113 protein-coding genes and 1 pseudogene (2 of these 114 cut by a window edge) are annotated in these 112,150 nt (G+C 69.6%); 66 read left to right on the top strand and 48 right to left on the bottom strand.

Features of this window, described 5'->3' with window-relative positions:
* The 9 genes from ACFXK0_RS12150 to ACFXK0_RS12110 all read left to right on the top strand — a co-directional run.
* Positions 1 to 891, top strand: the 3' portion of a protein-coding gene (locus ACFXK0_RS12150; protein ID WP_379410138.1) for a magnesium transporter MgtE N-terminal domain-containing protein. 417 nt of this gene lie to the left of the window's left edge; the window shows 891 of its 1,308 coding nt (coding positions 418-1,308); the start codon falls outside the window, past its left edge; it ends in the stop codon at positions 889 to 891.
* Entirely contained in the window at positions 888 to 1,478 is a 591-nt protein-coding gene (locus ACFXK0_RS12145) for a DUF1003 domain-containing protein (RefSeq protein ID WP_379410137.1), read from the top strand. The genes ACFXK0_RS12150 and ACFXK0_RS12145 overlap by 4 nt, the downstream gene beginning before the upstream one ends.
* 118 nt (positions 1,479 to 1,596) lie before the next feature.
* A complete protein-coding gene (locus tag ACFXK0_RS12140) occupies positions 1,597 to 2,991 on the top strand; it encodes a lytic murein transglycosylase (protein WP_379410136.1) in 1,395 nt (464 codons plus the stop codon).
* Between the two features lie 64 nt (positions 2,992 to 3,055).
* Positions 3,056 to 3,913: a lytic transglycosylase domain-containing protein gene (locus ACFXK0_RS12135; protein ID WP_379410135.1), complete on the top strand. Its 858-nt coding sequence runs from the start codon at positions 3,056 to 3,058 to the stop codon at positions 3,911 to 3,913.
* A 29-nt stretch (positions 3,914 to 3,942) separates the two neighbouring features.
* The gene (locus tag ACFXK0_RS12130) at positions 3,943 to 5,079 is read left to right on the top strand and encodes an Mrp/NBP35 family ATP-binding protein (protein WP_379410134.1); all 1,137 of its coding nucleotides are present in this window, start codon (positions 3,943 to 3,945) and stop codon (positions 5,077 to 5,079) included.
* Between the two features lie 35 nt (positions 5,080 to 5,114).
* Positions 5,115 to 5,435 (top strand): DivIVA domain-containing protein, encoded by a 321-nt coding sequence (locus ACFXK0_RS12125; RefSeq protein WP_379410133.1) that lies wholly within the window; start codon positions 5,115 to 5,117, stop codon positions 5,433 to 5,435.
* Positions 5,432 to 6,064, top strand: coding sequence for a DNA-3-methyladenine glycosylase I (locus ACFXK0_RS12120; protein ID WP_379410132.1), 633 nt, complete (start codon positions 5,432 to 5,434; stop codon positions 6,062 to 6,064). The genes ACFXK0_RS12125 and ACFXK0_RS12120 overlap by 4 nt, the downstream gene beginning before the upstream one ends.
* A 105-nt stretch (positions 6,065 to 6,169) precedes the next feature.
* Entirely contained in the window at positions 6,170 to 6,337 is a 168-nt protein-coding gene (locus ACFXK0_RS12115; RefSeq protein ID WP_011211259.1) for a DUF3117 domain-containing protein, read from the top strand.
* Positions 6,334 to 7,314, top strand: coding sequence for a putative RNA methyltransferase (locus tag ACFXK0_RS12110; RefSeq protein ID WP_379410166.1), 981 nt, complete (start codon positions 6,334 to 6,336; stop codon positions 7,312 to 7,314). The genes ACFXK0_RS12115 and ACFXK0_RS12110 overlap by 4 nt, the downstream gene beginning before the upstream one ends.
* A gap of 31 nt (positions 7,315 to 7,345) precedes the next feature.
* Here ACFXK0_RS12110 and glgA read toward each other — a convergent pair whose 3' ends face one another.
* On the bottom strand, positions 7,346 to 8,554 hold the full coding sequence (glgA, locus tag ACFXK0_RS12105; protein WP_379410130.1) for a glycogen synthase: 1,209 nt from the start codon (positions 8,552 to 8,554) through the stop codon (positions 7,346 to 7,348).
* 68 nt (positions 8,555 to 8,622) lie between these two features.
* On the opposite strand from glgA, the gene glgC reads away from it, so the two are divergent.
* Entirely contained in the window at positions 8,623 to 9,840 is a 1,218-nt protein-coding gene (glgC, locus tag ACFXK0_RS12100) for a glucose-1-phosphate adenylyltransferase (protein ID WP_379410129.1), read from the top strand.
* A gap of 12 nt (positions 9,841 to 9,852) precedes the next feature.
* On the opposite strand, the gene ACFXK0_RS12095 is transcribed toward glgC, so the two are convergent.
* Complete coding sequence (locus ACFXK0_RS12095; RefSeq protein ID WP_379410128.1) at positions 9,853 to 10,485, bottom strand: O-methyltransferase; 633 nt, start codon at positions 10,483 to 10,485, stop codon at positions 9,853 to 9,855.
* Positions 10,486 to 10,794: 309 nt separating this feature from the next.
* On the opposite strand from ACFXK0_RS12095, the gene sigE reads away from it, so the two are divergent.
* The 7 genes from sigE to ACFXK0_RS12060 all read left to right on the top strand — a co-directional run bounded on the left by sigE (position 10,795) and on the right by ACFXK0_RS12060 (position 16,866).
* Positions 10,795 to 11,442, top strand: a complete 648-nt coding sequence (gene sigE, locus ACFXK0_RS12090) for an RNA polymerase sigma factor SigE (RefSeq protein ID WP_379410127.1) — start codon at positions 10,795 to 10,797, stop codon at positions 11,440 to 11,442.
* A gap of 142 nt (positions 11,443 to 11,584) precedes the next feature.
* A complete protein-coding gene (locus ACFXK0_RS12085; protein WP_379410126.1) occupies positions 11,585 to 11,953 on the top strand; it encodes a hypothetical protein in 369 nt (122 codons plus the stop codon).
* An 11-nt stretch (positions 11,954 to 11,964) separates the two neighbouring features.
* Positions 11,965 to 13,500, top strand: a complete 1,536-nt coding sequence (locus tag ACFXK0_RS12080; protein ID WP_379410125.1) for a S1C family serine protease — start codon at positions 11,965 to 11,967, stop codon at positions 13,498 to 13,500.
* Positions 13,501 to 13,533: 33 nt separating this feature from the next.
* Positions 13,534 to 13,968 carry a Sec-independent protein translocase protein TatB gene (gene tatB, locus ACFXK0_RS12075; protein WP_379410124.1) on the top strand — a complete coding sequence of 145 codons (435 nt, stop codon included), beginning with the start codon at positions 13,534 to 13,536 and terminating at the stop codon, positions 13,966 to 13,968.
* Between the two features lie 181 nt (positions 13,969 to 14,149).
* A complete protein-coding gene (locus ACFXK0_RS12070) occupies positions 14,150 to 15,007 on the top strand; it encodes a hypothetical protein (protein ID WP_379410123.1) in 858 nt (285 codons plus the stop codon).
* 116 nt (positions 15,008 to 15,123) lie between these two features.
* Positions 15,124 to 15,696 (top strand): hypothetical protein, encoded by a 573-nt coding sequence (locus ACFXK0_RS12065; RefSeq protein WP_379410122.1) that lies wholly within the window; start codon positions 15,124 to 15,126, stop codon positions 15,694 to 15,696.
* Positions 15,697 to 15,777: 81 nt separating this feature from the next.
* Positions 15,778 to 16,866: an XdhC family protein gene (locus ACFXK0_RS12060; RefSeq protein ID WP_379410121.1), complete on the top strand. Its 1,089-nt coding sequence runs from the start codon at positions 15,778 to 15,780 to the stop codon at positions 16,864 to 16,866.
* 69 nt (positions 16,867 to 16,935) lie between these two features.
* Here the strand turns inward: ACFXK0_RS12060 and ACFXK0_RS12055 are convergent, their stop codons facing one another.
* Genes ACFXK0_RS12055 through dapE form a run of 6 tightly spaced genes read right to left on the bottom strand, consistent with a single transcriptional unit; the run spans position 16,936 to position 23,098 of the window.
* On the bottom strand, positions 16,936 to 17,874 hold the full coding sequence (locus tag ACFXK0_RS12055; protein WP_379410120.1) for a glucosyl-3-phosphoglycerate synthase: 939 nt from the start codon (positions 17,872 to 17,874) through the stop codon (positions 16,936 to 16,938).
* Positions 17,871 to 18,827 (bottom strand): dihydropteroate synthase, encoded by a 957-nt coding sequence (gene folP, locus ACFXK0_RS12050; RefSeq protein WP_379410165.1) that lies wholly within the window; start codon positions 18,825 to 18,827, stop codon positions 17,871 to 17,873. The genes ACFXK0_RS12055 and folP overlap by 4 nt, the downstream gene beginning before the upstream one ends.
* A 19-nt stretch (positions 18,828 to 18,846) precedes the next feature.
* Positions 18,847 to 20,613 (bottom strand): long-chain-acyl-CoA synthetase, encoded by a 1,767-nt coding sequence (locus ACFXK0_RS12045; RefSeq protein WP_379410119.1) that lies wholly within the window; start codon positions 20,611 to 20,613, stop codon positions 18,847 to 18,849.
* A 12-nt stretch (positions 20,614 to 20,625) separates the two neighbouring features.
* A complete protein-coding gene (locus ACFXK0_RS12040; RefSeq protein WP_379410117.1) occupies positions 20,626 to 21,171 on the bottom strand; it encodes a TIGR00730 family Rossman fold protein in 546 nt (181 codons plus the stop codon).
* Entirely contained in the window at positions 21,168 to 21,974 is an 807-nt protein-coding gene (locus ACFXK0_RS12035) for a TIGR00730 family Rossman fold protein (protein ID WP_379410116.1), read from the bottom strand. Before ACFXK0_RS12035 ends, ACFXK0_RS12040 begins: the two co-directional genes overlap by 4 nt.
* A gap of 29 nt (positions 21,975 to 22,003) precedes the next feature.
* Positions 22,004 to 23,098, bottom strand: coding sequence for a succinyl-diaminopimelate desuccinylase (gene dapE / locus ACFXK0_RS12030; protein WP_379410115.1), 1,095 nt, complete (start codon positions 23,096 to 23,098; stop codon positions 22,004 to 22,006).
* A 403-nt stretch (positions 23,099 to 23,501) separates the two neighbouring features.
* Between dapE and ACFXK0_RS12025 the strand changes: the two genes are divergently transcribed.
* From ACFXK0_RS12025 to ACFXK0_RS12010, 4 genes are all read left to right on the top strand, one after another.
* A complete protein-coding gene (locus ACFXK0_RS12025) occupies positions 23,502 to 24,119 on the top strand; it encodes a hypothetical protein (protein WP_379410114.1) in 618 nt (205 codons plus the stop codon).
* Between the two features lie 119 nt (positions 24,120 to 24,238).
* Positions 24,239 to 25,189, top strand: a complete 951-nt coding sequence (gene dapD, locus ACFXK0_RS12020; protein ID WP_379410112.1) for a 2,3,4,5-tetrahydropyridine-2,6-dicarboxylate N-succinyltransferase — start codon at positions 24,239 to 24,241, stop codon at positions 25,187 to 25,189.
* A gap of 129 nt (positions 25,190 to 25,318) precedes the next feature.
* Positions 25,319 to 26,395 carry an NAD(P)/FAD-dependent oxidoreductase gene (locus ACFXK0_RS12015; protein ID WP_379410111.1) on the top strand — a complete coding sequence of 359 codons (1,077 nt, stop codon included), beginning with the start codon at positions 25,319 to 25,321 and terminating at the stop codon, positions 26,393 to 26,395.
* Entirely contained in the window at positions 26,395 to 27,273 is an 879-nt protein-coding gene (locus ACFXK0_RS12010; protein WP_379410110.1) for an RNA polymerase sigma-70 factor, read from the top strand. Before ACFXK0_RS12015 ends, ACFXK0_RS12010 begins: the two co-directional genes overlap by 1 nt.
* A gap of 138 nt (positions 27,274 to 27,411) precedes the next feature.
* Here ACFXK0_RS12010 and ACFXK0_RS12005 read toward each other — a convergent pair whose 3' ends face one another.
* Positions 27,412 to 28,839 carry an acyl-CoA synthetase gene (locus tag ACFXK0_RS12005; protein ID WP_379410108.1) on the bottom strand — a complete coding sequence of 476 codons (1,428 nt, stop codon included), beginning with the start codon at positions 28,837 to 28,839 and terminating at the stop codon, positions 27,412 to 27,414.
* 115 nt (positions 28,840 to 28,954) lie between these two features.
* On the opposite strand from ACFXK0_RS12005, the gene ACFXK0_RS12000 reads away from it, so the two are divergent.
* Positions 28,955 to 29,806 (top strand): oxygenase MpaB family protein, encoded by an 852-nt coding sequence (locus tag ACFXK0_RS12000; RefSeq protein ID WP_379410107.1) that lies wholly within the window; start codon positions 28,955 to 28,957, stop codon positions 29,804 to 29,806.
* An 86-nt stretch (positions 29,807 to 29,892) separates the two neighbouring features.
* On the opposite strand, the gene dapC is transcribed toward ACFXK0_RS12000, so the two are convergent.
* The 3 genes from dapC to ACFXK0_RS11985 form a co-directional block, all read right to left on the bottom strand.
* A complete protein-coding gene (gene dapC / locus ACFXK0_RS11995; protein ID WP_379410106.1) occupies positions 29,893 to 30,984 on the bottom strand; it encodes a succinyldiaminopimelate transaminase in 1,092 nt (363 codons plus the stop codon).
* A complete protein-coding gene (fdxA, locus tag ACFXK0_RS11990; protein WP_022566345.1) occupies positions 30,981 to 31,304 on the bottom strand; it encodes a ferredoxin in 324 nt (107 codons plus the stop codon). The genes dapC and fdxA overlap by 4 nt, the downstream gene beginning before the upstream one ends.
* A 107-nt stretch (positions 31,305 to 31,411) precedes the next feature.
* A complete protein-coding gene (locus ACFXK0_RS11985) occupies positions 31,412 to 34,012 on the bottom strand; it encodes a bifunctional FO biosynthesis protein CofGH (protein WP_379410105.1) in 2,601 nt (866 codons plus the stop codon).
* A gap of 150 nt (positions 34,013 to 34,162) precedes the next feature.
* Here ACFXK0_RS11985 and ACFXK0_RS11980 point away from each other — a divergent pair, with 150 nt between their 5' ends.
* The 3 genes from ACFXK0_RS11980 to ACFXK0_RS11970 all read left to right on the top strand — a co-directional run bounded on the left by ACFXK0_RS11980 (position 34,163) and on the right by ACFXK0_RS11970 (position 37,009).
* Complete coding sequence (locus ACFXK0_RS11980; RefSeq protein WP_379410103.1) at positions 34,163 to 34,663, top strand: PH domain-containing protein; 501 nt, start codon at positions 34,163 to 34,165, stop codon at positions 34,661 to 34,663.
* Positions 34,660 to 36,333 carry a PH domain-containing protein gene (locus ACFXK0_RS11975; RefSeq protein ID WP_379410102.1) on the top strand — a complete coding sequence of 558 codons (1,674 nt, stop codon included), beginning with the start codon at positions 34,660 to 34,662 and terminating at the stop codon, positions 36,331 to 36,333. Before ACFXK0_RS11980 ends, ACFXK0_RS11975 begins: the two co-directional genes overlap by 4 nt.
* A 322-nt stretch (positions 36,334 to 36,655) precedes the next feature.
* Positions 36,656 to 37,009 (top strand): DUF1622 domain-containing protein, encoded by a 354-nt coding sequence (locus ACFXK0_RS11970; RefSeq protein WP_379410101.1) that lies wholly within the window; start codon positions 36,656 to 36,658, stop codon positions 37,007 to 37,009.
* Here the strand turns inward: ACFXK0_RS11970 and ACFXK0_RS11965 are convergent.
* The 4 genes from ACFXK0_RS11965 to typA all read right to left on the bottom strand — a co-directional run bounded on the left by ACFXK0_RS11965 (position 37,006) and on the right by typA (position 42,137).
* Entirely contained in the window at positions 37,006 to 37,419 is a 414-nt protein-coding gene (locus tag ACFXK0_RS11965; protein WP_379410100.1) for a hypothetical protein, read from the bottom strand. The two genes, ACFXK0_RS11970 and ACFXK0_RS11965, sit on opposite strands and share 4 nt — an antisense overlap.
* 59 nt (positions 37,420 to 37,478) lie before the next feature.
* A complete protein-coding gene (mshB, locus tag ACFXK0_RS11960) occupies positions 37,479 to 38,366 on the bottom strand; it encodes an N-acetyl-1-D-myo-inositol-2-amino-2-deoxy-alpha-D-glucopyranoside deacetylase (protein WP_379410099.1) in 888 nt (295 codons plus the stop codon).
* A complete protein-coding gene (locus tag ACFXK0_RS11955) occupies positions 38,363 to 40,078 on the bottom strand; it encodes an ABC transporter family substrate-binding protein (RefSeq protein ID WP_379410164.1) in 1,716 nt (571 codons plus the stop codon). The genes mshB and ACFXK0_RS11955 overlap by 4 nt, the downstream gene beginning before the upstream one ends.
* Positions 40,079 to 40,232: 154 nt before the next feature.
* Positions 40,233 to 42,137, bottom strand: coding sequence for a translational GTPase TypA (gene typA, locus ACFXK0_RS11950; RefSeq protein ID WP_379410098.1), 1,905 nt, complete (start codon positions 42,135 to 42,137; stop codon positions 40,233 to 40,235).
* 125 nt (positions 42,138 to 42,262) lie between these two features.
* On the opposite strand from typA, the gene ACFXK0_RS11945 reads away from it, so the two are divergent.
* Entirely contained in the window at positions 42,263 to 42,439 is a 177-nt protein-coding gene (locus ACFXK0_RS11945) for a hypothetical protein (RefSeq protein ID WP_302872448.1), read from the top strand.
* Positions 42,440 to 42,492: 53 nt separating this feature from the next.
* Positions 42,493 to 42,789: a 4a-hydroxytetrahydrobiopterin dehydratase gene (locus ACFXK0_RS11940; protein ID WP_379410097.1), complete on the top strand. Its 297-nt coding sequence runs from the start codon at positions 42,493 to 42,495 to the stop codon at positions 42,787 to 42,789.
* Positions 42,790 to 42,793: 4 nt separating this feature from the next.
* Here the strand turns inward: ACFXK0_RS11940 and ACFXK0_RS11935 are convergent, their stop codons facing one another.
* The gene (locus ACFXK0_RS11935) at positions 42,794 to 44,023 is read right to left on the bottom strand and encodes a mannosyltransferase (RefSeq protein WP_379410096.1); all 1,230 of its coding nucleotides are present in this window, start codon (positions 44,021 to 44,023) and stop codon (positions 42,794 to 42,796) included.
* A 267-nt stretch (positions 44,024 to 44,290) separates the two neighbouring features.
* Between ACFXK0_RS11935 and ACFXK0_RS11930 the strand changes: the two genes are divergently transcribed.
* Both ACFXK0_RS11930 and ACFXK0_RS11925 read left to right on the top strand, forming a co-directional pair.
* The gene (locus ACFXK0_RS11930; protein ID WP_379410095.1) at positions 44,291 to 45,070 is read left to right on the top strand and encodes a hypothetical protein; all 780 of its coding nucleotides are present in this window, start codon (positions 44,291 to 44,293) and stop codon (positions 45,068 to 45,070) included.
* Positions 45,071 to 45,249: 179 nt separating this feature from the next.
* A complete protein-coding gene (locus tag ACFXK0_RS11925; protein ID WP_379410094.1) occupies positions 45,250 to 45,609 on the top strand; it encodes a hypothetical protein in 360 nt (119 codons plus the stop codon).
* Between the two features lie 4 nt (positions 45,610 to 45,613).
* On the opposite strand, the gene ACFXK0_RS11920 is transcribed toward ACFXK0_RS11925, so the two are convergent.
* The 3 genes from ACFXK0_RS11920 to ACFXK0_RS11910 all read right to left on the bottom strand — a co-directional run bounded on the left by ACFXK0_RS11920 (position 45,614) and on the right by ACFXK0_RS11910 (position 48,320).
* Positions 45,614 to 46,324 (bottom strand): DUF1906 domain-containing protein, encoded by a 711-nt coding sequence (locus tag ACFXK0_RS11920; protein WP_379410093.1) that lies wholly within the window; start codon positions 46,322 to 46,324, stop codon positions 45,614 to 45,616.
* A 104-nt stretch (positions 46,325 to 46,428) separates the two neighbouring features.
* A complete protein-coding gene (locus ACFXK0_RS11915) occupies positions 46,429 to 47,586 on the bottom strand; it encodes a hypothetical protein (RefSeq protein WP_379410092.1) in 1,158 nt (385 codons plus the stop codon).
* Positions 47,587 to 47,735: 149 nt separating this feature from the next.
* Positions 47,736 to 48,320, bottom strand: a complete 585-nt coding sequence (locus ACFXK0_RS11910; RefSeq protein WP_379410090.1) for a CHAP domain-containing protein — start codon at positions 48,318 to 48,320, stop codon at positions 47,736 to 47,738.
* Positions 48,321 to 48,743: 423 nt separating this feature from the next.
* On the opposite strand from ACFXK0_RS11910, the gene ACFXK0_RS11905 reads away from it, so the two are divergent.
* Entirely contained in the window at positions 48,744 to 49,499 is a 756-nt protein-coding gene (locus ACFXK0_RS11905; RefSeq protein WP_379410089.1) for a helix-turn-helix domain-containing protein, read from the top strand.
* On the top strand, positions 49,496 to 50,230 hold the full coding sequence (locus ACFXK0_RS11900; RefSeq protein WP_379410088.1) for a helix-turn-helix domain-containing protein: 735 nt from the start codon (positions 49,496 to 49,498) through the stop codon (positions 50,228 to 50,230). The genes ACFXK0_RS11905 and ACFXK0_RS11900 overlap by 4 nt, the downstream gene beginning before the upstream one ends.
* A gap of 4 nt (positions 50,231 to 50,234) precedes the next feature.
* Here the strand turns inward: ACFXK0_RS11900 and ACFXK0_RS11895 are convergent, their stop codons facing one another.
* Positions 50,235 to 51,668 carry an MFS transporter gene (locus tag ACFXK0_RS11895; protein WP_379410163.1) on the bottom strand — a complete coding sequence of 478 codons (1,434 nt, stop codon included), beginning with the start codon at positions 51,666 to 51,668 and terminating at the stop codon, positions 50,235 to 50,237.
* Between the two features lie 67 nt (positions 51,669 to 51,735).
* On the opposite strand from ACFXK0_RS11895, the gene ACFXK0_RS11890 reads away from it, so the two are divergent.
* Positions 51,736 to 52,221 (top strand): MarR family winged helix-turn-helix transcriptional regulator, encoded by a 486-nt coding sequence (locus tag ACFXK0_RS11890; protein WP_379410087.1) that lies wholly within the window; start codon positions 51,736 to 51,738, stop codon positions 52,219 to 52,221.
* 19 nt (positions 52,222 to 52,240) lie between these two features.
* Positions 52,241 to 52,564, top strand: a complete 324-nt coding sequence (locus ACFXK0_RS11885) for a hypothetical protein (protein ID WP_379410086.1) — start codon at positions 52,241 to 52,243, stop codon at positions 52,562 to 52,564.
* Here ACFXK0_RS11885 and ACFXK0_RS11880 read toward each other — a convergent pair whose 3' ends face one another.
* The gene (locus ACFXK0_RS11880) at positions 52,565 to 52,867 is read right to left on the bottom strand and encodes a hypothetical protein (protein ID WP_379410085.1); all 303 of its coding nucleotides are present in this window, start codon (positions 52,865 to 52,867) and stop codon (positions 52,565 to 52,567) included.
* A gap of 218 nt (positions 52,868 to 53,085) precedes the next feature.
* Between ACFXK0_RS11880 and ACFXK0_RS11875 the strand changes: the two genes are divergently transcribed.
* A complete protein-coding gene (locus ACFXK0_RS11875; protein ID WP_379410084.1) occupies positions 53,086 to 53,508 on the top strand; it encodes a hypothetical protein in 423 nt (140 codons plus the stop codon).
* A 163-nt stretch (positions 53,509 to 53,671) separates the two neighbouring features.
* Here ACFXK0_RS11875 and ACFXK0_RS11870 read toward each other — a convergent pair whose 3' ends face one another.
* Positions 53,672 to 54,742 (bottom strand): DoxX family membrane protein, encoded by a 1,071-nt coding sequence (locus ACFXK0_RS11870; RefSeq protein WP_379410083.1) that lies wholly within the window; start codon positions 54,740 to 54,742, stop codon positions 53,672 to 53,674.
* A gap of 123 nt (positions 54,743 to 54,865) precedes the next feature.
* On the opposite strand from ACFXK0_RS11870, the gene ACFXK0_RS11865 reads away from it, so the two are divergent.
* Positions 54,866 to 55,465 carry a class I SAM-dependent methyltransferase gene (locus tag ACFXK0_RS11865; protein WP_379410082.1) on the top strand — a complete coding sequence of 200 codons (600 nt, stop codon included), beginning with the start codon at positions 54,866 to 54,868 and terminating at the stop codon, positions 55,463 to 55,465.
* Positions 55,466 to 55,712: 247 nt separating this feature from the next.
* On the opposite strand, the gene ACFXK0_RS11860 is transcribed toward ACFXK0_RS11865, so the two are convergent.
* A complete protein-coding gene (locus ACFXK0_RS11860) occupies positions 55,713 to 56,666 on the bottom strand; it encodes an alpha/beta fold hydrolase (RefSeq protein ID WP_379410081.1) in 954 nt (317 codons plus the stop codon).
* A 185-nt stretch (positions 56,667 to 56,851) separates the two neighbouring features.
* Between ACFXK0_RS11860 and ACFXK0_RS11855 the strand changes: the two are divergent.
* The 3 genes and pseudogenes from ACFXK0_RS11855 (at position 56,852) to ACFXK0_RS11845 (ending at position 58,931) form a co-directional block, all read left to right on the top strand.
* Positions 56,852 to 57,951: pseudogene (locus ACFXK0_RS11855) on the top strand (agmatine/peptidylarginine deiminase).
* 41 nt (positions 57,952 to 57,992) lie between these two features.
* Positions 57,993 to 58,553 (top strand): TetR/AcrR family transcriptional regulator, encoded by a 561-nt coding sequence (locus tag ACFXK0_RS11850; protein WP_379410080.1) that lies wholly within the window; start codon positions 57,993 to 57,995, stop codon positions 58,551 to 58,553.
* Between the two features lie 39 nt (positions 58,554 to 58,592).
* Entirely contained in the window at positions 58,593 to 58,931 is a 339-nt protein-coding gene (locus ACFXK0_RS11845) for a hypothetical protein (protein WP_379410079.1), read from the top strand.
* A gap of 16 nt (positions 58,932 to 58,947) precedes the next feature.
* Here the strand turns inward: ACFXK0_RS11845 and ACFXK0_RS11840 are convergent, their stop codons facing one another.
* The 6 genes from ACFXK0_RS11840 to ACFXK0_RS11815 form a co-directional block, all read right to left on the bottom strand.
* A complete protein-coding gene (locus ACFXK0_RS11840; protein ID WP_379410078.1) occupies positions 58,948 to 60,861 on the bottom strand; it encodes a peptidase in 1,914 nt (637 codons plus the stop codon).
* A 131-nt stretch (positions 60,862 to 60,992) separates the two neighbouring features.
* On the bottom strand, positions 60,993 to 61,940 hold the full coding sequence (locus ACFXK0_RS11835; protein WP_379410077.1) for a M56 family metallopeptidase: 948 nt from the start codon (positions 61,938 to 61,940) through the stop codon (positions 60,993 to 60,995).
* Positions 61,937 to 62,302, bottom strand: coding sequence for a BlaI/MecI/CopY family transcriptional regulator (locus ACFXK0_RS11830; RefSeq protein ID WP_379410161.1), 366 nt, complete (start codon positions 62,300 to 62,302; stop codon positions 61,937 to 61,939). Before ACFXK0_RS11830 ends, ACFXK0_RS11835 begins: the two co-directional genes overlap by 4 nt.
* 51 nt (positions 62,303 to 62,353) lie before the next feature.
* Positions 62,354 to 62,698, bottom strand: a complete 345-nt coding sequence (locus ACFXK0_RS11825; RefSeq protein WP_379410076.1) for a DUF1801 domain-containing protein — start codon at positions 62,696 to 62,698, stop codon at positions 62,354 to 62,356.
* 21 nt (positions 62,699 to 62,719) lie between these two features.
* A complete protein-coding gene (gene ychF, locus ACFXK0_RS11820) occupies positions 62,720 to 63,799 on the bottom strand; it encodes a redox-regulated ATPase YchF (protein ID WP_379410075.1) in 1,080 nt (359 codons plus the stop codon).
* Positions 63,800 to 63,946: 147 nt separating this feature from the next.
* Entirely contained in the window at positions 63,947 to 64,870 is a 924-nt protein-coding gene (locus ACFXK0_RS11815) for a zinc-binding alcohol dehydrogenase family protein (RefSeq protein WP_379410074.1), read from the bottom strand.
* A gap of 230 nt (positions 64,871 to 65,100) precedes the next feature.
* On the opposite strand from ACFXK0_RS11815, the gene ACFXK0_RS11810 reads away from it, so the two are divergent.
* The 7 genes from ACFXK0_RS11810 (at position 65,101) to ACFXK0_RS11780 (ending at position 71,915) form a co-directional block, all read left to right on the top strand.
* On the top strand, positions 65,101 to 65,946 hold the full coding sequence (locus tag ACFXK0_RS11810; RefSeq protein WP_379410073.1) for a helix-turn-helix domain-containing protein: 846 nt from the start codon (positions 65,101 to 65,103) through the stop codon (positions 65,944 to 65,946).
* A 4-nt stretch (positions 65,947 to 65,950) separates the two neighbouring features.
* On the top strand, positions 65,951 to 66,361 hold the full coding sequence (locus ACFXK0_RS11805; protein ID WP_379410072.1) for a VOC family protein: 411 nt from the start codon (positions 65,951 to 65,953) through the stop codon (positions 66,359 to 66,361).
* Positions 66,362 to 66,483: 122 nt separating this feature from the next.
* Complete coding sequence (locus ACFXK0_RS11800; protein WP_379410071.1) at positions 66,484 to 68,736, top strand: carbon starvation CstA family protein; 2,253 nt, start codon at positions 66,484 to 66,486, stop codon at positions 68,734 to 68,736.
* Between the two features lie 119 nt (positions 68,737 to 68,855).
* Positions 68,856 to 69,065: a YbdD/YjiX family protein gene (locus ACFXK0_RS11795; RefSeq protein WP_379410070.1), complete on the top strand. Its 210-nt coding sequence runs from the start codon at positions 68,856 to 68,858 to the stop codon at positions 69,063 to 69,065.
* A gap of 78 nt (positions 69,066 to 69,143) precedes the next feature.
* Complete coding sequence (locus tag ACFXK0_RS11790; protein ID WP_379410068.1) at positions 69,144 to 70,715, top strand: DNA-3-methyladenine glycosylase 2 family protein; 1,572 nt, start codon at positions 69,144 to 69,146, stop codon at positions 70,713 to 70,715.
* The gene (locus tag ACFXK0_RS11785; RefSeq protein ID WP_379410067.1) at positions 70,712 to 71,224 is read left to right on the top strand and encodes a methylated-DNA--[protein]-cysteine S-methyltransferase; all 513 of its coding nucleotides are present in this window, start codon (positions 70,712 to 70,714) and stop codon (positions 71,222 to 71,224) included. The genes ACFXK0_RS11790 and ACFXK0_RS11785 overlap by 4 nt, the downstream gene beginning before the upstream one ends.
* A gap of 70 nt (positions 71,225 to 71,294) precedes the next feature.
* On the top strand, positions 71,295 to 71,915 hold the full coding sequence (locus ACFXK0_RS11780) for a YitT family protein (protein WP_379410066.1): 621 nt from the start codon (positions 71,295 to 71,297) through the stop codon (positions 71,913 to 71,915).
* A 9-nt stretch (positions 71,916 to 71,924) separates the two neighbouring features.
* Here the strand turns inward: ACFXK0_RS11780 and ACFXK0_RS11775 are convergent, their stop codons facing one another.
* From ACFXK0_RS11775 to ACFXK0_RS11765, 3 genes are read right to left on the bottom strand one after another with little or no spacing between them, the layout of a single operon-like run.
* Positions 71,925 to 73,250 (bottom strand): hypothetical protein, encoded by a 1,326-nt coding sequence (locus tag ACFXK0_RS11775; RefSeq protein WP_379410065.1) that lies wholly within the window; start codon positions 73,248 to 73,250, stop codon positions 71,925 to 71,927.
* Between the two features lie 50 nt (positions 73,251 to 73,300).
* Complete coding sequence (locus ACFXK0_RS11770) at positions 73,301 to 77,107, bottom strand: AAA family ATPase (RefSeq protein WP_379410064.1); 3,807 nt, start codon at positions 77,105 to 77,107, stop codon at positions 73,301 to 73,303.
* A 25-nt stretch (positions 77,108 to 77,132) separates the two neighbouring features.
* Positions 77,133 to 78,308 carry an exonuclease SbcCD subunit D gene (locus ACFXK0_RS11765; RefSeq protein WP_379410063.1) on the bottom strand — a complete coding sequence of 392 codons (1,176 nt, stop codon included), beginning with the start codon at positions 78,306 to 78,308 and terminating at the stop codon, positions 77,133 to 77,135.
* A 117-nt stretch (positions 78,309 to 78,425) separates the two neighbouring features.
* Between ACFXK0_RS11765 and ACFXK0_RS11760 the strand changes: the two genes are divergently transcribed.
* Both ACFXK0_RS11760 and ACFXK0_RS11755 read left to right on the top strand, forming a co-directional pair.
* Entirely contained in the window at positions 78,426 to 79,574 is a 1,149-nt protein-coding gene (locus tag ACFXK0_RS11760; RefSeq protein ID WP_379410061.1) for a DNA recombination protein RmuC, read from the top strand.
* A 51-nt stretch (positions 79,575 to 79,625) separates the two neighbouring features.
* Complete coding sequence (locus tag ACFXK0_RS11755; RefSeq protein WP_379410060.1) at positions 79,626 to 80,474, top strand: DUF6542 domain-containing protein; 849 nt, start codon at positions 79,626 to 79,628, stop codon at positions 80,472 to 80,474.
* Between the two features lie 57 nt (positions 80,475 to 80,531).
* On the opposite strand, the gene ACFXK0_RS11750 is transcribed toward ACFXK0_RS11755, so the two are convergent.
* Complete coding sequence (locus ACFXK0_RS11750; RefSeq protein WP_379410059.1) at positions 80,532 to 81,551, bottom strand: 4-hydroxy-3-methylbut-2-enyl diphosphate reductase; 1,020 nt, start codon at positions 81,549 to 81,551, stop codon at positions 80,532 to 80,534.
* A 114-nt stretch (positions 81,552 to 81,665) separates the two neighbouring features.
* Between ACFXK0_RS11750 and ACFXK0_RS11745 the strand changes: the two genes are divergently transcribed.
* The 3 genes from ACFXK0_RS11745 to ACFXK0_RS11735 all read left to right on the top strand — a co-directional run bounded on the left by ACFXK0_RS11745 (position 81,666) and on the right by ACFXK0_RS11735 (position 83,920).
* Positions 81,666 to 82,274 carry a lipid droplet-associated protein gene (locus ACFXK0_RS11745; protein ID WP_379410058.1) on the top strand — a complete coding sequence of 203 codons (609 nt, stop codon included), beginning with the start codon at positions 81,666 to 81,668 and terminating at the stop codon, positions 82,272 to 82,274.
* A 102-nt stretch (positions 82,275 to 82,376) separates the two neighbouring features.
* On the top strand, positions 82,377 to 83,669 hold the full coding sequence (gene xseA, locus ACFXK0_RS11740; RefSeq protein WP_379410056.1) for an exodeoxyribonuclease VII large subunit: 1,293 nt from the start codon (positions 82,377 to 82,379) through the stop codon (positions 83,667 to 83,669).
* A gap of 2 nt (positions 83,670 to 83,671) precedes the next feature.
* Entirely contained in the window at positions 83,672 to 83,920 is a 249-nt protein-coding gene (locus ACFXK0_RS11735) for an exodeoxyribonuclease VII small subunit (RefSeq protein ID WP_379410055.1), read from the top strand.
* A gap of 18 nt (positions 83,921 to 83,938) precedes the next feature.
* Here the strand turns inward: ACFXK0_RS11735 and ACFXK0_RS11730 are convergent, their stop codons facing one another.
* Positions 83,939 to 84,505, bottom strand: a complete 567-nt coding sequence (locus ACFXK0_RS11730; protein WP_379410054.1) for a DUF4245 domain-containing protein — start codon at positions 84,503 to 84,505, stop codon at positions 83,939 to 83,941.
* 127 nt (positions 84,506 to 84,632) lie between these two features.
* On the opposite strand from ACFXK0_RS11730, the gene glpX reads away from it, so the two are divergent.
* Positions 84,633 to 85,676, top strand: coding sequence for a class II fructose-bisphosphatase (gene glpX, locus ACFXK0_RS11725; protein ID WP_379410053.1), 1,044 nt, complete (start codon positions 84,633 to 84,635; stop codon positions 85,674 to 85,676).
* Between the two features lie 9 nt (positions 85,677 to 85,685).
* Here glpX and ACFXK0_RS11720 read toward each other — a convergent pair whose 3' ends face one another.
* Positions 85,686 to 86,474 (bottom strand): AraC family transcriptional regulator, encoded by a 789-nt coding sequence (locus tag ACFXK0_RS11720; protein ID WP_379410052.1) that lies wholly within the window; start codon positions 86,472 to 86,474, stop codon positions 85,686 to 85,688.
* Positions 86,475 to 86,628: 154 nt separating this feature from the next.
* Between ACFXK0_RS11720 and ACFXK0_RS11715 the strand changes: the two genes are divergently transcribed.
* Both ACFXK0_RS11715 and ACFXK0_RS11710 read left to right on the top strand, forming a co-directional pair.
* Positions 86,629 to 87,927 (top strand): MFS transporter, encoded by a 1,299-nt coding sequence (locus tag ACFXK0_RS11715; RefSeq protein WP_379410051.1) that lies wholly within the window; start codon positions 86,629 to 86,631, stop codon positions 87,925 to 87,927.
* 124 nt (positions 87,928 to 88,051) lie between these two features.
* On the top strand, positions 88,052 to 89,467 hold the full coding sequence (locus ACFXK0_RS11710; RefSeq protein WP_379410050.1) for a class II fumarate hydratase: 1,416 nt from the start codon (positions 88,052 to 88,054) through the stop codon (positions 89,465 to 89,467).
* A gap of 141 nt (positions 89,468 to 89,608) precedes the next feature.
* Here the strand turns inward: ACFXK0_RS11710 and ACFXK0_RS11705 are convergent, their stop codons facing one another.
* From ACFXK0_RS11705 to ACFXK0_RS11695, 3 genes are all read right to left on the bottom strand, one after another.
* On the bottom strand, positions 89,609 to 90,463 hold the full coding sequence (locus ACFXK0_RS11705; RefSeq protein ID WP_379410049.1) for an acyl-ACP desaturase: 855 nt from the start codon (positions 90,461 to 90,463) through the stop codon (positions 89,609 to 89,611).
* Between the two features lie 77 nt (positions 90,464 to 90,540).
* Positions 90,541 to 91,152 (bottom strand): LGFP repeat-containing protein, encoded by a 612-nt coding sequence (locus ACFXK0_RS11700; protein ID WP_379410047.1) that lies wholly within the window; start codon positions 91,150 to 91,152, stop codon positions 90,541 to 90,543.
* Positions 91,153 to 91,337: 185 nt separating this feature from the next.
* The gene (locus ACFXK0_RS11695) at positions 91,338 to 92,723 is read right to left on the bottom strand and encodes a PhoH family protein (RefSeq protein WP_379410046.1); all 1,386 of its coding nucleotides are present in this window, start codon (positions 92,721 to 92,723) and stop codon (positions 91,338 to 91,340) included.
* Positions 92,724 to 93,031: 308 nt separating this feature from the next.
* Here ACFXK0_RS11695 and ACFXK0_RS11690 point away from each other — a divergent pair, with 308 nt between their 5' ends.
* Positions 93,032 to 93,304: a hypothetical protein gene (locus ACFXK0_RS11690; RefSeq protein WP_379410045.1), complete on the top strand. Its 273-nt coding sequence runs from the start codon at positions 93,032 to 93,034 to the stop codon at positions 93,302 to 93,304.
* On the opposite strand, the gene ACFXK0_RS11685 is transcribed toward ACFXK0_RS11690, so the two are convergent.
* Positions 93,305 to 93,727: a limonene-1,2-epoxide hydrolase family protein gene (locus ACFXK0_RS11685; RefSeq protein ID WP_379410044.1), complete on the bottom strand. Its 423-nt coding sequence runs from the start codon at positions 93,725 to 93,727 to the stop codon at positions 93,305 to 93,307.
* Between the two features lie 48 nt (positions 93,728 to 93,775).
* Positions 93,776 to 94,498 carry a TetR/AcrR family transcriptional regulator gene (locus ACFXK0_RS11680; RefSeq protein WP_379410043.1) on the bottom strand — a complete coding sequence of 241 codons (723 nt, stop codon included), beginning with the start codon at positions 94,496 to 94,498 and terminating at the stop codon, positions 93,776 to 93,778.
* A gap of 112 nt (positions 94,499 to 94,610) precedes the next feature.
* Between ACFXK0_RS11680 and ACFXK0_RS11675 the strand changes: the two genes are divergently transcribed.
* Both ACFXK0_RS11675 and ACFXK0_RS11670 read left to right on the top strand, forming a co-directional pair.
* Positions 94,611 to 95,825 (top strand): FAD-dependent monooxygenase, encoded by a 1,215-nt coding sequence (locus ACFXK0_RS11675; protein WP_379410042.1) that lies wholly within the window; start codon positions 94,611 to 94,613, stop codon positions 95,823 to 95,825.
* Entirely contained in the window at positions 95,822 to 96,805 is a 984-nt protein-coding gene (locus tag ACFXK0_RS11670; protein ID WP_379410041.1) for an LLM class F420-dependent oxidoreductase, read from the top strand. Before ACFXK0_RS11675 ends, ACFXK0_RS11670 begins: the two co-directional genes overlap by 4 nt.
* Here the strand turns inward: ACFXK0_RS11670 and ACFXK0_RS11665 are convergent.
* Entirely contained in the window at positions 96,802 to 97,188 is a 387-nt protein-coding gene (locus tag ACFXK0_RS11665) for a hypothetical protein (RefSeq protein ID WP_379410040.1), read from the bottom strand. The genes ACFXK0_RS11670 and ACFXK0_RS11665 overlap by 4 nt on opposite strands.
* A 142-nt stretch (positions 97,189 to 97,330) precedes the next feature.
* Here ACFXK0_RS11665 and ACFXK0_RS11660 point away from each other — a divergent pair, with 142 nt between their 5' ends.
* The 5 genes from ACFXK0_RS11660 (at position 97,331) to ACFXK0_RS11640 (ending at position 99,724) form a co-directional block, all read left to right on the top strand.
* Positions 97,331 to 97,837: an RDD family protein gene (locus ACFXK0_RS11660; protein WP_379410039.1), complete on the top strand. Its 507-nt coding sequence runs from the start codon at positions 97,331 to 97,333 to the stop codon at positions 97,835 to 97,837.
* Positions 97,804 to 98,592: an RDD family protein gene (locus tag ACFXK0_RS11655; RefSeq protein ID WP_379410160.1), complete on the top strand. Its 789-nt coding sequence runs from the start codon at positions 97,804 to 97,806 to the stop codon at positions 98,590 to 98,592. Before ACFXK0_RS11660 ends, ACFXK0_RS11655 begins: the two co-directional genes overlap by 34 nt.
* A gap of 72 nt (positions 98,593 to 98,664) precedes the next feature.
* Entirely contained in the window at positions 98,665 to 99,033 is a 369-nt protein-coding gene (locus ACFXK0_RS11650) for a type II toxin-antitoxin system RelE/ParE family toxin (RefSeq protein ID WP_379410038.1), read from the top strand.
* Entirely contained in the window at positions 99,030 to 99,350 is a 321-nt protein-coding gene (locus ACFXK0_RS11645; RefSeq protein WP_379410037.1) for a helix-turn-helix domain-containing protein, read from the top strand. The genes ACFXK0_RS11650 and ACFXK0_RS11645 overlap by 4 nt, the downstream gene beginning before the upstream one ends.
* Positions 99,351 to 99,481: 131 nt before the next feature.
* A complete protein-coding gene (locus tag ACFXK0_RS11640) occupies positions 99,482 to 99,724 on the top strand; it encodes a hypothetical protein (protein WP_379410036.1) in 243 nt (80 codons plus the stop codon).
* Between the two features lie 74 nt (positions 99,725 to 99,798).
* Here the strand turns inward: ACFXK0_RS11640 and glyA are convergent, their stop codons facing one another.
* Complete coding sequence (gene glyA / locus ACFXK0_RS11635; RefSeq protein WP_379410035.1) at positions 99,799 to 101,094, bottom strand: serine hydroxymethyltransferase; 1,296 nt, start codon at positions 101,092 to 101,094, stop codon at positions 99,799 to 99,801.
* A 178-nt stretch (positions 101,095 to 101,272) separates the two neighbouring features.
* On the opposite strand from glyA, the gene ACFXK0_RS11630 reads away from it, so the two are divergent.
* Positions 101,273 to 101,395, top strand: a complete 123-nt coding sequence (locus tag ACFXK0_RS11630; RefSeq protein ID WP_379410034.1) for a hypothetical protein — start codon at positions 101,273 to 101,275, stop codon at positions 101,393 to 101,395.
* 3 nt (positions 101,396 to 101,398) lie between these two features.
* Here ACFXK0_RS11630 and ACFXK0_RS11625 read toward each other — a convergent pair whose 3' ends face one another.
* A complete protein-coding gene (locus tag ACFXK0_RS11625) occupies positions 101,399 to 102,613 on the bottom strand; it encodes a DUF885 domain-containing protein (RefSeq protein ID WP_379410033.1) in 1,215 nt (404 codons plus the stop codon).
* Positions 102,614 to 102,813: 200 nt separating this feature from the next.
* On the opposite strand from ACFXK0_RS11625, the gene coaA reads away from it, so the two are divergent.
* A complete protein-coding gene (gene coaA / locus ACFXK0_RS11620) occupies positions 102,814 to 103,746 on the top strand; it encodes a type I pantothenate kinase (protein ID WP_379410032.1) in 933 nt (310 codons plus the stop codon).
* Between the two features lie 16 nt (positions 103,747 to 103,762).
* Here the strand turns inward: coaA and ACFXK0_RS11615 are convergent, their stop codons facing one another.
* The 3 genes from ACFXK0_RS11615 to ACFXK0_RS11605 all read right to left on the bottom strand — a co-directional run bounded on the left by ACFXK0_RS11615 (position 103,763) and on the right by ACFXK0_RS11605 (position 106,336).
* The gene (locus ACFXK0_RS11615; RefSeq protein WP_379410031.1) at positions 103,763 to 104,881 is read right to left on the bottom strand and encodes a hypothetical protein; all 1,119 of its coding nucleotides are present in this window, start codon (positions 104,879 to 104,881) and stop codon (positions 103,763 to 103,765) included.
* A 79-nt stretch (positions 104,882 to 104,960) separates the two neighbouring features.
* Entirely contained in the window at positions 104,961 to 105,527 is a 567-nt protein-coding gene (locus ACFXK0_RS11610) for a hypothetical protein (protein ID WP_379410030.1), read from the bottom strand.
* A 29-nt stretch (positions 105,528 to 105,556) separates the two neighbouring features.
* On the bottom strand, positions 105,557 to 106,336 hold the full coding sequence (locus ACFXK0_RS11605) for an isoprenyl transferase (protein ID WP_379410029.1): 780 nt from the start codon (positions 106,334 to 106,336) through the stop codon (positions 105,557 to 105,559).
* A 425-nt stretch (positions 106,337 to 106,761) separates the two neighbouring features.
* Between ACFXK0_RS11605 and ACFXK0_RS11600 the strand changes: the two genes are divergently transcribed.
* Entirely contained in the window at positions 106,762 to 107,427 is a 666-nt protein-coding gene (locus ACFXK0_RS11600; RefSeq protein ID WP_379410028.1) for a hemolysin III family protein, read from the top strand.
* A gap of 52 nt (positions 107,428 to 107,479) precedes the next feature.
* The gene (locus tag ACFXK0_RS11595; RefSeq protein WP_379410027.1) at positions 107,480 to 109,024 is read left to right on the top strand and encodes an adenylate/guanylate cyclase domain-containing protein; all 1,545 of its coding nucleotides are present in this window, start codon (positions 107,480 to 107,482) and stop codon (positions 109,022 to 109,024) included.
* A gap of 113 nt (positions 109,025 to 109,137) precedes the next feature.
* Here ACFXK0_RS11595 and ACFXK0_RS11590 read toward each other — a convergent pair whose 3' ends face one another.
* On the bottom strand, positions 109,138 to 111,189 hold the full coding sequence (locus ACFXK0_RS11590) for a thioredoxin domain-containing protein (RefSeq protein WP_379410026.1): 2,052 nt from the start codon (positions 111,187 to 111,189) through the stop codon (positions 109,138 to 109,140).
* 144 nt (positions 111,190 to 111,333) lie between these two features.
* Here ACFXK0_RS11590 and ACFXK0_RS11585 point away from each other — a divergent pair, with 144 nt between their 5' ends.
* On the top strand, positions 111,334 to 112,150 hold the 5' portion of the coding sequence (locus ACFXK0_RS11585) for a GAF domain-containing protein (protein WP_379410025.1). 395 nt of this gene lie beyond the right edge of the window; only the first 817 of its 1,212 coding nucleotides appear in the window; it begins with the start codon at positions 111,334 to 111,336; its stop codon lies off the right edge, out of view.

The following is a 112,150-nucleotide window of genomic DNA, read 5'->3' as shown; positions in this document are numbered from 1 at the left end:
GGGCACCGGCGGATCGGGCGGCGGCGCGCGGTGCACGTGGTCGACTGGTCGCAGGTGGCCGGGCTGACCCCGGCCGAGGTCGGCAGGCCCGGGCAGGACGTCACCACCTTGCTGTCGCAGTTCGAGGGACTGCGTGCGGCCGATGTCGCGCACCGGTTGCGCGAGCTGCCGGAGAAACGCCGGGTGGAGGTGGCCATCGCCCTGGACGACGAGCGCCTCGCCGATGTCGTCCAGGAGCTGCCCGACGACGATCAGGTCGAGCTGCTCGGCCATCTCGAGGTGCACCGCGCCGCCGACGTCTTGGAGGCCATGGACCCCGACGACGCCGCCGACCTGCTGGGCGAGCTGCCCGAGAGCGAAGCCGAATCGCTGCTGGCGCTGATGGACCCCGAGGAATCCGAGCCGGTGCGCCGTCTGCTCGCGCACTCCCCCGACACCGCGGGCGGCCTGATGACACCCAAACCGGTGGTGCTGAGCCCGTCGACCACCGTCGCCGAAGCGCTGGCGCGCGTGCGCGATCCGGACCTGACGCCCGCACTGGCCTCGATGGCCTTCGTGGTGCGCCCGCCGACGGCCACCCCCACCGGCCGGTATCTGGGCTGCGTACACATCCAGCAGTTGCTGCGGGAACCGCCGGCGCACCTGGTCGGCGGGATCGTCGACACCGACCTCTCGCCGCTGTCGCCCGAACTGCCGCTGGCCGCGGTGACCCGCTACTTCGCCACCTACAACCTGGTGTGCGGGCCGGTGGTGGACGCGGAGAACCACCTGCTCGGCGCGGTGGCCGTCGACGACGTCCTCGATCACCTGCTGCCCGAGGACTGGCGCGAGGAAGAGACACCGCCGCTGGCGCACACCGAGCCCGCCGCGGCGAACGGGAGCGGCGCGTGAGCGAGAAGAGCCCGGCCCGGCAGCGGCTGGAGACGCCGGTCGGGTCGCGGCTGCGATTCGACTGGGACTCCGACGCGTTCGCCAGCGCGAGCGAGCGGGTCGCCCGGTTCCTGGGTACCGGGCGTTATCTGGCGATCCAGACCGTGATCGTGGTGGTGTGGATCCTGCTCAATGTCTTCGCGGTGTCGCTGCGCTGGGACCCGTACCCGTTCATCCTGCTCAATCTGGCCTTCTCCACCCAGGCCGCCTATGCCGCGCCGCTGATCCTGCTGGCCCAGAACCGCCAGGACAACCGGGACAAGGTCTCGCTCGAGGAGGACCGGACCCGCGCCGCGCAGACCAAGGCCGACACCGAGTTCCTCGCCCGCGAACTCGCCTCGCTGCGCCTGGCCGTCGGCGATGTGGCCACCCGCGACTATCTACGCCGCGAACTGGAGGAGATCAAGGAGGTCCTCGACCGCATCGACGCGGTCACCACGCCCGGCGGCGCGCCGACGGCAGAGAAAAAGCGAAAAGCCGTCCGCAAGAAAACCTCCGGTCAAACGCCCTCTTCCGCCCCGATTTCGCCTGGCGGTGCAGACGAGTGACCGGAAATGCTCAACAACTTCCTGACCGGTAGGTAACCTGGATCACGTTGTTCCGGGCGGGCCGGAGGGGGGACTCTGCGGTGCCGCTGCTTCGACGTAAAGGGCTGGTGTGTCGCCAATGCGAATCTCTACTCCGATCACGATGTCGGCCCTGGTCGTAGCGGGGCTCGTCGCCTCGGGCTCGGCAGCGCAGTCCACCCAGCCGAGCGTGGCCCCGCAGGCACCCGAAGCGCTGCTGGCCGCCAGCGCCAGCAGCACCGCGGACACGCCCGAGGCCGAGCTCTCCGAGAGTGTCGGCCTGCTCCCAGTCTCCCAGGAGGCCCCGCGCAAGCTGCGGGCACTGAGCCCCTCGGCCAACAGCGCCGCACCGTTCGCGGGAACCGTTCCCCTGCACAGTATTTCGCTGCCTGTCGGCAGCGGCGCACTGGGCATTCCGGAGATCGTGCTCGCGGCCTACCGCAATGCCGAACTCGCGATGCAGACCGCCGAACCCGGCTGCGGCCTGACCTGGAACCTGCTGGCCGGTATCGGCCGGATCGAGTCCGGGCACGCCAGCAGCGGCAGCACCGACGCCGCGGGCACCACGACCACCCCCATCTTCGGCCCGGCACTGGACGGCACCCTGCCGGGCAACGAGATCATCAAGGAAGCCGACGGCGGTTTCGTCCGGGCGGTCGGGCCCATGCAGTTCCTGCCGAGCACCTGGGCGCACTACGCCGCCGACGGCAACGGCGACGGCGTGGCCGACCCGCACAACGTCTTCGACGCCGCCCTCGGCGCGGGCAAGTACCTGTGCTCGGGTGGGCTGAACCTGCGCGAGGCCTCCCAGGAACTGCGGGCGGTCCTGCGCTACAACAACTCCATGTCCTACGCGGCCAATGTGCTGAGCTGGTCGGCGGCCTACCGCAACGGCGGCGCGCCCAGCCAGGTCGCCATCTCCCCCGACATCGTGCCGCCGGGCAGCGCCCCGCTGGTCTCGCCGAACGTGCTGGCCGCCTCGACCGACCAGCCGACCACCGCGGCCCCGCCCTCGACCACCAACCAGCTGCCCGCCAACACCCCGACGGTCACCACACCGACCCAGATCATGATCACCCTGCCCGGCCTGCCGCCCATCCCGTGCGGCATCTTCTGCCCCGCGCCGGTCGCGCCCGCACCGGAGACCTGCGCGAGCGCACCGGAACCCGCCCCGATGCCCGACCCGCTCGCACCGAAGGAAGAAGCGGCCGCCCAGGAGCCCACCGCGCAGACCTACGGCGCGGCCGAGCCGAAGGATCCGGCGCAGCCGGCCGAGCCGAAAGCCTCGACCTGTGTCCCGGCCGAGCCCGCGCCGGCGGAGGCGCCCGCACCGACCGAGGCGGAGAAGACGCCAGAGCCCGGTATCGCGCCGACCGAGGAGCCCGCCCCCGAACCGGCGCCCGCGCCGGAGCCGGTGGCGCCCGCGCCGCAGCCCGCGATCACGTTGCCGTTCAACATCGTCATCCCGCTGCCGGTCGCTCCCGTGGTCCCCTGAATCAAACCGAAATACAGATCACAGAGGGGTAACAAAAAGATCTCGGGTGCGGTAATCTCGGGCTATGGGCCGTCATCGGAAACAGCCAGCTACCACGGTTCGACGTAGCTCGCTCATCGCACTGACCGGATTGGTCCCCGCCGGACTCGTGGCCGTTACCGCCGCCGCGACCGACGTGACCACAGCAGCCACCGCCGCGGTCGAACACGACCTGCCCGAGCTCGACCAGGAAGCCGCGCCCGAGTTGGCCGCCGCACCCCAGGCCGAGATCGCCGAGGTGGCGCACATGGAGGCCAAACAATCGGCCTCGGCCACACCGGTGGTGAAAACCGTTGCGCTGCCGGACGATCGCGTCGCCGCCGACTTACCGGCAGGCCCGCTCGGCATCCCCGGCATCGCCGTGGCCGCCTACCAGAGCGCCGAAGAGCAACTGGCCGTGGAGAATCCGCACTGCGGGATGAACTGGTCGCTGCTGGCCGGCATCGGCCGGGTGGAGTCCACCCACGCCTACGGCAAGGCCGACGCCGACGGCAACCCGATCAAGGCCGTGTACGGCCCGGTCCTCGACGGCAGCCTCTACGGCAACAATGTCATCCACGACAGCGACGGCGGCGAACTCGACGGCCTCGGCGGCTACGACCGCGCCATCGGCCCGATGCAGTTCCTGCCCGAGACCTGGCACCGCTACGCTGCCGACGGCAACGCCGACGGCATCGCCGACCCGCAGAACCTCTTCGACGCCGCACTCACGGCGGGTCGCTACCTCTGCGACGGCGGCCTGAACATGCGGGACCTGTCCCAGCAGTCCAAGGCCATCCTGCGCTACAACAACTCGATGGCCTATGTCGCCAACGTCATGGCCTGGTCCGGCTCCTACTCCAGCGGCCTGGCGCCCCGCCCCCAGGACCTCCCCCGGATCTGAGGTAAGAGGAACAGCATAATATCGGTCATATGGCAGTGATTACGGAAGCGGACGTACGGGCGGGACTCGCGAAGGTCGACGACCCGGAGATCCGCAAGCCGATCACCGAGTTGGGCATGGTCAAGTCCATCGCCATCGCCGACAACGGCGATGTGCACATCGAGGTGTACCTGACCACGTCCGGCTGCCCGTTGCGGACCGAGATCATCCAGCGCGTCACCAAGGCTGTCGCCGATGTCCCGGGAGCGGGCGCGGTGACCGTCGACCTGGACGTGATGAGCGACGAACAGCGCACCGAGCTGCGCAAGTCGCTGCGCGGCGACTCCGCCGAGCCGGTGATCCCGTTCGCCCAGCCCGGGTCGCTGACCCGCGTATACGCCGTCGCCTCGGGGAAGGGCGGCGTCGGTAAGTCCAGCGTCACCGCCAACCTGGCGGTGGCGCTGGCCCAGCGTGGTCTGTCCGTCGGGGTACTCGACGCCGACATCTACGGTCACTCCATTCCCCGCATGCTCGGCTCCGACGCCAAGCCGACGCAGGTCGAGCGGATGATCATGCCGCCCATCGCGCACGAAGTGAAGATGATCTCGATCGCGCAGTTCACCCAGGGCAACACGCCCGTGGTGTGGCGCGGCCCGATGCTGCACCGCGCGCTGCAGCAGTTCCTGGCCGACGTGTTCTGGGGCGACCTGGACGTGCTGCTGCTCGACCTGCCGCCCGGCACCGGTGATGTGGCCATCTCCATCGCCCAGCTGATCCCCAACGCCGAGATCCTGGTGGTCACCACCCCGCAGATCGCCGCCGCCGAGGTAGCCGAACGCGCCGGTGCGATCGCCCTGCAGACCCGCCAGCGCATCGCCGGCGTGGTCGAGAACATGTCCTGGCTCGACCTGCCCGACGGTTCCCGGATGGAGCTCTACGGCTCGGGTGGCGGCGAGGTCGTCGCCGAACGGCTCACCCGCGCCGTCGGCGCGAACGTCCCGCTGCTCGGTCAGATCCCGATCGAGCAGGCGCTGCGCGAAGGCGGTGACGAGGGCACCCCGATCGTGCTCGCCGACCCCGACAACCCCGCCGCGGTCGCCCTGCGGGGGGTGGCCGACAAACTGGCCGTCCGCAAGCGCGGCCTGGCCGGCATGTCCCTGGGCATCGACACAACCCGCCACCTCTGAGGGTTGTTGTCGGTCGGGATGCCTAGGCTGGTTGCATGCTGACGCTGCTTCTATACGTGCTCATCGTCGGGTTGGTGGCGGCGATGTTGTTTCTTGTCGCCAGTGCGGTGTTCGGGCGGTCCGAGGAGCTCGGGCCGCTGCCCGAGGGGACCACGGCGACGGTGCTGCCCGCGCAGGGGGTGACCGGGGCCGATGTGCGGGCGCTGCGGTTCCAGCAGGTGGTGCGTGGGTACAAGGCCGGCGAGGTCGACTGGGCGTTGGGCAGGCTGGCCGAGCGCATCGATGAGCTGGAGCTCGAGCTGGCGCAGGCGCGGCACTGGCAGGCGCAGGTGCTGGCCGGCCAGGATCGGCAGTGAGCGAACTCGCCGACGACGGCCTGGTCCGCTGTGACTGGTCGACCGGCTCCCAGCTCTACCGCGACTACCACGACACCGAATGGGGCAGGCCCCTGCACGGTGACGACGCCCTGTTCGAACGACTCTGCCTGGAGGCGTTCCAGTCGGGACTGGCCTGGATCACCATCCTGCGCAAACGGCCCGCCTTCCGCGCCGCGTTCGCCGGCTTCGAGATCGCGAAGGTGGCCGAATTCGGTGCCGAGGACCGCGCCCGGCTGCTCGCCGACGCAGGCATCGTGCGCAACCGCGCCAAGATCGACGCGGCCATCACCAATGCCCGGGTTGCTCGCGACCTGCCAATCAGTCTGGACGAGCTGGTGTGGTCCTTCGCACCCCCGCCACGCCCGCGGCCGGCATCGATCTCGGATGTGCCCGCGACCACACCTGAATCCGTTGCTCTGGCAAAGGAATTGAAGCGCCGGGGCTTCGCATTCGTCGGCCCGACGACGGCCTACGCCCTCATGCAGGCGACCGGAATGGTCGACGACCACCTGGAAGTTTGCTGGGTACGCACCGCTGACCACGGAACCGACTCGAGAGTCACATTTCCTACTCAGGTGTCCGCCCGCGGCGGCAATAGGGAAGAATAGGACCGGTGTGGCCCGCCGAACACCCGGCGAGCCCGCTGGTTGGCGACAACCGGCAGACGAGAAACAGTGCGCAGACAGACCGCGCAGATCTGGAGGGAGCAGAGGATGGCGGCCATGAAGCCCCGTACCGGGGACGGTCCCCTCGAGGCAACCAAGGAAGGTCGTGGAATCGTCATGCGGGTTCCACTCGAGGGTGGCGGGCGTCTGGTCGTCGAACTCACGCCGGACGAAGCTGCGGCGCTCGGTGACGAACTGAAGAGCGTCACCAGCTGACAGCCCTGCTCGCGGCCGCCGCACTCCTGGCCTGCCCGGAGTGCGGCGGCGCATTGCATCAGCGTGACCGCGCGCTGCGCTGCGCGAACGGCCACAGCTTCGACATCGCCCGCCAAGGCTATGTCGGGCTGCTGACCGGCGCGTCGACCAAGATGACCGGCGACACCGCCGCCATGCTCGACGCCCGCGCCGCCTTCCAGGGCGCCGGACACTTCGCCCCCATCGCCGCGGCCACCGCCCACGCCTTGCGCGCAGGCGCAACACCGGGCGATGTCGCAGCACCCGGATACCAGGCGGCGACCGGCGCCGAACTCGACCGCACGCCCGCCACACCGATCGGCGCCACGGGAACCGACCGGCTCACCCCGACCGACGACACAGATACCGATCGACTCGCCCCGGCCGGCGATGCGGTGCTCGAGATCGGGGCGGGAACCGGCTACTACCTGGCCGGGGTACTCGATGCCCGGCCCGGGGCCATCGGCATCGCCCTCGACGTCGCCAAACCCGCCGCGCGCCGGGCCGCTCGCGCACACCCCCGCATGGCCTCGATCTTGGCCGATGCCTGGCGTGGTCTCCCGGTCCGCGACGCCGCGCTCGCCGGTGTCGTGTCGGTCTTCGCCCCACGCAATCCCGGCGAGGTCGCCCGGGTACTCGCGCCCGGCGGCCGGTTCGTGGTGGTGACTCCCACCGACCGGCATCTCGGCGAGCTGATCGACCCGCTCGGCATGGTCCGCGTCGACCCCGACAAGGACCGCCGTCTGGCCGCCGCCCTGGCCGGCACCTTCACCCGCGTCGAACACACCCTCGTCGAGTTCCCGATGAAGCTCGGCCGCGCCGATGTCACCCACGTGGTGGCGATGGGCCCGTCGGCCTTCCACGGAACCCCGGCCGACGACCCACGCATCGCGGCACTCCCGGAAATCTCCGAAGTCACGGCCTCGGTGACAGTGTCGGTCTACCTACCGAACACCTGACCGCGCCGGTCGGGACCGGAGCGCCGTCACGTCAGCGCAGCACACTCCGATATACCGCGACGGTGTCCTCGGCGATCTTGGCCCAGTCGAATTCCGCGATGGCACGTGCCCGCCCGGCCTCGCCGTAGCGACGGGCCAGCACCGGATCACTCGCCACCGCATTCACCGCGGCGGCCAGTTCGTGCTCGTACTTCTCGGTCGCGTCGGCCTGGTAGTGCACCAGCGTGCCGGTGACACCGTCGGCGACCACCTCCGGAATCCCGCCGACATCGGAGGCCACCACCGCGGTCGCGCACGCCATCGCCTCCAGGTTGACGATGCCCAGCGGCTCGTACACCGACGGGCACACGAACACCGTGGCGGCGGCCAGGATTTGGCGCACCTGTTCGCTGGGCAGCATCTCCTTCACCCAGAAGACATTGCCGCGCTGCCGTTGCAGCCCGTCGACGGCCTCGGCGACTTCCTGCCCGAGTTCGGCGGTGTCGGCCGCGCCCGCGCACAGCACCAGCTGGATGCCGGGGTCGAAATCGCGGGCGGCGGCAAGCAGATGCCCTACACCCTTCTGCCGGGTGATCCGGCCGACGAAGGACACGATCGGCAGGTCGGCCCGCACGCCGAGCCGCTCCATCACCGGGCCCGCGGCCCCGGCGGGCGGGCCGGGATGCCAGACGGTCGCGTCGATGCCGTTGTGTACCACGTGCACTCGGGTCGGGTCGATCGCCGGATAGGCGTCGAGCACGTCGTGGCGCATGCCCTCGCTCACCGCGATGATCGCGTCGGCGTGCTCCATCGCGGTGCGTTCCGACCACGACGACAGCCGGTATCCGCCGCCGAGTTGTTCGGCCTTCCACGGTCTGCGCGGCTCCAGCGAATGCGCGGTCAGCACGTGTGGGATGTCGTAGAGCGTGGCGGCCAGGTGCCCGGCCAGGCCCGCGTACCAGGTGTGCGAATGCACCACGTCGACACCGCCCGCGGCATCGGCCATCCGCAGCTGCGCCGACATCATCTGCAAGGCCGCGTTGGCGGCGTAGAGCTCGGGATCGGGCCGGTGCACCACCGCGCCCGTGCGCGGCACGCCCATGCAGTGCACCGTCACCGCACACAGCGCGCGCAATCGGGCGGTGAGTTCGGTGACGTGTACGCCCGCCCCGCCGTACACCTCCGGCGGGTACTCCCGGGTCAGCACGGCGACCCGCGGCGCGGCCGCCGGCGCCTGCTCACTGACGGTGCCAGAACTCACTGGTCCAAATTAGACCGTCGGGTCGACATGAGCCACCGAAGCCTGCGGGGACCTGTACTTTGAGCAGAGTGAGGAGCCAGCCGCACGTACTCGGGATCGTGCTCGCCGGTGGCGAGGGCAAACGACTGTTTCCGCTCACGGCAGACCGCGCCAAGCCCGCGGTTCCGTTCGGTGGCGCCTACCGGCTGATCGATTTCGTCCTCAGCAATCTGGTCAACGCGGGCTATCTGCGCCTGTGCGTGCTCACCCAGTACAAGTCGCATTCCCTGGACCGCCACATCTCCCAGACCTGGCGGCTGTCCGGGTTCACCGGCGAGTACATCACTCCGGTGCCCGCCCAGCAGCGGCTCGGGCCGCGCTGGTACACCGGCAGCGCCGACGCGATCATGCAGTCGCTCAACCTGATCTACGACGAGGACCCGGACTACATCGTGGTCTTCGGCGCCGACCACGTGTACCGGATGGACCCGGAGCAGATGGTCGCCAGCCACATCGCGGCCGGCGCGGGCGTCACCGTCGCCGGGATCCGGGTGCCGCGCAGCGAGGCGAGCGCCTTCGGCTGCATCGATTCCGACGAGTCCGGCCGGATCACCCAGTTCCTGGAGAAGCCCGCGCATCCGCCGGGCACCCCGGACGACCCGAATGTGACCTTCGCGTCCATGGGCAACTACGTGTTCACCACCCGGGTGCTGGTCGAGGCCATCCGCGCCGACGCCGAGAACTCCGACTCCGATCACGACATGGGTGGCGACATCATCCCGGCGCTGGTCGCCGCGGGTCAGGCCGCCGTCTACGACTTCGCCGACAATGTGGTCCCCGGCGCCACCGAACGCGACCGCGGCTACTGGCGCGATGTCGGCACCATCGACGCCTTCTACGAGGCGCACATGGACCTGGTCTCGGTGCACCCGGTGTTCAACCTCTACAACAAGCACTGGCCGATCCGCGGCGCCGCCGAGAACCTGCCGCCCGCCAAGTTCGCCCAGGGCGGGCTGGCCCAGGAGTCCATCGTCGGATCCGGTTCGATCCTGTCGGCGGCGACGGTCCGCAATTCGGTGCTCAGCTCGAATGTGATGATCGACGACGGCGCCACCGTCGAGGGCAGTGTGCTCATGCCCGGCGTGCGGATCGGGCGCGGCGCGGTGGTGCGGCACGCGATCCTGGACAAGAACGTGGTGGTCGGCGAGGGCGAGATCATCGGCGTCGACCTGGATCGCGACCGCGACCGATTCGCGGTCAGCAACGGCGGTGTGGTGACCGTCGGCAAGGGCATCTGGGTCAGCTGAGCCGGCCGCAATTCAACATCTCGAGGCGCACAGCAGGCCGTCGCCGATGGGGATGAGGACGCTGGTCAGGTCGGGGTTCTCGGCGATCGCGCGGGTGGCGGCGCGCACCGCCATGGTGGCCGGGTCGCGCTGGGCCGGGTCGGGGACGCGGCCGCCGAGCAGGGCGTTGTGCAGGATGAACGCGCCGCCTTCGCGGAGTAATCGCACACCCTGCTCCACATAGTGCAGGTGTTCCATGGGCGCGGCGTCGACGAAGACCAGGTCGTAGGCGCCGTCGGCGAGGCGGGGCAGCACGTCGAGGGCGCGGCCGTTGATCAGCCGGGTGCGCGCGGGCGGGATGTCCGCGGTGCGGAAGGCCTCCTTGGCGGCGCGCTGATGCTCGGGTTCGGAATCGATGGTGGTGAGGGTGCCGTCTTCGCGCATGCCGTCGAGCAGCCACAATCCGCTGATCCCGGCGCCGGTGCCGACCTCGACGACGGCGCGGGCACCCAGCATCTGCGCGTACATGCTCAGGACGGCGCCGACGGAGGCGGGCACGGGGACCGCGCCCAGTTCGGTGGCCCGTTCCCGCGCGTCGAGAAGGACTTCGTCCTCGACGACGGACTCCTCCACATAGGCCAGGTTCCGCTCCACGTTCGATGCCACAGCTAAGAGGCTAGGGCACCGAGGGGGTCTGTGTATTCAGCGAAGGCGCCGGTGCGGCGAAATGTCGCGACACTCCCGAATAATTGCCCGGAGTTTGCGCGTCAAATTCTCAGGCCACACTCAGGATCCCCACACCTGTCGCATATCGCGACAGGAAATAGTTGCTCTACGCAAGGCCAGCCGATCGCGGCGGGTACGAGACGCGGGAACAACCACACATCGTTGCTGGTTGATTCCGGATACCAGGTTCGCTGACCCGGACCGGCCGGTTTCGTGCCAGCGGTCCCGAGTAGGAGGTGTCCCATCCCGATGGTAGACACGGCGCGTCCCCACGCCCCACTGCCCGACCACATCCCCGCCGAGTTCACCGCCGAGGGCGAGACCCTCGACGCCGAACTCACCGGCACCGCCGCCTTCGACGCCACCGGCGACCGCACCGTCATGCCCTCCTGGGACGAACTGGTCCGCGAACACGCCGACCGGGTCTACCGCCTGGCCTATCGCCTCTCCGGCGACGCACAGGACGCCGAGGACCTCACCCAGGAGACCTTCATCCGGGTCTTCCGCTCGCTGCAGAACTACCAGCCGGGCACCTTCGAGGGCTGGCTGCACCGCATCACCACCAACCTTTTCCTGGACATGGTCCGCCGCCGCAACCGCATCCGGATGGAAGCGCTGCCCGAGGACTACGACCGTGTGCCCGCCGACGGGCCGACCCCCGAAGACGCCTACCACGACGCGCGCCTCGACCCCGACCTGCAGAAAGCGCTCGACGCGCTGGCCCCGGAGTTCCGCGCCGCGGTCGTGCTCTGTGACATCGAGGGCCTGTCCTACGAGGAGATCGGCGCGACGCTCGGCGTGAAGCTGGGCACCGTCCGCAGCCGCATCCACCGTGGGCGGCAGGCGCTGCGCGAGTACCTTGCGCATAATGGAACTACGGCAGCGGTTCTCCGCTGACGCCTACGCAAGGTGACGCCGGTTTCGGCTTCTCGGTTGTTGGTCGGAAGGATGAACTCCGCATGCGCGAGCGAAGCGAGCCGCCAGTGAGCACAGCCGTGACCACGGTCATGGCAGCGCCGAGCGGCAGCGAGGCGCTGACATGAGCGTGGACCCCAGGTCAGCAGGTCGATCGCCGCGCTTCCAGCCCACCGAGCATCTGGCCAGCGAGGCCGTCGCCGCCTATGTCGACGGCGAGCTGCGGATGAACGCGTATCTGCGTGCCGCCCAGCATCTTTCGGTCTGCCCCGAATGCGCGGCCGAGGTCGACGCCCAGCAGCAGGCGCGCATCGCGCTGCGCCGGGCCGCCGAGGTGGACGTACCGCACAACCTGCACGACAGCCTCACCCGGATCCCGCTGGCCGAACTGCCCGGTTCACCGGTCCAGCCGCCCCGCCGTAACGAGGCATTTCTCGGATTCATCACCGATTCCTTCACCGCGACCCGGTGGACAACCTGGCGGCGCAAGTAGAGTCTCGACACGTGACAGGCGAATCGACGAATTCCGGATCGACCGAGCACGCGGAATCGGGGGCCGAGCGGGGGAACCTGCGTCCCTCGGACGCGCCGAACCTCGGTCCGCGCCCGGTGTACCGGCCGCACATCGACAGCCATACCGCGCGCGCGTTCCGCCGTCCGAACGGCCAGTCGGGCTCGTTCGCACCGCACGAACCGCGGCGCGTGGATCAGGCCGCCGAGACCGATCAGCTCGTCACCCAGCGCCCGCCCGACGGTGTGCTGGCCGAGGCGTTCGCCCGGCCGGAGGGCTCCGACGAGCTGCTCCAGCGCGAGCCCGGCTCGACCGAGGCCACATCGGTCGTGGCCGGCCCGGTCGATCCCTGGCGTGATCCGGCCGCCGCCGCCCGCCTCGGCGCGCCCGCGGTGGAGACCGCGCCGGTCAAGCGCCCGCCCGCCGCGCCCAAGCTGACCGCCCGCGAGGTGCTGTTCGGTTCCACCGTGGCGCCCAAGGCGCTGGCGGTGCTGGCCGCGCTGGCGCTCGGCGTCGCCGTCGTCGGCGGGCTGGTCGGGCGGATCACCGCCGAGACCGCGTCCACACTGACCTCGCGGGAGGTCACCCTCGATCAGACCGGCGGCACCGAGGAGCCGCACAGCCGCATCGCCGCGGTCGCCAACGCGGTACTGCCCTCGGTGGTGTCGATCCGGGTCACCGTCGGCGACAACGGCGCGACCGGGTCCGGTGTGGTGATCGACGGCAAGGGTTATGTCGTCACCAACAACCACGTGATCTCGATGGCCGCGACCGACAAGTCCGAGCGCGCCGCCATCCAGGTGCAGTTCTCCGACGGCACCCGGGTGCCCGCCCAGATCGTGGGCCGCGATCCCAAGACCGACCTGGCCGTGCTCAAGGTGGAGGCCGACAACCTCACCGTCGCCAATCTCGGCACGTCCGCCGACGTGCAGGTCGGTGACGACGTGCTGGCCATCGGCTCCCCGCTGGGCCTGAGCAAGACCGTCACCTCCGGCATCGTCAGCGCCTTGCACCGCCCGGTGAAGCTGGCCGGCGAGGGCAGCGACACCAACGCGGTCATCGACGCCGTGCAGACCGATGCCGCGATCAACCCCGGTAACTCCGGTGGCGCCCTGGTCGACATGCAGGGCCGCGTGGTCGGCATCAATACCGCCATCCGCAGCGAGACCGGCGGTTCGGTGGGTCTCGGCTTCGCCATCCCGGTGGATGTCATGCGCAACGTCGCCCAGACGCTGATCAACGACGGCCAGATGCACCATCCGGTGATCGGGCTGAGCGCGCGCACCAAGACCGTCGCCAACGAGGTGATGAGCGGTGCCGCGGTGGCCGATGTGGCCCCGGACGGGCCGGCCGCCAAGGCCGGGATCGTCGAGGGTGACGTCATCGTGAAGGTCGGCGACCGTGAGGTCACCGGTCCGGACGAGCTGGTCGTCGCGGTGCAGCAGCACCAGATCGGCGACACGGTGAACGTGCGGTTGATCCGCGACGGCAGGCAGGTGGACGTGCCGGTCACCCTCGAATCCGACTGACCAGGGACCTCGCTCGCCGGGTAACCTGGATTCGTGTTCAGCAACATCGGGTGGAGCGAGATGATGATCCTGCTCGTCGCCGCCCTCGTGATCCTCGGTCCGGAGCGGCTGCCCGGCGCCGTCCGCTGGACCACCCGTTCCCTGCGTCAGGTCCGCGATTACGCCAGCGGGGCCACCTCGCAGCTCAAGCAGGAGCTGGGGCCGGAGTTCGACGACCTGCGCAAGCCGCTGGCCGAGCTGAACGAGCTGCGCGGCATGAGCCCGCGCGCGGCGGTGACCAAGCACCTGCTGGGCGGTGACGACTCGGTGTTGCGCGATCTGGAGAACGCGGTGCCCGACAAGAAGCAGCTCTTCGGCACCAGCAGCGGTATGCCCGACAACACCGTCGCCCCGTCGCTGCAGAAGGCGCCGCGGCAGCAGCCGCTCAACCCCAACGAGCGCCCCCCGATCGACTCCGACGCCACCTGACCGGCGGAACACACCGTACAGTCGGGATTTGCCACAGGGTCGCGCAGACCGGAGGTGGTGGCGGCTACCTCGCGTCCTTGTGATTGCCGACAACATCGCCCGGATCGGCGTTGTCGCACAGGACAGTTCGATGTCAACCGATATAGACGCGGAATGCTGTCGAGCTGTCTAGACTTCGCACATGTCGGCCGATGACGTGGCAAGAGTCTTCGCGATCGAGGACAAGGTCGAGAGACTCAAAGCGGCCACCGACGGGGTGGCGGCTGCTCAGCAGACCATCAACGAACTCACCAGGATCCGGCGCGCCGTGATCCGCGAACTCCATGCCGAGGGCTGGACGTTCGCCCGGATCGGCGCCGCGGCGGGATTGTCCCGCGCGCGGATCCATCAGGTCAGTACCCAGGGCCCGGTACCCGAAGGCTTGTTCTTCGGGCACGGCTCCCTGACCGTGCTGGCGCCCGAGGTGCGCGCGGGCAGGCTACTCGGCGCACCCGACCCCAATGCCGCGCAACGGCTCGCCGAGCTGCTGCGCCAGCTCGGCTTCGTCGCGACGGTGGAGACCTTCCTGCCGGGCAGGCCCATCGATCTCAATCGCGACGGTCTGGTGGTCCTCGGCGGCCCCGAGCTCTCGCCGAGCCTGCGCCAGCTGGTCGTGGCCGATCCGCGCCTGCGCCGGACCGTCACCCGTGCGGGCGACACCCGCCGCGGGATCGAGGACCGGGCCGCGCGCCGGGTCTACCGGCCGGGCGGCACCGAGCCGCACGACATCGCCTATCTGGCCCGGCTGCCCCGCCCCGACCGGCGCGGCAGCGTGATGCTGATCGACGGGCTGCACCCGCCCGGCTCGCTGGGTGCGATCCGATTGCTGGCCACCCGGCTGGCCACCCTGCACGAGCGCGCGAGCACGCAGTTGTTCTCCGTTTTGATCGCGGTTCGGTACGACCGGACCACCGGAGAGCCGGTAGACGCCGACCTACTCACCCCGGTCTACCGGCACGAAACCGACCCACGGTTGGCTACGACCCGGGTTCATCCGTAATCGGAACTAAACTAACCATGCTTTGTGATCTGCATCACGGTATTGTTATGGATCACAAGCCGTCCCCGATGGTTAGATTGCTAGCGAGTAACCGAGTGTGAGTAGGTGAGCGTCACGTGTTCTCGTCTCCCGAGGCCAGCGCATGCCGGGTGCTGCCCGTCCGCGCGGCAGGCACCCCGGATCCACGCCTCGTCCCCCCGTTCGATGCCGAGCCGACGGCCGACGACGTCATCGTCGCCACGCATCGCGTCACCTACAGTGACCGTTTGAAGGTCTTCATCGGCCCGCACGAGGACCTCGACAGCTTTCTGCGCCCGCTGCGCCGGATGGACGGTCGCCAGCGTTACGCGCTCGATCTGACCCTGCTGCCCGAACCGATGCCGGCCACCGATGTCTCGGCGACGGTGAGCGCGGCTCGCGGCGATCTCGCCCTGCACTGCGCAGGCTCGGCCGACGCGATGACCTTGCAGCTACGCACGACGATCGATCACGTCACCCGCCGCTACACCCTCGGATTCCCGGGCAGCCGCCTCGGCCTGCCGACGGTGTACCTGCCGCACGGCGACGAGGACACCTACGTCTATCCCGAAGAGGTGTTCACCGCCGACAACGCCGCGGCGGTCTTCCGCGACTTCTTCCACCACGGCACCGTGCCCGCCGGCTTGCAGCGCCGCGAAATCCTCGACTGATCCGCGCCGCGCGCGCATGCCCGCTGATAGCTAGGCTGGTCAGGGCAGTCACAGCGTGGATTGCGGAGAGGCCGGTGGGCGATGCGCGATCTGCTCGGACCGGTGCTCGACCTGCTCGCCGGGCAACCGGTGGCGCTGGCCAGAGTCGTCGACCGGACCGGCGCCGGACCAACCGAGACCGGGACCGCGATGGCGGTCGCCGCCGACGGCCGGGTGTTCGGTTCGCTGTCGGGCGGGTGCGTCGAGGCGGCGGTGCTGGCGAGCGCCCGGCAGGTACTCGAGGACGGCCACGCGAGCACCGAGCGGTTCGCCGCGGCCGACGAGTTCGCCGTCGGCCTGCCCTGCGGCGGTGAGATCGAGGTCTTCACCGAACGGCTCTCCCCCACCGATCTGCCCCTGCTGCGCGAGCTCGACACCGCGCTGACCGCCCGTCGCCCGGTCGCCTACGCCACCACCCTCGAAACCACCCCGGAGCGAAAACTCCTGTACCCCGGCCACATCGAGCCGTGGCGCGGCCTGGACAACGATGCCGCCGCCCTGCTGGCCGCGGGCCACAACGGCCTCGTCGGCGCCCAGGCGTGCACCCCCGCCGCAGCTGCCCGCCCGCGCACCTTCGTGCAGGTCTTCCGCACCCCCGCCCGGATGATCCTGGCCGGCGCCAACGACTACACCCGCGCGCTCGCGGCCGCGGCCGCCCAGCTCGGCTATCACGTCACCGTCGTCGACGCCCGCGAAACCTTCACAACGCGAGCCCGTTTCCCCGCCGCACACGAGGTGGTCGTCGACTGGCCGCACCGCTACCTCGAGGCCGAACACCAGGCGGGCCGCCTCGACCACCGCACGGTCGTCTGCGTCCTCACCCACGACCCCAAATTCGATGTCCCCCTCCTGCTCTCGGCGCTCCCCGTCCCCCTGGCGTTCCTCGGTGCCATGGGCTCACGCCGCACCCACACCGACCGCACCACCCGCCTCCTCGAATCCGGCTGCACCCCAGCCGATATCGCCCGCATCCACAGCCCCCTCGGCCTGGACCTCGCCGCCCACACCCCCGAGGAAACCGCCATCTCCATCCTCGCCCAGATCCTCGCGGACCGAACCGGCGCCACAGCAAAACCCTTGGCAGACCTGGACGGCCCGATTCACAGCCATGGGAACAGGGCCGCCACATAGCGGCACCTCCGCCGGCCGAAATCACACTCGCATATCGCGCGGAAACTGCCGCAAATGGTCAACCGACCCCTACGCCGCGACCTGTTCGGGGCGGAGGGTTTTCATCGGGGGGCGGTCTTCGAGGGAGACCTCGGTGGAGTGGGCGATGAATTCGCCGCCGATCAGGGGGAACTGGGTGAGGGCGGCGCCGGAGTCGGGGACGCCGCTGCGGCGCAGGGCGGTGCCGAGGATCTGGCGGCTCATCACGCCGAGGTCGGCGAGGGGGCGGTTGCGGTGGGTGCGCACGCCTAGGTTGACCTGGGTGATGGCGTCGATGCCCAGCTGGTCGTAGGTGTCGAGCAGCAGGCCGATCTCGACCCCGTAGCCGGGGGCGAAGGGCACGGCGGTGAGCAGTTCGCGGGTGCCTGCGTACTCGCCGCCGAGCGGCTGGAGTACCTGGGCCAGTTCGGGGCGCAGCGCGGCCAGCAGCGGCCGGGCGACGAGTTCGGTGACGCGGCCGCCACCGTGGGCGTCGACGGACTCGCCCTGGCGCAGCGGGCGGCGGTAGTAGGCCTTGGACAGGTGCGTGCCCGGTGTGGTCAGCAGCGGGCCGAGCAGCTTGGGGACGAAGGCCGGGTCGGGGTCGATGAGATCGGAGTCGACGAAGGCGATGAGATCACCGGTGGTGCAGGCCAGCGAGCGCCACAGCACCTCCCCCTTGCCGGGCAGCGGCTCGAGCTCGGGGACGGCTTCCTCGCGGGTGATCACCTCGGCGCCGGCGGCCCTGGCCCGTTCGGCGGTGGCGTCGGTGGAGCCGGAGTCCACCACGATCAGTTCGTCGACCAGGGTGCCGAGCAGCGGCGCGATACTGGCCACCACCGCGGCGACGGTGTCCTGTTCGTTCAGTGCGGGCAGCACCACCGAGACGGTGCGGCCCGCCTTGGCGGCGACGAGTTCGCCCACTGTCCAGTCGGGGGTGTCCCAGGTATGGGTGGTGGCCCAGGCGGGCTCGCGGTGGTGGAATTTCATGCCAGACCTCGCAGAGTTCGTGCGGGGGGCCGGATGCCCTGGATCGCGGCGATCATGTCCACGACCCGCCGGGTTTCGGCGACTTCGTGAACCCGGAAGATCCGAGCGCCCGCGGCGGCCGACCACGCGGTGGCCGCCAAGGTGCCCTCGACTCTTTCGGTGAGACCTACTCCTAGAGTCTCCCCGATAAAATCCTTATTACTCAGTGCCATCAGTACTGGCCACCCGGTTTTTACAAGTCTGTCGATTCCGCGCAACAACTCGAGCCCGTGATAGGTGTTCTTCCCGAAATCGTGGGTGGGATCGATCACAATCCCGTCCCGCCGAACCCCGGCGGCCGCAGCTCGTTCGGCCGCGGCGGTCACCGTGGCGGTCACCTCCGCGACCACATCGGCGTAGCGGACCCGGTGCGGGCGCGTGCGCGGCACCGCGCCCCCGGTGTGACTGCAGACCAGCCCGGCGCCCGTCTCGGCGGCCACCAGCACCAGCTCCGGATCGGCGCCCGCCCAGGTGTCGTTGATCAGGTCGGCGCCCTCGGCCACCGCCGCCCGCGCGACCTCGCCGCGCCAGGTGTCCACACTGATCAACAGGTCGGGATATTTCGCGCGGATCGCCGCGACGAACGGCACCACCCGCAGCGTTTCCTCGGCCGCGTCCACGGTCACCCCCGGCCCGGCCTTCACTCCGCCGATATCGACCAGATCAGCGCCCTCGTCGACGGCTCTGGCGACACGTTCCATCGCGGCCTCGTCGGTGAAGGTGGCGCCCCGGTCGTAGAAGGAATCGGGGGTGCGATTCACGATCGCCATGACCAGCGCCCGGTCCGCCGCGACGGGCCGCCCGCAGAACCGCCCCGCGATGTCCGCCGACGGCTCGGAACCGCTACTGCTGGTGTCGCGGGCAGGCGGTTCGGTGACTGGTCGCGGTTCGGGCGTGCCCGGCGAGTTACCCATGTTCATGCGAGATCAGACGCTAGCGCGGAGCTCGACCGGCCGCGACATCGGCCGCGTATTCCGGGTAGGCGGGCACGTAGCCCTGGGTGGGGCCCGCCAGCACATAGAGCGTGCTGTCCGCGTCGGGGGTGTAGCCCTGCTTGCGCAGTTCCACCTTGCGGCTCTTGAAGGTCGAGGTCTGTTCCAGTTCGGCCACCACGCGCACGAACAGCGGGACCGCGTAGAGCGGCAGGCGGGTGTAGGCGGTGGTGGCCAGGGACCTGCCGTCGAATTCGGTGCCGGGGTGCAGGGTGACCGCAGCCATGCCCGCCTTGCCGTCGGTGCCGGGGATGTCGACGCCGTAGACCACGGCCTGCTCGATGCTCTCGTCGTGGTCGAACGCGCCCTCGACCTCGGTGGTCGCCACGTTCTCGCCCTTCCAGCGGAAGGTGTCGCCGAGCCGGTCGACGAAGGCGATGTGCCAGAAATGCTGGTCGCGCACGAGGTCGCCGGTGTCGAACCAGCAGTCGCCCCGCTTGAAGCCGTCACGGACCAGTTTGGACTCCGAGGCCTTCTTGTCGGTGTACCCGTCGAAGGGCTGGCGGTCGTTGACCTTGGCCAGCAGCAGCCCCACCCCGCCGGAACGCACCCGGCGCAGCTTGCCCTTGTGATCGCGCTTGGCCTGCCCGGTCTCGTCGTCGTATTCGACGACCGCGTACGGCAGCGGGCACAGCCCGGCGGTCCGGTCGACACCGAACGCGTTGACGAACGCCAGCGGCGCCTCACTGGACCCGTAGAACTCCACCACCCGCGCGATCCCGAAGCGGCGGCGGAACTCGTCCCACAGCTCGGGGCGCAGCCCGTTGCCCACGGCCAAACGCACCCGGTTGCCCTGTTCGGCCGGGCGCACCGGCTGGTTGAGCAGGTAGCGGCACAGTTCGCCGATGTAGATGAACGCGGTCGCGCGCTCGCGAGCGATCTCGTCCCAGAAGCCGGAGGCGGAGAACTTGCGGCTCAGCACATAGGTCGCCTCGCCGGCCAGCACCGCCGACAGCGCGACCGTGAGCGCGTTGTTGTGATAGAGCGGCAGGCAGCAGTACAGCGCGTCATCGGCGCGCAACCGCACCCCGAGACCGCCCAGCCCCGCCATGCTCTTGGTCCAGCGGTGATGGGTCATCACGCTGGCCTTGGGCATTCCGGTGGTGCCGGAGGTGAAGATCAGGAACGCGCGTTCGCCCGCGGTGACCTGCGCGCACACCACCGGATCGGTGTCGGTGGCGGTGCGGGCGGCCGCGGCCAGTTCCTCGGCGGGCAGCACGTTCGCGGCCGGTACGGGCAGCGAGTCCAGCGCCTCGGCGCATTCGGCGCCGACGACATTCAGCACCGAGTCGAGCAACCCGATGCTGTGCGCGAGCACCTGATCGCGCTGGTTGTAGTTGAGCAGGCCGACGGTCGCGCCCAGCTTGAGCACCGCGAGCACGGTGAACAACGTCTCGGGCCGGTTGGTCATCAGCACGCCGACCACCTGACCACGGCGGACCCCGCGCGCGGAAAGCACTGCGGCGTACCGGTTCACCTCGCTGTTGGCGGCGCGGTAGGTGTAGGCGCTGCCCTCGAAACGCAGGAACACCCGGTCGGGCCTGCGGTGCGCGACACGCTGGAAATACAGTCCGATGGAGGCTTTGTCCTTGGGCCCCACCAGCATTCCGCGCGCGTTGCGCAGCATGCCGGGTGCGTCCAGCGCCATCCCCGGTAGCGCCTTGGCCAGGTCGAACACGCTCACCGTGTCGCGGGCGTCGTTGCTCACGTCGATATTCTCCTACCCTCGGTTCGGTTCCAGCGCGGTGAAGGCGGCGCGCAGGTCGCGCACCACGGTGACGCGCTCGCGGGCCTGCCTGGTCATGAAGCCGCGCTCGTGCAGGTCGTCGATCCAGCGGAACAGGCCCTCGTAGAACCCGCCGGCATCCAGCACCACCACGGGTTTGGCGTGTTCGCCGAGGTAGCCGCCGGTCCAGGTCTCGAACAGTTCCTCGAGGGTGCCGATCCCGCCGGGCAGCGCGAGGAAGGCGTCGGCGCGCTGCTCCATCAGCTGTTTGCGCTGGCGCATGGTGTCGGTGACGAGCAGTTCGTCGGAGTCCACATCGGCGACCTCCCGGTGCACCAGATGTTTCGGGATCACCCCGAGGGTGTGCGCGCCGCCCGCCCTGGCCGCGGTGGCGACCGCGCCCATCATCGACACGTGGCCGCCGCCGGACACCAGTCCCCAACCGCGCCGGGCGATCTCGGTGCCGACCCGGGCGGCCAGGCCGATCAGTTCGGGATCGGTGGTGCCGGCCGAGCAGTAGACGCAGATCGAGTAGCTCACCACTGGTCCTCGGTGCCGAGCCGCTCGATATCGGGGTGACCTTCGTGCTCGCCCTTGATGATCCGCACGGCCTCCTCGACGCTGTCGGTGAGTTGGATCAGGTCCAGGTCGCCCGGCGAGATCTTGCCGGAGGCGGCCAGCGAGTCGCGCATCCAGTCGACCAGGCCGGACCAGTAGGCGGTGCCGAACAGGATGATCGGGAACCGGGTGATCTTGCGGGTCTGCACCAGGGTCAGCGCCTCGAACAGCTCGTCGAGGGTGCCGAAACCACCGGGCAGGCAGACGAAGGCCTGCGAGTACTTCACGAACATCGTCTTGCGGACGAAGAAGTACCGGAAGTTGATCCCCAGATCCACCCATTCGTTGAGGCCCTGCTCGAACGGCAGCTCGATCCCGAGCCCGATCGAATAGCCGCCCGCCTCGGAGGAGCCCCGGTTGGCCGCCTCCATCGCGCCGGGACCGCCGCCGGTGATCACCGCGAAACCGGCCTCGGTGAGCGCGGCGCCCAGGGCCAGGCCAGCCTGGTATTCCGGGTGTTCGCGGGTGGTGCGCGCCGAGCCGAACACCGTCACCGCGGGCGGCACCTCGGCGAGCGCGCCGAAGCCTTCGACGAACTCGGCCTGGATGCGCAGCACCCGCCACGGGTCGGTGTGTACCCAGTCGCTGTCCTGGCGCGAATCCAGCAGGTTGCGGTCGGCGGTCCGCGCGCCCGGCTTGCGTTCGCGCCGGAACATCACCGGCCCCCGGAACTTCGCCGTCGACCTGGCCTTCCCACCCTGACTGTCCGCGGATTCGGTAGACATGGATCCCAACCTACTGGGTCGTATCCGCTTCAGCTCCGGGTGAGGTAGGTGCGCAGCATCGCGGTGACGGCGGTGATCTGGCTCAGCGGGACGTGCTCGTCGCGCTTGTGCGCCAGGTTCGGGTCGCCGGGGCCGAAGTTCACCGCGGGGATGCCGCGGGCGGCGAAGCGCGAGACATCGGTCCAGCCGTACTTGGCCCGCACGCCACCGCCGCCGTGCGCGTTCACCGAGTCGATGAGGGTGCGCGCGGCCGGGGCGGTCAGGCCGGGCAGCGCGCCCGGCGAGGAATCGGTGATCTCGAAGGCGACGTCGAGGCCGGCGAAGACCTCGCGCACGTGCGCGACGGCCTGCTCGACGCTGCGGTCGGGCGCGAAACGGAAGTTCACATCCACCTCGGCCACATCGGGCACCACATTGCCCGCGACGCCACCGGCGACCCGCACCGCCGACAGGCCCTCGCGGTACACGCAGCCGTCGAGGTCGACCTGGCGCGCCTGGTAGGCCGACAGCCGCGCCAGCACCGGGGCGAGTCCGTGGATCGCGTTCTCGCCCAGCCAGGCTCGCGCCGAGTGCGCGCGGACGCCGGCGGTGGTCAGCCGGACCCGCAGGGTGCCCTGGCAGCCCGCCTCGATCCAGCCCGCCGACGGCTCGCCGAGGATCGCGAGGTCGCCCTCGAGCCATTCGGGCAGATCGCGTTCGATGTGGCCCAGCCCGTTGAACTCGGCGGCGATCTCCTCGCCGTCGTAGAAGATCAGCGTGAGGTCGTGCGCGGGATCGGTGATCGTGGCGGCCAGGTGCAGGAACACCGCGTCGCCGGATTTCATGTCGACGGTGCCGCAGCCGAACAGCACCGCCTCGCCGTCGACCTGCTCCGGCCTGCTCGGCACGTTGTCCGCGATCGGCACCGTGTCCAGGTGACCGGCCAGGATCACCCGCGTCGGCAGGCCGCGCCGGGTGCGGGCCAGCACCACATTGCCGTGCCGGAGCACTTCGAACCCGCTGGTCTGCTCCCGTAACGCCTGCTCCACCAGATCCGCGATCTTGGCCTCGTCCCGCGACACACTGGGCACATCGACGAGGGCTGCGGTGAGCTGGATCGGATCGGCACGCAAATCGAGAGTCACATCTCGACAGTAGTACGCGCCGACAGCTACACCGCGATGATGTTCAGCAGCGGACCCAGCCCCTTGAAATCGTCCGGATTGCGGGTATAGAGGGGCAGTGCGTATTGGACGGCGGCCGACGCGATCTGCAGGTCGGCCACTCTGCTGCGCGGTTTCCGCCCGCTGGGAGCAGGTGCGCGACGACGGGGCGGGTTCGGCCTGCGAGCAGCATCGTCGCAGCGAACTGGCGACAATCCCCCGGTGGCCTCGGCTGGTGCCGTCGGCAGGTTGCGGTCGGGCCGCGGCGAGCAAACACGGCGAAACCAGGGATCGTGGACCCGGTTGGGGCCCATCGTTTTTCGGTTCGCTAGCGTTACATCCGCTGCCCAGTCCGGGCGGCTTCACAATGGAGGGGTTCGATCACATGAAGTTCGGAAAGATCACGACTGCCGTTTTCCTCGCGGTGACCGCGGTGGGCATCACCGCCGCGACCGCGAACGGTCAGCCCACTGTGGCGACCGAGCAGCCGGCTGTGGTGGCTTCGGGGGGTGCGACTTCGGGTGTCGTGCAGGGCATCAACTACAACACCACCGTCTCGCCCGCCGACAAGACCATCACCTGGGCTGTCGACAGCGGCCGGTTCCAGCTCACCGAGGACGGCTCGGCCGTGGCCCTGGTGGCCGCCGACGGCGCGACCGTCGACCAGGTGGCGCTGAAGTCCGAGGTCGCCGGCCTGCCGATCGCGGTGACCCCGGAGATCAGCCAGGACGGCCGCACCGTCAAGCTGGCCGCCTCGATGACCCCCGAGGACACCACCAAGCTGCAGAACGTGGCGGAGCTGAAGGACATCAGCTCCTACGACCGGCTGATGGCGCAGGTCAACAAGAACCTGCCCGGCGTCGTCATCGGCGGCGTCATCGGCGCGTTCATCCCGTTCCTGTGGATCATCACCATCCCCGCGGGCATGGTCATCGGTGGTTACGTGATGGGCGGCCAGGAGTTCCTGGACGCGGTCACCGCGTTCGTCACCGGCCAGCCGTGAGCTGACGCAGTCACACCATGAAGGGTGCGCGGGCGATTGTGCCCGCGCACCCTTCATGTTTCGCGCACTCGCCAGGGGTAGCGCACACTTCGCCGGGCCGACCCGGCAAAATGGGGGACGTGAGTATTCAGGGAGCAACCGCAGTCGGTATCGCCAATGTGACCTCGGACGGCACCGTCCTCGACACCTGGTACCCCAGCCCGGAGCTGGGCGAGTTCAGCGAGACCGGCTCCCAGCGCCTGGAGGCCGCCGACGTCGCCGAGTTCGCCGCGCTGCTCGGGGTCGACGCGGCGCGCGGCGTCGAGGTGATCGCGGTACGGACCACCATCGCGGACCTGTCGGCCGCCCCGGTCGACGCGCACGACGTCTACCTGCGCCTGCACCTGCTCTCGCACCGCCTGGTCCAGCCGCACGGGCTGAGCCTGGACGGCCAGTTCGGCCTGCTCAGCAATGTCGTGTGGACCAATCACGGCCCGTGCGCGGTCGACGGCTTCGAGCAGACCCGGCTGAAGCTGCGCGCGCGCGGCCCGGTCACCGTGCTCAGCGTCGACAAGTTCCCGCGCCTGGTCGACTACGTGGTGCCCTCGGGTGTGCGGATCGGTGACGCCGACCGGGTCCGCCTGGGCGCGCACCTGGCCTCGGGCACCACGGTCATGCACGAGGGCTTCGTCAACTTCAACGCGGGTACCCTGGGCAACTCGATGGTCGAGGGCCGCATCTCGGCCGGTGTGGTGGTCGGCGACGGTTCCGATGTGGGTGGTGGCGCGTCCATCATGGGCACGCTGTCCGGCGGCGGCACCCAGGTCATCTCGGTGGGTGAGCGTTCGCTGCTGGGCGCCAACTCGGGTCTCGGCATCTCCCTCGGCGACGATTGCGTCATCGAGGCGGGCCTGTACGTCACCGCGGGCACCAAGGTGACCGGCCCGGACGGCACCGTGGTCAAGGCCGCGACGCTGTCGGGGCAGCCGAACCTGCTGTTCCGCCGCAATTCCACCAACGGCGCGGTGGAGGTCGTCGCGCGCAAGGGCACCGGCGTCGAGCTCAACGCCGCCCTGCACGCCAACGACTGATCGTGCGGCTCGAAGGCCCCGCGCTCACCGCGCGGGGCCTTTCCCGTGCAGTGAGCCGGATCACCGTCACACACCGCGCCCCGTACGCATCTCACAGTCGAGAAGTACATCCACCGCAGGGAGGCAAAGATGAACATCGTGGTGATCGGGGCAGGGTACGCGGGGGCGGTCGCGGCCAACCGGCTGGCGAAGAAGGCACCGGGGGTAGCGCTCACCGTGGTCAACCCACGGCCGGACTTCATCGAGCGGGTGCGGCTGCACGAGCAGCTCGCGGGTTCCGGATCGGCGGCGACGCCACTGGCCGAGGTGCTCGCGCCGGGCATCGACACCCGGATCGCGGCGGTCGGCAAGATCGGTGACGGCACTCTCGCCCTCGACGACGGCACCGAACTCGACTTCGACCACGTGATCGTCGCGGTCGGCAGCACGGCCACGCCGCTGCCCGGCACCGTCCCGGCCGGCACCTGGGAGGGCGCCGAACAGGCCAGGCGAGCGCTGGACGAGTTGCCGGCGAACAGTTCGGTCACGGTGATCGGCGGCGGGCTGACCGGGATCGAGACCGCGGCCGAGATCGCCGAGGCCAGGCCCGGCCTGCGGGTGCGGCTGGTGAGCGGTGAGATCGGGGGGAGCCTGTCGCGTGGCGGGCAGCGCAAGGTCCGGCGCGGCCTGGCGCGCCTGGGGGTGGACTGTGTGACCGAGGAGGTCGAGCGCGTGGACGGTGGGCGCGCGTACCTGCGGGGCGGCGACGTTCTCGAGACCGACCTGGCGCTGTGGGCGGTGGTGTCGGCCGTGCCCGAGCTGGTCGCGCGCAGCGGGCTCGCGGTCGACGCGCAGGGCCGGGCTGTGGTCGACGAGTTCCTGCGCAGCGTGACCGATCCCCGGGTGCTCGTCGCCGGTGACTGCGCCGCGGTACCCGGCATGCGGATGGCCTGCGCCACCGCGAATCCGCAGGGCGCGCACGCCGCCGACACCCTGCTGCGCACCATGGCCGGGCGCGCACCGCGACCGTTCTCGATGGGCTACGCCGGTCAGGTCCTGAGCGTGGGCCGCCGCGACGCCGTCCTGCAGACCACCCGCCGCGACGACTCTCCCCTGCCGCCGGCTTTCACCGGCCGTACCGCCGCGGCTGTCAAGGAACGCATCGTCCGCTACGCCGCCTACGCCGCCCGCACCGGCATCAGCGTGTCGCTGCCCGGGCCGCGGTGATGACCGGCGCGCACGAGGAGGTCTTCGCCGAGAACCGGCGGCTGCTGTTCTCGATCGCCTACGAGATCCTCGGCACGGTCGTCGACGCCGAAGACGTACTGCAGGACAGCTATCTGCGGTGGCGCGAGGTCGACCTCGCGCCGGTCGAGAACCCGCGCGCCTACCTGGCCCAGATCGTCACCCGGGAGGCGCTGGGGGTGCTGCGTTCGGCGGCCCGGCGCCGCGAGGAGTACATCGGCCCGTGGCTGCCCGAGCCGCTGGACACCGAGTGCGCGGACGGGATCGAGCATGTGCTCACCGGCGAGGAGGTGACCACCGCGATGCTGCTGGTCCTGGAGACACTGACCCCGATCCAGCGGGCGGTCTTCGTCCTGCGGGAGGTCTTCGCCTTCGACTACGCCGAGATCGCGGCCGCGGTGGACAAATCCGAACCCGCGGTGCGCCAGCTGAATCAGCGGGCGCGCACCCGCGTGCACGCGCAGCGCCACACCGCGGTCGCCACACCGGCCGAGGCGCAGTCGGTGGTCGAGCGGTTCGCGATCGCGGCCGCCACCGGCGATGTGCGGGCGCTGATGGACGCGCTGGCACCCGATGTGGTGTTCCTCGGCGACGGTGGCGGCGTGGTGAACGCGGTGCGCAGGCCGGTCTTCGGCCAGGACAAGGTCGCCCGGCTGGTCATCGGCCTGCTCGCCAAGGGCCAGCGGATGGGCACGATGGGGATGCGGATCGGGGTGTACAACGCGATGCCCTCGATCGTCGCGAGCATCGACGGCGTGCTCGACCAGGTGACGTCGGTCGAGGTCACCGGGGGTGTGGTCACCGCGATCTACTCCGTGCGCAACCCGGACAAGCTCACGACGGTACGCGGGCCGGACTGAGTGGGCCGCGTGCGGGCGCCGCGACACCGCCCGCACGCGGACGCAGCTACAACACCACCCGAGCGAGTAGCGGCTCGCTGACCGCTGAGCTCGTGTAGGTCGCCGGGGATGCCGGTCGTGCCGGGGTCCTCGGGCGGGTCAGCCCAGCAGCTTCTTCTGCACCTTCCCCATCGCGTTGCGGGGCAGGGTGTCGACGAAGCGGACCTCGCGTGGGCGTTTATGGGCCGAGAGCTGTTGGCTCACATGGGCGGTCAGCTCGGCGCCGAGCTCCGGCGAGCCGGGATCGCGGGCCACCACGAACGCCACGATCCGCTGACCGAGATCGGCGTCGGGCAGGCCGACCACGGCGACCTCTCCGACGGCGGGGTGCCCGAGCAGCGCGGTCTCGATCTCACCCGCGCCGATGCGGTAGCCGCCGGATTTGATCAGGTCGATCGCCTCGCGCCCGACGATGCGATGGAATCCGTCGGGGTCGATCACCGCGACGTCACCGGTGCGGAACCAGCCGTCCTCGGTCCAGTCCTCGGCGGTGGCCTCGGGGCGGTTGAGATAGCCGTCGAACAGCATCGGGCCGCGCACCTGCAGGCCACCGATGCTGGTGCCGTCGTGCGGCACCGGTGCTCCCGTTTCGTCGCGCAGGCGCGTCTCGACGCCACGCACCGGTGTGCCGACCCAGCCCGGCCTGCGCTCCCCGTCGGCACGGGTGGACAGCGTGATCATGGTTTCGCTCATGCCGTAGCGCTCCACCGGCGCCTGTCCGGTGAGCTCGGCCAGCTGCTCGAACACCGGCACCGGCAGCGGCGCGCTCCCCGACACCAGCAGCCGTGCTTTACCCAGTTCCCTGGCCAGTTCCGGCTTCTCGACCACCCGCGACCACACCGTCGGCACCCCGAAGTACAGGCTGCCGCCCGCCTTCGCGTACGCCTCGGGCGTCGGCTTGCCGGTGTGGATCACCGGGCTGCCCACCCGCAGCGGTCCGAGCAGGCCCAGGATCAGCCCGTGCACATGGAACAGCGGAAGTCCGTGCACCAGAGTGTCTTTCCAGGTCCAGGCCCAGGCTTCGGCGAGCGCGTCGAGCCCGGCGGCGATCGCGCCCCGGCTCAGCATCACGCCCTTGGGCGCGCCGGTGGTGCCGGAGGTGTAGAGGACGAAGGCGATGCGCGCCGGATCGGGTTCGGGGTAGGTGTGCCAGGAACGCGCGTGCAGGCGCACCGGGATCACTGGCAGTCCGGCGTCCTCGGGGGCGGCGCCCACCCAGGCCTGCGCCCCGGAATCACGCAGGATGTGCTCGCGCTCGGCGATGCCGGAATCCGGCGGTACAGGCACCACCGTCACACCGGCGATCAGGCAGCCGACCACCGCGAGCACGGTGCGCAATGTCGGCTCGGCGAGCACCGCGACCCGCTCGGCCCGCGCGACTCGTTCCGCTACCGAAGTTGCCGCACCGACCAGATCACTGCGTGACACAGTGGCATCATCGATGGTGACAGCGTCGGGAATGTCGGCTCCGGCGGCGACGGCGATCGGATCGAGCGAGGAGAGCAGCAGCGGCGGACCGTAAGGCATCCGTCCACGCTAGCCCGGCGCGGTCTGGTGTCGCGCGCCGCCGTCCGTTGACACCTCGGCGACGTAATGAGACATTTTACGTATAGTTCTCTCACTAGTGAAGACGGGGTCAACGATGACCATCCTCGCTCGCTCGCGTTCGAAGAAGTTCGACCCGGACGATTTCGATATTCGCGACTATGTCGACGGGGCGGCCGCCTTCTACGGCGCCACCGCCAATGTGATCATGCAGCTCAGCCTGCCGCCCGTCGGCTACGGCGTCGCCGAATCGCGAGTGCACAGTGGCAGCATCATGCGTCATCCGGTCAAGCGGACCCGCACCACCCTCACCTACCTGTCGGTGGCGCTGATGGGCACCGACGAGGACCGCGCCGCCTACCGCGAGGCCGTCAACAGCGTGCACCGGCACGTCCGCTCCACCGCCGACAGCCCGGTGAAATACAACGCCTTCGACCGCGACCTGCAGATGTGGGTCGCCGCCTGCCTGTACTGGGGCTCGGTCGACGTGATGAACCGTCTGCACGGCCCCAGCGACGACGAAATCGCCGACACCTTCTACTCCTACGCCCACCACCTCGGCACCACCCTGCAGGTACCGCGCGAGATGTGGCCCGCCGACCGCGCCGCCTTCGACGCCTACTGGGCCGAGCACCTGCCACGAACCAGCATCGACCCCACCATCAAGGCCTACTTCGACCGCCTGCTCGACCTGCGCATGATCGCCGCTCCACTGCGCCTGCCCATGGCCCGCTTCCACCGCTGGTACACCACCGGCCTGCTCCCCGAGCACCTGCGCAACGAAATGGGCATGACCTGGACCGAACGCGACGAACGCCGCCTCAACCGCCTCATGCGCGCCTCCGGCACCCTGATCGGCCTCATGCCCCGCCCCATCCGCAACTTCCCCTTCAACGCCACCCTGGCAGACATGCGCCGCCGCCGCCGACGCGGACTCCCCCTCGTCTAACACCTGGACAGACGATCACCAGGCCACCAGGGAGACATCGCCCGAGAAGAAAAATCCCTGAAGGCCTGGTGATCTTGATTCGTGGCTCAGGCCAGGCGGGTGGCTGCTTCGGCGATGCGTTCGTCGGTGGCGGTGAGGGCGATCCGGACGTGTTCGGGGGAACGGGGGCCGTAGAAGTCGCCGGGGGCGGCGAGGATGCCGCGGTCGGCGAGCCACTGGAGGGTCAGGCGGCAGGGTTCGCCGCGGGTGGCCCAGAGGTAGAGGCCGGCTTCGGAGTTGTCGATGCGGAAACCGGCTGCCAGCAACGCCTTTCGGAGGATTTCGCGGCGGGCGCGGTAGCGTTCGCGCTGCTGGGCCTCGTGGGTGTCGTCGCTGAGGGCGGCGGTCATCGCGGCCTGGATCGGGAACGGCAGCATCATGCCGGAGTGCTTGCGCACCTCGAGCAGCTCGGCCACCAGTGCCGGATCACCGGCGACGAAACCCGCGCGGTAGCTGGCCAGGTTCGAGGTCTTCGACAGCGAGTGGATGGCCAGCAGACCGGTGTGGTCGCCGTCGCACACGCGCGGGTCGAGGATCGAGATGGCCTCGCCTTCCCAGGTCAGGCCCAGGTAGCACTCGTCGGAGGCGACGATCGCGCCGCGTTCGCGCGCGAAGGCGACGACCTTGCGCAGGTGCTCGATCGGCAGCACCTTGCCGGTGGGGTTCGACGGCGAGTTCACGAAGATCAGCGCCGGGTTCTGCGGGCCGATCTGGGTGAGACCGTCCGCGCGCCACGGCTTCGCACCGGCCAGCAGCACGCCGACCTCATAGGTCGGGTAGGCGATCTCGGGGATGACCACCAGGTCGTCGGCACCGAGACCGAGCAGCCGCGGCAGGCCGGCGATGAGCTCCTTGGTGCCGATCACCGGCAGCACCGCCGCGGGGTCGACACCGGTGATCCCGAACCGGCGCGCCAGCGCCGCGACGGCGGCGGCGCGCAGTTCCGGGGTGCCGTGCGTGGTCGGGTAACCGGGGACCTCGGCGACCGAGTTCAGCGCCGCCCGGATGAGCGGGTCGACCGGGTCGACGGGGGTGCCGACGGACAGGTCGACGAGCCCACCGGGATGCGCGGACGCCTTCTGTTTGAATCCGGCGATGGTGTCCCAGGGGAAATCAGGCAGCAGGCTGCTGACCCTCATTCTTCGGCCATGGGAGGCAGCGCCTTGATGAAGGCCGGGTCGTAGTCGACCTTGCCCACCTTGGTCGCGCCACCGGGGGAACCCAGCTCGTCGAAGAAGTCGACATTGGCGTTGATGTAACCGCTCCACTGGTCCGGAGTGTCGTCCTCGTAGAAGATCGCCTCCACGGGGCAGACCGGCTCACACGCACCACAGTCAACGCACTCGTCGGGTTGGATGTAGAGCATGCGACCACCCTCGTAGATGCAATCCACGGGGCACTCTTCGATGCACGCCTTGTCCTTCACGTCAACGCACGGTTCAGCGATGATGTACGGCACTGCCGTTCTCCTAGTCTGTCCTCACCTGCGGGGTTATCCGCCCCCGAAACCCTATCGCGTGACCTCACGTTACCCCCAGGTCAGCCTGCCCTAACCAGCGCCGTGAATCAGCCGATCGACAGCGTCAGCGGCACCGGTTTCGCCGTCACCGAACCGTAGACCGTCGTGCGTTCGCGCACCGGCCGCCCGATGCCCGCGGCGATCTCGGTGAGCTCGGCCACAGTCTTGGCCGAACCGTGCTGGGAACCGGCCATCCGCGAGATGGTCTCCTCCATCAGTGTGCCGCCCAGATCGTTGGCGCCGCCCGAGAGCATCGCCTGGGTACCGAGGGTACCCAGCTTGACCCAGCTGGTCTGGATGTTGTGGATGCGTCCGTGCAGCATGATCCGGGCCAGCGCGTGCACAGCGCGGTTGTCGCGGTTGGTCGGGCCGGGCCGGGCCGCGCCCGCCAGGTAGAGCGGGGCGCTCTGGTGCACGAACGGCAGCGGGACGAACTCGGTGAACCCGCCGGTCTCGTCCTGGATACCGCGCAGCACACGCAGGTGCCCGACCCAGTGCTTCGGGTTGTCGACGTGGCCGTACATCATCGTCGAGCTCGACGGGATGCCCAGCTGGTGCGCAGTGGTGATCACCTCGATCCAGGCCGAGGTGGGCAGTTTGCCCTTGGTGAGCACCCAGCGCACCTCGTCGTCGAGGATCTCCGCGGCGGTGCCCGGAATACTGCCCAGCCCAGCCTCTTTCAGCGCCGAGAGCCAGTCGTGGATGCTCTGCCCGCCGCGCGAGGCGCCGTTCACGATCTCCATCGGGCTGAAGGCGTGCACATGCATGTCGGGCACCCGGGCCTTGATGGCGCGGACCAGATCGGCGTACCCGGTGACCGGCAGTTCGGGGTCGATACCGCCCTGCATGCAGATCTCGGTGGCGCCGTCGACGTGGGCTTCCCAGGCGCGGTCGGCGACCTCGTCGGTGCTCAGGGTGAAGGCGTCGGCGTCGCCCTTGCGCTGGGCGAAGGCGCAGAACCGGCAGCCGGTGTAGCAGATGTTGGTGAAGTTGATATTGCGGTTCACCACATAGGTGACCTCGTCGCCGGAGACCTCGCGGCGCAGCTGATCGGCCAGTGCCGCGACAGCGTCCAGCGCGACACCGTCGGCCGTGGCCAGCGCCAGGTACTGCTCGTCGGAGAGCCCGGCCGGGTCCTGTTCGGCGGCGTGCAGTGCGGCGAGCACCTCCGAATCGAGGCGTTCCGGAGCGGTGACGGCCAGCTCACGGGCGTGTTCGCGGATGGTCTCCCAGTCGCCGAACGCGCCGACGAGCTCCTGGCCGAGGCCGGAGTCGCTGCGGCTGTCGGTCTTGCGGCCCTCGCTGTCGATGGCGGTGTTCAGGTCGACGCGACCGGCAGAATCCCACGACTCGTCGGGCTCCTGCCAGGGCAGTCCGACCGGCATCGCGTCGGGCCGTGCCAGGCCGGTCGCCGGATCGGTGAGCGCGTCGACGTGGGCGCCGATGCGCGGATCGATCCACGGATGACCGGCGCGCACATACTTCGGGTGCGCCGAGGTGCGCTCGACCAGGGTGTATCCGGCCGCCTCGGTAATCTCGCGCAGGGTGTCCAGATTCGGCCACGGCCGTTCCGGGTTGACATGGTCGACCGTCACCGGCGACACCCCACCCCAGTCGTCGATGCCGGCGTCGATCAGCGCGCGGCAATCGCTGTGCGAGACCAGATTCGGCGGCGCCTGCACCGGAACATCCGGGCCCAGCAGCAATCTGGTGACCGCGACCGCCGCCAGGAACTCGTCCATCCCGGCATCGGGGACATCGCGCATGGCGGTGTCGTTCTTGGCCCGGAAGTTCTGCACGATCACTTCCTGGATGTGCCCGAACTCGCGATGCTGCTTGCGGATGGCCATGATCGACTCGGCCCGCTCGGTGAGCGTCTCGCCGATGCCGACCAGGATGCCGGTGGTGTAGGGCACCGACAGCCGGCCCGCGTCGGTGATCGCGCGCAGCCGCACCGCCGGGTCCTTGTCGGGGCTGCCGTAATGGCATTCGCCCTTGTCGGTGAACAGCCTGGTCGAGGTGGTCTCGAGCATCATGCCCATCGACTGCGCGACCGGCTTGAGCCGGGCGATCTCGGCCCAGCTCATCACGCCGGGGTTCAGGTGCGGCAGCAGGCCGGTTTCCTCGAGCACCAGGATGGAGACCGCGCGCAGGTAGTCGAGGGTGGAGTCGTAGCCGCGTTCGTCGAGCCACTGCGCGGCCTCGGGCCAGCGGTCCTCGGGGCGGTCACCGAGGGTGAACAGGGCTTCCTTGCAGCCCAGCGCGGCCCCCGCGCGGGCGATCTCGAGCACCTCGTCGGGTTCGAGGAACATGCCTTTGCCCTCGGCGCGCAGCTTGCCGGGCACGGTGACGAAGGTGCAGTAGTGGCATTTGTCGCGGCACAGCTTGGTGAGCGGGATGAACACATTGCGCGAATAGCTGATGGTCCGCGGCCGCCCGGCCGATTCCAGGCCTGCGTCGCGGACCCGGGCCGCGCTCGCGCACAGATCGACCAGGTCGTCGCCGGTGGCGTGCAGCAGAACGGTGGCCTCGTCCACATTCAGGGTGACGCCGTCGCGCGCCCGGCGCAACGCCCGGCGCATGGCGGCGGGAGTCGGCGCCGGCAGCGGAACGCTGGGCTTCGGAAGATCGCTCACCCCGTCGATCATGCGCTATTTACCTCCAGAAGGTGCGGTCGGCCGGTCACAGCCGCCGGACGTGCACTCGTCGGTCGTCCTCGTCGCACGACAACCCCCGGCACGACCGTGGGTATTCCCGACTGGGTGAACTCGTCGTCCCCACATGGAACCATGGGCAGCATGTCACTGCCGCGCTCCACCATTCTGGCCGAACCGGCCTGGCGTCCGAGTTCCAAGGCCAAGCTGCTGTGGGCGCTGGAGAACGGGGTCGGGATCGTCGTGCTGATCGCGGTGTGGGTGGTGTGGTCGGTGCTCGACAGCGGCCATCGGGGCTGGCAGCAGCTCGCCGCGGTGGCCCTGGTGGCGCTGGCCGTGCTGGGGTTGGTGGTCGTGCCGCTGTGGCGCTACGCGGTGCACCGGTGGGAGGTCACCGACGAGGCGGTGTACACCCGGGTCGGGTGGTTGGACCAGGAATCGCGGGTCGCGCCGATCTCGCGGGTGCAGACCGTCGACACCGAGCGCGGACCGCTGGAACGGATGCTGGGGCTGGCGACGGTCACGGTGACCACGGCGTCCTCGGCGGGCGCGGTGAAGATCAGCGCGCTGGACCTGCCGGTCGCCGAACAGACCGTCGCCCGGCTGGCCGCCATCGCCGCCCAGCATCGTGGGGACGCCACGTGAGTGTGGTGGCGCCGCAGCAGTGGCAGCGGCTCGATCCCCGGATGCTGCTGGTGTATCCGGTCACCGAGATCATGAAATACATTCCGGTGCTGCTCGGTTCGGTGATCGTCGGCACGACCAGCGGTAACCCGCTGTGGACCCTGATCCCGGTGACGCTGGTCGCGGCCTACGGTGTCGCGCGCTGGTTCACCACCTCCTATCGCATCGATGCCGACCATGTGCAGTTGCGTTCCGGGATCATCCAGCGGCGCACCCTGTCGGTGCCGCGCCCACGGATCCGGTCGGTGGATGTGGAAGCCGATCTGCTGCACCGGATGCTGGGGCTGGCGGTGCTCGCGATCGGCACCGGCAAACAGACCGGCAAGGGCGATGAGTTCAAGCTCGACGCGCTCGACACCAGCCGGATCCCGGCCCTGCGGGCCGAATTGCTCTCGCACACCGGGCAACCCGGTCCAGCGGCCGGTGAAGCTGCTGCGGTTCCCCATGTTTCGCCGCACGACGCGGCCGCCGAATCCGGCACCGAGATCGGGCACTGGCAGGCCGCGTGGGTGCGCTACGCGCCGCTGTCGCTGACCGGACTCGCGATCGTCGCGCCGATCGCGGGCCTGGGCGCCCAGTACGGGCTCATCGATGTGGTCTCGGATATGACCGCGGTGCAGCACCTCGACGACGACAGTGCCTCGATCGTCGCGATCGTGGTCACCGGGTTGACGGTGCTTTCGCTGCTGCTGGTCAGCCTGGCGGCGTGCGGGCAGTACATCGCCACCTGGTTCGGTCTGCGCGTCCTCGACAACGGCAGCACGCTGCACCTGCGTCACGGGCTGTTCACGACCCGGCAGATCACCCTGGACCTGGCCCGCTTCCGCGGTGCGACGCTCAATGAACCGCTGCTGTTGCGAGCTGCCCGCGCCGCGCAGCTGGAAATGATCATGACGGGCGAGAATCCGCAGCAGAAGATCCTGCCCCAGGCCCCGCGCAGCGCGGTCGAACGCACCCTCGACGAACTGCTGCGCAACCGTCGCCGACCGGCGGCGAGGGCACTGGTGGACGTGAGCCCGGCACCGGCGACAGATCCGCCGACGTCACTCGACGTCGCACCGGGAACGACGGGCTCCCCGATCGACACGCCGACCGCCCGCGCTGCCGGAGACAGGCACGAAAACGTCAGCCACGACCGGGACCGGATCACCGGCGCCACCTTGGGCACCATCGCCCTGCACCGCCACGGCCCCGCCGCCCGCCGGCGCCGCTACACCAAGGCCGCGTGGCCGGTGGGCGGCCTGGTCGCGGTGATGCTGCTCGTCGGCTGGATCGGCGGCGACATCCCCGGCTGGACCTGGACCCTGCCGGTCCTGCTCACCCTCGCCATGGCCGCCCTCGCCGAAGACCGCTACCGCGGCCTCGGCCACCGCGTCCTGCCCGGCACCACCGGCCCGACCTGGCTGATCACCCGCCGCGGCAGCCTCGACCGCAACCGCGACTGCCTCGAAGCCCCCGGCATCATCGGCTGGACGGTCCGCCAGACCTTCTGGCAACGCCGCTCCGGCCTTGCCACCGTCGTCGCGGCCACCGCCGCAGGCAAGAAGGCCTACCTCGTCGTCGACATCCCCCTGGACCAGGCCTACGCCCTCATCGAGGAGGTCACCCCAGGCCGGCTCGGCCACCGCTGACCCGAGCCGGGCCGTGCCCCTGCACGAGAGCGCGGCGACGACTGCCGGTGGGCGCCGAGCGACGACCGGGCCCTGTTCGTGAACCGGCGCGAATGCCGATGGCCACCGGACGCCGACCGGGCCCTGTTCGTGAACCGGCCCGAGTGCCGATGGCCACCAGGCATCGACCGGGCCCAGTTCGCGGACCGGCGCGAATGCCGATGGCCACCGGACGCCGCCGGGCCCTGCCCTTGGACTGGCGCGAGTGTCCGGTCGCTGCTCTGGCGGGCGCGGGCGTAGCCTTCGGGAAAGCTCGCCTGGTCGTTGACGCTAGGGGTGATTCGTGGAGTTCTCCGAGGTTGTCGAAACCGCGGGAAAGGTCCTCGACGGGGCCGGGGTGGTCGCGATCGTGCTCGGGGCGCTGATCGCGACCGTGCGGTTCGGGCGGGAGTTGAGGGCGCGGGCGGAGTTCGATCCCGCGTACCGGTCGTATCGGCAGGGTCTGGGACGGGCCATTCTGCTGGGACTGGAATTCCTGGTGGCGGGCGACATCATCCGCACGGTGGCGATCGCGCCGAGTTTCACCAGTGTCGGGGTGCTCGCGCTGATCGTGCTGGTACGGACCTTCCTCAGTTACTCCATGCAACTGGAACTGACCGGTCGGTGGCCGTGGCAGACGGTGAAGACCAGCAGCTAGGTCGAGCGGAAGACGTTCGCGTTGGAGCGGTAGTAGAGGTAGGCGACCGGGGGCAGCACACCGCAGGCCAGCAGCAGCAGGGTGCGGCCGTCGCTGGCCAGCAGGATGTCGCCACCGGGACCGCGCGAGGCGGCGACCAGAAACCCGAAGACCCACACCACGATCGGGGCGAAGGCGAAGCCGAGCCGGCCGGTCACCGATTCCATGCCGTAGACCAGCGCGACATTGATCGGCGCGGCCAGCAAGGCCGAGATCGGGACCGGCACCGACCCGATGTACAGCGGCAGGAACAGCACCTCGACGGCCAGCGTGAGCAATGCGTTGAACAGCATCAGCACGACGATGAGTCCCGCGAGCACCGGGTCGGGCAACGCGGGCAGACGCCGGGCGAGGGCGGGCTGGTCGGTCATGCGGCCGAGTCTATTCGGCCGCCGCGCCAGACCGGCTCACGCTGGCGCGAGGCCACCGCTCAGTCCAGGCCGGCGAACAGATCGTGCTCGCGGCCGTCGGCACCGACCGGGCCGAGCGTCCCACGCACCAGCCGGAAATGTTCCACCGGCAGCACCGGCAGGGCGATGTTGTTGGACAGCGCGAACTCCCGGCCGCTGGGCGCGACGGTGACCTGGGTGGCGTGCGCGCGCAGGGCGGCGCGTTTGGCCGCGGCCACCTCGGAGACGTCGACCAGGGTGGTCGCGGTGTCGGTCGACACCGCGGCCAGCTCGGCCTCGATCGGCAATCGCCAACCGGCAGGTAGCGCGCCGGGCAGTTCGTCGACGGTGCGGCGGGCCAGCGCGGCGGTGTGCTGGCGCAGCAGCTCGCTGTCGGTGACGGTCCAGTAGAACTTGGGTACGTCCCAGCCCTGTTCGGCCGCGGCGGCGACCGCGGCGGTGGTGATCCGGTGGGCGCGGATGTGGTCGGGGTGGCCGTAGCCGCCGTTCGGGTCGTAGGTGACCACCACCCGCGGGCGCAGCTCCAGGATCACCGCGACGAGCTCGTCGACCGCGGCGTCCCCGGAGTTCACGAAGGCGCGCGGATGCTCGGCCGACGGCGTACCGGCCATGCCGGAGTCCCGCCACCGGCCCGCACCGCCGAGGAACCACGGCTCGCCGGCGTCCAGCGCGGCCAGCGCGGCGGTGAGCTCGCCGACGCGATAGCCGCCGAGCTGGTCGGCCTCGGCGGCGATCAGCCGCGCCCAGCGCTGTCCGATCACCTCGCCTTCCTCACCGAGCGTGCAGGTCACCACGGTCACCGGGACGCCACGGCGCCGGTAGTGCGCGATGGTGCCGCCGGTGGTGAGCGACTCGTCGTCGGGATGGGCGTGCACCAGCAGCAGGCCACCGGTCTCGCGAGTTGTCATGGGAGCCTCCGCCATTGGGCCGTGTCGCCGAAGACGCCGATCTGGATGGCACCCGACAGCGACACCCCGTCGACGCGCGGACCGGCTGCCGCGACCACGTTGTCCTGCACGATCGGCAGCACCGTCCACAGCTCCCACAGCCGCGGCTCGGCCTCGGCCAGGATCCGCCCGACGTCGATACCGCGCAGCGCATCGTCGATCGAGGGCTGCAGCGCCGGGTCGCACACGCCGCCGATGTTGCTGGGCGCCTTGCGATACGCCTCGGCCGCTGCCAGGGCCGCACTGTCGGCGCCGGGCACCTCCGGCGGCGGGCAGCCGTAACGCGAGGCCAGCACGGTCGCCGGATCGTCACCGGCCAGTTCCCAGCCGACGATCGCGTCGATCGCCGATTCGGTGAGGTCCTTGCCGTAGAGCTCGTCGGCCGCGACGCCACGGACGGTGGCATCGATACCCGCGCTGCGCAATTGGTCGGCGGCGGTATTGGCCACCGCCAGCGCCGTCGCGTCCTCGTTCACCGCGCCGATCCGGATCGACAGGCCTTTGCCGTTGCGCGCCACCGAGCGTGGCTGCGGCGCGGGCGAGGTCGGCGAGCCGGTCTGCGGGGTCTCCGGCGCGCGCCCGAATCCGGCTTCGGCCAGCAGCGCGAAGGCTTCCTCGGTGTTCAGCCGGGGCGGCGCGGTCGCGACATAACCCGGGGCCGACGGCGGAAGTACCTGGGCGCGAGCGGGTTCCACCCAGCCGCCGGACTGCGCGCCGACGGTGGCCAGCAGGGCCGGGTCGAGCAGCGACAGCACGGCCTTGCGCACCCGCACGTCGGTGAGGTCACCCGAGCGGCCGTTGAGCGCCAGTTGCAGCTCACGTGCCTGCGGCATGATCGTGGTCCGCACCGACGGGATGGCGGCCAGCTGCGCCTGCGTCGCCACGCCGCCGTGCACCAGCGCCATCTGCGCGTCACCGGTGCGCAGCGATTCGGCCAGCTGCGAGGCAGTTCCGCCGCGGCGCAACAGGATCTGGTCCGGTGCGGCCGGGGTACCCCAGAAGCGGTCGTTGCGTTCGAGCAGGATCTCGTCGCGTCCGCGATCGACCGATTTGATCGTGAAGTTGCCGCCCGACACCGGAATCCGGTCGACCAGCCCACTGGTGAACCCGCCCGGCGAATCCTTCACCAGATGCGAGGGCAGCAGATTGGCGAACAGTTCCCGCCACGCCGGATAGGGATGCGCCAGCGTCACGGTGACTGTTTTGCCGCCACCGGAGGACCCGACATCGGTGATCAGCCGATAACCGGCCGGATCGACCACGCCGGGCTGGGTGACCATCTGTTGCCACAGGAACCGGAAGTCCTCGGCCGCGATGGGCGCGCCGTCGGACCAGTTGGCCTGGTTGCGCAGGACATAGGTGATGGTGAACGGCTCCTGGGCCGTGACCTCGGCCGACTCGATCAGCGAGGCGTCCGGCATCCAGGCGACTTCACCGGGCACGGCCGTCGGCGCGGGCCGGAACGGGCTCGGCAGCACCATCGAACTCACCGCGTTCGTCGCCGGCGACTGATCCGAGCGCAGATGCGGATTGAAACCGATGCCGATGTCGTCGATCGCGACCACGACGGTGTTCTTCCCCGGCTTGGCCTGGGTGGTCTTGGGGGAATCGGTGCTCTCGATCGGCGGGGGCGGATTCGCGGTGCAACCGGCGAGGACCACCGAAGCGGTCATCGCCACCAACGCTGCGCGCCACTTCGCGCGTTTGACCCCCGAACTCACGTCCGGCACTCTACCTGCCCCATCTGTCCGGGGGCACGCACGCGCACCCCACCGAAACGAACGAGGGGACGGCACCGAAGCACCGTCCCCTCGACTCGAGTACTACCTAGGAACCGGCGGCCGCACGGTCGCGCGCCTTGCGACGCGACAGATCGCGGGCACGCTCGTTGGCGCCGAGCACGACCTTACGCACCCGGACCACCTCCGGGGTGACCTCCACGCACTCGTCACCGGCACAGAACTCCATCGCCAGTTCGAGGTCCAGGGTCAGCGGCTTGGCCAGGGTCTCCATCACGTCGGCGGTCGCGCTGCGCATGTTCGTCAGCTTCTTCTCGCGGGTGACGTTGATGTCGAGATCCTCGGCACGCGGGTTGATGCCGACGACCATGCCCTCGTAGGTGTCGGCGCCCGGCTCGACGAAGAACTGACCGCGGTCGGCCAGCTGGATCATCGCGAACGGGGTGACGGTGCCGGCGCGGTCCGACACCAGCGAACCGGTGTGGCGGGCGCGGATCTCACCGGCCCACGGCGCGTAACCGTGCGAGACGGCGTTGGCGATGCCGGTGCCGCGGGTCTCGGTGAGGAACACGGTGCGGAAGCCGATCAGGCCACGCGAGGGGACGATGAACTCCATGCGCACCCAGCCGGCGGCGTGGTTGCTCATCTGCACCATCTTGCCCTTGCGGGCGGCCAGCAGCTGGGTGATCGCACCCAGGTACTCGTCGGGGCAGTCGATGGTCAGTTCTTCGAACGGCTCGTGCACCTTGCCGTCGACCTGCTTGGTGACCACCTGCGGCTTGCCGACGGTCAGCTCGAAGCCCTCGCGGCGCATCTGCTCGACCAGGATGGCCAGCGCCAGCTCACCACGGCCCTGCACCTCCCAGGCGTCGGGACGGCCGATGTCGAGCACGCGCAGCGACACGTTGCCGATCAGTTCGGAGTCCAGGCGCGACTTCACCATGCGGGCGGTCAGCTTGTGGCCCTGCACCCGGCCGACCAGCGGCGAGGTGTTGGTGCCGATGACCACCGAGATGGCGGGCTCGTCGACGGAGATGCGCGGCAGCGCGACCGGGGTGTCGATGTCGGCGAGGGTGTCGCCGATCATGATGTCCGGGATGCCGGCGATGGCGACGATGTCACCGGCGACGGCGACCTCGCCCGGCTGACGCTCGACACCGACGGTCTGCAGCAGCTCGGTGATCTTGACCTGCTTGGCGCCTTCGGCGTTGATCCAGGTGACGTTCTGGCCCTTGCGCAGCTCGCCGTTGTGGATGCGGACCAGGGCCAGACGGCCCAGGAACGCCGAGGCGTCGAGGTTGGTGACGTGCGCCTGCAACGGCGCGTCCACATTGCCCTTGGGCGCCGGGATGTTGTTGAGCAGCACGTCGAACAGGGCGTCGAGGTTCTCGGCGTCGGGCGCCTGACCGTTCTCGGGACGCTCCTTGGAGGCCTTGCCCTCGCGGCCGGAGGCGTAGAGGACCGGCAGGTCCAGCGCCAGTTCGGCGGCTTCAGCGGCCTCGTCGTCGAGGTCGGAGGCCAGGTCGAGCAGCAGATCGTGCGACTCCTCGACGACCTCTTCGATGCGCGCGTCCGGGCGGTCGGTCTTGTTGACCACCAGGATCACCGGCAGCTTGGCCGAGAGCGCCTTGCGCAGCACGAACCGGGTCTGCGGCAGCGGGCCCTCGGACGCGTCGACGAGCAGCACGACGCCGTCGACCATGGACAGGCCGCGCTCGACCTCACCACCGAAGTCGGCGTGGCCGGGGGTGTCGATGACATTGATGACGGTGACGGAACCGTCGGGGTGGTGCCGGTGCACCGCGGTGTTCTTGGCGAGAATGGTGATGCCCTTCTCGCGCTCGAGATCTCCGGAGTCCATGACCCGGTCGACCAGTTCGGCTCGCTCTGCGAACGCGCCCGACTGACGAAGCATGGCGTCGACCAGCGTCGTCTTGCCGTGGTCGACGTGGGCCACGATGGCGACGTTGCGAAAATCGCGTGTAGACGACACGCCTCAATCCTCCTGCTGTTGGTGTATTCGGCGCGCATTCCACTGGCATCGCGGCCGGTTACACCGTACCGGTACCGCGGTGGCGGGCACGTGTCAGGCTTTGTACTTAGGCTACGCTAACCCGCATGGGCAAGGTGAAGGCCAAGAAGGTGTCGAGCCTGAAGCCGAAGAAAAAGTGCTGCAGGAAGAAGACGCGCTGCTTCAAATGCCCCGTGGTCATCATGCGGATGAAGAAGGCCGAGGCCGCCGGTGTGTGCGGCAAGGATCTCAAGAAAGCGCTGAAGAAAGCGCGTGCCGCCTGACGCTGTGACGACGGGCGATGCGCGCTGCCCGGAACCGGCGTAGAACTGCACGTATGGGTACTCCGAAACCGGCGTTGCTCTCCGATCCCGAGATCACCATTGCCCTGGCCACTCTCCCGGAGTGGACCCGCGACGGTGCCGCGATCACCCGCACGGTGCAGGCGCCGAGCTTTCCGGCCGGCATCGAGCTGGTGCGCAAGGTCGCGGTGGCAGCCGAGGCTGCCGATCATCATCCCGATATCGATATCCGCTGGCGCACATTACGTTTCACGCTGAGCACACACTCGGCGGGCGGGCTCACCGGGCGCGACACCGCGCTGGCGCACAAGATCGACGAGATTCTCGGCTGACCGCTCAGCCCGCGGGCACCTCGGCCGGTTTGCGGCCGAGCGAGCCCAGCTGCGCCCGCAGCGTGTCGCGGCCACGCCAGATCAGCCAGCCGAACAGCACGAACACCCCGATGACGTCCACCGCGCCCAGCCAGGCCAGCGGCCACGGCCGCGGAATGGTCCAGATGGTCGGCTGCGCGAACGAGAGCACCCACGGCACACCGACCAGCATCGTCAGCACCCAGAACCCGGCGATGAGCCGCGCGGTCCGCTCCCCGCGCAGCGGTCCGTAGAGCAGCCACAGCACGGTCGGGATCAGCCACACCCAGTGGTGTGACCAGGAGATCGGCGAGATCATCAGCCCGAACAGCTGCACCAGCACCAGCGTGCCGAGCCGGTCGTCGGGACCGAGGGTGCGCCAGGCCAGCACCGCGAGCACGGCGGTGACCAGCACCGCGGCCAGCCACCACGGCCCGGATTGCACGTCGTGGCCGAGGATCCGGCTCAACGTCCCGCGCAGTGACTGATTCCACACCGAACCCACCGGCCCGATCCGGTCGGCGTCGCCGAGCAGCGTGCCGAAGTAGCGCCGGGCCTCGTGGGCGTTGATGAGGAAGCTCACCGCGACCGTCAGCCCGAAGGCCGCGGCCGACCACAGCACCGTCGCCCAGCGGCGGCGGGCGACGAAGTACAGACCGGTGATGGCGGGGGTCAGCTTGATCCCGGCGATCACCCCGACCAGCGTGCCGGAGATCCACCAGCGCGCGCTGCGCACCGCCAGCATCGCCCCGAACACCAGGAACACATTGACCTGGCCGTAGTCGATGGTCGTGCGCACCGGCTCGAGCCAGACACCCAGCGCGGTCCAGCCGACCGCGAGGGCGAGCCAGCGGGTCTGCCCGGCGCGCTCGCGCCCGACCAGCAGTTCCAGGCTGATCCGGATCACGCCGTAGAGCGCGGCCACCGTGGCCAGCATCCAGCCGACCGCCACCAGCGTGAACGGCAGATAGTGCAGCGGGAAGAAGACCAGCGCGGCGAAGGGCGGATAGGTGAACGGGAGCGGGAAATCCGGGGTCACCTCGGAGTAGGTGAAGTCGTAGAGCCGATCGGTGAGCAGCGAGGCCGAACCGTCCACGTAGACGTGCAGATCGACGACATTGAGCCCGTTGGGCGCGAACAGCATCCAGGCCAGCCGGGCCAGCACGGACAATCCGAGCAGCACGAGGGCCCATCGGAGATGTCTGTTCGGTGCCATGGTGGGTCAACCTTAACCGGGCTCGCACGCGCGCCCACGCGCGCGGGTTCGACCAGCCACGATCGACATCATCGGTAACATTTGCATCAACATCCCCAGCTGTAACACCGCCCGGGGTTAGCGTCGATGAACACTGTTTCGGGTAGGTGCGCGACATCGGGCCGGGCGGCTGTACAACACAGCGGCGTAGTCCCTAGAGTGACCCCGACATAGACGGGTCAGACACCCTCGTCCCATCGCAACACCGAGGTAAGGACGGCTAGACCAGTGCTTCGTAGCCGAGGATCGCGGATCGCAACGACCGCTCTCGCCATCGCGGCCAGCGCCATGCTCGCCGCACCGGCGTCGACCATCGCCGCCCCCGCGCCCGCCCCCCAGGCAGCGCCGATCAGCGTTCCGATGGTCCCCGAGGGCGTCCCGGTCGACGCGCTCGCCGCCTTCGCCCCCGCCGTCGCCGGTCTGATCGCGGGCCCGGCCGATATCGCCAGCCCGCAGACCGCCCTGCTCGACCAGGCGCGCGCCCTGCTGGCCACGCTGAACCTGCCGCCCGCCATCAAGTCCACCCTCGAGCGGATCATCACCTTCCTCGACGGCAGCGGTGGCGGCGGTCCCGAGATCCCCGAGGACGGGCCGGTCATCGCCCAGTTCCTGTACCCGACCATCGGCAAGGGCTGCATCGGCGACGGCGCCGACTCGGTCGGCACCGCGCTCGCGGTCGCCGGTCCGGCCCAGCTCCCCCCGCCCGGCCCCGCCGCCGGTCAGGCCGGTTTCGTGTTCACCGCGCTCGGCACCAAGGCGCCGACCGCCGAACAGAACCCGCCGATGACGGTGCAGTGGCTCAACCTCGACACCCGCCAGTCCGCGATCCAGACGCTGACCGACGAGGCCAAGATCAACCCCGGTGGCCCGGCCACGCTGTCGGCCATCGCGAACACCGGCCACGGCCGGGTCGTCGCGGTGGTGTCGGGCTCACTGACCACCGCCGCCGAGGGCGCCGCCCCGCGCACCTGCTCGTTCATGCCGACCCTGGGCTTCTTCACCGTCTAAGCGACCTGTGCCGCCTCTCCGCGATTTCTGGCCAGACTCAGGAGCGGGGGGACGTGCGTTGGCGGCAAGACAATGGCGGTGGCTGGGTTAGCTCGTGCCCGGTGAGTTACCCATGTGCTCACGTTGATCAGTGGTCCCGTGGGGTTTCCGCTGACCGCGCGCTGTGGTAGACCGAGACGATGGCGACCAACCAGAGTTCTGCACAGGACCTTCGGTCGATTCGGAGCAGGCGTTCGCACCGCTCCATCTTGTCCTGGCGGTCCGAAGGGTCGATTCTGTCGATCGGGTCGGCCTATTCGATTCTGTCGATCGGGAGCGTCGGCTCGGTGTTGTCGATCGGGTCGATCGGCTCGCTCGGGTCGGCGATCTCGTCGGGCTCGTTCCTGAGCATCGGTTCGGCACTGTCAGGGCTGTCCCGCTGGTCGCTGCTGTCGTGGCGTGGGGTGCTGGCCGAACCCGAGGCCAGGCCGGCGCTGCGGGTCGTCCCGGACGACGAACCCGAGCTGCGGGTGGCGCCGACCTGCCACTGCCAGACCTAGCGGTTCACCACTGGCCGTAGTCCGAGGCCAGCACCCGGTTCAGGTCGACACCCACGCCGTCGATGCTGCGCTGGTCGATCTCGAACTGGTGCAGATGCGCCTCGGGATGCACGTAGCCCTTCGGCGTGCCCCAATTGTGCTGCCAGAACCAGGAAGCCAGGCCCGCGTCGAGCGCGCGATCGATGGTCGGGGTGTTGGCGTAGATGCCGACCAGGTCGCGGCCCAGCACCGACTCCCAGCCCTCGATATAGGGCGCGATCATCTCGGTGAAGTCGTAGTCGTCGGGGTTGTCGTCGATCGAGGCGTAGATCGGCGCCGAGTCGGGACCGCCAGCCGCGCTGTGCAGTTCCCAGCCGCGCTCGGCGCAGCGCTTGCCCGCTTCCCGGCCGCCACGCCAATCGGCGGTCGGGCCCTTGCCGAACTGGTAGTTGGACACGATCGAGAGCCCTTCCGACCAGAGGTCCTCGACCTCGCCCGCCAGCAGCGGCTTGCCCGCCATCCATTCCGCGCCGGGCCTGCGATCGGAGACGTAGCGGATCACGCCGATATGCCCGGCCTCGCGGATCGCGGCCGCCGACGGCACGCCCCCGGCGTAATCGACCATGGTGCCGAAGGATCGGGCGGCGGCGGGCGCGGTGGACAGACCGAGCCCGACCGTGGCCGCGGCGGCGGCGACACCGAAGAAGCCGCGCCGGCTCACAGGGACAGAACGCATCGCAGGACTCCTTTACGCAGGCCTCGAACGTTCACTCATTGCACCACAACCACAGGGGAACCGCCAGAACCATCGGCAACATTCGCCCCACGAGTCACACGCGTTCAGGTGGCGCCGTCGATGGCGGCGCCCACATCGATCGTGCGGCCGCTCGGATCGGCCAGTTCGGTACTGACCACCGCGACGACCTGGGCCACGATCTGCCGCTTGATCCCGGCCAGGCGGGCCAGTGTGGCCGCGCGCAAGCCCTTGGCACTGAACTCCATCGAGATGTCCTCGAGCGCGGGCGGCGGCACATCGAAAACGATCTGCAACGGCTCGGCGGCCCTGGCCGTGAGCACCAGCGGAATCTCCAGATCGGCGCGGTAGTGGTTGGCCTTGAGCACGTCGACGGTGATGTCCAGGCCGACCGGCAGGGTGAGATCGAATACCCGCAGGTCACCGGGTTCGCCGAGCCCGCGATCGATCACCCGGGGCTGTTCGATGGCACCGCGCACGGTCACCGTCGCCGCGCCGCGCGGGCCTTCCGAGAGCGGCCCGACCTCGATCGGGCTGCCCGCCATCTGCCCGACCACACTGTGCACCCGGTCGCGGGTGACGATGTCGGTGAAGAAGCGCAGGCCGAAGTCGCGGTAGTCGATCCAGTCGAAGACGGTGTCGTTGCGATGCGGCGAGCGGTAGCCGTCGAGAATGGCCTCGATGTCGAAGACCCGCGCCGAGCGGACCTTCGGATCGCCGACGATCGCGTTGACCCGGCCGGCCACCTCGCGCTGCACCAGGCCCGCGATCGGGTCGAGCAGCATCTCCCAGGCACTGTCCACCGCCTCGGCACGCAGCGTGAAGCTGACATCCCTGGCCGTCACCGGGGCCACGTCGATCACCACCAGCAGCGGCGCCGCGGTGCGCGCGTGCAGCTTCAGCCCGATCTCCACCACGGCGGCCAAGCCCAGCTTGCGGCCGCCGAGCACCAGATTGACCGCCAGCGTCAGCGGGATCTTGACCCCGAAGCTCAGCGCGTCGGTGGGCGTGCGGGTGACCACGGGGGTGCCGAGGGTGCCCTCGGCGGCGAACCCGGCCAGCCCGGCCGGACCCAGCGAGAACGGACCGATCTGCACCCCGCGCCCGGTCATTCCCGAGACGGCGGCGGCGATGCGGTCCTCGGTCACCGCGTAGGTGACGAAACGCTCGCCGAAGTGGGCATAATCGATCCACGCCGGTTCACGACGCGCCCCGCCGGGCGCCTGCACTCGCACAGTCGACACGGTAACAACTCCTCCGTCCTGCCGATGAGGGGGAAGCAGGACGGAGGAGCCGGTCGCGACGCTGCCGGGCGCCGCACTCTCCATGGTACGGGCACCGCCGTGGTACCGCCGTCCTGGATCGTCGCAGTTGTCTTGAGCGACAATCGATTTCAGAATCTTCCATAGCCGACCAGGTCGGCGGTCTCGGCCGGGTCGATGGTGCGGACCCGGATCGAGCCCATTTCGTTGCCGCCGATGGTGGTGATCTTGCCGTCCTCGACCTTCAGCACGATATTGGTGTGCTGGCCCATCGGGCTGTCCGGACCGTAGAGCACCACGTCACCGGCGCGCGGCCGGTAGCCGAGGTCGGGGCGGGTGAACCGGCCGACCTGCTGGTAGTACTCCTGCAGCGTGTAGACGCCCGGAATGCGCCAGGAACCGGAGTTCGGATTGGCCAGCGGCCTGCCCGCCTCGCGCATCGTCCAGCTGACGAAATCGGCGCACCAGGCCTCCTCGACGCCTTCGGCGTATTTGGTGCCCTCGCCCGGGTTCTCGTATTCGCGCCGCAGCACCTCGACCAGGGCGAGCTGTTGTTCGTCGAGCTGCTCGGTGTCCAGCGTGGGGAACGGATCGCCCCAGTCGTGCTGCCACCACACGAGCCCGGCGACGAGCACGGCCGTCGTCGCGAGCACACCGGAGATGCCGAGCATCCATCGGCCGATACGGCTGCTGGATTCGGTCTGAGTCTGCGTCATCGCCCCCCGCTTTCGTTCTGTCTTCTGCACTCTAAGACGAATCGGCGGCGTCCGGGGTTCCCGTGACACGCGGAGGAATTCAGTGTGTTCCGGAGCGGGCCGGGCGGGAGCACGACCACCGGGTGGACCCCTGCGCCACCCGGGCATCGGCTCGCTACCGCGCACTCGGCGCGCATCCAGCCTGCGTGCCATCCCCTCCGGCGACATCCACGCGACGAGGCGCGGACGTGGTTTCGAACACGTACCGCTCCGGAACACACTGACCCCGACCAGCGCGGATTCCGGTCTGGATGTCCGAATTGCGCCGAGGAGGTAGCCGCGCGGCGCACCGCCCGGCTGTGAGAATTTTTGCGAACACTTTACTGTCGGTCAAGCTAGACGACTGTCCCAATTTGTCCCAGCGAGATCGCAGAGGAGCGTGCCGTGGAAGACCCACATGCTTCGGTCGCGCGTTATCTGCGCGAGCGCCGGGAATCGGCGGGCCTCACCAGGGCGGCACTCGGCGCGCTGGCCGGGATCTCCCCCGCGCTCATCCAGAAGATCGAACAGGGCACCCGCACCCCCACCCTGGAGGCGCTGACCTCGCTGTTCGACGCGCTGGAGGTGCCGGTTCCGTTCCGGGAGCATCTGGTGTCGCTGTCGCTGTCCACGCGCTACGAGGCACTCGTGCCGATCGAGGTGCCCGAGGTGCCCGCCGACGATCTGGCGCTGCTCGGCAACCTCGCCCAGCCGGCCTGCCTGATGGTCTATCCGACGCTGGATGTCGTCGCGCGCAACGACGGCTGGGCCCGGCAGTTCCCCGGCCTGGTGGCCGGCACGACGCTGCTGGAGTGGATGTTGCTCGACCCGATCGCCCCCTCGGTGGTCCTGGACTGGGAACGACAGATCCATCTGCTCGTCTACAGCTTCCGGGTCACCAGCCCCGGCGTGGTGGCGCAGACCCGGATCGACGAGCTCGTCGCCTCCTGCGCCCGCTCGCCTGCATGGCCGCGCCTGTGGTCGACGGAACCGGCCATCCCCGACAACGCCGACGCCCCCGAGCTGCTGCTGTGCCACGCCGACACCGGCGAGGCGACGAGAATGGCCTTGCACAATCTGGAATTCAGCCTGCCGCGCCGTCCCTGGTCGCTGGTGACGGTCGCCCCCAAGCAGACCGCATCGAGGAGAATGACACCGTGACGAGCTCGCGTGCATCGATCGCGCGTTACCTGCGGGAACGCCGCGAAGCCGCGGGACTGACCCGCAACGCGCTCAGCGCAGCGGCCGGCATCTCCCCCGCCCTCATCCAGAAGATCGAACAGGGCACCCGCGCACCGACCGTGGAGGCGCTCACCGCACTGTTCGACGTGCTCGAGGTGCCCGACCTGTTCCGCGACCACCTGGTGGCGCTGTCCTACGCCGATCGCTACGACAGCTCGGTCCCCGGCACCGCGGGCGCCGTCCCGGCGGGCGACCGGGTCCTGCTGGACGCGATCCCGTATCCGGCCAGCCTGCAGGTGTATTCGACCTTCGACATCGTCGCGGCCAACGCCGCCTGGGAACGCTACTTCCCCGGCCTGTGCGCGGGCACCACCCTGCTCGAGTGGATGCTGCTCGACGAGCGGTCCCGCACCGCGATGCTGGACTGGCACAAGCAGGTCCACCTGTGCGTCTACGGCTTCCGGGTGATGAGCCAGGGCGTGGTGCCCCAGCAGCGCATCGACGAGCTGATCGCGTCCTGCGCCCAGGCGCCGGAATGGACCGAGTTCTGGACCACCGAACCGGACGCGCCGACCCATCTCGACCGTCCGGTGCAGCGGTTCCGGCACCCGGACACCGGCGAGCCGATCACGATGATCATGCACGCGCTCGACCACACCATTCCGCGCCGCGAATGGTCACTGGTCGTGTTCTGCCCGGTGCCGGACTGACCAGCTAGTCCTGCGCCTTGCGCATCGGGATGCAGGCGGTCAGCGCGATCGCGGCCACCGCACCGGCCATCGCGATGAAGAACGCGGTGTGGAAACCCTCCCTGGACGGCAGCGCGTGCCCGCCGAGCTGGATGGTCATGTGCGCGAGCACCACGCTCATCACCGCCGCGGAGGTGGAGGTGCCGATCGAGCGCATCAGCGAGTTCAGGCCGTTGGCTGCGGCGGTCTCGGTGATCGGGACCGCGCCCATGATCAGCGCGGGCATGGCGGCATAGGCCAGGCCGACACCACCGGCGACGATCACCGCCGACAGCACGATCTGCCAGACGCTGTCCATCATCACCACCGCGCACAGGTAACCGACGGCGATCACCGCCGAGCCCAGCGCCAGCGTCACCTTGGGGCCCTTGGCGGCCGACAGGCGCGCCGAGACCGGCGACAGCAGCATCATCACCAGGCCGGTCGGCGCCATCGCCAGGCCCGCGACCACCATCGACAGCCCGAAGCCGTAGCCGGTCGCCTCGGGGGCCATCAGCAGCTGCGGGAAGGTCAGCGACATGCCGTAGAGCGCGAAACCGACCGCCACCGAGGCCATATTGGTGAACAGCACCCGCGGCCGCGCCGACACCCGCAGGTCGACCAGCGGCGCGGACTGGCGCAGTTCGTAGTAGCCCCAGCCGAGGAAGGTCAGCAGCGACGCCACGAACAGCGCGATGATCGAGGTGCTGGCCCAGCCCCAGTCGGCGCCCTTGGAGATGGCGATCAGCAGCGTCAGCAGGGCGATCGACAGACCGACGGCGCCACCGAAATCGAACTTCGACGGCGTGCGCACCGGCGATTCCGGCACGAAGACGAACACCAGTACCGCGCACGCGATGCCGAGCCCGGCGGAGGTCCAGAACAGCATGTGCCAGTCGGTGTTCTGCGCGATGACCGCGGCGAACGGCATGCCGATCGCGCCGCCGACACCGAGGGTCGCGCTCATCACCGCCATCGCGCCACCGACCTTCTCCGGCGGGAGTTCGTCACGCATGATGCTGATGCCCAGCGGGATCGCGCCGACCGCGGCGCCTTGCAGCGAACGGCCGACGATCTCGGGCAGCAGCGTGGAGAAGCTCGCGCAGATCACCGAGCCGACGATCATGAAACCCAGGTTGACGACGAGCACCAGGCGCTTGCCGTACATGTCGCCGAGCTTGCCGGAGATCGGCGTGGCGACCGCGCCGGCCAGCAGGGTCGCGGTGATCACCCAGGAGGCGTTGGATGCCGAGGTGTTCAGCAGCGCGGGCAGCGACGGAATGATCGGGATGACCAGCGTCTGCATCAACGAGACGACGACGCCGACTGTGCTGAGCACCGCGATGAGCACTGCCGGGCTGGGCCGGCGGGTTTCTGTGGTGGCCGGCGAGACGTCGGCGGTAGTTACGGACACAGATATGCACGGTACACAGCATGTGTATGCTACACAATTTGATCTAGCGTGACCGACCCGACATAGTTGGCATATGTCCGATTCCGGCCCCGCCGACGACACCCCGTTCGCCCGCCTGGTTTTCGAGCTGAACCTCATCTCGCGGCACTCCCCGGCGACCTCGCGGCGCGCCCCCGGCTTCCAGCTCGACCGCTCGGCCTTCCTCATCCTCACCCGCCTCGACCTGGGCGAACCCCTGAGCCTGCGGGAACTGTCGGAGGCGTTCCGGCTCGACATCTCCACCATCAACCGACAGGTCGGGGCGATGCTCAAGGCCGACCTGGTCGAGCGCGTGCCCGATCCCGACGGCGGCCTGGCCCGCAAGATCCAGAGCACCGAGGCAGGCCGCTCGGCCCTGGCCGCCGATCGCGAATGCCGTGCCGCCGGAATCGGTTCGGTCGTCGCGGACTGGAACGACGACGACATCGCCGAGCTGAGCAGGCTGATGCGCAAGTTCAATCGCTCGGTCGAGCAGCTCGAGCACAACCCGTGGCCCAGACCGCCGCAAACCGGCAGCTGATCGCGCTAAGCTGCGCCGCGTGGTCACCCAACGGTCTACCCGCCCGAGCTGGCTCGCCTGGGACAACTACTTCGTCGGCGTCGGCGGCTTGGTCCTCGGCCTGTGCTTCGGCATCTGCGCCGCACTGATCGCCGGACCCGGCCGCAACCTCCTGGCGATCGTGCTGGTGGTGCTCGCCGGGCTCTGCGTCCTGCCCGCGCTAATGCGCGCGGTGGTCGAGCTGAGCGTCTGGGTGCGGCTGGCCGTGCTGGTGCTCGGCTTCACGATCCTGCTGCCGGCGATCCTGGTCAGCCCCGCTGTGCGCGACTGGGCCGCCGACCGCTGGCAGCAGGCCTGGAAGTGACTACAGCCCGCGCGGCGTGGCGAGCAGCAGCTGAATCGCCTTCTGCAGGAACTGCGCCGACTGCCAGCTGAAATAGGCATTGGCGGCAGCCGCCGAATCGTCGGACGAGCCCGCCGAACCGGTCGCCACGTTCGCCGAGCCGGTGGCCAGATTCGCCGACCCCGTGGCCGAACCGGTCGCCGAACCGGAACCGGGTAGTGCCGAGGCGGGCGCGGCGGCCCCCAGCAGCCCGATCGTCACCGCGGCGCCCACCGCGGCGACACGAACGGCATACAGCTTGGACGCTTCACGACCCGACAACATCAACCTCGAACCCACTCTCCGAAAATCACTGCCAGTATGCAGTATTCACGCCACCCAGGGGTGCCGAGCCCGATTCGCCCGGTTTGCGCCCCCCGACCTTTTCTCATCATGACGGGTACTGACAAGGGCCGATAGACACTGGATCTCGGGGCAGTACCCGGGCGTAGGCTCGATGCCAGTCAGGGTCGGGTTCCGCAGCGATGTAGGAGTTGGCAGTGATGAACGGTCTTCGCAGGATTATCGTCGGCGCCGCGGTGCTGGTGGCCGCGGGAATTTCGGCCACCGGACTGGCGGCCGCCGATCCGGTCGTCGTTCCCTTCCAGGTGAATCCGGCCCCCTTCGGCAATCCGAACGGCAGTTTCGACGTGCCGGCCATCCGCTGCGTCGTCGTCCTCGACCAGCCCGGCACCGCGGTGATCACCGGCGGCAAGGCAGGCGGCTGGGGCTGCATGCTCTACTCGCCCGTGCATTGGGTCAACCTGACCACCGGCGCCACCGGCTACGCCCAGCTCTCCGACGGCCTCAACGGTATCCCACCCCAGGCCACCCTGCACACCGGCCCCGGCCAGATCGCCCTGGTCCTCACCTCGGTCACCGGCGGCACCACCACCCCCGGCTTCGCCACCTTCACCGTCACCTAGAAGATTCAGCTCCGCCCCAGACCGGAATCGAGTCGGCGCACCCGATCAGCACCGCTCGCCACGACGCCGGGCTGGGCGGGTTGTTCCGGAACCATGGTCCTAGGCGACGCCGACAGCCTGCGCGCCGCGCTCCTGAGCGCCTTCGGCCCAGCTGTGGCGAAGGTCAGCGGCTGGGTCGGTGGTCGCGCCCGACCTCGGCGCGCTGCCGGGCGACTTCGGCCGCCTGTGCTCCGCGCTCCCGGAGCACCTCGGCCAGGTGGGTGCCGCGTTGGCGGGCGGCTTCGGCGAATTCGGGGCCGCGGTCCTTGGCGAGTTCGGCAAGGTGCGCGCCGCGTTCGCGCGCCGTTTCGGCCAGCTGCGGTGCGCGCTCGCGGGCGATCTCGCTCCAATGCCCGCCGCGCTGCTTGGCGACCTCGGCGACCTGCGGTGCGCGCTCCCTCGCGATGCCACTCAGCTGCGCGCCACGCTCCTTGGCCGCCTCGGCCAGCTGCGGTGCGTGCTCACGCGCGAGCTCACTGAGCTGCGCACCACGCTCCCGCGCAACCCCGGCCACCTGCGGACCACGTTCCCGCGCGAGCTCGCTCAACTGCGCACCACGCTCCCGCGCAACCCCGGCCACCTGCGGACCACGCTCGCGCGCGAATTCGCTCAGCTGGGCGCCGCGTTCCTGGGCGATCGCGGCGAGGTGTTCGCCCTGGCCCTGGGCGGCTTCGGCGAACTGGGCGCCGTGCAGTTTCGCCGCGTCGAGCATCGCCGTGTGGTCGGCGGGTTCGCGGTGGGCGACGGCTTCGCGGGCGCGCCAGCCGAGGGACGGTTTGCCCGCGGTGTCGGCGGCGGTGATCAGCAGGCCGCCGAGCAGGCCGAGGTCTTTGAGGAAGCCGGTGCGTTTGGCCGCGCGGCGGTCGGGGTCGGGTTCGGCCCAGAAGTCTTGTTCGGTGACCGTGCCGGGCACCACCGTGGCCGCCAGCACGAAGGCGGCGGGGCGCGGGGCACGGCCGCTGGCCAGCAACAATCCGCCCGCGACCTGCACCGCGGCATTGATCCGCACCCACTGGCTCGGATTGTCGGGCACCTTCGCGGCCAGTGCGTCGGGCAGGCCGGTGCGGCCCTTGGCGGCGAGGGCGTCGGCGGCGGCCGCGCGCGGTTTCGGATTCATCAACCCGCTCACACCACCGGCGATGAACGTGGTCGCCAGCAAAGTGCGGGCCAGGCGGCGGACAGGCTTGATCGGCATCGTTGGATCCCTTCGTCTACGACTGGGAAAACGGCTCCTCCCCATTCGACTACCCGGCCCCCGCCGACACAAACGACGCGCCGCCCCGGGCATGCCCTGTCCAGTGACCGCTACTCTCGCCCCGTGCCCGACGACATCGTCCGAACCGCCTACGCCGCGATCCACCAGCTCTACATCGACTCCTTCGGCTCCCCCACCCACCTCGACCCCGAGGACACCGCCTTCGTCCTGCGCCATCTCACCCCCGGCCCCACCCTCGACCTGGGCTGCGGCCCCGGCCACTTCACCAAGACCCTCGTCGACGCAGGCATCCCCACCACCGGCATCGACCTGGTCCCCGAATTCATCGCCCACGCGCAATCCGCCTACCCGGACATCCCGTTCGAGGTCGGCTCGATCACCTCGCTACCCGTCCCCACCGGCACCATCACCGGCATCCTCGCCTGGTTCTCCCTGATCCACTTCACCCCCACCGAACTCCCCGCGGTACTCGCGGAACTCCACCGCGCCCTCACCCCCGGCGGCCGCCTGATAGCCGGCTTCTTCGACACCCCCGACACCGTCGAACCCTTCCCCCACAAAGTCACCACCGCCTACCGCTGGCCCATCGACGCCTTCGCCGAAACCCTCGCCACCGCCGGCTTCACCGAACTCTCCCGCCTGCAACGCTCCGCCGCAGACCCCACCCGCCCCTACGCCGCCCTGGCCACCATCGCGCACTGAACGCCGCCCACCGCATCGCACCTCGGGGTGGGGAACTGGCGTATTCGTGCAATCTGTTGATGGCTGGACAGAAAACTGACTCGCAGAGGCCGGATTGCACGATTTCGCCGTTCTTTGTGCTGGCGGAGGGGCAGGGCGACAGTGCGCTCGATCGATGCGGCGAGATCAGCGTCGCGGTGTGGTCGGCGCCAGGGCACCGTCATCCACTTCGCGAAGCGGAAGGCGGTGGCTGCCGAGCAACACCCGATCAGGCGGCCAGCGCCAGCCCGGCAGTCTCGATTCGCTCGCCGCTCGCCCGGCCGACCAGCCGGGCGATGGCCGTGGCGACCTGGGCGGGCTGCTCCAGGATCACCGAGTGGCCAGCGCCGTCGATCTGCACGAAGTCGGCGTAGTCGACGGCGGCGGCCATGGCGATCGAGTGCGACGGGGGTGTCATCAGGTCGGCGGAGCCGCACAGGATCAGCGTCGGGATCGCCGACAGCGCCGGCAGCGCGTCGGTGCGGTCGAAGGTTTTGAAGGCGCTCAGGAAGGTGGCCATGGTGACGATCGAGGTCGCGTTGTGCATGGCCTCGGCCAGTGCCAGCACCCGCGCGCTGACCTGGCGATCACCGAACTCCGCGGTCCGCACGACCGGCGCGAACACCTTGCAGGCCAGCACCTTCGCGTGCTGCATCAGCCGCGGTGCCCGGCGCACCGCCGCTTGGAAGACGGCGATGATCGGATTGCGCAGCAGCCGCCCGAAGCCCACGTCGGCCAACCCGCTCGCCGCGGTCGCGACCAGCCCGGCACCGACGATCCGGCTCCCGATCTCCGCCCGGTACCGGCTGACGTAGGACAGCACCGTCATCCCACCCATCGAATGCCCGACCAGCACCACCGGTCCGGTCGGCGCGACGGCGTCGAGCACGTCGTGCAGATCGTCGGCGAGCTGCTCGAGGTTGTAGGTCTGCCGGGGCGCGGTCGCCGACTCACCGTGACCACGGTGGTCGTAGCAGACGACCCGCGCACCCGGATGCTCGCGCCGCAGCGCCTCGCGCACATCGCTCCACGACTCGGTCCGCAGGCAGTGCCCATGAACGAGCACCACCGTCAGCTCCGCGGAGCGCGGACCGTACTCCCGCACCGTCAGCTCCACCCCGTCCCGGGTCGACACCTGGACACGACGCTGCGCCGAGTGGGCGATGGTGCTGATGTCCGGCATCGGAGCCTCCAGTCGGGTGCGGGTGACACGGTCAACTCTGCGCCGTTTCCACCCCGGCCATCAGTGCCCCGAGTACTGGCCTCGCGCCCCTGAGGGTGACCAGAACCCCACCTTGGGTGCCATCCGCGGGCTTGACTGAAAATTCAGTCAGGATCTATGATCGAGGAACCGAAGGGAGAGATCCGATGCGACGACGCACATTCGTCCAGACCACGATGGCCGCACTCGGCAGTGTGCTGTGGGCCGGCTGCGACAACACCGGCACACCCGCCGACGACACGCGGACCTGGCAGATGCCCGAGGAGGGACAGCCGCACACCCGCACCTGGATGGCCTTTGCGGCCGACGAAGAGATCTGGGGTGCTCACCTGGTCGCCGAGGTCCAGCGCAACCTGGCCACCATCGCCACCACGATCGCCCGCTACGAGCCGGTCGCCATGCTCGTGCGCCCCGGCGACCTGGCCGTAGCGCAGGGCCTGATCGGCGCCGCGAACGTGGAACTGATCCCCACCGACCTCGACGACCTGTGGATCCGCGATACCGGCCCGGTCTTCGTCGGGAGTGAGAACACCAGGGCTGGTGTGGATTTCAACTTCAACGGCTGGGGCGACAAGCAGGAGCACCGCGCCGACGCGAAGGTCGCGCAGTTCGTCACCGGGCGCGCCGGCGTCGAGACCCTGCGCACCGATCTGGTACTCGAAGGCGGCGCGCTGGAGGTCGACGGTGAGGGCACCGCGATCATCACCGAGAGCTGTGTGCTCAACAGCAATCGCAACCCCGGCTGGCGCAAACGCGATGTCGAGGAGGAACTCGCCTACCTGCTCGGAATCGAGAAAGTGATCTGGCTACCGGCATCGCCGGGCGCGACATCACCGACGGCCACACCGACTTCTACGCCCGCTTCGCCGGCCCCGGTGTGGTGGTCGCCGGCCTCGACGACGACCCGGATTCCTTCGACTACGACGTCACCCGCCGCCACCTCGACATCCTGCGCACGGCGACCGACGCACGCGGCCGTCCGTTGCGGGTGGAGGTGCTGGCCGGGCCGTCGACCGTGCGCGAGAGGTTCGAGAACGACGATTTCGCCGCGGGTTACATCAACTTCTACGTCTGCAACGGCGCCGTCATCGCCCCCGAGTTCGGCGATCCCGCCGCCGACGGCGCCACCGCCGCCACCCTCACCCGCCTGTTCCCCGGACGCGAGGTGGTGCAGATCAATATCGACGGCATCGCCACAGGTGGCGGCGGTATCCACTGCGCCACCCAGCAGGAACCCGCCGCCTGAGCCGTGCCCGGACGCGCACCGAGGACCTACTGTGAGGAACCGTGTCAGATCGTCGTACCCAGATCCTGGAAGCCGCCGTCCGCGTCATCGCCCAGGACGGCGTACGCGGGCTGCGAGTAGACAAGCTCGCCGCGACCGCCGAGGTCTCGACAGCCTTGATCTACTACCACTTCAAGGATCGCTCGGGCATTCTGCGGGCCGCGCTCGCCCACATCAACCATCGCGCCCAGACCTACACCGACGCCCCAGCCACCGACCCGCGCGCTCGCCTCGAACAGATGCTGCTCCAGGAACTCCAGGACACCGCCGACGTGCGCGAAACCAGCCTCGCCTGGGGTGAACTGCGGGCCACCGCCGTCTTCGACCCGGAGCTACGCACGCCGCTGCGGACCACGACGCAATCCTGGAACGCCGATATCGAATCCTTGATCCGCGCGGCGACGGACGCGAGCACCGTCGCCCCCGCCGACGCCGCCGAGCGCCTCACCGCGCTGGTCGAGGGCCTCAGCGAACGATGGCACAGCGGTTCGCTCACACTCGCGCGGGCCCGCGAACTCCTTGCAGGCGCCATCGCGCTCGAGTTGCCGCCGGTAGGCACCTGACACCCGCTACTCTCGGTACCACCAGCGCATAGGGGGAATGTGAAGAGCGAACAGGTCATCGACGGGGAGAAGTCCGCTGTGCGGAGGCGCTCCACGGGGTTCCGGATAGTCACCGGGATCGCGCAGGTGGTGCTCGGTGTGGTCGCCGGATACCTGATCAATTGGGGAACAGCCCTCGGCATTCTCGGGGTGGAGATCAGCATCGACTGGACGCTGCCGTTACTGCTCGACATCTGGCTGGTTCCGTTCGCGGTGACGGTCGGCGTCGTCGCGGTCCTGTGGTTCACCCTGCCGAGGATCCGGCTCGCGCTGTACTCGGCCGTCGCGAGTTCACTGCTGACCTCGATCTTCTTCACATGGCTGCTCTCGTCCTTGTAACGCGCACACCCTGAGGTCACCTGACCTGCTCCCACAGCCGCAGATACACCTCCGCACCGTGGAAGAGATCGGTCATGATCTCCGGTCCACCGAGCACGCGGACGGCCTCCAGCCAGTCGGCATAGGTCCCGTAGGTCGCCGTGCCGTCGGTGTTGATGTCGAAGGTCCGATCGCCCCAGCGTTCCCGGTCGAAGGTGACGCGGCCGTCGTGGGAGACGAAGGGGTACGCGACGATCCCCGTGCCCAGTGGCGCGCCCTGACCGGCGATGCCGTTCATGTCCGAGCCGAACCCGAAACCGAAGTCGCCGCCGGGCCGCGGCATGGCCCGGGCTTCACGCCAGGCCTGCACGAATCCGGCGGGCCCACCGGCGTAGGGGGTCGCGAAACCGCCGACCGCGTACACCCGTTCGGTGGTCTTGGCGGAATCCCAGCCGTGTGAGGACAGCACGCCCGGGTAGCGACGCTCTTCGATGATGGTCATGACTTCGTCGGCGGTGGCTTCGCTGAGGTGGTCGATCTCGATCAGGAACCCGTGGTCGATCATCCGGTTGATCAGATACGCACCCAGCTCGGTCAGGCCGCGCGCGTTGCAGTGCGGCCCCGCCGCGTACAGCGGCAGCGGCGCGCCACCGAGCAGGGGCCCGGTGAGACCGGCGAGAAACTGATTGATGTGGCCGGCGATGGGCACGGAGATCTGCGTGCTGTCGTGTTCGGGCCCGGGGCAGGACTGGACGTTCCAGAATGTGCCGGTCTGCATGAAGTTGCCCGCGTTCACCAGCAGGCCGGTGACATCGTGGTACATCTTGGTGCCGCCGAAGGCGTTGTCGAATTTGTGGACGGGGAAGAAGCTGCTGACTCCGATGGCACGCAGTTCGGTCAGCCAGCGGTCGACATCGGCGCGGGTGCACTGCGCCTGTCCCAGGACCACCCCGCAATCCAGCGGGTCGGACAGTTCCATGCCGAGCACCACGGCGAGCTTGCCGGACGCGGCGACCCGGCGCGCTTCGGCCGGGTCGGTGACGATGCGGAAGAAACCTTGCCCCGGACCACCGGCCCTGGCGTCGATGTAGTCCTGTAGCGCCCGCAGGCTGTCGGCCTGCAAACGCACCGAAACCATGTCGTCGCAGGGGTTTCGGCGGTCGGTCATCATCGTGCACAGCGATTCGTTGTCCACCAGGTCGACGGTCAGTACCCGCAGACCCGCCTTCCACGAGCGCTCGATACTGGTCCAGTAGGCGCCTTCGGCGGTGAGCACCGAGGGTTTGGGCCAGTCCCGGAAGCTGGGCCAGCCGACGGTGTCGGAATCGTGGAACGGTTCGCCGTGGTCGAGGAAGCTGGCGACCAGACCGTTGGTGCCGGTGCGATATTGCGCGCAGTCCGGCAGTGCGTAGGGCGCCCCGAAGCGGTGCCAGGGACGGCCGCAGTGGAAGTTGCCGCCCATGAACTCGTAGGCGGTGATGTGCGCGTGAGCGTCGATGGTGCCGATGACCGAACCGTCCGCGGCGACGCTGGGGCCGGGCGTTCCGTGCGCGCCGATCTGTGCCTCGGGGTAGTCCGCGCAGCCGGTGTCGGCGACGAAGGTGGCTGGTGTGCTGGTCGCGCCGTTGGTGAGGACGAAACCGCTCGCACCGGATCCGTTCACCGTCCACACGGCGGCGTCCGACGGGTTCTTCGCGGGAGCGATCGCGCCGCCGGTGGCCGCCAGCACCTCACGGTGACGGCCGTAGAGCAGGTATTCGCCGAGCCCGGTGGCATGCAGCCGATATGGTCCCGCCGCCGGGACCAGTGGACCGGCGGGGGTGTCGATCCGGTAGCAGCCGTCGACCAGCGAATAGCGGGTCTGCGCCGGATCAGCGACCGGGTCTGCGGCGGCCGGGCCGACGACGCCGGCGGTCAGCACGGTGGTGGCGAGCATCGTCAGGAACGGCACGCGCGTTCGCGCTGCGTGGGAACTCTTGAAACGCAAAGCTTCTCACTTCTGAACTAGTCATATTTCACATTGTGGCCGTACGACACCCTCCGCCAAAATACTATGGAGCATAGTTTTTCGTGGCCGAATCCTCAGGCGATGAACAAGCGCACCAGCACCGCGCTCAGACCGACCACCACCACCGCCGCGACCGGCGCCAGCAACATCGTCGCGACGAGCATCATCGCCGCCGTCCGGCGGGACGAACCGGCATTCGAGGTGGCCGACAAACGCTCCAGGCGCATCGCCAGGGAGTCATCGATCAAGCCGAGTGGCGCGGTCGGCATGGTCGTCGCGTGCGCGGCCACAGTACGCAGCGCGACGGCGAGCGCCCGCGGATCGGTCGCGGCCGCCGCCGCGCGATCGGCGGCGAATTCGACCAGGGTGGCCACCGCGTTCGGGGCGGCGGCGAACAGCGGAATCCACGAAAAAGCCCGGGCGAGAACCTGAAACGCGCCGAGAATATGGTGATGGAATCCGCGCAGATGCGCGTGTTCGTGCGCGAGCACAGCACGCCACTGCGCCTCGGTCAGGCAGCGCGCCAACCCGTCGGTGACCACGACGTACCCGCCGCGCCCGGCGACGCTGTAGGCCAGCGGAACCGGATGTTCGAGCCGAACCAGCTTCGCACCGGCAACCTCGACGCGACCGACGATCTCGACCAGCTCCCGGTGCCTGCGGCGCAGCGCCGCACCACGTCCCCGGTGCCCGATGACGATGCGCGTCAGCTGCCCGGTCGGCACGAGCGTACCGATCACCGCCAGCGGCATGATCAGCCCCGCCGCCCAGGTGACCACCGTCGGCTCGACCGCCGCCAGACTTTCCACCAGCCTGCCCGCCGACAGATTCCCCGGCGGATCACCGGGCCACGCCAGCGCGATCAGGGCGAGCACACCGCAGCCCAGCGTCGCGGCGACCGCACCCAACCAAGCCACCATCCCCATGACCGGCGCGGCGGTGAAATCGACGCGGGAAAGTACCGCGGGAGCGGCCACCGCCAGCGCGATACCCGCGGCCAGCAGCGCCGTCAGCAGAATCACGGGCCGCGCTCGTCGTCGGCCAGCCCCCGCCGCAGCGCCTCGACCTCACGCTCGCTCGCGGTACGCACCAGATGCAGCAGCACCGCGGGCGCGTCGGGACTGGCGTCGAGAATCTCGCGCAGCAGATCGGTGGTCGCCTCGGCCCGGCTACGACTGGGCCGGTACCGGTAGGAACGACCGATCTTCTCCCGCCGCACCCACCCCTTCTCCCACAGATGCGACACCACCGTCAGCACCGTCGTGTACGCGGGAACCCGCTGCCCGTCGGCCAGCCGATCGACCAGATCGTGCACCGACAACGCGTCCGCGCTCTCCCACAACTCCGCCATCACCTGGCTCTCGAGCGCACCCAGGCCCTTAATCACTCGCCCAATTTACTATTCGTCATAGTTTTTGGGATCGAGTCGCCCGGTTCACCGCGCCCGGTTCACCCGCACGGCGTCATTGATCAGCGCGGTGAACGCCTCGGGGTCGAGCTCGTCGTCTTCGTGCAGATCGATCGACCGCCCCACCGGAGCCTGCAAACTGGCATTGAACAGTCCCTTCGGATCATGCACCGACGACCCCTTGGCAAAGTTGACCTTCACCTTCCCCTTGTACATCTCCAAGGTGCAGATCAACCCGTCCAGCGAAAAAGCGGGCACCCCGTCCGGATTGGACGGCTTCTTCCACTTCATCTCCTCGACCACATCCGGCTCCGCCGCCCTGATCAGCGCACGAATGTCATCGACCCGCCCGACCCGCCAGTCCTCAACCATCCCCCGATGATAGGCCGCACCTCAGACGTTGAAGCGGAACTCGACGACGTCGCCGTCCGCCATGATGTAGTCCTTGCCTTCCATGCGGACCTTGCCCGCAGCCTTGGCGGCGGACATGGAGCCGGCTTCGACCAGGTCGGTGAAGGCGACCAGTTCGGCCTTGATGAAGCCGCGTTCGAAGTCGGTGTGGATGACACCGGCGGCCTTGGGGGCCGTGTCGCCCTGGTGGATGGTCCAGGCTCGGGATTCCTTGGGGCCTGCGGTGAGGTAGGTCTGCAGGCCGAGGGTGTGGAAACCGGCGCGGGCCAGGGCGTGCAGGCCGGGCTCGGTCTGGCCGATGGACTCGAGGAGTTCGAGGGCGGACTCGTCGTCGAGTTCGAGGAGTTCGGCTTCGACCTTGGCGTCGAGGAAGACGGCGTCGGCGGGGGCGACGGAGGCCTTCAGTTCGGCGACCTTGGCCTCGTCGGTGAGGACGGATTCGTCGGCGTTGAAGACGTAGAGGAACGGTTTGATGGTGAGCAGCGAGAGTTCGCGCAGCAGTTCGCCGTCGATCTTCTTGCCCGCGGCGAACAGGGTGGTGCCCTCGTTGAGGAACTCCTGGGCCACCTTGGCGGCGTCGAGCAGCGGCTTGCGGTCCTTCTTGACCTTGGCTTCCTTCTCGAGGCGCGGGATGGCCTTCTCGAGGGTCTGCAGGTCGGCCAGGATCAGCTCGGTCTCGATGACCTCGATGTCGGCGGTGGGGTCGACGCGACCGTCGACGTGCACCACGTCGTCGTCGGCGAACACGCGCACCACCTGGCAGATGGCGTCGGCCTCTCGGATGTTGGCCAGGAACTTGTTGCCCAGGCCCGCCCCCTCGGAGGCGCCCTTCACGATGCCGGCGATGTCGACGAAGGACACCACGGCGGGCACGATCTTCTCGGAGCCGAAGATCTCGGCGAGCTTGTTCAGCCGCGGGTCGGGCAGCGGGACCACGCCGACATTGGGCTCGATGGTCGCGAACGGGTAGTTCGCGGCCAGCACGTCGTTCTTGGTCAGCGCGTTGAACAGCGTCGACTTTCCGACATTGGGCAGACCGACGATTCCAAGGGTGAGGCTCACGAGACCAGGAGTCTACGTGGTGCCCACCGCACGTCGGTCGCCGCCCGCGACACCCGAGCTGGACTGTTGATCACCAGGCCCTGAGGGATTTTCCTTCTCGGGCGATGCCTCCCTGGTGGCCTGGTGATCAACTGTCCAGCATGGTGGTCAGGGGATGAGGACGACCTTGCCCAGGTTGGCGCGCTGCTCGATGACGGCGTGGGCGGCCGCGGCGTCGTCCAGCGGGAACTGCGCGTGCACGACGGGGTGCAGGAGGCCGGAGGCGTAGTACTGCCAGACCTCCTGGCGCAGATCCTCGTAGCGGGCGGGGTCGCGCTGGGCGAGGCGGCCGATGCGGAAGCCGGTGAGGGATTTTCCGCCGGCGAGCAGGTCTTCGGCGTCGAGCAGGCCGGTGCCGGTGCCGTAGGTGACCGCGCGGCCGCCCTCGGCCAGCCCGGCGAGGGTGGCGCCGATGCCGCTGCCGCCGATGCCGTCGAGCGCGTAGTCGGCCTGCTTGCCGCAGTGCAGCTGGTCGTAGGTGAAGACCTCGTCGGCGCCGAGTTCGCGCACGAAGTCGGCCTTGGCGGTGTCGGAGACCGCGGCGACGACCCAGCTCGCGCCGCGCACGCGGGCCAGCTGTACGGCCAGGTGGCCGACGCCACCGGCGGCGGCGGTGATCAGGGCGGTCTCGCCCTCGCGCGGGGCGGCGGTGTCGAGGGCGCCGAGGGCGACCAGGCCGCTGCGCATCAACGCGACGGCGTCGACGGCGGAGGCACCGTCGGGGATGGCGGAGGCCTGGTCGGCGGCGAGAACGACGTATTCGGCGTAAGCGTCGGCGGTGCACAGGCCGACCACGCGGTAGCCGACGCTGTAGCCGTCGACCCCGTCACCGACGGCGACGACCTCACCGGCGACCTCGGCGCGCAGCTGCTGGGCGACCGGCTGGGCGCTGATCCGCCGGATCGCCGACAGGGTGACCCCGATGGCCTCGACCCGGACCAGCAGCTCACCGGCGCCGGGCACCGGCACCTGGGCTGCGACGACCTCGAGCACCTCCGGACCACCGCTGCGCTCGTACTGAACCCGCCGCATGACACCTCCTACAGAATTGGGCGAAGGCGCAACGTTAACCGGGCGAGTGCGCGTTTCCACAGGCCATGGGCGTGTGAGTGCGAAATCTCACCGGCTCCGCGACACTGCGGAGAGCACCTTCACGAAACGGTTACCCCGCCCCGGCCCACCGGACGCGTGCGTCATCCCACACCGCCACGGGCTTGACGAGCCCTGGCCGCACCGTCGCACCCCGGCGTAGCGTGGCCGATATGGAGCCGACCACCGAGGTGGTGACCGCGGCCCCCGCGCCGGCCTTGGCAGCGTTCATCGACCGGTACGTGGGCTATCGGCTGGCGGGCTTCGCGCCCGGCCTGCATCGCGGACTGCCCTCACGGCACATGACGTTCATCGTCGCGGTCGGTCCCACCATCGACGTGGTCACCCAGACCGATCCGCATCAGGCGCCGGGCAGCTATCGCTGTGTACTGGGCGGTTTGCAGGCGAGTCCGGCGATGATCGCGCACACCGGGTTCCAGGAGGGTGTCGCCATCGAGCTGACGCCGCTGGGCAGCCGGGCGCTGTTCGGGATGCCGGCCCGCGAGCTGTGGGACGTGTCGGTCGAATGCACCGATGCCCAGCGGGTTCTCGGTGATCAGCTCGCCGATGCCGTGCAGTCGCAGCGGGATTGGCCCGCGCGATTCGCTGCCTGCGATCGCGCACTGCTCGCCGCCGTCCGCACAGAATCCCACGCCGGACCCGAATTGGCTTGGGCTTGGCGCACTCTGGTCGGTACCGGCGGCACCTGCGAGATCACCCCGCTGGCCGAGCGGATCGGCTGGAGCCGCCAGCACCTGACCCGCAAGTTCACCGCCGAGTTCGGCGCGAGCCCGAAGCTGGCGGCCCGGATCATCCGCTTCGAACGCGCCAGGCGGATGATCGCGGCCACCCCGTCGTTCGTCTCCATCGCCCAGATCGCCGCCACCTGCGGCTACTACGACCAGGCCCATCTCAACCGTGATTTCGCCGAGCTGGCCGGCTGCTCGCCCATCACCTGGCTGACCGAGGAGGAGGTTCCATCCGTCCAAGACCCGAGCACCACCGAAGGACAAGGCTGAACACATGGACACCACAACCAACACCCAGACCGCCGTCTGGCCCTGCCTGGCCTTCGACGACGCCCGCGCCATGATCGAATTCCTCACCACCGCTTTCGGATTCACCGAAATCGCGGTCTACGCCCGCGAAGACGACCCGTCGGTCGTCGAACACGGCGAACTCCGCTGGCCCGCCGGTGGCGGCATCATGTTCGGCTCCACCGCCCGCGACGACTCCCCCTTCGCCACCCGCCCCGCCGGCGTCGCCTCCCTCTACCTGGTCACCGACGACCCCGACGCCCTGCACGCCCGCGCCACCGCCGCGGGCGCGACCATCATCCGCGGCCTCCGCGACGAGGACTACGGCTCCCGCGGCTTCACCGCCGCCGACCCCGAAGGCAACTTCTGGAGCTTCGGCACCTACCGAGGCGAATGAGCTGCTGAACAAAATTTCATCTTGGCCGCGAGGCGGGAGATCCTGTCCGGCACGCTGAGTTGATCCGCTACCTTGACGATGTTCTACCCGAGGCTCTGCGCGTTGGACCAGGAGTTGAGTCAATGGCGACCATCGAATATCTGCGGACCGAGCCGGATCTCCCGCCGGTCGGCATCGTCGATCGCACCCCGATCACGCCGGTCAAGAAGGCCGTGTTCGCGGGAATCGCGGTGCTCGGCGCGATCGCGTGGACCATCGTCGCCTTCGTGCGCGGCGAGTCGGTGAACGCGGTGTGGATCGTCATCGCGGCGGTCTGTACCTACATCATCGCCTACCGCTTCTACGCGCGGTTCATCGAATGGAAGATCACCAAGCCGCGTGACGACGTGGCGACGCCCGCCGAGATCTACGACAACGGCAAGGATTTCATGCCGATGGACCGGCGCGTGCTCTACGGGCACCATTTCGCCGCCATCGCGGGCGCCGGACCGCTGGTGGGTCCGGTGCTGGCCGCGCAGATGGGCTATCTGCCGGGCACCATCTGGATCATCGTCGGTGTCGTGTTCGCCGGCGCGGTGCAGGACTATCTGGTGTTGTGGGCTTCGACCCGGCGCCGGGGCCGCAGCCTCGGGCAGATGGCGCGCGACGAGCTCGGCAGTTTCGGCGGTGTCGCCGCGATCGTGGCGATCCTGGCGATCATGACCATCCTGCTGGCGGTGCTCGCGCTGGTCGTGGTGAACGCGCTCGGGGAGAGCCCGTGGGGCGTGTTCTCGATCGCGATGACCATCCCGATCGCCCTGTTCATGGGCGTGTATCTGCGGTATCTGCGGCCGGGCAAGGTCGGCGAGGTGTCCGCGATCGGCATCGTGCTGTTGCTGGCGGCGATCATCGGCGGCGGCATGGTGTCGGAAACCCAGTGGGGCACCGACTGGTTCACGCTCTCGCGCACCACCATCGCCTGGTGCCTGATCGCCTACGGTTTCTTCGCCTCGGTGCTGCCGGTGTGGCTGCTGCTCGCCCCGCGTGACTACCTGTCGACGTTCATGAAGGTCGGCACCATCGTGCTGCTGGCGGCGGGCATCCTGATCACCATGCCGGTGCTGAAGGCGCCCGCGGTGTCGGAATTCGCGCACACCGGGACGGGTCCGGCGTTCGCGGGCAGCCTGTTCCCGTTCCTGTTCATCACCATCGCCTGTGGCGCGCTGTCGGGTTTCCACGCGCTGGTTTCCTCGGGGACCACGCCGAAACTGCTGGCCAAGGAATCCAATGCGCGGATGATCGGCTACGGCGGCATGCTGATGGAGTCGTTCGTCGCGGTGATGGCGATCATCACCGCCTCGATCATCGACCAGCACCTGTACTTCGGCATGAACGCGCCGGGCGGGCTCACCGGCGGCACACCGGAAACCGCCGCGGCCTATACCAATACGCTCGGGTTGAGCGGGCCGGCGGCAACACCGGAGCTGTTCGCCGACGCCGCCGCCGATGTCGGGGAGAACTCGATCATCTCGCGCACCGGTGGCGCGCCGACGCTGGCCGTCGGTATTTCGGAGGTGTTCCACCAGTTCCTCGGTGGCGAGTCGATGAAGGCGTTCTGGTACCACTTCGCGATCATGTTCGAGGCGCTGTTCATCCTCACCACCATCGACGCGGGTACCCGGGTCGCGCGGTTCCTGGTGTCGGACGCGCTGGGCAACTTCGGTGGCGGTTTCCGCAAGTTCAAGGATCCGTCCTGGCGGGTCGGCGCCTGGGTGTGCTCGCTGCTGGTGGTCGCGGGCTGGGGCAGTGTGCTGCTGATGGGTGTCAACGATCCGTTCGGTGGCATCAACGCGCTGTTCCCGCTGTTCGGTATCGCCAATCAGCTGCTGGCCGCGATCGCGCTGACGGTCGTGCTGGTGATCATCGTCAAACGCGGGCAATGGAAGTGGGCCTGGATTCCGGGTGTGCCGCTGGTCTGGGACCTCATCGTCACGATGACCGCGTCCTGGCAGAAGATCTTCTCCGCCGATCCCAAGCTCGGTTACTGGAAGCAGCACAGTCTGTGCCAGGCCGCCAAGGACGCGGGCACGGGCTGTCTGACCGCGAAGACTCCCGAGCAGGTGGAGACCGCCATCCGCAACACCTTCATCCAGGGCACGCTCTCGATCGTGTTCGCGGTGCTGGTGCTGATCGTGACCGTGGTCGGAGCGTATGTGTGCCTGAAGGCGATCCGCTCGGGCACGGTGTCGAGCACCGAGTCCGAGGAGCAGCCGTCGAAGATCTTCTCCCCCAGCGGTTTCCTGCCGACGGCGGCGGAGAAGGACGTGCAGAAGGAGTGGGATGTGCTGATCGCCGAGGGCAAGGTGAGCACACTCGGATCGGCACACGTGTCATGACGGGTCGCCGCGAGGTGGTCGGCAACCGGCGTCATCGTGCAAATCGCGCGTCGTCAGTCGGTATATCGCATCCGCGAGCGGCGATTGCACGATCACGCCGGATCGTCACGTGGTGCCGGGTGCGTGGCGCCACGGTGCTGATCCCGATCCGGGACGCGGCGCGCGGGGTCGCCTGGTGGTACAGCGCCATCAACGGTGGCCAGGACTACCGGCGGTATGTCGAACACCGCGCGCGCACGCACCCCGGCGAGCCGATCGCCTCGGAACGGGATTACTGGCGCGAACGCCACGCCGAAGCCGACCGCAACCCCACCAATCGCTGCTGCTGACCAGGCAAGCACCGGTCCGCGCCCCGTCGGGGGCAGGTGGCCGATTTCCGCTAGCATCGGGGCCGCCGGGCTGACACTGTGGAACCCGTGACGATCACGGCATTGGACTTCGAACGCTGCTACCGCGCGGTGTCGACCAGGGACGCCCGCTTCGACGGACAGTTCTTCACCGCGGTGCGCACGACCGGCATCTACTGCAGGCCCTCGTGCCCGGCGATCACGCCCAAACGGGCCAATGTCTCCTTCTTACCCACGGCGGCGGCCGCCCAGCAGGCCGGTTACCGGGCCTGCCGCCGCTGCCTGCCCGACGCCGCGCCCGGCTCCCCGCTGTGGAACATCCGCGCCGACCTCGCCGCCCGCGCCATGCGGCTGATCGGCGACGGGGTGGTCGAGCGCGGCGGGGTGCCCGGCCTGGCCGCGACGCTGGGGTACTCGCAGCGTCAGCTGACCCGGGTGCTCACCACCGAGCTCGGCGCCGGGCCGCTCGCGCTGGCCAGGGCGCATCGCGCGCACACCGCGCGGCTGCTGATCCAGACCACCGAGATGCCGATGTCCGATATCGCCTTCGCGGCCGGGTTCGCCAGCATCCGCCAGTTCAACGACACCGTGCGCGAGGTGTTCGCGGTGAGTCCGACGACGATGCGGACCGAATTGCGGTCCTCGCCGCGCAACGATGTCGTCGTCCCGGGCGTCCCCGGACTGCTGACCTTGCGCCTGCCGTACCGGGAGCCGCTCGACACCGGGTGGCTGGCGTGGTTCCTGTCGGCGCACACGGTGCCGGGGATGGAGACCTTCGACGGCGGCGTCTACACCCGCAGCCTGCGCACCCCGCACGGGCACGCGACCATCCGGCTGTCGTTCCAGCCGGGGCATGTGCGGGCCGAACTGGCGCTGCGCGATATGCGCGATCTGGCGCCGACGGTGGCACGGGTGCGGCATCTGCTCGATCTCGACGCGGACCCGCTGGGTATCGACGAAGCACTCGGGGCGGCCGAGCCCAGACTCGCCACCGGCTCGACCACCGAACACCGGATCACCCGGATGCCGGGGGCGGCGGGGAACCCGCAGGCAGCCGGATCGCTGCCCGTGTTCACACCCGGTATCCGGGTGCCTGGCTGCCTGGACGGTCCGGAGTTGTTGCTGCGCACCATGATCGGACAGCAGATCTCGGTGCAGGCGGCGGCCACGCACACCGCCCGGCTGGTCGATGCGCTCGGCGAGCGGATCGACGGCGCCGTGCCCCGGCTGTTCCCCACGCCCGAGGCGATCGCCGACAAGGGCGCCGATGTCCTGACCGGTCCCGCCCGCCGGGTCGCCGCGATCGTGGCCGCCGCGCGGGCCGTCGCCGACGGCGAATTGGCGCTGCATGCCGGGCGCACCGCCGCCGACCTGCGGCGCGACCTGCTCGCGCTCGACGGGGTCGGGCCCTGGACGGCCGACTACGTCACCATGCGCTTGCTCGCCGATCCCGACATCCTGCTCGGCACCGACCTGGTGGTGCGCCAGGGTGCGCGGCTGGCCGGGGTCGATCTCGGCGACACCTCCCGCTGGGCGCCGTGGCGCTCCTACCTGTCCATGCATCTGTGGAAGACGGCGCTCGTCGAGCGCGGTGTTCTGCCCGCCCCTTCGACCGGAAGCGAAACCTCATGAACGCCACCAATATCCGGCCCGCCGACGTCGCCACCGTCGCGACACCGATCGGCCCGTTCACCGTCGTCGCCGCCCCGGACGGCGCCGTGCTCGGCTCGGGCTGGACGGCCGATCCGGCCGAGCTGACCAGCGTCATCCACGCGACGCTGCGACCCACCGAACTGCGCAGGCGGGATTCGCTCGGCGCGATCACGCAAGCGGTGCTCGACTATCACGCCGGCGACCTGACCGCGATCGACACGATCACCGTGCGGCAGCAGTCGGGCGAATTCCTCACGCACGCCTGGGAAGTCCTGCGCAAGGTGCCCGCCGGGGAGCCGGTGACCTATACCGAGTTCGCCGGGTTGTCCGGACGGCCCGCCGCGACCCGCGCCGCGGCGAACGCGTGCGCGCGCAATGCCGCCGCGCTGTTCGTGCCGTGCCACCGGGTGTTGCGGATCGGTGGTCAGCTCGGCGGGTTCCGCTGGGGGCTCGATGCGAAGCGGTGGCTGCTCGCGCACGAAAGGTGACCGGATTATCGGTCCAGTATTCCCTGATTGGCTCTTTGACGAGGTCCAGTCGGGCCGGATGCTGGTAGGCATGCTCACTCGTCGTCTGGTCGCCCTCTATGCCGGGCTGTGGTTGTACGGGACGTCGATGGCGGTGATGATCCGGGCCGGGCTCGGGCTCGATCCGTGGGATGTCTTCCATCAGGGGGTGGCCGGGCACGTGCCGGTGAGCTTCGGCGTGGTCACCGCGCTGACCGGAGTCGCGGTACTGCTGGCCTGGATTCCGTTGCGGCAGCGGCCCGGACTCGGAACGATCAGCAATGTGGTGGTGATCGCGATCGCGGTGGACGCCGGATTGTGGCTGCTCCCCGCCGCCGAGGGCTGGTGGGTGCGGATCGCGGCCATGCTGGTCGCGGTGGTCGTCAATGCGATGGCGACGGTGCTCTACATCGGCGCCGGGATGGGGCCGGGACCCCGGGATGGACTGATGACTGGACTGGTCGCGCGGACCGGGTGGCCGATCTGGTCGGTCCGCACCGGGATCGAGGCCACCGTGCTGGTGACCGGGTGGGTGCTCGGCGGCAGTGTCGGGGTCGGGACCCTGGTCTACGCGTTCGGGATCGGGCCGTTGATCCAGCTCATGATTCCCTGGGTCGACCGGTGGCTGCCCGGGTTCACCGCGACCCGGCAGACGGCGCCGGTGCCTGCCTGAGCTGGGATTTCAGCGGATCGAGGCATCGTCCTCCGGTTCGTCGTCGCGAGGGTCATCGACCAGGAGGTCCGGCGGCGGATCGGTGTCCCCGGGCCGGATCCGCCACAGCAGAACCGCCGAGGCGGTAGCGCACAGCGTCATCGCGAGGGCGACGAAACCCGGTGTCGTGCTGGTCGCGACCGCGCCGCCCGGTGACCAGTCCGACGACTCGGTGGGAATCGCCCAGACCAGTGAGGGCAGCAGCAGGCAGCCCAGCGACAGGATGCCGGCCGGCAGGTAGCCGACCCGCACCGACCCGAAGGCGAAGCCGGCCGAGCACGCGATCGCGCCGATGCCCAGGGACCAGAGCAGCGAACTGCTCCAGTGGGCGGCGAGGACGGCGAGCACACAGGTCACGGCGAAGCCCGCGAAACCGAACCACGGGACCGCCCACCGGATACCGAGTGCGAAACCGGCCACCACCAGGGCGGCGACCACGGGCACTCCCCAGCCCAGACGCGGCGCGTACCCCAGTGCGTCGGCCGAGACGGCGATGCTGGTCGCGATCATCAAGACGATGCCGTCGCGGCCGGGGAGCATCAGTGCCGCGATCAGGAAGCAGACCTCGGACACCACGATCAGCAGGATCAGATACCCCAGACCCGAGCCGTCGTTGCGGTAGTGGTGCGCGGTCCACTCCGCGGTCAGCAGCAGCGTCGCGGCCATCAGCGCGGCGGCCACCAGCGGGCCGAACGGGAGGTCGATCGCCTGGCTGGATTCGCGTTGCAGGGTGATCCCGTGGCGGCGGTGCCAGGTCGCGGCGGCGAGCAGAACCAGGGCGAGCAGGATCAGCCAGCCGGGCACCGCGATGAAACGGCTGCCCGCCACCTCCTCGGGAGCCATCGCCACACCCAGTTCGGCATACAGGGCGGCCAGCACGACACCGAAGGCATAGCCGAGGGCCGAGGCCTTCGCGCGCAGGGCGCCCACACCCAGCGCACCCAGGATCACCCCGCCGCACAGGGCGTCGATGTAGTTCAGGCTGGTCAGCACGTCGGCAGTGTCGGCGGCGCTGGCCAGCGCGTAGTCGATCGCGAGCACCGCGGTGGCGACGGTCGCGGTGAGCCAGCCCAGCGCGGGCCTGCGCAGGGTGTTGAGCAGGACCGCCACCACGACCGCGACGACGACACCGAGCGCCGCCGAGCGCGGCACGCTGTTGACCAGGCTGAAGGTCTTGTACGCCGAACCGCTGCCCACCGCGGTGGTCGCGGCGAAGGGCAGGCAGAGCGCCGCGGCGGCCACGAGTGCGCCGACAAAAGCCGGCACGGCGTCGATACCAGCGCTTTTCCTGGTCACCAAGCCAACACTAGGTCGGCACCGGCCGCCCCGCGAGCAGGCGCGACCGGTCAGGCCACAGTCGCCTCGAGCCGGGACCCGGTGCGGCCGCGCACGACATGCAGGCGGCTGGGGATGCGCTGGCGCATCTCGTCGACATGGCTGACCACCCCGACGACGCGGCCGCCAGCGCGCAGTTCGTCGAGCACGCCCATGACGGAGTCGAGGGTGTCGGCGTCGAGGCTGCCGAAACCCTCGTCGATGAACAGGGTGTCCAGCACGATGCCGCCGGATTCGGCGGCGACCACATCGGCCAGGCCGAGCGCCAAAGCCAGTGACGCCATGAAGGTTTCGCCGCCGGAGAGGGTTTTCGCCGAGCGGACGGCGCCGGTGTAGTCGTCGCGGACGTCCAGCCCGAGTCCACCGCGCCTGCCGCGCGGACCGGCCTTGTCCGAGTGCACGAATTCGTAGCGGCCACCCGACATCCGGCGCAGCCGCAGCGACCCGGCCACCGCCACCTCTTCGAGCCGGGCGGCCAGCGCATAGGAGCGCAACGACATGCGCCGGGCGTTCTCGCCGCGCCCCGCGACCACCTCGGCCAGGCCGGCGAGCTCGTCGAATTCCCGCTGCTCGGGCGCGATCCGCTCCACCTCACCCCACAGCTGAGCACCGAGCTGTTCGAGCTGGGCGACCCGCTCCGCCGCCGCCGACTGCGTGGCGACCGCCGCGGTCAAGGCACTCTGCGCCTGCGCGAACCGCTGTTCGCAGGCACCCAGATCCCCCGGCACCTGCTCGGCCGCGGCACGGATGCGCGGCTCGGCCAGCACGGCCTCGGCATGGGCGCGCGCCCGATCGGCGGCGGTGAGCTCGGCCTCGATGGTGGCGAGTCGCTGGGCGGTGCGGGCGACGGCGGTGATGACCTTCGCGTAGGCGGTGAGCAGGGCGATGTCGTCGCGAGGTGGTGCGGGTTCGGTGGTCGATTCGGGGTCCGCCGCCGGCTCGGCAGGGTCGGCCGAGGCCGGATCGAGGTCGGCCGCATCGTCGAAAAGGTCGAACAGCGTGGGGATTTCAGGTTCCGCGCGCAGAGGTTGTGCGGCCTTGTCCGTGGCCATCAAGGGGGCACCGGGGACCAGGTCGCCCTCGGCGAGGTCGCCGGTGGTGATCTGCGCAGCCGACTCGATGGCAGCGCCCGGCGCCTCGGCGGACTTCGGCTGTTGAGCTCGAGCAGGTCCTGTCGTGGTGGCGTCGGCCTGCTCCGGTGCCGATGCGCCGGAGTCTGCCAGGTCGAAGTCCGCCGAATCTGCGGAGCTGCCACGACCCGGGACTGATCTCACCGAGTCGAGGTCCGCCGGACACGCGTCGGTTCCACGACTCGGGGCCGGTCCCACATCCGATTCCGTAGTCGCCGAACCAGCGACGACAGAACCCGCCGGATCGAGATCCGGCGAACGTACGACGCTCCCACGACTCTGTGCAGATCCCGCACCGGACGCCGCGGTCGCCGAACCGAGGGCGACGGGGGCCTCGGCGGTGATGGCCGGGGTTGTCGAGTCGGAGGTTGTGGGAGCGTCGTACTCCTCGGCGCTGAAACCTGCTGTGCGGGCGAGGTTTTCGACTCGGGTGGCGATGCGGTGGACGGTGGCGCGGGCGGTGGATTCGGTGGTGCGGGCGGTGCGGAGGGTGGTGGCGGCTCGGATGAGGGATTCGAGGCGGGTGGTGCGGGCCTCGACGGTGCGGTCCGCGCCGGCGGCGGTGCGCAGGCGGGCGGTGAGGGCGTCGAGGCGGGTGTGGGTGGCGGCGATGGTGGCGGTGGCGGTGCCGAGGCGGGCTTCCAGGTCGCGGGCGTGGTCGTTGAGCTGGGCTTCCTCGGTGCGCAGGGTGTCGAGGCGGGTGGTGAGGGCGGGTACGCGGGCGGCGGTCTCGGCGGTGTCGTCGAAGCGGTGGGTGGCGGTGCGGACGGCGTCGGCCAGGGCGACGGGGTCGGTGTCGCCGCCACGGGCGGACAGGGCCTCGAGTTCGCGTTCGATGGCGCTGATGCGCTCGGCGATCCGGTCGCGCGCCGCTTCGGCGGACAGCTCGACAGCCGCCGCGTCGTCCTCGGCCGCCTTGGATACCGCGTCGTCGGTGGGCTGCGCCGGGTGCGGGTGTTCGGCGGAACCACACACCGTGCACGGGGCGCCGTCGGTGAGCGCGCCCGCGAGTTCGGCGGCCATCCCGGCCAGTCGCCGTGCCCGCAGGTCGAGAACGCGCTCACGGGCATCGAGGTGCGCCCGGCGCGCGACATCGAGCTCGCTTTGCGCGCGGTCCAAGGCCGGGCGCTGCCGGGCGATCTCGACGGCCGCCGCCGCCGAGTCCTGCCACTTGGCCAGGTCGTTACGCAGGCCGGGCAGCGCGGCGGCGGCGTCGGTGGCCTCGCGCAGGTGCTCCTGCGCCGCGGCGAGGGCGGCGGGCAGCGCGGTCCGCCGCTGCGCCAGCTCCACGCCCCGGCTGTTCAGCCGCACGACCTCCCGCTGCTGCGCGTCCAGATCAGCGGCCAGCTGGTTCGCGGTCGCGGCATCGGCCCGGACTTCCCCGAGCACCCCCAACAGCCCGTTCCACTGGTTGACCGCGGCATCGAGATCCCCACCGATATCCCGCACACCGACAACACTTCCCGCCGTGCCGCCAGACTCGCCGCTGCCACCACCGGCACCTCCACCACCGGTGGGCTCGTCCACGACACTTCCCGCCGTGCCGCCGGGCTCGCCGCTGCCACCGCCCGCACCTCGGCCACCGGTGGGCTCGTCCACGACGACTGTCAGCAGATCGATGCCCGCGATGTCGGCGGCCTGGTCGGCGGTGAGGTGGGCGGCCAGGTTGCGGATTGCGGTGTGGGTGGTGGATTCGGCGCGGCGCAAGGTGCGGACCGCGGCACGGGCTTCGTCGATGGCGTGGGCGACCGGTTCGGCGCGGCGGGCCTGGTCGAGTTCCTGGGTGAGTTCGGCGCGGCGGGGGGCGGCGGCGGTGTAGGCGGCGAGTTCGGTTCGCGCGGCGGTCATTCTGGTGTGGAGCTCGGTGAGGCGGCGCTGTTCTTCGGCGTCGGTGCGGGCCGCGGCCGATTCCTGGTGGCGCAGTTCGGCTTCGGTGGTCGCCTCGGCGAGGGCCGCGCGCGCGGTGGCCAGCAGGTCCTGGGACCAGGTGACCGAATCGAGGACGCCGATCGATTCGGCGCCGCCATAACCTGCCGCCATACCGACCTTGGTGATCAGCCGGTCGATGCCCTGATTGCGCTGGTCGAGGGTGCGTTCGGCGGCGCGGCGCCGGTCGGCCAGCCACTGTTCGGCGGTGCCGAAACGCTGGGTGTCGAAGAGCTTCTCGAGCAGCTTCTCGCGATCTTCGTTCTCGGCGCGCAGGAAGCGCGCGAATTCGCCCTGCGGGAGCAGCACGACCTGGAAGAACTGGTCGGCGCTCATCCCGAGCAGGCGCAGTACCTCGTCCCCGATATCGGTGATCCTGGCCAGGTTCTCGCCGCTGCCGTCGAGCCAGGTCAGCGTGGCCTTGGCCGGTTCGACGCGGGTGCCGGTGCCGCGCAGCTTGGGCCGCTCGAACTCCGGTACCCGGACCAGGCGCAGGCGACGGCCGCCGAGCGTCGCCTCCAAGCTCACCCGGGGCGGCGTTTGCGCGTCGGCGTGATCGGAGTGCAGGCGTTTGCTCTCCCCGCGGGCACCGGGGACGCGACCGTAGAGGGCGAAGGCGATGGCGTCGAGAACGGTGGTCTTGCCCGCACCGGTGTGCCCGTGCAGCAGGAACAGCCCGTCGGCACCGAGCGCGTCGAAATCGACGACGGTGGTCTCGGCGAAGGGACCGAATGCGGTGAGTTCGAGCCGGTGCAGTCTCACCCGAGACCACCGTTCACGGGGTGGCTCACGCGGTCAGCTCCGTGGCATCGGATACCGCTCGGGCCGAATCGGTTTCGCGCACCGCGGCGGCCAGCGCCCGCTCCACCCATGCCATCTCCCCCTCGCTCGGTGTCCCGCGCACATCGGTCAGGAAACTCGCCGCCACCTCGGCATCGCGACGGCCGTGCACCCGCTCCCGATAGCGCAGCTCCGGATTACCCTCCTGCCGCACCCATTCCACGTGCACCGCGTGCGGGAACCGTTCGCGCAGCTTACGCATGGGGTCGACCGGGCGGGTGGTGTCGGTGAGGGTGGCGGAGACGTAATGCGGCTCGGCCCCGGCATATTCGGCGTCGGTGAGCAGTTCGTCCAGCGTGCCGGTGAGCTTGCTCAGCCCGCGCACCAGCGGCAGGTCGTGGCGGTGCACGGCGGACAGTCCCCCGGCGTCCAGCTCGACGATCCAGACCGCCTTGCGATGGGAGTTCTCGGCGAACGAGTACGGCAGCGGAGAACCGCTGTAGCGCACCGATTCCGCGAGGGTCTGCGGCGAATGCAGATGGCCCAGCGCCACATAGTCGATGCCGTCGAAGGCCGACATCGACACCGTCTCCACCCCGCCGACCGAGATGGACCGTTCCGAACCGGTGGCCGCACCGCCGACGACGAAGGCGTGCGCCAGCACCACCGCGCGGGTGCCGGGACGGGTAGCCAGGTCGGCGCGGATCCGGCCCATCGCGGCATCGAGGATCTCCGCGTGCGAACGAGCCTGCGGCACACCGAGTTCGGCGCGGGTGATCTCCGGCTCCAGGTACGGGATGCCGTAGAACGCCACCGGGCCGTCGGCATCGGCGAGCAGCACCGGCCGGTCGGCATCGGCGACGCGGGTGCACAGATGCAGGCCGCCCGCGGCGGCGAAGCTGGCGCCCGCGCCGAGCCGGGCGGGCGAATCGTGATTGCCCGAGGTGGCGACGATGATCGCGCCCGCGGCCCTGATCTGCTCGAATCCCCGGTTGCAGACGGCGATCGCGTCGGCACTGGGGATCGAGCGGTCGTAGATGTCGCCCGGCACCACCACCACATCGACGGCTTCGGCGGCGACCAGCTCGGCGATCGCGTCGAGCACCCGCGCTTGATCGGCCAGCAGGTCGACACCGTGGAAGGTGCGCCCGATGTGCCAGTCGGAGGTGTGCAGGATCCGCATGCCGCGAACCGTAGGGCACGCCCCCGACAGAATTCAATCGACGCGCGCGTGGCGGCCACCACGCCGGGTTGCCGGACAGTTGCGAGTTTGTCGGTGGCTCGAGGCACTATCGCCGCTATGACCGCCTCGATGCTCGTCGCGCTCGTGTTGGTGTTCGCTGCCGGGTTCGGTCTCGGCTGGCTGGGGCATGCCGCCCGCGGTGGGCAGCGTGCCGCCGCCGCGGAGGCGCGCCTGGCCGCGGCCGGTGACAACCAGCGGTTGCTGCAGCAATCACTGCACGCCGCGAACGAGGACGCCGCCCGCAGGCATTCGGCCGCCGTCGGCGCGCTGGTCGATCCGCTGCGCGACGCGGTCGGCGCACTGGAACAGCAGATCAGGCAGGTCGAGCATCACCGCATCGACGCCTATTCGGGCCTGCGCGAACAGGTCGCCGGGATGCAGCGCACCTCACACCGGCTCTCCGATCAGACCGGGCAGCTGGTCGCGGCACTGCGCGCGCCCCAGATCCGGGGCCGGTGGGGCGAGATCCAGCTCGAGCGGGTGGTCGAACTGGCCGGGATGACCAGGCACTGCGACTTCGACACCCAGGTGCACCGCGCCGGCGGTGACGACCGCGGTGCGGTACGTCCCGACCTGGTGGTGCGCCTGGCCGGCGGCAGGCACATCGTGGTCGACGCGAAGGTCCCCTTCACCGCCTACCTGGACGCCGCCACCACCGAGGACCCGTCCGCCCGCGACCAGCTGCTGGCCCGGCACGCCAAACAGCTGCGCGCCCACGTCGACCAGCTGGCCGACAAGGCCTACTGGGCGGCCTTCGACCCGGCGCCGGAGTTCGTCGTGCTGTTCGTGCCCGGCGACCCGTTCCTCGATGCCGCCCTCACCACCGACGCGGGATTACTGGAGTACGCGTTCGGCCGGAACGTGATCCTGGCAACCCCCACTACACTCATCGCGCTGTTACGCACGGTCGCGTTCAGCTGGCGGCAGGAAGCGCTCTCGCGCGATATGGCAACGGTGCAGCAATTGGGCAAGGAGCTCTACACCCGGGTCGGCAAAGTTGCCGAACACCTCGACACCCTCGGCGTGAATCTCGGTAAGGCCGTAGCGGCTTTCAACGCCACGGTCGGGTCGGTGGAGTCGCGGGTGCTGGTCACCGCGCGCCGGATGCACGATCTCGGTATCGCCGATCAGGAGCTTCCGGCAATCCGGCTGACCGAGACCAGACCGCGGGTGGTGGCCTTCGCCGAGGCCGAGGATCGCCGCTGAGTTCTCCGTGCCATAGCGCCCGTCGGGCCGATGTGCAGTTAGTGTCATAGGGTGGCTGCTTCCCAACGTGCGCGACCCCGGGTGCCCGCGCCGCAACGTTCGATCCTGCCCTCGGTACCCGGCATCCCCGCCTGGGCCGCGATTGCGCTGGCCGCGGGCTCGACGATGCTCGGGTTCCTGATCGACGGACTCGGGGGCGAGACCTACCCGACCGGCACCTTCTCGGCGCTGTACGTCCTGGGCTGTGTGCTGGCCGTGTGCGCGGTGCGGATGCGCGGGCTGTTCACCACCATGGTGCTGCCGCCGCTGCTGCTGTTCGTCGCGGTGCCGCTGGCCTGCCAGCTGCTGGGCGGTCGCGCCACCACGTCGATCAAAGACGTGCTGATGAACTTGATCATCCCGCTGGTGGAACGCTTCCCGACGATGATGCTGGCCACCGTGCTGGTGCTGCTGATCGGCGGCATCCGGATCGCCGTCGCCAAGCGGGCACCCGCCACCGCGCGCCCCGCCCCGGCCGAGCGCAGGCCGCGCACCGACCGCAAGCCGAGGACCGAACGCACCCCCGAGCGCAAGCCGGTCAAGCGCCGCCGCCCCGAACCCGCCGCCGAGGCCGCCGACGCCACCCGCCGCCGTCCCCGCCGCGCCACCGCCGTGCTGGACGACCCGGCCACCGAGGTCGACATGGCGAGCCCGGCGCGCCGTCAGCCGAGAGACCCCAAGCGCGCGCCCGCCGCGGCCAGGACCAGGGAACCGCGCGCCGCGCGTACCGCCCGCGAGCCCGAACCAGCCCGGGTACCGCGCAGGCGTGGTGACGCACCGCCGCACCCGCAGCCCACTGTGCGCTACCGCGACCGCGCCGACTCCACCCGCACCGAGCGGCGCAGGCCCGACAACGGGTAGTCCACCGACAAAGAACCCCCGCCGCGATCCGCGACGGGGGTTCTGTCGTCCATGGGGTCAGCTCTGCGCGGCCGCGTCCTTGCGGGAGGCGCGCAGCTCACGCGGCAGCGCGAACACCAGCGTCTCGTTGGCGGTGGTCACCGGCTGCACATCACCGAAACCGTGCTCGGCGAGCAACTCGAGCACGCCGGTCACCAGGATCTCCGGCACCGACGCACCCGAGGTGATGCCGATCGTCCGCACACCGTCGAGCCAGGCCGGGTCGACTTCACGCGCGTAGTCGACCAGATACGACGCGCACGCACCCGCACCCAGCGCCACCTCGACCAGGCGCACCGAGTTCGACGAGTTGCGCGAACCGACCACGATCACCAGATCGCATTCGGGCGCCATCGCCTTGACCGCGGTCTGGCGGTTGGAGGTGGCGTAGCAGATGTCGTCGCTGGGCGGGTCCTGCAGCGTCGGGAACCGCTCGCGCAGCCGCTCGACGGTCTCCATCGTCTCGTCCACCGACAGCGTGGTCTGCGACAGCCAGATCACCTTGGCCGGATCGCGGACGGTCACCTTGTCCACCGAGTCGGGGCCGTCGACGAGCTGCACGTGCTCGGGCGCCTCCCCCGCGGTGCCCTCGACCTCCTCGTGGCCCTCGTGACCGATCAGCAGGATGTCGTAGTCGTCGCGGGCGAAACGCTTGGCTTCCTGGTGCACCTTGGTGACCAGCGGGCAGGTGGCGTCGATGGTGCGCAGGTTCCTGGCCGCGGCCGTCTCGTGCACGATCGGCGCGACACCGTGCGCGGAGAACACGACCAGCGCGCCCTCCGGCACCTCGTCGTTCTCGTCGACGAAGACCACACCGCGCTCCCGCAGCGTCTCCACCACGTGCCGGTTGTGCACGATCTCCTTGCGCACATAGATCGGGGCACCGTGCTTCTCCAGCGCCTTCTCGACGGTCTCGACGGCACGGTCGACGCCTGCGCAGTAACCGCGCGGCTCGGCCAGCAGCACGCGCTTGCCACCGGCAGCGGGCGCGCCCGCCGAGCGCGCGATACCGACGTTCAAGGGAATTGCCGAGGTCATGTTCCCCAGCTTACGTGCGCCCGACGGCGGTGATCCGGCCGGATCAAGGGGCGAAAGTCACATTCGGGCAGGCTGGACCTTTGCATCACAGGCCGTTTGCGGCAGGCTGGGACCATGTTTCGACCTCCGTTCGTGGCCCGGGTCGCCGCCGGTGCCGCCGTATACGCGTTAGAAGAGACCAGGCGGCTCCCGGTCGCGGCCGTGAACTTCCCGATCACGGCGCTGAGCCGGGTGCTGCAGAGCACCATGCACCTGCAGCAGTTCGTCACCAGTCTCGCGCTCAAGGGCGACGCGGTGTTCGAGCGGCTGGGCTCGGCCCCGCAGGAACAGCCCGAGTGGGCGACCTTCGACGAGGACCTCGCGCCCGAACCCGCGGTGGCCACCAACGGCCACACCAGCCGGTTCGATCTGTTCACCGAAGAGGCGCCGGTCGCACCGGCCGACGGCAAGGTCGCGCCCGCCTCGCTGCTGCTGCTCGAGACCGAGGTCGACGAGCCGGTCGAGCCCACCGCGGCGGCCGAACCCGCCGAGGTCGAGGCGCCCGAGGTCGCGATCCGCTACGACTACCCGGCGATGACGCTGGCCCAGCTGCGCGCCCGGCTGCGGATGCTGACCGTGGAGGAGCTGGCCCAGCTGCTGGCCTTCGAGCAGCAGACCCGCGCCCGCGCCCCGTTCGTCACGATGCTCACCAACCGCATCGCCACGGTCCAGGCTGCGACCTAGCGGCTGGCGCCTCAGTCCAGAATCGAGGCGGCCGCGTCCGCGCCTTCGGCGCCGATGCGGCCGCCTTTTTGGTTTGTCGGTGCCTCCGCGTATACCTGTCCTATGACTTCGGAGGGCGCGGCGGGTACGCAGGCGGGGGCGCAGGCCAATTCGGCCGAGCAGCCGTATCCGGTGCGGTCGGTGGCCGTGAAAGTCGCCCAGTGGATCGAACGGCTCGGCAGCATCTGGGTGGAGGGGCAGGTCACCCAGATCAGCCTGCGCCCCGGTACCCGCACCGCGTTCCTGGTGCTGCGCGACACCTCCGCCGACATGTCGCTGTCGCTGACGTGTGACCCGGATCTGCTGCGCAGGCTGCCGGTGCCGCTGACCGAGGGCAGCCGGGTGGTGGTCTACGGCAAGCTGCAGTTCTTCACCGGGCGCGGCACGATCTCGTTGCGGGTCACCGAGATCCGCGCGGTCGGGATCGGCGAGCTGCTGGCCAGGATCGAACGGCTCAAGGCGCTGCTGGCGGCCGAGGGGCTCTTCGACGAGCGGCGCAAGCGGCCGCTGCCGTTCCTGCCCGGCACCGTCGGGCTGATCACCGGGCGGGCGAGCGCGGCCGAACGCGATGTGCTGAGTGTGGCGCAGAGTCGTTGGCCCGCTGTCCGTTTCGTCATCCGCAATACCGCGGTGCAGGGGCCGACGGCGGTACCGCAGATGCTCACGGCGCTGGCCGAGCTCGACGGTGATCCCGAGGTAGAGGTGATCGTGCTGGCGCGCGGCGGCGGCAGCACCGAGGACCTGCTGCCGTTCTCCGACGAGGCGCTGTGCCGGGCCGTGTCCACGGCGCGCACACCGATCGTCAGCGCCATCGGCCACGAACCCGACAACCCCCTGCTCGACCTGGTCGCCGACCTGCGCGCGGCCACCCCCACCGACGCCGCCAAGCGGATCGTGCCCGACGCCGCCGCCGAACTGGCCGGCGTGCGCGACATGCGTGCCCGTTCGGCGGCGGCCCTGCGCGGCTGGGTGCAGCGCGAGGCGCACACGCTGGCGCAGCTGCGCTCGCGCCCGGTACTGGCCGACCCGCTGCGCGAGCTCGGGCACCGCCACGACGAACTGGCACGATTACGCACGGCCGCCCAGCGCAGTGTCGAGCACCTGCTGCGCGCCGAGTCGACCACCACGCTGCATCTGCGCGAGAAGCTCACCGCCGTGGGTCCGGCCGCCACGCTGGCCCGTGGTTACGCTGTCGTGCAGCGGGTCGCCGGACCGGAGCGTCATGTCGTCCGGTCGATCGAGGACGCGCCCGCGGGCAGTCAGCTGCGGATCAGGGTCGCCGACGGCGCGATCTCGGCCGCCGCGCTCGGCACCCAGCGACTCACGCCGCAGACCACCGACGAGAAGAGGAAGTGACCGTGGCCGACGCCGAGAACACCGCCGCCGACACCCTGGCCGAGATCGCCGGCTTCGGCTACGAACGCGCCCGCGACGAGCTGATCAATGTCGTGAAGATGCTCGAACAGGGCGGCTTGGACCTCGACGACTCGCTCGCCCTCTGGGAACGCGGCGAGGCGCTGGCCACCCGCTGCGAACAGCATCTGGCCGGAGCCCGCACACGCGTCGAGGACGCGCTGTCCCGCGCCGACCTCGACACCGCCGAGTAGTCCTGGGCCGCGCTCAGCTCACTTCGCGAGTGGCTGGGCCGTGGTGATCGCGCGGGCGAGGGTGTCGAAGGCGGCCTCGTCGCCCGCGCCGGTGATCAGGATGCGGACATCGCCGAAGTCGGCGATCCAGGCGGTTTCCTCGGTGGGCTCGGTGTAGACGACCCAGTTGCGGCCGTCGACATCGACCGTGCCGGTCGGGTAGCGCGAGCCGAGGACGTGGCGCGAGAGCGCTTCCTCGGTGGCGCTGCTCTGCGAGTAACGCATGTAGGTGCCCTGCGGGGTGATGTAGCCGACGGTGCTCACCGGGCCGCCACCGGCCGCGGTGACGGTGTCGCGGCTGCCGGAGTTCGACACCCAGTTCGCCGGCAGTTCCGGCTTGCGGATCGGGAACGACAGGCTCTTGGCGTCCGAGGACAGCGCCGCGTCGGCGTCGAAATGCGGCACCTGACCTTGGGTCGGCCCGTTCGTCGCCACCGTGCACTGGCTCGCCGCGCCCGCGAGCACGATCGCGATCAGCACCAACGGGATCAGCGACCAGAACAGGTCGCGATAGTCGTTGAAGATCCGGTGCTTCTGCTGGGCCACGGCTACCAGTATCCACTCGGCCGCTGACCAGCACTCTCAGGGGGCCGCGCGGGAGGTCGTGCACGACCGTGCCGATTCCGAATGCGACAATGCACCCGTAACACCAACGCCAAGGAGGCACTCCGCAATGACGGCATCATCGCCCGCCCCCAGCCGCCGCGAGGCACCCGACCGCAACCTCGCACTCGAGCTGGTCCGCGTCACCGAGGCAGGAGCGATGGCCGCAGGCCGCTGGGTCGGCCGTGGCGACAAGGAAGGCGGTGACGGCGCGGCGGTCGACGCCATGCGCCAGCTGGTCAGCTCGGTCTCGATGAAGGGCGTCGTCGTCATCGGTGAGGGCGAGAAGGACGAAGCCCCGATGCTGTACAACGGCGAGGCCGTCGGCGACGGCACCGGCCCCGAGGTCGATTTCGCGGTCGACCCGATCGACGGCACCACGCTGATGTCGAAGGGTTCGCCCGGCGCCATCTCGGTGCTCGCGGTCGCCGAGCGCGGCGCCATGTTCGACCCGTCCGCGGTGTTCTACATGCACAAGATCGCCGTCGGCCCCGACGCGGCGGGCTCGATCGACATCACCGCCCCGATCGGCGAGAACATCCGCCGCGTCGCCAAGGCCAAGCAGTCCTCGGTCTCCGATCTGACCGTCTGCATCCTGGACCGCCCCCGTCACGCCGACATCATCCAGCAGACCCGCGACGCGGGCGCGCGCATCCGGCTGATCTCCGACGGTGACGTCGCGGGCGCCATCGCCGCGGCCCGCCCGGAATCCGGCGTCGACATCCTCGTCGGCATCGGCGGCACCCCCGAGGGCATCATCGCCGCCGCCGCGCTGCGCTGCCTCGGCGGTGAACTGCAGGGCATGCTCGCCCCCAAGGACGACGAGGAGCGCCAGAAGGCGATCGACGCGGGCCACGACCTGGACCGCGTGCTCTCCACCACCGATCTGGTCGCAGGCGAGAACGTCTTCTTCTGCGCCACCGGCGTCACCGACGGCGACCTGCTGCGTGGCGTGCGCTACTTCGGCGGCGGCGCGTCCACCCAGTCGATCGTCATGCGCTCCAAGTCCGGCACGGTCCGCATGATCGACGCCTACCACCGCCTCACCAAGCTCCGCGAATACTCCTCCGTCGACTTCGACGGCGACGACAGCGCCAACCCGCCCCTGCCGTGATCCACTGCCCTACCGGTGCCCGCGGACGGTGTCCGTGTGCGGGTCACCGGTGAGGTAGCGGCTGGGAGACGTGCCGACGGTTCGGCGGAAGGCGGCCAGGAACGCGCTTGGCGTCGCGTAGCCGACGGCGTGGGCTACCCGGGCGACCGGTTGACCTTCCGCCAGCAGCGGTAGCGCGGCCTGGAGCCGGACGTGGGTGCGCCAGCGATCGAAGCTCATGCCGGTGTCCTGGACGAACAGGCGGGTCATCGTCCGTCTGCTGACACCGACCGCGCGGGCGTGCGCGTCGAGACCGCGAGGGTCGGCGGGGTCGGCGAGCAGAGTGTCGGCGACCGACCCGACCCGGGCGTCGACCGGATACGGCACGTCGATCGGCAAGGCGGGCAAGGGATTCAGCAGGTCGAGCACGACTGCCTCGGCCCGTAGTCGCGCGTCCGCGGCGAGGTCGGTGCGGGCGAGGTGGACGAACAGGTGGGCCAGCAGCCCGTCGACACCCACCGGTGTCGGCCGGTCCCAGTCCAGCGCGCACCGCGCCGGGTCGAGATAGAGACCGATCAGCACCGCGTCGCGCGTCGCACCGGTCCGGTGCACGACTCCCGCGGGCAGCCACAGCGCGCGGGTGGGCGGCAGCACCCAGTAGGCGTCGTCGACCGCGACGCCGAGGACGCCGGTTCGGGTCCAGGCCAGTTGGTGATGGGTGTGGCTGTGCGGGGCGATCCAGTCACCCGAGGTCAGCGGGAACTGGCCGACGACGATCGTGCCCACCCCGGCCGGAACCGTACCGTCGACCTCGCTCATAAACCTCAGCGTATGTCCTCAACGCGACACGACCTGGCCTCCTCGCGGATTGTGGCCACCAGGACGCGGAAATACCGTCATTGGAGTGACTCCGACAACATCGTGTTCCCCTGGTATCAATCGTCGTCGGACAGCGTTGGTCGTGCTGTGTTTCGTGCAGTTCATGCTCGTCATGGACGACACCGTCGTGAATGTGGCGCTGCCGAGCATCCGCGCTGATCTCGGCTTCGACACCCCGGGCCTGGTCTGGGTCGTCAACGCCTACTTCCTGGCTTTCGGCGGACTACTCCTGCTGTTCGGCCGGCTCGCCGATCTGCTGGGCCGCAGGCGGGTATTCCTCACCGGGGTGGCGCTTTTCGGCCTGGCCAGCCTGCTCGGTGGCATCGCCCAGGAACCCTGGCAGATGGTGGCGGGACGGTTCGCGCAGGGCGCGGGCGCCGCCATGGCCGCGCCCGCCGCGCTGTCGCTGATCACGCTGATGTTCCCCGCGCCGGCCGAACGCGCGACCGCGCTCAGTATCTGGGGCGGCATCGCGGCGCTGGGCGCCACGATGGGTCTGGTGATCTCCGGCGCGCTGACCGACCTGCTGTCCTGGCGCTGGATCTTCCTGATCAATCTGCCGGTCGCCGCCGCCGCGCTGATCCTGGTCCCCGGTCTGGTCGCCGAGAGCCGAGCCGACAACCGGCCACGGATGGACGTGCCGGGAGCGGTGCTGGGTACCGCCGCGGTGTTCGCGCTGGTGTACGGATTGCTTCGCACCGGCGAGGTGGGCTGGGGCGACGCCACTGTTCTCGGTGCCATGGCCCTCGCGATGGTGCTGGTCATCGCGTTCCTGGTCGTGGAGTCGCGCGCCACCGCACCGCTGGTGCCCGCGGCCTTTCTGCGCGTGCGGGTCAGGGCCGTCGCCGATGGGGCGACACTGGTGTTCTCCGCGGCCGCCTACACCATGGCCTTCCTCCTGATGATCCAGCTGCAGACCGCCCTGGACTACAGCCCGCTCGTCGCCGGCCTCGCCTACCTGCCCTACGGCGCGGGGATCCTCACCGGCATGTGGCTCTCGGCGCGGGTGGTGCGGTGGATCGGGATGCGCTGGGCCATCACCTGGTCGTTCGTGGCCGGTGGGGTCGGGCTGGCGCTGCTGGCCGGTATCGCGCCGGGCGACGATTACGCGTCGGGAGTACTGCCGGGAATGCTGGTCACCAGCGTGGCGACCGGGTTGGTGTTGCCGATGCTGGCCACCGCGGCGATGGCGGGGACCACCGAGCGCGACGCCGGGCTCGGCTCGGCGTTGTTCACCTCCGCCCAGCAGATCGGTGGGGCCGTGGGGCTCGCGCTGCTGGTGTCGGCGACCTCGGACTACGCCGGTGCGCTCGGTGCGGCGGCCGGGCTGCTCGTGTTCGGCGCCGTCCTCGTCGCGGCGCTGTTCCGCGCCGAGGACGCACTCGCGCCCTGACGCGCCGGTCCGTCCCGCCGGCCCGGGTCGCCGACCTCGACGGCGTCGTATTCCACGATCGGATGTGGGATTTTCCGCTGACGTGGCGACCCCATTCGCGGGGATCTCGTCCTAGGGTCGAGGCATGGCTGATGACGACGCGCAGTACCGCATCGAGCACGACACCATGGGCGAGGTTCGGGTCCCCGTCGACGCGCTGTGGCGGGCGCAGACGCAGCGGGCGGTGGAGAACTTCCCGATCAGCGGGCGTGGGCTCGAGCGCGCGCAGATCCGCGCACTGGGGTTGCTGAAAGGGGCGTGCGCGCAGGTCAACAAGGATCTCGGGCTGCTGGATCCGGGGAAGGCCGACGCGATCATCGCCGCGGCGAACGAGATCGCGCAGGGCCGCCACGACGACCAGTTCCCGATCGACGTGTTCCAGACCGGTTCGGGCACCAGCTCCAATATGAACGCCAACGAGGTGATCGCCTCGATCGCGGCGCGCGCGGGCGTCACCGTGCATCCCAACGACGACGTGAACATGTCGCAGTCGTCCAATGACACCTTCCCCACCGCTACGCATCTGGCCGCCACCGAGGCCGTGATCACCGATCTCGTGCCCGCCCTCGATCATCTGCGGCTGGCCCTGCAGGACAAGTCCCAGCAGTGGCGCACCGTCGTGAAGTCCGGCCGCACGCACCTGATGGACGCTGTCCCGGTGACCCTCGGCCAGGAGTTCGGCGGCTACACCCGCCAGATCGCGGCCGGTATCGAGCGCGCCATGGCCACCCTGCCCCGCCTCGGCGAGCTCCCGATCGGCGGCACCGCCGTCGGCACCGGGCTCAACGCGCCCGCCGGATTCGGCACGAAGGTCGTCGCGGAACTGGTGCGCGCCACCGGCATCGACGCCCTGCGCGAAGCCACCGACCACTTCGAGGCCCAGGCCGCGCGCGACGGTCTGGTCGAGGTCTCCGGCGCGCTGCGCACCATCGCGGTGAGCCTGACCAAGATCGCCAACGACATCCGCTGGATGGGTTCGGGCCCGCTGACCGGACTGGGCGAACTGCAACTGCCCGACCTGCAGCCGGGCAGCTCGATCATGCCCGGCAAGGTGAATCCGGTACTGCCCGAAGCGGTCACGCAGGTGGCGGTGCAGGTGGTCGGCAACGACGCGGCCATCGCCTTCGGCGGCGCGAGCGGCGCGTTCGAACTCAATGTCTACATCCCGGTGATGGCGCGCAACCTGCTCGAGTCGATCCGCCTGCTGGCCAATGTGTCCCGGCTCTTCGCCGACAAGTGCGTCACCGGGCTGGTCGCCGACGAGGAGCGGCTGCGCACGCTCGCCGAATCCTCGCCGTCGATCGTCACCCCGCTCAACTCGGCCATCGGCTACGAGGAGGCGGCCGCGGTCGCCAAACAGGCGCTGCGCGAGAAGAAGACGATCCGCCAGACCGTCATCGACCGCGGCCTCACCCCGGACAAGCTGTCGGTCGCCGAACTCGACCAGAAACTGGACGTCCTGGCCATGGCCAACGTAGATCGAGCCGCCGAACAACGCTGACCCGGCCACGCACCCCCGACCTCGAGGAGGGGCCGTTCGCGGCCGGGTCGCCGGTCAGGTGCCGCTGCGTAGGCGACGAAGGAGCAAGCAGCGGTGCCTGACCGGCGGCCCCTCGGGGCCGCGAACACGCGGCGCCGGCCGCTATTGATACAGCGCCAGTTCGGCGCGGGCCTTCTCACCTGCTTCGCTGAAGTCGGTGCGGGTGAAGATGTTCCAGCGCGCCAGTAGCGGCTTGAACACCAGCTCGGCCTCGTTCGCGGGGTCGTAGATGCCGGCCGCGGCCAGCGCCTCGTCGCTGGAACCGCCGCCGGGCAGGTCGACGTGCGGAACCCGGAAATCGGCGACCCGGTCGGCGATCGCACGCACCGCCTGGTCCGGGACCAGGTCGAGGGCGGCCGAGACCAGGGTGGCGAAGAACTCGGCCTGCAGTTCGTCGTCGACGGCGATCTTCTCCGCGATGGCGGTGACCACCGGGTTCTCGCCGAGCGCGGCGGTGTTGCGGTGCCGGATACCGGCGGCGACCTCTTCGAAGGCACAGGTGGCCAGCACGTCGATCAGGTGCATGGGCGGACGGTTGAAGCCGTCGGTCATGTGCTGCATGCGGGCCCGCTCGAGCGCCACCGGATCCACCGACCGCGACACCATCAGGTAGTTGCGGATCAGGATCTCGTGCCGGTTCTCCTCGGCGGTCCAGCGACCGACCCAGCGCCACCACGGACCGGTGCGCAGATTCTTGCCGAGCTCGCGGTGGTAGGAGGGCAGGTTGTCGGCGACCAGGACGCTCACCGTCAGCGCGAGCACCGCGGTCGCGCTGAGCTCGGACTGCTCCGGGGTCCAGTCGGTGCCGCCCAGGAAAGCGAAGTTGCGCCCGTCCGCCCAGGGCACGAACTCGTGCGGCTGCCAGCCCTCGGCTACCTCGATGTGATGGTTGAGGTTGATCTCCACCACGTCGGCGAGTGCTTCGAGCAGCTCACGATCGGTCAAAGTTTTCTGCACCAGGACAACCTAGTACCTCGGCCCTGAGCGCGGGGACCGAAGGGGCAAGCAGGCCCCCGCGCTGGGACGGGACACAATTATTTGGGTGTCACCGTGGTCTCGCCACCGACCCAGGTGATGGTGCCGCCGGTGAAGTCGCTCTGCTTGCCACCGGGGATGTCCTTCTCGTCGCTGGTCGGGTAGCCCAGCGTGCCGTTGGCGCCGCCGTTGTCCTCCCAGGCCTCGCGGATCTCGCCCCAGACGATGTGGGCGCCGGAGTCGCTGCTCCAGTAGATGGTGCCGCCGTCGAAGTCCTGGTATTCGCCACCGTTCGGACCCGCTTCCTGGGGGTCCTCCGGGAGGCCGAGCGGGCTGTTCGTCCCGCCCGCGGCGACATATTTCTTGTACACCTCGCCGGAGACGACGATGTCGCCGTCGTCCGGGGTGGAAATGGTGGTCGACTCGCCCGCGGCAGCGGTGCCCGAGGTGGTGGCCATGCCGGTGGTGGTCTCCGTGCCCGCGCCGGTGGTGGTCGTAGAACCGGCGCCGGGGGTGGTGGTCGGGCCACCGCCCATCATCGAGGTGACGGTGGCGATTTTGTCCTTGGCGGTGTCGTTGTCGTCGTCGCTGCAACCGGCGGCGAGCAGCAGACCGGCCGCGGCGAGCACCGCGGCCCCTCCGGCGGCGGAACGTCGAGCGAAGTGGTTCATATCCATCCTCTCGCGAGTGGCCCCCCGGGGGCACGCCCCCGGAATGGAGCCTGGCCGACATCCGCAACGGCCCGGCAAAACGATGTTCGCCGAGCCGTTGCTGGATTGGTGTCGAGAGCGGATATTACCCACCGTCCGGCGATTTCACGCCGATTCGAGCGGGTGCCGCCGCCTGATAGCCGAGGTCAGGAGTTGGGTCCGTATTCCTCGAGCATCTCGGTCACCAGCGCCGCGATCGGCGAGCGCTCGCTGCGGGTGAGCGTGATGTGCGCGAAAAGCGGATGGCCCTTGAGCTTTTCGATCACCGCGGCCACGCCGTCGTGCCTGCCGACGCGCAGATTGTCGCGCTGGGCGACATCGTGGGTGAGCACCACCCGAGAGCCGGTGCCCAACCGGCTCAGCACCGTCAGCAAGACATTGCGTTCCAGCGACTGCGCCTCGTCGACGATCACGAACGAATCGTGCAGCGAGCGACCGCGGATGTGGGTCAGCGGCAGCACCTCGAGCATGTCGCGACTGAGCACCTCCTCCATCACCTCCCGGCTGGCCAGCCCGTCGAGGGTGTCGAAGACGGCCTGCGCCCACGGCCCCATCTTCTCGCTCTCGGAGCCGGGCAGGTAGCCCAGTTCCTGCCCGCCGACCGCGTAGAGCGGCCGGAACACGACCACCTTGCGCTGAGTCCGCCGCTCCAGCACGGCTTCCAGGCCGGCCGTCAGCGCCAGCGCCGACTTACCGGTACCGGCGCGCCCACCCATCGAGACGATCCCGATGCTCTCGTCGAGCAGCAGATCCAGCGCGATGCGCTGTTCGGCCGAGCGCCCGTGCAGCCCGAAAGCCTCCCGTTCCCTGACCAGCTGCACCCGCTTGTCGGCGGTGACCCGGCCCAGTGCGCTGGAGCTGCTGCCGAGCAACCGGATGCCGGTGTGGCAGGGCAGTTCCCGCGCCTCGTCGAGGTCGATCACCGATTCGGCGTAGAGCTGGTCGATCTGGGCGCCCGCCACGTCGAGCTCGGTCATCCCGCTCCAGCCGGAGGTCACCACATCCTGCGCGTGGTACTCGTCGGCGGCCAGGCCGACCGCGCTGGCCTTGACGCGCAACGGGATGTCCTTGGACACCAGCATCACTTCCTCGCCCTCGGCGGCGAAGTTCAGCGCGCATGCCAGGATGCGGGAATCGTTGGTGTCGGAACGGAATCCGTGCGGCAGTACCGACGGATCGGTGTGGTTCAGCTCCACCTGCAGGGTGCCGCCGTCGGTGCCGATCGGCAGGGCCTGATCGAGCCTGCCGTGCTGAACACGCAGGTCGTCGAGCATGCGCAGGGCCTCGCGGGCGAACCAGCCGAGCTCGTGGTGGTGTCGCTTGGCCTCCAGCTCGCTGATCACGACCAGCGGCAGCACCACCCGATGTTCACCGAAGCGGGTCACCGCCCAGGGGTCGGACAGGAGTACGGAGGTGTCGACGACGAAAGTTTTGCGACCGGAACGCGAGGGGCGCTCCCCCTTCTTCGAGGCTTGCTTGGAGTTCTTGGCCGTGTGCATCGCATGAGCGGAAACGGAGCGTGCAGCAGTCACGGTGGGCTCCTTATGTGTTCACGCGGCACCGCGTGAACGATCTCGCTGGACCGGTCCGTCCTGGTGGGCTGCCGACGCGCTGGTCAGCCGCCACGAGGGCCGGGTGCCGGCCCTCTCGCACTGAGTAGCTCAGTCACGGTCAGGACCTCCCGTACGAGTCACACCGATGCAACCCGCATCTCCGACGCTACCGCCGAACGCGCGGCAGCGCTGGCAGACAGCAGGACGCGTCGGTGAATTTGTCGTTAACCAGCACCGACGCAGCAGATCCCGGCACAGGCGTGTCGCCGCGCGCTAGAGTCGGTGGCATGGCCGATGACCAGGATCTGGAGCAGCTGTCGTCCAAGGAACTGCACGACCGCGCGGTGCGCGCCGCCGTGCGCCACGGCGATGTGAAATTCCTGTGGGAGCTGCTCAAATCCATCCCGGCCGCGCGGGCCGAGGCCGGCGATCTCGGCGAGAGCGAGGCCGACATCAAGTACGTGCTGCCCATGCTCGACGACTACGTGCACGCCGGCGACGGCAAACTCGCCGACGTGCTACGCCCTACTTACCTCGCCTACCTGCGCAAACACTCCTGATCAGCGGCCACGCACGGCCGCGATCAGGCCGTCGCGGGTACCGCGCAGCAGGTCGCCGTAGCCGAAGTGGTCGTCCCACAGGATGATTCGGCCGTCCGCGAGCTCGAAATTGCCCGAGACGTGGAACGCGATGCGGACCGGCCCGAGCCGCAGGTAGTCGGTGCGGTCGGTGGCCACCAGACCGCTGGCGTTCTGCGCGATGTAGTGCATGTCGGCGGAGAAACCGAAGTGCTTGCCGCCGAGCCCGCGCAGCACCGGCCCGACCCGCTTGATCCCGCGAACATCCGGCGCACCGGTGTTCTTCCAGACGATGTCGGGATGCACCAGTTCCAGCGCCTCGGCGACGGCGCCCAGTTCGAGCGCGGCGAAGAACTCGCGCACGACGGTGACAGCGTTCTCCGGCAGCTCCGGCTCGTCGGTCATGCTTGCGAGCGTAGAACCTGAGCGCGCCGGTGACCAGACCCGTTCGACTCAGCGGTCGGCGCGGTCCGCGATCAGCACCGCGAGACCGTCCAGGATGCGTTCGACGCCGTAGGCGAAGGCCACGCCCGGCTCGGCGCTGCCCGCCGACACCGCCGCCGCCTCCTGCGCGAAGGCCGCGCTGACCGCCGGGTACCGATCGCCCGCGGCGGTCATCATGGCGGCGAACTGGTCGGTGAACTGCAGTTGCGCATCGCCGGCGACCGAGGCGAAGACCTGGGCCAGGCTGCGGGCGTGCCCGTTGAGCAGCACGATCGTGTCGAGCCGTTCGGGGCCGGTCAGGCCGGTGCCGTCGAGCGCGGTGAGCGCGGCCTCGGTCCAGCCCATCTCGTTGGGGCCGAACGGCCGGATGCCGAGGGTGAGTTCGATGGCCCAGGGGTGCGCGCGGTAGCGCGCGAAGATCGCGTCGATCCAGGTCCGCAGGCCGCTGCGCCAGTCACCGGGCACGGCGTCGAACACGGGGGGTTCGCCGATCGCGGCGTCGAGCATCAGCGCGGTGAGTTGTTCCTTGCCCGGTACGTACCGGTAGAGCGACATCTTGGTGAAGCCGAGGCGTTCGGCCAGCCGCTGCATCGACAGCGCCGACAGTCCTTCGGCGTCGACGAGCGCGATCGCCGCGGCGACGATCCCGTCCAGGGTGAGGGCGGGTTTGGGTCCGCGCTTGGGGCGGGCTGCGGTACCCCACAGCAGTTCGACGGTGGTCGGCGGCGGCATCGGTCCATCCTCTCGAGAATTCCGGTTGACGCAGAACTGTGTCTACCATACTCTTATTCGTGTCCACCGGATACAGATTCCAGCGGACACAGAATCCGACCGAGGAGCAGACATGCGCAACCAGACCGTTCTCGTCTCCGGCGCCAGCATCGCGGGCCCCGCCCTGGCCTACTGGCTGCACCGCTACGGCTTCAGTGTCACCGTCGTCGAGCGCGCGCCGGCGCTGCGTCCGGGTGGTCAGGCCGTCGACTTCAAGGGCCGCACCCACCTGACCGTGCTCGAACGGATGGGCGTGCTCGACGCGATCCGCGCCCGCCGCACCGGCACCACCGACATGGTCTTCGTCGACGCGGACGGCCGTGAGCTGGCCGTCGCGCCCGGCGAGTTCACCGGCGGCGACCTGGAGATCCTGCGCGGCGACCTGGCCGAGGTCCTCTACGACACCACCGCAGGCCAGGTCGAATATCTTTTCGGCGACACCGTCACCGCCCTGCGCGACACCGGCGCGGGCGTCGCGGTGGAATTCGAGAACGCCGCACCGCGCACCTTCGATCTCGTCGTCGGCGCCGACGGCATCCATTCACGGGTCCGCGCGCTGGCCTTCGGCCCGGAATCGGACTACGTGACCCACCTCGGTCACTACTACTGCGTGGCCGGAGCGAGCCGCTGGAGCGATGCCACCACCCCACGCGAACGCGCCGTCGGTTACGCCCACAACACCCCGGGCAAGCTGGCCGTCGACGGCGGGTCCAAGGCCCAGCAGATGTACATGTTCGCCTCCCCCGAGCTCGACTACCCACGCAACGACACCGCCGCCCAGCGCCGGATCATCGAGGAGACCTTCGCCGACATGGGCTGGCACGCGCCGCGCATGCTCGCCGAACTCGCCGACTTCGACGACATCTTCCTCGACTCGCTCAGCCAGGTCAGGATGAACGGCGGCTACACCCGCGGCCGGGTCGCCCTCGTCGGCGACGCCGGCTACGGCAACGCCCTGGGCGGCTTCGGCACCGGCCTGGCCGTGGTCGGCGCCTACGTGCTGGCCGGCGAACTCGCGCTGGCCGACGGCGATCACGTGGCCGCCTTCGCCGCCTACGACCGGATCATGCGGCGCTACGCGAAGATCGCGGGCAACAGCAACGCGGGCCGCTTCCTCGCCCCGAAGACCACCATCGGCATCAGGGCCCGCAACTGGTTCCTCGGCTCACGCCTGTTCGCGCTGATGGCGAAGTTCGGCGACAAGGCCGCCAACGACATCGACCTCGTCGACTACCCGGCGCGAACCCTTGACTTGGAGTGCACTCCAACTCATAACCTCGAATCATGAGCATTCGCCTCGGTTACCAGATGCCCAACTTCAGCAACACCTCCTCGGTGCGCGAGCTGTTCCCCACGGTGATCGCGCAGACCAGGGCCGCGGAGGCCGCCGGCTTCGACGCCGCTTTCGTAATGGACCACTTCTACCAGCTGCCCCTCATCGGTGCGCCGGATGAGCCGATGCTCGAGGCGTACTCGGCGCTGTCGGCGCTGGCCACCGCGACCGAGCGAATCCAGTTGTCGGCCTTGGTGACCGGCAACACCTACCGCAATCCGGCGCTGCTGGCCAAGACGGTGAGCACGCTGGATGTGGTGAGCGGCGGACGCGCGGTGCTCGGGATCGGCGCGGGCTGGTTCGAGCTCGAGCACCAGCAGTACGGGTTCGAATTCGGCACGTTCACCGAGCGTTTCGAGCGGCTCGACGAAGCGCTGCAGATCATTTCGCCCATGCTGCGCGGTGAACGTCCCACCTTCGAGGGCAAGTGGTACCGCACCGAGCACGCGATCAACGAACCCCGCCTGCGCGACGACCTGCCGATCCTGCTCGGTGGCGGCGGCGAGAAGAAGACCTTCCGCCTGGCCGCGCAGTTCGCCGACCACCTCAACATCATCTGCAACGCCTCCGAACTCCCCGCCAAAGTCGAAGCACTGCACCAGCGTTGCGCCGAAGCCGACCGCGACCCGGCCACCCTGGACACGAGTTTCCTCGCCTTCGTCATCGTCGACACCGACGGCGACCGCGCCCGCAAACTCCAGGCCGACATCCTCGCCCGCCAGGGCATCGACCTGTCCACCCTCACCGACGCCGAACGCCGCACCACCATGGCCGACCGCCAATTCGTCGGCACCCCCGACGAAGTCGCCGACCAGATCCAGACCCGGGTCCTCGACCACGGCATCACCGGCCTCATTGTCAACATGGTCGCCAACGGCCACGAGCCCGGCGCCCTCGACCTGGCAGGCCAGGCCTTGAAGCCGCTGGTCAGCTAGCCCGCCGAGCCGGTGGGTGGGCGGGATTGCGGGTAGGCGCCGCTGATGTCCCAGTCGATGTCCACGCCGCCGAAACACCCGCTGGTCCGGGCGGTTCCGGTGCCGTGCGGCGCGAGCACGATCGACCACCGCTGGTACTCGATGGACTGGGTCGGTAAGGGCGCGGGCTTGGTCATGTCCGTCCACGGCTCGGTGTGCATGACCACGCAGGTGAGCGTGCCGTAGACGACGTAAGCCTCGTCGTTGTCGTTCACGCACTCCGCCCCGTCGCACCAGACCCCCGGCGCCAGATCGACCGCCGACGCGGCAGGCATCGCCAGTGCCATTGCCGCGCAGGCGGTCCCGGCCAGGACAGCGAAACGCAGAAGTCGTTGTGATGTCATCGTTCCCCCCGATGTCGATCGCTGGTATTTCCGACAGCGTACCGACTGCCACCGACAATTTCCGCCGAGAATTTTTCCCGGACAAGGGAACCGGGAGCGGCCCGCGCCCGTCCAATTCGGTGAGGAGTCCGGAGGGGGAGTCATGGTCGAGGTCGTCCGCGTGGTGTCGTTTCCGTCCCCACGCACGCTGCGCCGCATCCTCGCCTACCCACTCGATGTCCTCGCGCACCTCGCCGTCGCCGTCACCATCACCCTCGGCACCGACCCGTCGAACCGCCACGCGATCACGCACCAGCTCTGGCTCGACCTCGACTGGGCATCGATGATCGGCCTCTTCCTCCTGGTCTCCTTCACCGACCGCGTCCTGCTCCAAGCCCTCACCCACACCACCCCGGCCAAGGCGATCTTCGGCCTCGTCATCATCGACCGCGACACCGGCCACTACCCCCGCCCACGCCGCCTACTGACCACCTGGCTGCTCAGCAACGTCCTGGCCATCCAGATCCCCCTGTCCACCCTCATCTTCGGCAACCGCATCGACCCCGACCGCATCGAACGCCACCTGCTCCCCGCCGTCCGCCGCCGCGACATCGAGCCGATCCGTGCGCGGCAACCCTGCGGCGACAACACAATTCCATCAGAGGGGTAGCTTGTGAATCAGCGACAGCGCCATGCCGACAGCCAGTCAGGGTCCAACGCGCCGCCGACCGGGAACACGGAAACGGCGGGCAATGGATTCACCTTGAAGCGGGAGAACGGAAAGCTGACCATGGTCGCCCCACCCGGCTACCCGGTCGAAACGACCCACCGGAACCACAGCTGTTCGGCGGACTGGACGACACGCGATTCCCTTCCCCCCGTAAGCTCCCGCGTACCCTCGCGTTCGTACTCGATGTAGTAACCCACGTGGTCATCGGCCTCGGCATGTACTTCGTCGTCTCCCCCGACACCCAGTTCGCGGTCATGCACCAGGAATGGGACGAGCTGCGGATCAACTGGTTGGCAGTGATCGGTTGCGCGCTGCTCGCTTCGTTCATCGACCGCGTGCTCTTCCAAGCGATCACCCACACGACATTCGGCAAGGCCGTCTTCGGACTGGTCATCCTCGACCGCGACACCGGGCGATATCCACGACTGCGATGGCTGCTCGCCTCGTGGGTGGTCAGCACGCTGCTGGCGATCGAACTCCCCTTCATGCTCATCGCGTTCGACGGTGCCGGCCCGAGCCGCCCCGAGCGGTATCTGCTGCCGGCAGTACGCCGCCGCGATGTCGAGATGGCCCCAGCACCGAAGACCGACCTCGATAAACACACCGCGTCATCCGAGACCACTCCGTCGACGAGCAGGATCGGCGACGCGGTAAGCGATGGGATCATCGGTTCCACCGACACCCGGGGAACGTAGCGGGAAGGGGCCCGACCGACTCTGCCATATCTCGGCCACTCAAACGACTATAGGATACGCTATAGTTTCAGCATGGAGTGGGACATCTACCAGACCGACGAGGTCGAAATGTGGATCGAAGCTCTTCGACGTACCGACCCGATCGCGGCCGACCATGTCGATGCCGCGGTGGACGCGCTATCCGAGCACGGTCCGACATTGGGCCGACCACTCGTCGATACCTTGACTGCCTCCAAGCTCGCCAATCTCAAAGAACTCCGGCCTCGCCAGACAATGATCCGGATCCTGTTCGTTTTCGATCCGTGGCGATCGGCCATCCTGCTGGTCGGCGGCGACAAGACCGGTCGATGGAAAAGCTGGTATGAACAAGCGATCCCGCACGCCGAGATGCTGTACGAGATCTATCTGAAAGAACGATCCGAGGAGGAAGGCGACCGATGAGCAGCTTCAAAAAGTGGGATCGAGACGCCTACCGGAAACGGATAGGCGAAGATGAGGCAGCACGGCGACGCGGCGCGATCATGGCCGAGCAGTGGGGCCACCAGCTGGCAGCGGAACGCAAGCGCCTGAAGTTCACTCAAGCCGGTCTGGCCGAGATCATGGGAGTGAGTCCTGGACGCGTCTCGCAAATCGAACGAGGCGAAGTCGCCACTGTCGCGGCGATCGCCGCTTACGTGGGCGCGCTGGGCGGGACACTCGAATTGCTTGCCGACATCGGCGGCCATCTGGTCCGCATGCCGGCCGACCCAGCGGCATAAGTCGTGGCCGCGATTCGAACCCGCACATGGGACCAGGAGTGGGACGTCCCGGTGCTGGATTTCGACGGTGCGGTATCCGATGACGAGGTCTACGATACGGTGCGCGCCGCGATCGTCCGTGGTAACGAACGATGACCCTGGTCGGTGACACCTCCGGACTGGTCGCCGCCTACCTGATCCGCCCGGACTCGAGCGAGATGCCACGCTCGCACACGATCATCGACGAGCTGATGCGCCTGCGTCAGATCGTCGTCGGTCAGATCGAGTTCGGACACCAGCTGATCCACTCCGTCATACGACGGCCACTCCACGTGGTCGGGCAAATCCGTCATCAGGCCCTTCCTGCCGACGTTGTGCCGACAGATACTCGATAACTCAGGCGTAGTCGAGCCGAGCACAACGGCCCACCGGAGTGTGTCCGGCGGGCCGTTGGGATCGACGTTTCGGCTCAGCCGAGCAGGCGCCAGTCCTCGAGGCCCTGGTAGAGCGGGACGCTCTGGGCCAGGCGGGAGACGCGGGCGCGCAGGGTTTCGGTGTCGGAGGTGCCGGCGAGGGCGGCGGCGATGATGTCGGCGACCTCGGTGAACTCGGTGTCGCCGAAGCCGCGGGTGGCCAGGGCGGCGGTGCCGATGCGCAGGCCCGAGGTGACCATCGGGGGGCGCGGGTCGAACGGGACCGCGTTGCGGTTGACGGTGATGCCGACCTCGTGCAGGAGGTCCTCGGCCTGCTGGCCGTCGAGCTCGGAGTTGCGCAGGTCGACCAGGACCAGGTGCACATCGGTGCCGCCGGTGAGGACCGAGACGCCCTTGTCCTTGACGTCGGCGCCGGTCAGCCGCTCGGCGAGGATGCGCGAACCCGACAGGGTGCGGACCTGGCGGTCCTTGAACTCCTCGGTCGCGGCGATCTTGAACGCGGCGGCCTTGGCGGCGATCACGTGCATGAGCGGGCCGCCCTGCTGACCCGGGAACACCGCCGAGTTCAGCTTCTTGGCGAATTCCTGCTTGGCCAGGATCAGGCCGGAACGGGGACCACCGAGGGTCTTGTGCACGGTGGAGGACACCACATCGGCGTACGGCACCGGCGACGGGTGCAGACCGGCGGCGACCAGACCGGCGAAGTGCGCCATGTCGACCCACAGGTACGCGCCGACCTCGTCGGCGATCTCGCGGAAACGCGCGAAGTCCTGGTGACGCGGGTAGGCCGACCAGCCGGCGACGATCACCTTCGGCTTCGCCTTCACGGCGATGTCGCGGACCTCGTCCATGTCGATGCGGTGGTCTTCCTTGGACACACCGTAGGAGTGGACGTCGTAGAGCTTGCCGGAGAAGTTCAGGCGCATGCCGTGAGTGAGGTGACCACCGTGGGCCAGGTCCAGGCCGAGCAGGGTCTCACCCGGGTTCATCAGCGCCATCAGCACCGCGGCGTTGGCCTGGGCGCCCGAGTGGGGCTGCACATTGGCGAACTCGGCGCCGAAGAGTTCCTTGGCACGGTCGCGGGCCAGGGTCTCCACCACGTCGACGGCCTCGCAGCCACCGTAGTAGCGGCGGCCCGGGTAGCCCTCGGCGTACTTGTTGGTGAGCACGGAACCCTGCGCCTGCAGGACCGCGCGCGGCACGAAGTTCTCCGAGGCGATCATCTCGAGGGTGTCGCGCTCACGGGCGAGCTCGCCCGCCATCGCGGCGGCCAACTCGGGATCGAGCTCACCGAGAGACTGGGTATTCACCGAAGCGGTCGTCTGCGTCACGACCCTCAGTCTATGGGCCGCGCGCGGACGCCCGAGCACGGGGATAGCGCAACCCGGGCGCGGCCGCCACCCGGGAGACGCAGCTCACAGGCCCGCGAAGGCCCCGCCGGGGCGGCGCGACGCGGCGAACGGGCGCGATGACTGTAACGACCCGGCCACGAGTGACCGATCACACAGCATGTACACACTCCCGGTCACCCCCGTCGTCGCCCCGTCCAACCCGATCGAAAGTCTCCTGCTGGTGCTGTCCCAGCTGGCGTGTTCGATCTCCTCCGGGGAGGGCTGCGCGATCATCGCCTGACCACTACCCCACCGTCGCGGTTCCCATCCGCCGGATCGCGCCCGGCGTGAGCGGTTCGTCGAGCAACCGGCCGAAGCGCTCGGCCCGGTCCTGCGCGTCGAGCGCGCCGTCGAGCCAGCCGCCGAGCAGGCGATAGCCCTCGACATAGGTGCTGATGTAGGCCCGCCACAGCGGCGAGGAAAGAAAGCGCAGGGACTGGCGGGCCCGTTCCGGGGTGGCCAGGCTCCAGCGCTGCAGGAACGCCGCCACCTCGTCTTCGCCGCGGTGCTGATCGTGCAGCAGCAACGCCGCGTCCTGGCGCACGCTCAGCAGTTTCGCCGAGGCGGCCGAGAAGCGTTCGGCGCGTTCACCGTCGAAACGCAGCCCCAGATCAGCGTAGATCTCCTGCGCCCACAGCCCCCAGCCCGGACCCACGATCGACTGCAACGCGAGATCGGCCAGGCCCTCGGCCATCAGGCACTGCGGGGTGTTGACCAGGAACAGCGTCTGCTCGTCCTCGCCCGCGGCGACCAGCCCGGCCTCCTTGCGGCAGTGCTCGGTGTGATGACCCGGGTAGGCCTCGTGCGCGATCAGCGCGGGCAGGTGCGCCATGTGCTGTTTGAGGTCGGAGTTGATGGCGACCGTGGAGCGGTAGTTGCCCAGGTAGTAGTTGAATCCGGACCACGGCTTGTCACCAACCACCTCGTAGGTGACGGTCTCGTGGTCGGGCAGCGGGTAGCGCTCGCGTACCCGTTCGCGCAGCGCGCTGGAGAACGCGTCGACGCAGGCCGCCAGCCGCTCCGGCGGGATCTCGTCGCCGCGCCGGTAGGCCGCGGCGCGTTCGGCGAGTGGGCCGTCGCCGCCGAGCACCTCGTCCATCAGCCGGTGCGCCTCGCGGTAGTCCTCGGGGTCGCCGGGCGCGATGTCGACATCGAAATAGGCGCGTACCTCGTCGACGAACCCGATCTCCTCACCGGCGAACTTGCGCGCCGAACACTCCATGGCCACCAGGTGCGCGTCGAGGAATTCGGCGCGCTGGGCCGAGAGCCCGGCCTCGGGCAGCTCGGCACGCAGGGCGACCGCGCGGCGGGCGAGTTCGGCGGGCTCGGGGACCGCGGCGTTCTCGCTGTCGCGGCGCAGCTGCGGGTCGCCGGTGTAGGCGTCGACGAATCCGTCTTCGAGCCGATCGAAAGCCAGTCCGAGCCGCAGGTATTCAGTGACCAGTGGATGTGTCCCCATGCGAACCGACCTTACGTGGTGAATCGGAAAAGCGGGCCCTACCTCGGCCTTGTTACTCGTTACCGACGAGTAGCCAAACCCCCTGTTGCGCGCAGATGGCGCAGACGGAGCACAATCGCGCTATGCGGTCAGAGTTATCCCGGATCTCACTCGTCGGGCAGCCCAGCTGTGCGTGGACGCCCGGACGGAGCGTCGGGTAGGTGGCACGGGTCAGCGAACCGAGCCCGTATGTGGAGTTCGACCGGAAGCAGTGGCGCACGCTGCGCAAGTCGACTCCCCTGGTCCTGACCGAGGAGGAACTGACCGGCCTACGTGGTCTCGGTGAGCAGATCGATCTCGAGGAGGTGGCCGAGGTCTACCTGCCGCTGGCCCGCCTCATCCACCTGCAGGTCGCCGCGCGCCAGCGGCTCTTCGCCGCGACCGCGACCTTCCTCGGCGAGAAGCACCCCGACAAGCAGGTGCCGTTCGTGATCGGTGTCGCGGGCAGCGTCGCGGTCGGCAAGTCGACCACCGCGCGCGTGCTACAGGCCCTGCTGGCGCGCTGGGACCACCATCCGCGGGTCGACCTGGTGACCACCGACGGATTCCTCTATCCCACCGCCGAACTCATCCGCCGCGGCATCATGCACCGCAAGGGTTTCCCGGAGAGCTACGACCGGCGCAAGCTGCTGCGGTTCGTCACCGAGGTGAAGTCGGGCGCGGAAGTAGCGTGCGCGCCGGTGTATTCGCATGTCTCCTACGACATCGTGCCCGACGAACAGCACTGCGTGCGCCAGCCCGACATCCTCATCGTCGAAGGCCTCAATGTGCTGCAGACCGGGCCGCGGCTGATGGTCTCGGATCTGTTCGACTTCTCGATCTATGTCGACGCGCGCATCGAGGACATCGAGAACTGGTACGTGCAGCGCTTTCTCGCCCTGCGCAAAACCGGCTTCGCCGACCCCGACGCGCACTTCCACCACTACGCCGGCTTCAGCGACGAACAGGCCACCGCCGCCGCGCGCGACATCTGGAACTCCACCAACCGGCCCAACCTGGTGGAAAACATCCTGCCCACACGCCCGCGCGCGACCCTGGTGCTGCGCAAGGACTCCGACCACACCATCAACCGGTTGCGCCTGCGCAAACTCTGACCGGCGCGACGGCGCGTCAGGCCGTCGGCGCACCCAGCGAGACGACCTGGGTCGCCAATTCCTGTCGCGTGCCGCCCCGCTCGACCACCAGCACCCCGCGCGGGGTGTCGCGCGGGTCGGTCGGCTCACCGGCCACGACCTGGATGATCGCCTCCTGTGCCCGCGGCAGCATGTCGACCACCGGGTACTCGCCGACCGGGGCCCAACCCTGCGCGGCCGACTGCAACCGGTCGACCATGCCGGGCGAGCCCGCCACATCGGCCCACCTGCGGGTCGCGACGGTGATGGTGCCGTTGTCGTCCCAGCGCGGGCTGTAGGCGGCCGAGCACTCGCCGGGCAGTTCGGGCAGCCCCAGCACCGCATTGGTGCTCACATCGATGGTCGCCACATGCCCGGTGCCGCAGGAGGCGCTGCGCCCGGTCGCACCGGCCAGCACGAAGGTGTGCCCGTCGGGACCCGCGGCGGCGGTGAGGCCCGCGTCGATGCCGGGCACCCGGCCCAGCGGCAGGATGACATCGGCGCCGACCGCGTACAGATGATTCTTCTCCCACCACAGCCCACGCGATTCGACCCGCGACACCAGCAAGTAGTCGTCGGAGGCCGCGATCAGCCGGGCACCGTCCCAGGAACCGCCGGTCAGCGGGCTCGGCGACGCGGGCAGCTCGATCTCGCGCTCCGGCTCGGCGGGCGTGGCGCCCGCCAGATCCATGCTCATGACCTGGCCGGGATCGCGCCACCAGCCCACCACCGCGTCACGCAAGGGAGCCGCGTCGGTGCACTCGCATTCGATCCGCGAAACCGCGCCGTCACGCACACTCACCGCCACCAGCGTCTTGGCGCTCTGTTCCACCGCGAACGCGAACTGCCCGTCCTCGGTGAAACTCACCTGCGCCGAGGAATACCCGAAACTGCCCGGCGCCCGCAGCGTCTCACCCCCGCGCACCACCACCAGTTCACCCTCGGTGCGATAGGCGAACACCGGCCCCCTGGCGGCCTCCTCCTCGGCCGGAGTCAATCGCGGAGCCGCAGGCTCCTCGGTGACGCCACAGCCCGCGACCAGCGCGACCACACCCGCCACCACACCGAACACCGCCCGGCGCCACCCCGCGCCACCTGCCTTGATCGCACTACCCACAGTTCACCCCTGCACGTCGTCGGGCCCGGTCTCGGCCAGCAGCCTAGCCCGCGCCGACGGCCGACCGGGGCGACATCCGCTACAACTTCCAGGCCGCGTCGAGCCTGGTCGCCACATCGATATTGCGCACCGCCGCGATCTCCGGCTTCCGGATCTCCTGGGCGACATAGCGGGCGACGAACCGGCGGATCTCGTGATCGACACTGGCCAGCACCCGCAACAACTGGCCGCGCTTGGTGGCGCTGGCGACATTGACCCGCACATCGCCCGGCCGCGGCTCGGCGATATCGATGACCACCCGCAGCGGGTCGGCGGTGCGCGCGGTCAGATGCAGATGCACCGTGCCGTCCACCCGGAACCGGGACCGGTCCACCGCCAGATCCACGACCAGATCCACATGCAAGGGAATGGTCAACTCGAAAGAGATATAGGCGTCGACGAAACGCAGAATGCGCGGCCTGCCCAGTTCGACCTGCGCGGTGACCTTCGCCAGCCGGCCCGGACCCACCCCGATCGGACCGAAATCGAAAGCGGCGCCGGTGAGTTCACCGAAGGCCTCGGCGATCCGCTGCTCGGAGACGGCGTATTCCAGGAAACGCCTGCCGAATTCCTCATAACTGATGTAAGAAGGCTGTTCGGGCTGCACTGACCGCAGAGTACGCGACGCCTACGACATCACACGCCGAAACGGCGGTGCCGCGCGGCGTAATCCCGTAGCGCGCGCAGGAAGTCGACGCGCCGGAACTCCGGCCAATACGCCTCGGTGAACCAGATCTCCGAATACGCGCTCTGCCACAACAGGAAGCCCGAAAGTCGCTGCTCACCAGAGGTTCTGATGACCAGATCCGGATCCGGCTGACCCGAGGTGTAGAGGTTCTGGCCGATCGCGTCGACGGTGATCGACTGCACCAGATCCTCCCCCGACTCGCCCGCCTCGATCTCCCGGCGCACCAGCGACCGCACCGCGTCGGTGATCTCCTGCCTGCCGCCGTAACCCACCGCGACATTCACATGCACGCCGTCGCGGCCACTGGTCCGCTCCGCGGCCACCCGCAGCCGCTTGGCGATCAACTCGGGGAAACCGCCCAGCGAACCGACGATCCGCACACTCCAGTTCTGCTCGGGCGCCGACAACTCCTCCACGACATCGGTGATCACCTCGAACAAGGTCTCCAGCTCGTCGGGATCACGCCGCAGATTCTCCGTCGACAGCAGATACACGGTGACCATCTCGATGCCCTGATCAGCACACCAGCCGACCAGCTCGGCGATCTTCAGCGCACCGACACGATGACCGTGGCTGACATCGGTGAACCCGTTCTCGCGCGCCCACCGCCGATTGCCGTCGCACATGACGGCGACGTGGCGAGGATGCTGCTTGTCTGCCAGCTGCTTGGACAGCCTGGCTTCGTAGATGCGATACGGCAGTCCACGCACCCGACCGAGAAACTCCACGCCCGCACCCTACGCCTGGACCGCCTCCCCGGAAATTTTGCTGGACCGCCTCCCCGGAAATTTTGCCGGTCGTGGGTAGGGGGTGAGATTCGTGCCGGGCCGGCGGATGGGTGGTCGGGTGGGTTTGGGGTGGCTGGGGAGTTATCTCCCCCGCCTCTCCGCGTTTTCTGGCCAGACCAAGTGCCGCGACCGATTCGTTGGCGGCCGGCGGGATCGGAGGGGTCGAGTTGGTCCGTGGCTGGGGAGTTACCCATGTGCTTGCGAGATCAGTGGGTCGCGGTGGGTGCTCGGGGGTCGGGCCGGTGGTTGCGGTGCGGCGACGGGTGGGATGGGTGTGGGGGTTGGCACGTTTCTGGTGGTGGGAGGGGGTTCTGCCGTAGCGTGGGGATAACTTACGGTACCGTAGGTTGGACCTTGGAGGGTTTGTGGAGGCTGTTGCCGTGGGGGTCGACGTGGTGGGGAAGCCGCGGTTTCGGGGGTGGATTCATACCTGGGCGGTAGGAGTGGCGGGGGTTGCCTGTGCGGTGCTCGTCGTGGCCGGGTTCGGGGTGTCGGCTACCGCGGGGTGGTCGACGCTGATCTATGGGATCTCGGTGTGCGCGCTGTTCGGGATCAGCGCGGTGTATCACCGGGTGACCTGGGCCAGTGTGCGGGCGCGGGTGCGGATGAAGCGGGCCGATCATTCGATGATCTTCCTGTTCATCGCCGGGAGTTACACGCCGTTCGCCATGCTCGGGTTGCCGGGGGCGACGGGGCGGACGTTGCTGATCGTCGTGTGGGCGGGGGCGCTGGCGGGGGTGGCGCTGAAACTGCTGTGGCCGACGGCGCCGCGGTGGGTGGGGGTGCCGCTGTATCTGCTGCTCGGGTGGGCGATCGTGCCGGTCGCGGCCGAACTGCTGCGCAACGTGGGGGTGCTGCCGATGGTGCTGCTCGCCGTCGGTGGCGTGATCTACAGCGTGGGGGCGGTCCTGTACGCGACGAAGTGGCCCAATCCGTGGGCCGGCTTCGGGCATCACGAGTTCTTCCACGCGGCGACCGTGCTCGCGGCGGTGTGTCACTATGTGGCGATCTGGCTGGTCGTCCTGGGCTGAAATCGGCGCGTGCGCGCGGTGCGGACCGGCGCGCCTTCTATGCTCGACAGTTGTGCCACCCGTCAGTGCAGCCCGTGATGCCCGGGCGTCCTCGGGCGCCGCGCTCGGACGTGCGCTGGAACGGTTCATCCGCTGGGCGCTGCGCTCCTATGTCGGCCTCGCGCTCGTCGTCATCACCGCCAATATGGTCGGGCTCGCCGCGATCTTCCTGATCTCCTGGGCCGGTGGCGTGTTCACCCGGGTCGGCGAGGACTGGCACGGTGCGGCGATCGCGATCATGATCTACCCCGCCCTGGCTCTCACCGCCGGTGTCGGGCTCGCGCTCTACGACCGGCGCCGCTACCTGCGCTGGCTCGACGACAACCGCAAACCCACACCGGACGAAGCGCGCGCCCTGGTCCGGCTGCCCGCGGCGATCACCCTGCGCGCGATCGCACTCTGGGCGCCCGGCATCGTGCTCACGGCCTGGCTGGTCGACCATTACACCGACTATCACAACATCGCGGTGCTGCTGTCCGGGTTCACCCTCGGCGCCCTGGAGGCGGCGGGCGCGATCTATCTCATCCTGGACCGGCTGATCCGGCCGGTCGTCCCGATCGTCGCCTCGGTCCTCGGGCCGATCGTGCATCCCACCACGACCGTGCTGGTGCGCGTGCTCGTCACCTGGGCGGTCTCCGGTGCGCTGCCGGGGCTGATCATCATCGTCGTCCTCAGCGACCGGTCCGCGCCCGCCTCGGACCGGGTGCGCGCGGCCTGGTTGTTCTCCATCGTCGCGTTCTGCGTCGGCGCGCTGGCCACCGCGCTGCTGGCCCGCTCGGTCGCCACCCCCATGCGCGCGATGTACCGGGCACTGGACCGGATCACCCGCGGCGAACTCGACGTGCGGCTGCCGGTGGGCAGCACCAGCGAGATCGGGCGGCTGGAACAGTCGGTCAACGAACTCGCCGCCACCCTGCGCGAACAACTCCACACCGAGGACGTGCTGAGCAGGCACGTGGGCTCCACCGTCGCCGAACGCGCGCTGGCGGGCAGCACCGACCTCACCGGTGACGTGCGGATCGTCTCGGCGCTGTTCGTCGATGTGACCGGCTCGGTGCAGCTCTCGGCGGAGATGGCGCCGGAAGCGTTCGTGCACAAGCTCAATCGGCTGCTGGCCACCGTGGTCGCGGCCACCGAGGACAACGGCGGCCTGGTCAACAAGTTCGCCGGCGACGCGGCCCTGTGCATCTTCGGCGCGCCGTCGACCCTCGAGGACAACGCCACCCCCGCCCTGCGCGCGGCCCGGCGCATCCGCGACGAAGTGGTCGCCACCGGCGAACTCGATGTCGGCATCGGCGTCGCCCGCGGTCAGGTCTTCGCCGGTGACGTGGGCTCCGACACCCGCCTGGAGTTCACTGTCATCGGCGACGCGGTCAACGAGGCCGCCCGCCTCACCGCCGTCGCCAAGGAAGTCAACCGCCGCGTCCTGGTCAGCGACGCGATCCTGCAGGCCGCCACCCCCGCCGAACGCGCCAAATGGAAACGCTACAAAGACCTTCGCCTGCGCGGCATCCCCGGCCGAACCCGCACCTGGACCGACCTCCCACCCGCCCGCTGACCCCTGCGCGGTCCTGGACAAGCGATCACCAGGCCACCAGGGAGACATCGCCCGAGAGCGGAAATCCCTGGTGGCCTGGTGATCAACTGTCCAGGTCAGGACCTGCGCACGATTCAGCGGCGCAAGGCGGTGGTGAGGTCGGTGGGGTCGGTGCGGGGAAGGTCGCAGACCGAGCCGCGGCAGACGTAGGCCGCGGGGGCGCCGCTGACGAGGGGGCGGTCGGCCAGGAGCGGGGCGGTGTCCGGTGGGGCAGCCAGGACGACGGAGCCGCCGGGGGCCGCGAGGCGGGCAGCTGCGAGGAGTTCTGTTGCGGCGGAGGAGTTCTCGGTGGCGGCGATAGCTACCTGGATCGGGCCGCGCACGGACGCTTCGGCGACGGCGAGCCAGTGGCCTGCGGTGCGGGGTGCGCGGGCCAGCAGGACGGCGCCGCGGGCGAGGGTGTGGTCGGCGAGTTCGCGGTAGCGGATCGCGCGGTCGGGCTCGGCGACCGCGGCGGCGGTCAGCAGGGCCTCGGCCAGCACCGAGGTGCCCGACGGGGTGGCGCCGTCGATCGGGTCGCGGGGGCGCGCGACCAGGGTTTCGGCGTCGTCGGCGGTGTCGAACCAGCTGCCGGGGTGGTCGGGATCGGCGAAATGGGTGATGGCGGTGTCGAGGACGAGCTGCGCGGCGGCGAGCCACTCGGGTTCGCCGGTCGCCTGATAGAGCGCGAGCAGACCGGTGACACACCAGGCGTAGTCCTCGAGCACACCGGGCGGTGCGCCGACGACACCGTCGAGGGAGGCGCGGCGCAGCCGGCCGCCGACGAGATGGACGTCGAGCAGGAAACGCCCGCACCGCGCCGCAGCGGCGATCCAGGCCGGTTCCGCCAGTGCCGCACCGGCTTCGGCGAGCGCGGTGATCGCCATGCCGTTCCAGGCGGTGACCACCTTGTCGTCCCGGGCGGGCTGCGGGCGGCGCGCGCGGATCTCCGACAGCCGCGCGCGCAACCGGTCGAACCGCGCCGCCTGTTCGGCGTCGACGGGGTCGCTGCGCCGGGTCAGCACCGAGGTGCCCTGCTCGAAATTGCCTCCGGTGGTGACACCGAAAGCCTCTGCGGCCCACACGCCGTCGAGCGGACCGAGTTCACCGATCAGCTCGCCGGGGGTCCACACATAGGTGGCGCCCTCCACCCCAGGCCCGTCCGGTTCGAGGTGGGTGTCGGCGTCGAGCGCGGAGGCGAAGCCGCCCTCGGCGGTCCCGAGATCGGCGAGCAGGAATTCGACGGTCTCGCGCGTCACCCGGTGCGGCAGCGACTCCAGCGGCGTCGCGGGCACCCGCCGTGCGAGGTGCGCGTAGGCGCGCAGCAGCAACGCGTTGTCGTAGAGCATCTTCTCGAAATGCGGTATCAGCCAGGCGTTGTCGACGGCATAGCGGGCGAAACCACCGCGCAGCTGGTCGTAGATACCGCCGCGGGCCATCGCCTCGGCGGTGCGCTCGACCAGGTCGAAGACCGCCTGCTCGCCGGTGCGTTCCCAGTGCCGCAGCAGCCCTTCCAGCAGTGCCGACGGCGGAAACTTCGGCGCTCCACCGAAACCGCCGTGCCGGCGGTCCTCGTCGGCGGCGATCGCCGGTACCGCTTTGTCGAGAAGCTCTGGGACAACGGCGAATTCGGCGTCGGGCAGCCCGGTGGCCTGCGCGCGCAGGGCCTCGGTGACCTGGTCGGCGGCCTTGTCCACGTCCTCGCGGCGGTTGCACCAGGTGTCGGTGATCGCGGTGAGCAGCTGGGTGAACGACGGCATCCCGCCGCGCGGCGCCTTGGGGTAGTAGGTGCCGCAGTAGAACGGCGCGCCGTCGGGGGTGAGGAAGCAGGTCATCGGCCAGCCGCCCTGACCGGTCATGGCGACGGTGGCGTTCATGTACACCGCGTCCAGGTCGGGGCGTTCCTCCCGGTCGACCTTCACACACACGAACCCGGCGTTCATCTGCTCGGCGGTGGCGAGGTCCTCGAACGACTCGTGCGCCATCACATGGCACCAGTGACAGGAGGCGTAACCGATCGAGAGCAGGATCGGCACATCCCGATCCGCCGCCTCGGCCAGCGCATCGGCGCCCCACTCCTGCCAATGCACCGGGTTGTCGGCGTGCTGACGAAGGTACGGCGAAGTCGCGCCACCCAACCGGTTCATACCGCCACTCTAGGACCCGGCCGCGAACCTCGCGGGCGAGCCACCGCCCGGCCGGGAAAGCACCGCTGGACGGGGCCTGGCTGGGGCATGATGGAGACACGACTCCCCTCGTGCGATCGAGCAACGAAGACGCGAAAGACGCTGATGACACCGCAGCTGACCCTCTCCGAACAGCGCGCCGCGCTGGAGCGGGAGTGGGCCGAGTGGATACCGGCGGGTAGGTCCGCGCCGGGACGCAGTTCGGCGGTCCGCACCGAAGTCGCGCAGTCGTGGCTGCGGTCGCTGCGGACGGTCGATCCGGCCCGCGAGCACGCGCCGGCCAGTGCCACCGATATCGGCCCGCAGTGGGCGCGCTCGCCGCTGCGCGCACCGGTGACGGCCCTGACCGAGCAGTTGCACAGCGTCGCCGACGACGCCGGCTACGTCGCGGCCGTCACCGACGCCTCCGGCACGATCCTGTGGACCTGCGGCGGACAGGTCATGCGCAAACGCGCCGAACAGGTGAACTTCGCGCCGGGCGGCCGCTGGGACGAGGCGCACATGGGCACCAACGCGCTGTCGCTGGCCTTGCGCACCGATCAGCCGCACACCGTGTTCTCCGCCGAACATCTCGTCGCCGCGCTGCACGGCTGGGTCTGTTACTGCGCCCCGATCCGCGCCGCCGACGGCACCCTGCTCGGCGTGCTCGACCTGTCGACCACCTGGCAGCGCTCACATCCGCTGGCGATGGCCACCGTGCGCACCATGGTCGCCGCCATCGAATCGACACTGCACACCGCGGCGCCCGCCCCGACCGGGATGCGGCTGACCTGCCTCGGCACCGGCCGGTTGACCCGCGACGGCACCCCGATCCGCCTGCGCCCACGTCACCTCGAGATCCTCACCCTGCTCGCCCTCGACGACGACGGCTACAACCACGAGCGCCTGCACCACGCCGTCTACGGTGACCGCGCGGTCGGCG

It is taken from the genome of Nocardia sp. NPDC059177, from assembly GCF_042755165.1.
Classification (GTDB): domain Bacteria; phylum Actinomycetota; class Actinomycetes; order Mycobacteriales; family Mycobacteriaceae; genus Nocardia.
The sequence above is the reverse complement of the archived record's forward strand: the minus strand, read 5'-3'. Positions and strand labels throughout refer to the sequence as shown.

What these genes read in the sequence shown, in the direction of transcription:
- ACFXK0_RS11630 (WP_379410034.1), top strand. Translation starts at nt 101,273, where the DNA reads ATGTACACACTCCCGGTCACCCCCGTCGTCGCCCCGTCCAACCCGATC.
- ACFXK0_RS12005 (WP_379410108.1), bottom strand. Translation starts at nt 28,839, where the DNA reads ATGCCTTACGGTCCGCCGCTGCTGCTCTCCTCGCTCGATCCGATCGCC.
- ACFXK0_RS12055 (WP_379410120.1), bottom strand. Translation starts at nt 17,874, where the DNA reads ATGAAATTCCACCACCGCGAGCCCGCCTGGGCCACCACCCATACCTGG.
- ACFXK0_RS11780 (WP_379410066.1), top strand. Translation starts at nt 71,295, where the DNA reads ATGCTCACTCGTCGTCTGGTCGCCCTCTATGCCGGGCTGTGGTTGTAC.
- ACFXK0_RS11690 (WP_379410045.1), top strand. Translation starts at nt 93,032, where the DNA reads ATGGCCGATGACCAGGATCTGGAGCAGCTGTCGTCCAAGGAACTGCAC.
- ACFXK0_RS11710 (WP_379410050.1), top strand. Translation starts at nt 88,052, where the DNA reads ATGGCTGATGACGACGCGCAGTACCGCATCGAGCACGACACCATGGGC.
- ACFXK0_RS11805 (WP_379410072.1), top strand. Translation starts at nt 65,951, where the DNA reads ATGGACACCACAACCAACACCCAGACCGCCGTCTGGCCCTGCCTGGCC.
- ACFXK0_RS11880 (WP_379410085.1), bottom strand. Translation starts at nt 52,867, where the DNA reads ATGTTGTCGGGTCGTGAAGCGTCCAAGCTGTATGCCGTTCGTGTCGCC.
- ACFXK0_RS12085 (WP_379410126.1), top strand. Translation starts at nt 11,585, where the DNA reads ATGAGCGTGGACCCCAGGTCAGCAGGTCGATCGCCGCGCTTCCAGCCC.
- ACFXK0_RS11665 (WP_379410040.1), bottom strand. Translation starts at nt 97,188, where the DNA reads ATGACATCACAACGACTTCTGCGTTTCGCTGTCCTGGCCGGGACCGCC.
- ACFXK0_RS12070 (WP_379410123.1), top strand. Translation starts at nt 14,150, where the DNA reads ATGTCGGCCGATGACGTGGCAAGAGTCTTCGCGATCGAGGACAAGGTC.
- ACFXK0_RS12130 (WP_379410134.1), top strand. Translation starts at nt 3,943, where the DNA reads ATGGCAGTGATTACGGAAGCGGACGTACGGGCGGGACTCGCGAAGGTC.
- ACFXK0_RS11920 (WP_379410093.1), bottom strand. Translation starts at nt 46,324, where the DNA reads ATGCGTTCTGTCCCTGTGAGCCGGCGCGGCTTCTTCGGTGTCGCCGCC.
- ACFXK0_RS11910 (WP_379410090.1), bottom strand. Translation starts at nt 48,320, where the DNA reads ATGACGCAGACTCAGACCGAATCCAGCAGCCGTATCGGCCGATGGATG.
- ACFXK0_RS11760 (WP_379410061.1), top strand. Translation starts at nt 78,426, where the DNA reads ATGACCGCCTCGATGCTCGTCGCGCTCGTGTTGGTGTTCGCTGCCGGG.
- ACFXK0_RS11765 (WP_379410063.1), bottom strand. Translation starts at nt 78,308, where the DNA reads ATGCGGATCCTGCACACCTCCGACTGGCACATCGGGCGCACCTTCCAC.
- ACFXK0_RS11675 (WP_379410042.1), top strand. Translation starts at nt 94,611, where the DNA reads ATGCGCAACCAGACCGTTCTCGTCTCCGGCGCCAGCATCGCGGGCCCC.
- ACFXK0_RS11750 (WP_379410059.1), bottom strand. Translation starts at nt 81,551, where the DNA reads ATGACCTCGGCAATTCCCTTGAACGTCGGTATCGCGCGCTCGGCGGGC.
- glpX (WP_379410053.1), top strand. Translation starts at nt 84,633, where the DNA reads ATGACGGCATCATCGCCCGCCCCCAGCCGCCGCGAGGCACCCGACCGC.
- ACFXK0_RS12010 (WP_379410110.1), top strand. Translation starts at nt 26,395, where the DNA reads ATGACCGGCGCGCACGAGGAGGTCTTCGCCGAGAACCGGCGGCTGCTG.
- ACFXK0_RS11890 (WP_379410087.1), top strand. Translation starts at nt 51,736, where the DNA reads ATGTCCGATTCCGGCCCCGCCGACGACACCCCGTTCGCCCGCCTGGTT.
- ACFXK0_RS12015 (WP_379410111.1), top strand. Translation starts at nt 25,319, where the DNA reads ATGAACATCGTGGTGATCGGGGCAGGGTACGCGGGGGCGGTCGCGGCC.
- ACFXK0_RS12035 (WP_379410116.1), bottom strand. Translation starts at nt 21,974, where the DNA reads ATGTCTACCGAATCCGCGGACAGTCAGGGTGGGAAGGCCAGGTCGACG.
- ACFXK0_RS11650 (WP_379410038.1), top strand. Translation starts at nt 98,665, where the DNA reads ATGGAGTGGGACATCTACCAGACCGACGAGGTCGAAATGTGGATCGAA.
- ACFXK0_RS11590 (WP_379410026.1), bottom strand. Translation starts at nt 111,189, where the DNA reads ATGAACCGGTTGGGTGGCGCGACTTCGCCGTACCTTCGTCAGCACGCC.
- dapC (WP_379410106.1), bottom strand. Translation starts at nt 30,984, where the DNA reads ATGAGGGTCAGCAGCCTGCTGCCTGATTTCCCCTGGGACACCATCGCC.
- ACFXK0_RS12125 (WP_379410133.1), top strand. Translation starts at nt 5,115, where the DNA reads ATGCTGACGCTGCTTCTATACGTGCTCATCGTCGGGTTGGTGGCGGCG.
- ACFXK0_RS11925 (WP_379410094.1), top strand. Translation starts at nt 45,250, where the DNA reads ATGGCGACCAACCAGAGTTCTGCACAGGACCTTCGGTCGATTCGGAGC.
- ACFXK0_RS11645 (WP_379410037.1), top strand. Translation starts at nt 99,030, where the DNA reads ATGAGCAGCTTCAAAAAGTGGGATCGAGACGCCTACCGGAAACGGATA.
- ACFXK0_RS12060 (WP_379410121.1), top strand. Translation starts at nt 15,778, where the DNA reads ATGCGCGATCTGCTCGGACCGGTGCTCGACCTGCTCGCCGGGCAACCG.
- ACFXK0_RS11660 (WP_379410039.1), top strand. Translation starts at nt 97,331, where the DNA reads ATGGTCGAGGTCGTCCGCGTGGTGTCGTTTCCGTCCCCACGCACGCTG.
- ACFXK0_RS12115 (WP_011211259.1), top strand. Translation starts at nt 6,170, where the DNA reads ATGGCGGCCATGAAGCCCCGTACCGGGGACGGTCCCCTCGAGGCAACC.
- folP (WP_379410165.1), bottom strand. Translation starts at nt 18,827, where the DNA reads ATGGGTAACTCGCCGGGCACGCCCGAACCGCGACCAGTCACCGAACCG.
- ACFXK0_RS11800 (WP_379410071.1), top strand. Translation starts at nt 66,484, where the DNA reads ATGGCGACCATCGAATATCTGCGGACCGAGCCGGATCTCCCGCCGGTC.
- ACFXK0_RS11670 (WP_379410041.1), top strand. Translation starts at nt 95,822, where the DNA reads ATGAGCATTCGCCTCGGTTACCAGATGCCCAACTTCAGCAACACCTCC.
- ACFXK0_RS11745 (WP_379410058.1), top strand. Translation starts at nt 81,666, where the DNA reads ATGTTTCGACCTCCGTTCGTGGCCCGGGTCGCCGCCGGTGCCGCCGTA.
- ACFXK0_RS11640 (WP_379410036.1), top strand. Translation starts at nt 99,482, where the DNA reads ATGACCCTGGTCGGTGACACCTCCGGACTGGTCGCCGCCTACCTGATC.
- ACFXK0_RS11980 (WP_379410103.1), top strand. Translation starts at nt 34,163, where the DNA reads ATGTCACTGCCGCGCTCCACCATTCTGGCCGAACCGGCCTGGCGTCCG.
- ACFXK0_RS11875 (WP_379410084.1), top strand. Translation starts at nt 53,086, where the DNA reads ATGAACGGTCTTCGCAGGATTATCGTCGGCGCCGCGGTGCTGGTGGCC.
- ACFXK0_RS11935 (WP_379410096.1), bottom strand. Translation starts at nt 44,023, where the DNA reads ATGGCACCGAACAGACATCTCCGATGGGCCCTCGTGCTGCTCGGATTG.
- ACFXK0_RS11825 (WP_379410076.1), bottom strand. Translation starts at nt 62,698, where the DNA reads ATGGTTGAGGACTGGCGGGTCGGGCGGGTCGATGACATTCGTGCGCTG.
- ACFXK0_RS12140 (WP_379410136.1), top strand. Translation starts at nt 1,597, where the DNA reads ATGCGAATCTCTACTCCGATCACGATGTCGGCCCTGGTCGTAGCGGGG.
- ACFXK0_RS11700 (WP_379410047.1), bottom strand. Translation starts at nt 91,152, where the DNA reads ATGAACCACTTCGCTCGACGTTCCGCCGCCGGAGGGGCCGCGGTGCTC.
- mshB (WP_379410099.1), bottom strand. Translation starts at nt 38,366, where the DNA reads ATGACAACTCGCGAGACCGGTGGCCTGCTGCTGGTGCACGCCCATCCC.
- ACFXK0_RS11860 (WP_379410081.1), bottom strand. Translation starts at nt 56,666, where the DNA reads ATGCCGGACATCAGCACCATCGCCCACTCGGCGCAGCGTCGTGTCCAG.
- ACFXK0_RS11985 (WP_379410105.1), bottom strand. Translation starts at nt 34,012, where the DNA reads ATGATCGACGGGGTGAGCGATCTTCCGAAGCCCAGCGTTCCGCTGCCG.
- ACFXK0_RS11870 (WP_379410083.1), bottom strand. Translation starts at nt 54,742, where the DNA reads ATGCCGATCAAGCCTGTCCGCCGCCTGGCCCGCACTTTGCTGGCGACC.
- ACFXK0_RS11625 (WP_379410033.1), bottom strand. Translation starts at nt 102,613, where the DNA reads ATGGGGACACATCCACTGGTCACTGAATACCTGCGGCTCGGACTGGCT.
- ACFXK0_RS12000 (WP_379410107.1), top strand. Translation starts at nt 28,955, where the DNA reads ATGACCATCCTCGCTCGCTCGCGTTCGAAGAAGTTCGACCCGGACGAT.
- ACFXK0_RS11945 (WP_302872448.1), top strand. Translation starts at nt 42,263, where the DNA reads ATGGGCAAGGTGAAGGCCAAGAAGGTGTCGAGCCTGAAGCCGAAGAAA.
- ACFXK0_RS11680 (WP_379410043.1), bottom strand. Translation starts at nt 94,498, where the DNA reads ATGCCGCCGCCGACCACCGTCGAACTGCTGTGGGGTACCGCAGCCCGC.
- xseA (WP_379410056.1), top strand. Translation starts at nt 82,377, where the DNA reads ATGACTTCGGAGGGCGCGGCGGGTACGCAGGCGGGGGCGCAGGCCAAT.
- ACFXK0_RS11965 (WP_379410100.1), bottom strand. Translation starts at nt 37,419, where the DNA reads ATGACCGACCAGCCCGCCCTCGCCCGGCGTCTGCCCGCGTTGCCCGAC.
- ACFXK0_RS12135 (WP_379410135.1), top strand. Translation starts at nt 3,056, where the DNA reads ATGGGCCGTCATCGGAAACAGCCAGCTACCACGGTTCGACGTAGCTCG.
- ACFXK0_RS11940 (WP_379410097.1), top strand. Translation starts at nt 42,493, where the DNA reads ATGGGTACTCCGAAACCGGCGTTGCTCTCCGATCCCGAGATCACCATT.
- ACFXK0_RS11785 (WP_379410067.1), top strand. Translation starts at nt 70,712, where the DNA reads ATGAACGCCACCAATATCCGGCCCGCCGACGTCGCCACCGTCGCGACA.
- ACFXK0_RS11815 (WP_379410074.1), bottom strand. Translation starts at nt 64,870, where the DNA reads ATGCGGCGGGTTCAGTACGAGCGCAGCGGTGGTCCGGAGGTGCTCGAG.
- ACFXK0_RS11720 (WP_379410052.1), bottom strand. Translation starts at nt 86,474, where the DNA reads ATGAGCGAGGTCGACGGTACGGTTCCGGCCGGGGTGGGCACGATCGTC.
- ACFXK0_RS11955 (WP_379410164.1), bottom strand. Translation starts at nt 40,078, where the DNA reads ATGACCGCTTCGGTGGTCCTCGCCGGTTGCACCGCGAATCCGCCCCCG.
- ACFXK0_RS11810 (WP_379410073.1), top strand. Translation starts at nt 65,101, where the DNA reads ATGGAGCCGACCACCGAGGTGGTGACCGCGGCCCCCGCGCCGGCCTTG.
- sigE (WP_379410127.1), top strand. Translation starts at nt 10,795, where the DNA reads ATGGTAGACACGGCGCGTCCCCACGCCCCACTGCCCGACCACATCCCC.
- ACFXK0_RS11685 (WP_379410044.1), bottom strand. Translation starts at nt 93,727, where the DNA reads ATGACCGACGAGCCGGAGCTGCCGGAGAACGCTGTCACCGTCGTGCGC.
- ACFXK0_RS12025 (WP_379410114.1), top strand. Translation starts at nt 23,502, where the DNA reads ATGAAGTTCGGAAAGATCACGACTGCCGTTTTCCTCGCGGTGACCGCG.